This is a genomic window from Rhizobium sp. LjRoot30, assembly GCF_964253915.1.
In the GTDB taxonomy this organism is placed as follows: Bacteria; Pseudomonadota; Alphaproteobacteria; order Rhizobiales; family Rhizobiaceae; genus Metarhizobium.
The window spans coordinates 279,715-365,350 of the sequence record NZ_CAXUSG020000005.1; the positions used below are offsets into that span (position 1 = coordinate 279,715).

An 85,636-nucleotide genomic window follows, 5' to 3' on the forward strand; every position below is an offset into this window, starting at 1 on the left:
CTACCGTCAAAGCCGCGCCGGACCTTGCCTGCCTCTTTTTTCGTCATGTCGCGCTGGCGCAGCCGATGCTACGCCATGCTGGAGGAGGAAGAGCGGCATGGCCGGGCATTCCTCCTTGCTGCCGTCTGCCTGGGAGTGGGGGCCGTCATCTGGTTCGTGCTGCCCGTCGATCCACCGGTTCAGGCGATCGGCACCGGTTTTGCCATTTTTGCCGGCTTGGCCTGGCGTTGGCGTTTTTCCCAAGGCATGGCGCATTACGGCACAGCCGCGATCGCCTTGCTGCTTGCCGGCATGCTGCTGGCGCAATGGGAGACGTGGCGGCGTGCGACGATCGTGCTCGATAGTCCGGTGACGACCATGATCAGCGGCGTCGTCGAGCGGCGCGAGGCGAGCGGCGAGGGGCACTGGCGCTACATCGTGCGGCTGACGGCAACAGTGGAGCCGACGCTCAAGCGCCCGCCGGATCGGGTGTCGCTGCTTGCCCGCAGCGGGCATGAGCCGATCGCAATCGGCGCCGGCATCCGCGGCCGGGCGCGCATCTCGCCGCCATCGGGACCGGCACTTCCCGGTCTCAACGATTTTGCCTTTGCCGCCTATTACGACGGCATCGGCGCCGTCGGCTATTTTTATGGCGCGCCTGAGGCCGAAGCGGTTGCCGAAGGCGGCAATGGCAGCGTCCTGCAACGCCTGGAACTGACGCTTTACGCTGCCAGAAGCGCAATCGGCGACCGGATCCGCAGCGTCGTTCCCGGAGACGCAGGCGCTTTCGCTGCCGCCATCGTCACCGACGAGCGACGGGCAATATCGAAGGAAACGACCGAGGCGCTGCGGCTGTCGGGTCTGGCGCATATCATTGCCATTTCGGGGCTGAACATGGCGCTTGCTGCCGGTATCTTTTTTGTCGGTGTTCGGGCCGGGCTCAGCGTTTTCACCGGGTTCGCCCAGGCGTATCCGGTGAAGAAGATTGCCGCATTCGGTGCGTTGGTAACGGCGTTCGCCTATTACCTCATTTCCGGTTTTGCCGTTTCGGCCGAGCGGGCCTTCCTGATGATGGCGATCATGCTGATTGCGGTGTTCTTCGATCGCCCTTCGATCAGCCTGCGCAATGTCGCGCTGTCGGCCATCGTCATTATCGCCATGTCGCCCTCGGAAGTGATGGGCGCAAGTTTCCAGATGTCTTTTGCAGCAACGCTGGCTCTGGTGGCGGGGTATGCTTTGTGGAAGGAGCGGCCGGCGACCGAACATGCCTCCGCAATCCCCGGCCTACGAGCGGCGGTATGGGTGTTTCGCTTTTTCGGCGGAGTTTTCTTTACCTCGCTGATCGGTGGCCTGGCGACGGCGATCTTTTCCATCGAGCATTTTCACAAGCTCGCAACCTATGGGCTGGTCGCCAATCTTGCGGCCATGCCGATCATTTCCTTCGTTGTCATGCCGGCCGGCCTGATCGGCATGTTGCTGATGCCCTTCGGCCTCGATGCCTTTCCCCTGCAGATCATGGGAGCAGGGCTGGAATTGGTGATCGCAATAGCCCGGATGGTTTCGGGCTGGGGTGGCGAAGTGGCGTTCGGCCGCCTGCATCCCGTATTCTTTCCCTTGTCGGTCGCCGGCTTTCTGGTCATGACGTTGCTGCAGACGCGGCTTCGCCATCTCGGCGGCCTCCTGATCCTGGCGGGCGCGCTTGCAGCTTTCATGGCCGATGGCCGCGGTACGGCCGATCTCATCGTCGCAGAGGATGGACGCCTTGCCTCCGCCCGTCTTGACGGGACGTGGAGCGTCAATCGCGATCGCCCACCCGATTTTATCTTTGCGCAATGGCAACGCGCTCTCGCGATCGGCGAGCCAAGGGATCCGCAGCAGCTCGAAAACACCGCAAAACCGATGGAGAAGGATGGAAAGAGAAAACGCCTGACAGCCGAGGAAGTGAAGCAGGCACGAACCGCCATGCACAAGGCGCTGGCGGAAAGCGAGGAGGGACGTTTTGCCTGTGCAGCAAAACTGTGGTGTGTCCTGCGTCTCGGCGAACGCAGGATTGCCCTGGTCGATGATCCTGCATATGCCGGCGCCGCATGTGATGCGGCAACGCTTGTCATCGTCTCGGCACGGCTCCGTTTCGAAGCCTGCCGCTCCGGGGCATTGCTGATCACGTCGACCACGTTGAGACGCACCGGCGCACTGGAAATCAGCCTGCCTGAGAACCCCGCCGAGCAACCCCGCCTGGCCCCGGCCTTTGAGAACGCCGAACGCCCCTGGATGCGTCACCGCAGTTACGATTGGCGCAGCGGTGAATTCAATGCGGCTTTGCCTGCCTCGATTGCCGCATTGATCGTTCAGTGATAGCGGCGGATGAGACCGACCAGCTTTCCCTGTACCTTGACGCGATCGGACGAGAAGATACGGGTTTCATAAGCCGGGTTGGCCGCTTCGAGCGCAATGGAGGCGCCCTTGCGGCGAAAACGCTTTAGCGTCGCCTCTTCGTCATCCACCAGGGCCACGACGATATCGCCGGGCGTCGCGCTGTTGACGTTGCGGATGATGACGGTGTCGCCGTCGAGAATGCCGGCCTCGATCATCGAGTCGCCCTTGACCTCAAGGGCATAATGCTGGCCGGAACTGATCATTTCCGCCGGAACGACGATTTCGTGCGTGTTGTTCTGGATCGCGGAAATCGGCACGCCGGCGGCGATGCGTCCCATCACCGGCACGGAAACGGAATGAGGATTGCTGTCTGCCGCCGATTTGACAGGCTTGGAGGGGACTGCGGCGACAGGCTGCGGCTTGCCGAGACTGCCTTCGATGACGCTTGGCGAAAAGCCGCGCCGCGGCTGCGGGGCAGGGGAATAGGCCTCCGGCAATTTGATGACCTCAAGCGCCCGCGCCCGGTTGGGCAGGCGGCGGATGAAGCCGCGCTCTTCCAGGGCGGTGATCAGGCGGTGGATGCCTGATTTCGATGCCAGTTCAAGGGCATCCTTCATCTCGTCGAAAGAGGGCGGCACACCCGATTCCTTCATGCGCTCATGGATGAAAAGCAGAAGTTCCTGTTGCTTGCGTGTCAGCATCGTTTCCATCCCCAGAATCGCGAAACAAATCCAGAACAGACACTATCTGTTCGGCATGTGTTCTGCAAGTCCCCAATTTTGATGGATAATAAGGGAGGCGGAGCCTGTCAGTCCCCCTCGGGCAGGGTAGATGGTGCCGGCTCGATCGTCTCGTTATCAAGGTTCACCAGCCACGCCAGACGTGTCTGGTAGCGGACGATCACCTTGTATTCGGGGCCGAGTACGTCGCGCGCGGCATCTCGAAACGGCACCTCTTTCAGCGCCGGCGGAAGCAGGTCCGAAATGGAGGCGACCTTGTATTGTGCGTCGGAAGGAAGATCGACCACGACCCAGACTTCCGCGACCTTTTTATGCGCGTCTATGTCGATGCGCAGAATTTCGATGGGGGTGGGTGTCGCCCACTCGACGATCCTGCGCGAAAGCTTCGCCTGGACGCCGGCTTCCATGAAGCGGAAATAGGTCGCAGTGAAGAGTTGCGAGAAGACGATGGCGAGGAAGGCTGCGATCGTGACAAAACCCAGCGTAAATTTGATGCGTCGCGTGCCTGCCCTGAACAGCAGATCACGCGGACCGAGGACCAGATAGACGATACAGGCGGACAGAATGATCGCACCGAAATTCGTGGCGAAAAGCAGCAGCGCCTCGTAGCAGCGCGAGAGCTGGCCGAAATAGAGCAATATGCCTGCCGCGGCCAAGGGCGGAACAAGCGAGACTCCGATAGCCGCACCCGGTATAAGGCTCGCCTCGGATTTGCGGATCTGGACGTAAGCGCCGGCGATACCCGCGGCAAGCGCGATGACGAGATCCTCGGCCCCGGGGTCTGTTCGGCTGATGACCTCGCTGGGAATTACTATTCCCCTCGGCACATCGGTCAGCCAGACGAGCAGCCAGGCAAGGAGCACGCTCAAGCCTGCTGCCAGCCAGACGGTCAAAAGCAGTTTGCTGGCGCGTCCGACCCATCCCATCACGATCGAGGATGCTATTCCGAGGATCGGGGTCATCAGCGGGGCCACCAGCATGGCTGCGATGATCACGGCGCCGGAATTGCGCAGGAGCCCCATCGTCGCGATGACGACCGCAAGTGTCAGGAGGATGGAGAAACGCCGCCAATAGGCAGGCGTGTCACTTCCCTCAAAGCGAAGGATATCTCTGACGCTTCCGTACATTTGGTTGGCCATGGCAGATCGTTCTCGGGATGGTTTGTAAGGGTCACAGACATTCGGTTTCGACAGGCTCGTATCGAGCAAACGGCCGTTTCTACATCCGCTTCACGCAACGGAAACCGACATGACTTGTCGATGTATCCTCCGTTTCAGCATGGCGTGCGGCCGGCCGGTAGCGCTGGCAATAGTTCGGGGCGCACAGATGTGATCCCCCCTTCAGTACGCGTTGCGGAATACGAATGGCCGGTTGCTGGGGATCGAAACTGGTTTCGACGCCTGCTCCCCGTGGATTGACCGGGACGCAACATGGAGACTTGGCCGGTTCGGGATGGCGGGCAGACCAATAGTCGGTCGTCCATTCCCAGACATTTCCGATCATATCATAGAGACCATAGGGGTTGGCCGGGAAGGACTTGACCGCCGATGTGCGTTCCGTGCCTTTCGGTTTGGTGCTGTGGGTCGGAAACATTCCTTGCCAGGTATTGGCCATGAGAACGCCACCCGGTATCAGCTCATCTCCCCAGGCGAATTCGGTATCGTCCGATCCGCCGCGCGCAGCCAGCTCGAACTCGGCTTCCGTGGGCAGATCATACCCTGCCCACCGCGCATAGGCCTGGGCGTCCGTATAAGCAACGTGAACGACAGGATGGTCGAGTTTGCCGCGGAGGTTGCTTTGGCCGCCGAGGGGGCGCCGCCAGTTCGCCCGGAAGGTGAAGCTCCACCATTGCCAGAAATCCCGACCTTTGATCGTTTTCGGCGGCGTGAAGACAAGTGAACCGGCTCGCAGCATTTCCGGCAAAGCTCCGGGGTAGTTCTTTGCGTCCGGAACTTTCTCGGCAACGGTGACGTGCCCCGTCGCTTCGACGAACGCCATGAATTGCCGGTTGGTGACCGGCGCCTCCATCATCCAGAAGCCATCGACCGTAACCGGGTGTGCGGGGGCTTCCTCCGGATAGTGGTGATCTGATCCCATGACAAAGGTCCGACCCGGTATCCAGATCAGTTCGCCGCTGCGGGTAATGTTTCCTGCCATCTCTGCTGCGAGCGTCATGCCTGCCTCCGATTGCCTTCGAGGAAGCTTGTCCGGACCGGAGCACTGGAGGAAGTACGCAACGGTAAACGTCGGGGCGTTTCGGCATGTTGTCCGCGAAAAGCCCATTTCGCCCCGAAATCCCGCGTTTTCAGCAGGTTGACATTCAGTTTTCGGGTCGCAGACGACGCGCAACAAGGACGTAATCGCCTGCACTTTAACTGTAACGTACTTCCTGACAGAGCGAGACATCCGCATCCTCCGATCACTTTGTTTCAACGCAAGCAATGAGGAGAACGCGGATGGTGGGTCTGAAAGCTGGCGGGCTGGCCGCTATCGCAATGCTGGCGGTCACGAGGGCGGTATTGGCGCAGGACGCTGAAAACGATTTGGCCAAGAAGCTCAGCAATCCCGTCGCTTCGCTGATCAGCGTGCCGTTCCAGTTCAACTACGATGGCGGATATGGGCCAACCGACGGAGATCGGATCACGCTGAACATCCAGCCCGTCATTCCCATTACCATCAACGAAGACTGGAACCTCATTTCGCGGACGATCGTGCCTATCATCTGGCAGGACGACATCGCCGGGCCGTCCGGCGAACAGTCCGGGCTGGGAGACATCACGCAGAGCTTCTTCTTCTCGCCGAAGGAGCCGACCGAAAACGGCATCATCTGGGGCGTCGGCCCGGTTTTCCTGCTGCCGACCGCCACGGACGACATGCTTGGAGCCGGCAAGTTCGGACTGGGTCCAACGGCCGTGGCTCTCAAGCAACAGGGATCGTGGACCGTGGGGGCATTGGCAAACCACATCTGGTCGGTTGCCGGCGATGGAAGCCGGCCCGATGTCAGCTCCTCCTATCTCCAGCCCTTTGTTTCCTACACGACCCCGGACGCCTGGACCTTCGCGCTCAACACGGAAAGCAGCTACAACTGGAAGACCGATGATTGGTCGGTTCCCGTCAATTTTCAGGTTTCGAAGCTTGTCCAGTTCGGCCAGCAGCCGGTCAATTTCACGGCAGGCGCTCGCTACTGGGCTGTCAGCCCGGACAACGGCCCCGAAGGCTGGGGTTTTCGCGTGGCGGTCACCATGCTGTTCCCGAAATAAGCGATCCGGTTTGGAACAGCGGCTTTCCCAGAGCAATTCCGGCAAATATGCGGAGCGCTTTTGCATCCATAATTGCGTAGAAGCAAATGGATCGCCCATGTCCGCGTTTCAGGGAAATGCGGACATGGGCTTCGCGTTGTCCTCGGATCGTCATTCATTCAACCCCGCCGTCCGCTGAAGGAAGAGCCGGGCTGGTCATGCTGTGTTCGGCGAGCCGTGTGTAAGCGACGTAATATTTGTAGATATTGCCGACATAACGGACGGTTTCACGTCCGACGACCGCTGCCGAAGCATGCTCCACATTGCCGAACCAGACGTTGGGATCGAGGTTCATCGCTTCCGCCCTGCGCCTGAATTTACGCAGGTTGCCAGGCCCGGCATTGTAGGCCGCCAGGGCAAAAAGCAACCTTTCCCGCAGCGGCAAAGCTTCGTCGTCTATGTAGGTGTCCAGCAGATGGCGCATGTATTTGGCGCCGGCCTCGATGTTTCGTTCGGCGCTGGTATCGACCCCCTTGATGCCCACCGCCTTGTCGGCTGCGGTGGACGGCAGGAGTTGCATGATACCGACTGCGCCGCGGGAACTGCGCCGGCTCTGATCGAGCTGGGATTCCTGATATCCCTGGGCCGCGAGCATCAGATAATCGAAGGAGTATTTCTCGCCGTATCGATGAAACGCCGTGACAAGGAGCTGGAATTGCTCGACGTCTTTCGGAGCGTAGGCGCGCTTGACCATGCTGTCGCTCTGGTAGAATTTTCGCTTGAGAATGTTCCCGAACGTCGTGCCGATACGATGGTTCTTGACGAACTCGTCCAGCACGGCCTTGAGGTGAGGGCTGTCCTTTCGGATGGCCCAGGCGATCTTGCCATCCGAAGCGATCTTGATTGTCGGATGTACGGAGATGTGGGGAAATATCCCCGTCCAGAGGTCTGCCGTATGGCGATCGACGACCGTCCAGTTGAGAAGCCCTGCATTGACCATTTCCAGCAGATCCTCGTCTTCGAGATCCTCGTCCATGGCCGTGATGGCGATTGCCGGCAGGCCGCTTGCCTGCCGCTGCACGTTGATTGCCGTCAGGTGTTCGTAATAGCTGCTGGACTTGCGGAGAGGGATACCTTCTTCCGCAAGGTCGTCCAGACTGGCGATCGCACGGCTTTCCGCTCCGACCACCAGAACTTCCTCCGCATCGCCGTAAACAGGCAATGTAAAGTCGACGAGTTCCTGGCGATTGGGTGTGATCGTCAGATTGGCCATGATGATGTCGCCACGCCCTTCCAGCAGCGCACGGACAAGCTCCTCGCGTCGTGTGGGAACAAAGGCGACGCGCATGCGCCGGATCTCCTTTTTCCGGTCCTTGTTCAGGCGCTTCTCAAGTTCGCGCCCGAAGTCTACCGCCGTTCCGTACTGCGCGCCCTTGTCGACGAAATAAATAGTCTTACTGAACGGTACCAGCACACGGATCAGGCGTCGCTTCTCCAGGGCCTCGAAGTCGCCGATATACTGACCCAACAGGTCCCGCGGCAGGGTTTGAGCTTGGACCGGCCACCGGTCCAAGGTGCCAAAGACAACAGATGCCCAAATGACGACGAACACACATAGACGCATGGATTGCCTCCCGAAAGCGTGTATCGGATCATTGCGCATGCTCGGGATTGGGCCAGTACGTAACGGTAAATGCTGTTTTACTGTTACGTACTTCTCCGCTGGCGGCAGAGCCGCTCTATTGACCCATCTCGATGGAGGGCCAGCCGGTGAGCGCGGATGACGAGGACTTGGAGAACTCGCTATCGCGAGGTTCGAGGGGGGAGTTTGATCGCCTGATGAGTGATCACCGCTTCCGTGTAACGGATCGCAACCGCGCAATCCTGAAGTACCTCTCGGATCTGCATTTTTCCGGAGAGAGCGATGGTGCAAAAGCCTACTCGATCGCAATCGATGTTCTTGGTCGCAGCTCCGACTTCGAGCCTTCACTCGATCCCATTGTGCGGATTGAACTCAGTCGATTGCGATCGGCGCTGGAGGCTTACTACTGTGCATTCGGTCATGAGAGCCCGGTGTGGCTGACAATACCGAGAGGCCGATATGTCGTCCGTTTCGTGAGTGCCGCGCAGCAGAAATCCGATTGCGATCCGGGCGGTCGAGGCAATGAAGCCGACTTCGGTGATGGCGATTGCGATGACGAAGCAGTGGCATCCGGTGGGCATCGACCCGCGGGCTGGCGGGATTTCGCTGCGGCTGCCTCATGTTTCTGTTTTCTGGCTGTCGCGGTTGCGGCTGTCTGGTATCTGACGGAAGGATGGGTTGGATCTACCCAGCCCACCGTCACGGTAACCGTCACCCCCGTCGGGGAAAGCTTGGATCTCCATTCCAGTGCGTTGCGTGACAATCTGCAGGTGGCCCTCGTTCGGTTCGATACACTGAGAGTCGGTTATGCCGGCGCCGATCGTCATCGGCCTGCCGATTATACCATCGATATCCGGTTTGTCGAAACGCCGCATCTGCGTCGAGCGCAGTGGCTCATTGTCGATAATCACGACAAAAGTCTGCTTGATGGGGGTGTTGAGGAGGTCAGCGCCGAGAACATGCCTCACGAGGCCGCGGACCAGCAGCTCGCCACATTGCTCGCCATACGAATTGCCGATCGGGATAGCGCGATCAGCAAGGCGGAGATGGAGCGGGCACCAATGGCGTCGCGGGGGAATGCGTGTATCCTTCGCGCCTACAAGGCGGTCCGGACGCAGAACGAGCCCGAGATTGAAGCCGCATTTGATTGCCTTCAGCGAACTGTCCTGGCCGATCCGAGGAATGCGACTGCCACCGCGTTTCTTTCCAAGGTCGTTGCGACCAAGGGGAACAAGGAGGCCCGGCAGCTGGCTGCAACGCTTGCGGAGCAGGCGGTGGTGTACGATCCGAGGTCCGACGTCGCGCAACTGGCGCTGGCCAAGAGTCATTTCGCCAACGGGCGTTTGGACGCGGCGATCGGATCAGCGCGGCTTGCGCTTGCCGATAATCCAAACAGCGCAGACACGGCAGCGACACTTGCCTTCTACCTGTTCTCTCGTGGCGAGTGGGATGAAGCGACCAGAATGGCGAATTTAGCCCTGAGCTTCAAGGACATCGTGCCGACGGAAGCCCTTCTGGTGAAGGCGCTCGACGCCTTCCGAAACAAGGATTGGGCTTTGGCTGCGCGCATTGCCAACGAAATCTCGCCCCGAGACAGTCTCGCACGGGTGGTGAGGGCTGCAGCGCTCGGCCGGCTCGGACCGAGCGCCGACACCTCCATGGAACTCATCGAGCTGCGGACGCGCTATCCCGATCTCTCGCGTGAAAGCGAGGAGTTGATCCGTGCGCAGCTTTTCCGTTCGCAGTTTGCCTTTTCGCTGAAAACAGGCTTGGCCCTGGCCTCCGCCAACTACTCTGCTGCCGCCACAACGGATCGGGAGCCGGATTTATGACAGCGACTGCCGCCGCGGTTGATTGCACCGGCATGGAGGTCGCCGGGCGGCAGAGGAGAAGGGGTGCGGGTTTCGTCCGCAAGGCCCCCTGAGGGGCGGCCCGTAAATGTTACCGTTGCGTACTTGTTGAAACAGACCTTCGATCAAGGATGTGCAGGCAGCAGGAAAGGTGGAGACAATGCGGCGAAATCGGATGTTACATGGTGCAACAGTGGTGGCAGCGGCCTTGGCGCCAGCCGTGGCTTATGGTGCCGAGGGCGGCATCGGCTTTTACCTGCTGGGTTCGAAAGGTCCGTCCGCTGCCGTCATGCCACCTCCCGGCGTATACTTCCAGAATGATCTCTATTTCTTCAGCGGTGACGTGGGAGCCGGAAAAGAACTCCCCACTGGCGGGCGGCTGGCCGTTGGCGTGCAGGGCGATGCAGTCATTGAGCTACCGACGCTCATCTGGGTCCTGCCCGAAGAAATTGCCGGCGGGCATCTGGGGCTGACGGCATCGCTGCCGATCGGCTGGAAGAAGACCAATGCCGACCTGACACTCGCCGGTCCTCTCGGAGGTACGGCAAGCGCCTCGGTCAGCGACGCGGTTTTCACCGTGGGGGATCCGGTCCTCGGCGGTTTCCTGGGATGGCAGAACGGCGATTTTCATTGGCAGGTCGGCACGATGGTCAACGTTCCGATCGGCGACTATCAGGAGGGCGAGATTTCCAACATAGCCTTCCATCACTGGGGAGCCGACGTTTTCGCAGCGGCGACCTGGCTCGATCCTGATTCAGGCCTAGATCTCTCCGGCGTCGTGGGGATGACCTTCAACGCGGAAAACCCGGTGACGGACTATCGCAGCGGCAACGAGTTCCATTTCGAATGGGCCGCCGTCAAGCATTTCAGCCCCCAGTTCGATGCCGGCTTGGTCGGTTATTATTACGATCAGCTCAGCGGTGACTCCGGCGATGGCGCGAGTGGACCATTCAAAGGGCGGGCAGCATCGATCGGCGCCACAATCGGTTGGAATTTCAAGGTCGGAGAAACACCTGTCTCGGCCAGGATCAAGTATTTCCACGAGTTTGCTGTCCGAAACCGCGCCGAAGGTGATGCGGTCTTTCTGACGGTTTCAATGCCACTGTCCATCACCAAGTAGAGGGTTTTGTAACCTTGAGGCGTCAGGATGTCCTTCTATAAATGAGAGGGGCAAGTGGGATGGATCGAGTGATGGTGAACGGCCGACCTTGGCTGATGCGGGCAATGGTCTACGTCATGTGCCTGTTTGTCTGGTCAGCATCCAGCCATGCCCAGCAGGAAAAGGATGCGTCGACTGCTCAGCCAGCGAACGTGCGGGAATTCCTGATCCTGCTCGACAAGCCGGACGTCCAGCAATGGCTCAAAAGTCAAACGACGGTTGCCGCTGCGCCAGATCCCGAGGCGAAGGCCGAGGCTGGCATCGCCGGCTTTTTCGCCTCTCGCCTGGCCGAGATCCGCAGCCGTGTCGGGCTGGTTGCCGACGGCGCGATGAACATTCGCGCAAGCATCGAAACCGCAGCAACGCGTCTGCGGGACGAATTGTCCGCCAATGGGCCGCTACGGACAATATTGCAGCTTCTTTGCCTGCCGTTGTTTGCCTTCATCGGAGATCGGATGCTCTCGCGTCGCAGGCTTGCCTTGGGTGCTTCGGCACCGCAACGACGCGACCCCGCAGGGCTGCCATCGGCCGCAGGCCTCGCAGGCTTCATCATCGGTGCTATCTTGCCCCTGGTGCTTTTCGGCTGGACCGACCTTCTCAAACATGCCGCTGTCGTGATCGCGCTTGCGCTTGTTGGGATAAAGCTGGTGATTTTTGTCGGACGAGTCTGCGTAGGTGCGCTGGATGCAGAGCCTGTCGCCGAGGAACCGACGAGCGAAACATCCGAGGCGGACGAACGCGTACCGGCTTCGCATGCGATACGCCGCCATTGGTATGTCAGCATTGTCGGTCTGGTCAGCTATTTCCTGATCGGCTGGAGCCTCATCGCGTTGGCTGAGCTTTTCGGCGTTGTGGGTGGCTCCATGCTCCTGCTGGTCTATGTGCTGGCATTCGGATTGTTCGCAATCGCCTTGTGGGCGTTGTGGTCCAGGCCGCAACCGCGGAAAGTCGGCGTGTGGGACGAGACCTGGACTTCAGGAATATGGAGCGCCGTCCTGGCGGCGCTGCTCTTTTTCTGGCTTGCAGGCCTGCATGCACTGCTCTGGATCGGACTAATGGCGATCGTGCTGCCATTCTTGCTTCCCTTGTCTTCGAGGGTTGTCCGGGCGCTCTTGAACGATTCGGTCCCGGAACGGCGTGCCCCGATGGCCCGGGTGGTTTTGGTCGATCGCGGGCTGCGTGCGATAATCGTCGCCCTGTCAGTTTGGTGGCTGGCGCATATTCTCGGCCTGGAAGCGACGAATATGGCATCCGGGCAGACCGTTCTCGATCGTGTCGGCCGGGGCGTTCTTCAAGGCGTGGTCGTCGCAATTGTGGCGGATCTCCTTTGGGCGTTCGCCAAGGCACAGATAGAGGCGCGGATGCAGGCAGGCTCGCCGGAAACCGTCCTGAGCGACGACGAGAAGAGCCGAGCGTCCCGTTTGAGAACCTTGCTGCCGATTTTGCGCAATGTGCTGGCAGCCGCCATCGGCATCGTTGCGATACTGATGGTCCTGGCGGGGCTAGGAATAGAGATTGCTCCACTGCTTGCCGGCGCAGGTGTCGTTGGTGTCGCCGTCGGTTTCGGTGCCCAGACCGTCGTGAAAGATGTCATCAGTGGCGTGTTCTATCTCTGGGATGATGCCTTCCGCATCGGCGAATATATCGAAAGCGGGAAGTTCAAGGGTGAGGTGGAGTCGTTCAGTCTGAGGTCTGTGAAACTGCGCCATCACCGCGGTCCGTTGACCACCGTGCCATTCGGTGAACTGGGCGCAGTGCAGAACATGAGCCGCGATTGGGCCGTCACCAAATTCAACCTGCGTGTCGGTTACGACACCGACCTGGAGCAACTCCGCAAGGTTATCAAAAAGGTCGGGCAGGAGCTTGCGGAGATCCCAGAGTACAAGGACAATATCATCAGCCCCTTGAAGATGAAGGGCGTTGTCGATTTCGGAGAATATGCCATCGAGGTGCGTGTCGGCTTCACGACAAAGCCGGGAGAGCAGTTCATGATCCGGCGCCAGGCAATGACGATGATCCGGTCGGCGTTTCGGGAAAATGGCATTCATTTCGCCGTGCCGACGGTGCAGGTTTCCAATTCCGAGCATGGCGATGCAGCCGATGCTGCGGTTGCTCAGGCGACACGCTTGCGTGAACAGCGCAAACAAGCGGAAATCATGGCGACGGGCGGCGGGGAGTAGGCATCGAAAATGCCACTCACCGCGTTTTTCATGTGCGAGGAGTGGCTCATCTGCCTCTGCATTCGCTGTAGACCTCCCGAAAATCCCGCGCATTTCCGGCTAAATGTGCGTCCGCCTAGCTACGCCGTTGGCAATTCCACCGTCTGGTGAATGGTAGGAAGGTGACTATCGGCGATGGCGAAGGTCCTCGGCGGCGCTTGCAATCCGGGGCCAAAAAGAGCAAAGCAGCAACCACGCATTCAACGGAGGAGCGTCTTGATGTCAGCTTCGGCGTCCAGCCTGCGGGCGGTGGATCATCTCGTATTGCCCACGGCGAGCCTCGGTCTTGCCAGAAATCGCCTGACGCAACTTGGTTTTACTGTCGCAACCGACGCCCGTCATCCTTTCGGAACGGAGAATGCCTGCGTCTACCTGGCCGATTCGACCTATCTCGAACCGCTCGCCGTTGCAGATGTCGATGAGTGCGTTGCTGCGGCGAAGGCAGGCAATGTTTTCGTCGCACGCGACCAGGCATTTCGCTTTCGCCGGGGTCAGGAGGGATTTTCCGGCATCGCGCTTGCAAGCAGCGATGCGCAGCGTGACGACCAATTCTATCGCGAAGCCGGATTGTCCGGTGGACCGTTGCTAACGTTTTCGCGGCCGGTGACGATGCCGGACGGAACGAGCCTGGTTGCGTCGTTCCTCCTGGCCTTTGCAGCCGACCTGCGTTCGCCCGATTTCACCTTTTTCACCTGTGAGCGCAAGAACCCGCTCCCTGCCGACCGGTCCGCGCTGGAAGCGCATCCGAACGGTGTGTGCGGACTTTCTGAACTGGTATTTTCCGAGCCGGGACCGGCAGATTTTTCCAGTTTTCTGCATTACATCGTTTCCGGTGAAACGGCTGTCGCGAGCGAAAGTGCCGTATCCGTCGATGCGGCCAATGTGCGTCTTACAGTTCTCGACCCGAAGGCTACCGAGGAGCGCCTTGGCTTGCGAACCTCGACCCACTCGCGCGGCTTGCGCGGGCAGGCCATTGTTTTCCGCACCCGGAACCTCGATGCGGCGCATCGGGTGCTGAGTGCCAATGCCATCGCGTTCACCGTCAGGGATGACAGGCTTATCGTGCCGCCAGCTCCGGGCCAGGGCGCCGTTTTCGTATTTGAGGACATATCATGACTGCAGTAACCACCAATTCCAGCGTCGTCGTCGGAGAAGGCAACGGCAAGGTTACCTTCTCCAACAGCGCGCGGCTGTCTCTGATCGCCGGTCCATGCCAGATGGAAAGCCGCGACCACGCCTTCATGGTGGCCGGTCGGCTGACGGAAATCTGCAAAACGCTCGGCCTCGGCCTCGTCTACAAGTCGTCATTCGACAAGGCGAACCGCACCTCGCTGTCCGCCGAACGTGGTATCGGCCTGGAAAAGGCGATGGAGGTTTTTGCCGATCTGAAGCGCGAATACGGCTTTCCTGTTATCACCGACGTTCACACGGAGGAACATTGCGCCCTCGTGGCCCCGGTGGTCGACGTGCTGCAGATCCCGGCCTTCCTGTCGCGGCAGACCGATCTTCTGGTCGCCGCCGCGAAGACCGGCCGGGCCGTCAACGTCAAGAAGGGCCAGTTCCTGGCGCCTTGGGACATGAAGAACGTCCTCAACAAGCTGAACGCCAGCGGCAATGCCAATATCCTGCTGTGCGAGCGCGGCGCTTCCTTCGGCTACAATACGCTGGTTTCCGACATGCGCTCGTTGCCGATCATGGCCTCGATGGGCGCGCCTGTTGTCTTCGATGCGACGCATTCGGTTCAGCAGCCGGGCGGCCAGGGCGGCTCGTCGGGCGGCCAGCGCGAGTTCGTCGAGACGCTGGCACGGGCGGCCGTTGCCGTCGGTGTCGCCGGCGTGTTCATCGAAACCCATGAAGATCCCGACAATGCGCCCTCGGACGGCCCGAACATGATCAAGCTCGATGACCTGCCGCGGCTTCTCGAAAAGCTGCTGGCTTTCGATGCGGTGTCGAAGTCGGCCTGACGGCGGTTGACCTCTGTCGGCGCGGCTGTTTTCGACAGGAAAAGGCCGCCCGGCACCCCGCGTCAAAGGACTGACATGAAGGTGTAATAGGCAGGTCCGACAGGCTATCCGGTGACGCATGCACGCCATTGTAATTTGCGCCACATCGTCTAAGACAGCATTTCAAACGATTTTATCACCCCCTAGGCAGGAAAAAACCATGACGGCAATTACCGATATCGTCGCTCGCGAAATCCTCGACAGCCGTGGCAATCCCACGGTCGAAGTCGACGTTCATCTCGAAGATGGCAGCATGGGCCGTGCGGCCGTGCCGTCGGGCGCTTCCACCGGTGCGCATGAAGCGGTCGAGCTGCGTGACGGCGGCAAGCGTTATCACGGCAAGGGTGTCGAAAAGGCTGTCGACGCGGTCAACACCGAAGTCTTCGATGCCATCGGCGGTCTCGATGCCGAAAACCAGATCCAGATCGACAAGCTGATGATCGAGCTGGACGGCACGCCGAACAAGTCGCGTCTCGGCGCCAACGCCATCCTCGGCGTTTCGCTTGCCATTGCCAAGGCCGCAGCCCAGTCCTCGGGCCTGCCGCTCTATCGTTACGTCGGCGGTCCGAACGCCCATGTCCTGCCGGTGCCGATGATGAACATCATCAATGGCGGCGCGCATGCCGACAACCCGATCGATTTCCAGGAATTCATGATCATGCCGGTCGGCGCCGAGACGCTGGCCGATGCCGTGCGCATGGGTTCGGAAGTCTTCCATGTTCTCAAGAAGGAACTGTCGGCACAGGGCCACAACACCAATGTCGGCGACGAAGGCGGTTTCGCTCCGGGCCTGAAGAGCGCCCCTGATGCCCTCGACTTCATCATGAAGTCTATCGAGAAAGCCGGCTACACGCCGGGCGACGACATGATGCTGGCGCTCGATTGCGCCTCGACGGAATTCTTCAAGGACGGCAAGTACGTGCTGGAAGGCGAAGGCCGCACGCTCGAATCAGGCGCCATGGCGGAATATCTCGCCGAACTCGCCGCCAAGTACCCGATCATCTCCATCGAAGACGGCATGGCCGAAGACGACTGGGAAGGTTGGAAGACGCTCACCGACCTGATCGGCAAGTCCTGCCAGCTCGTCGGCGACGACCTGTTCGTCACCAACTCGGCGCGCCTGCGCGACGGCATCAAGATGGGTGTCGCCAACTCGATCCTCGTCAAGGTCAACCAGATCGGTTCGCTGTCGGAAACGCTCGATGCCGTCGAAACCGCCCACAAGGCCGGCTACACCGCCGTCATGTCGCACCGCTCCGGCGAGACCGAGGATTCGACGATCGCCGATCTTTCGGTCGCTACCAACTGCGGCCAGATCAAGACCGGCTCGCTGTCGCGCTCCGACCGTCTTGCCAAGTACAACCAGCTGATCCGCATCGAGGAAGGTCTCGGCCCGCAGGCCGTCTACGCCGGCCGGTCGATCCTGCGCGGCTGATCGCTGCCATCACAGATGGTTTTTTCCGAACCCGCGGCGGCAACGCCGCGGGTTTTCTTTTGCGGCGCGCAAACACGGTCAACGGACGGTTAATCTCTCTGCGCTAATTTTCTGCTCAGTGTATTGCGTATCAGAGCTTCGCATAAATGTGGACAAAACATCATAAGAAACGGAAACTCGGCCGTCTCATTCTGCCTGCGATTGCCGTCGCTTTCGTTTCCTACTTCAGCTATCATTCTGTCCACGGCGATTTCGGCCTGATTGCCGCCGAGGCTTTTGAGAAAAAGCGCGTCGAACTCGATGGTGAGCTGAAGAAGCTGACGGCCGCGCGTGAGTCGCTGGAGCGACAGGTTTCCCTGATGAGTGATGGTTCTCTCGAGAAGGATATTCTCGACGAGAAGGCGCGTTACGCGCTGAATGTGTCGCGCAGCGACGAAATCGTGATTTTCAACACGGAATTCTAATTAACCGAAAATCGGTTAATATGAAATAATTATTTAATTTCAGATGTTTACCAAGAATGTTAGCCATGCATTTCTAGCATTGCTGTGGCGTGCAAACTTGCCTATGGTGTGTGCACGCTTTTGAAACATAATCGAAACATCAGGGAGGGATGAATGGCGCCGAGAAAAACCGCGTCCGTATCCGGCCGTAAGACGACGGCAAAGCCTGCCAAAAAGGATTTCACGGGTGGCACGATTGCGGAATTCGACCGCGATCAGGAACTCGCTGCCTATCGTGAGATGCTGCTCATCCGCCGTTTCGAGGAAAAAGCCGGCCAGCTCTATGGCATGGGCTTCATCGGCGGCTTCTGTCACCTTTACATTGGCCAGGAAGCTGTCGTCGTCGGCATGCAGATGGCGCTGAAGGATGGCGACCAGGTCATCACCGGTTATCGCGACCACGGCCACATGCTGGCGACCGGCATGACCGCGCGTGGCGTCATGGCCGAGCTGACCGGCCGCCGGGGTGGTTACTCCCGGGGCAAGGGCGGCTCCATGCATATGTTCTCCAAGGAGAAGAATTTTTACGGCGGCCACGGCATCGTCGGTGCGCAGGTGTCGCTCGGCACCGGTCTGGCCTTCGCCAACAAATACCGCGGCAATGACAACGTCTCGCTCGCCTATTTCGGCGACGGCGCGGCCAACCAGGGCCAGGTCTACGAAAGCTTCAACATGGCGGCCCTCTGGAAGCTGCCCTGCATCTACATCATCGAGAACAACCGCTACGCCATGGGCACCTCTGTTGCCCGCGCTTCGGCCGGCGTCGATTTCTCGCAGCGCGGTTCGGCGATCGGCATTCCCGGTTTCCAGGTCGACGGCATGGATGTTCGCGCCGTGAAGGCTGCGGGTGACGAGGCGGTCGAGCATTGCCGTTCCGGCAAGGGTCCGATCATTCTCGAAATGCAGACCTACCGCTATCGCGGTCACTCGATGTCCGACCCGGCGAAGTATCGCTCGAAGGACGAAGTGCAGAAGATGCGCTCCGAGCACGATCCGATCGAGCAGGTGCGCGCCCGTTTGATCGAGAAGGGCTGGGCCAGCGAGGACGATCTGAAGGCCATCGACAAGGATGTCCGCGACATCGTTGCCGACAGCGCCGATTTTGCCCAGGCCGATCCGGAGCCGGATGTATCCGAGCTCTACACCGACATTCTCATCTGATCGGGAGGGAAGACCATGCCCATCGAAATTCTGATGCCCGCACTCTCCCCGACGATGGAAGAGGGCACGCTGTCCAAGTGGCTCAAGAAGGAAGGCGACAAGGTGTCTTCCGGTGATGTGATCGCCGAGATCGAGACCGACAAGGCGACCATGGAAGTGGAAGCCGTCGACGAAGGCGTGATCGGCAAGCTTTTGATCGCCGCCGGCACGGAAGCCGTCAAGGTCAACACCGCGATTGCCGTGCTTCTGCAGGATGGCGAAAGCGCCGCCGACATCGGCTCCGCCAAGCCGGCGCCCAAGGCGGAAGAGGCGGCACCTGCTGCGGTGAAGGCTGAAGAGCCCGCCAAGCAGGCGGCTGCTCCGGTTCCGGCTGCACCGAAGAGCGAGACGCCCGCCGATCCGGCGATCCCGGCCGGCACTGAAATGGTGACGATGACGGTGCGTGAAGCGCTGCGCGACGCCATGGCCGAAGAAATGCGCGCCAACGACGACGTGTTCGTCATGGGTGAAGAAGTCGCCGAATACCAGGGCGCCTACAAGATCACCCAAGGCCTGCTGCAGGAATTCGGTCCCCGCCGCGTCGTCGATACGCCGATCACCGAGCATGGTTTTGCCGGCGTCGGCGTTGGCGCTGCCATGGCCGGCCTGCGTCCGATCGTCGAGTTCATGACCTTCAACTTCGCCATGCAGGCGATCGACCAGATCATCAACTCCGCTGCCAAGACGCTCTACATGTCCGGTGGCCAGATGGGCGCGCCGATCGTCTTCCGTGGTCCGAACGGTGCGGCTGCGCGCGTTGCCGCCCAGCACAGCCAGGATTATGCCGCCTGGTACAGCCATATCCCGGGCCTCAAAGTCGTCATGCCCTACACGGCAGCCGACGCCAAGGGTCTGCTCAAGGCCGCCATCCGCGATCCGAACCCGATTATCTTCCTCGAAAACGAAATCCTTTACGGTCACAGCTTCGAAGTGCCGAAGCTTGACGATTTCGTGCTGCCGATCGGCAAGGCGCGCATTCACAGGACCGGCAAGGACGCCACCATCGTTTCCTTCGGCATCGGCATGACCTATGCGATCAAGGCCGCCGACGAACTGGCCAAGCTCGGCATCGACGTCGAGATCATCGACCTGCGCACCATCCGTCCGATGGATCTGCCGACGGTGATCGAATCGGTGAAGAAGACCGGCCGCCTCGTTACCGTCGAGGAAGGGTATCCGCAGTCGTCGGTCGGCACCGAAATCGCCACGCGCGTCATGCAGCAGGCCTTCGATTATCTCGATGCGCCGATCCTGACGATCGCCGGCAAGGATGTGCCGATGCCTTACGCCGCCAACCTCGAAAAGCTGGCGCTGCCGAATGTCGGTGAAGTCATCGAGGCGGTGAAGACCGTCTGCTACAAATAAGGGAGGGTTTTTCGATGCCGATCAACATCACGATGCCGGCCCTCTCGCCGACGATGGAAGAGGGCAACCTGTCCAAGTGGCTGGTCAAGGAAGGTGACACGGTCAAGTCCGGCGATGTCATCGCCGAGATCGAGACCGACAAGGCGACCATGGAAGTGGAAGCCGTCGACGAGGGCGTCGTCGCCAAGCTCGTCGTCCCGGCCGGCACGGAAAACGTCAAGGTCAATTCGCTGATCGCCATCCTCGCCGCCGACGGCGAGGATGTGAAGGCCGCCGCAAGCGGCGCGGCATCGTCCGCGCCGGCTGCTGCCAAGGCTGAAGAGCCGGCGGTTGCCAAGAGCGAACCGGCTGCCCAGCCGGCTCCCGCTGCCGCACCGGCTCCGGCCGCCGCACCTGTGGCATCGGCTTCGACCGGTGGGTCGCGGGCGTTCTCTTCGCCGCTCGCTCGCCGCTTGGCCAAGGAAGCCGGTATCGACCTGTCTGCGGTTGCCGGCTCTGGCCCGCATGGCCGTGTCGTCAAGAGCGATATCGAAAAGGCGGTTGCCGGCGGCGGCACCAAGGCCGCAACTGCACCTGCAGCACAGGCGACCGCTGCACCGGCACAGGCCGCGGCACCCGCAGCCACCTCTGCCGCCAAGCCTGCCTCCGACGACGCCGTGCTGAAACTGTTCGAGCAGGGTTCTTACGACCTCGTGCCGCATGACGGCATGCGCAAGACCATTGCCAAGCGCCTGGTCGAATCGAAGCAGACGATCCCGCATTTCTACGTTACCGTGGATTGCGAGCTCGACAAGCTTCTGGCGCTGCGTGCCCAGCTGAATGACGCGGCACCCCGCAAGGACAGTGCCCCGGCCTACAAGCTCTCGGTCAACGACATGGTGATCAAGGCCATGGCGCTGGCGCTGCGCGACGTGCCGGATGCCAACGTCTCCTGGACCGACAATGCCATGGTCAAGCACAAGCATGCCGATGTCGGCGTTGCCGTGTCGATCCCGGGCGGTCTGATCACCCCGATCATCCGCAAGGCGGACCTGAAGACGCTGTCGGCAATCTCCAACGAGATGCGCGACCTCGGCAAGCGAGCCAAGGATCGCAAGCTGAAGCCTGAGGAATATCAGGGCGGTACGTCTTCGGTGTCGAACATGGGCATGATGGGCGTCAAGCATTTCTCGGCTGTCATCAACCCGCCGCATGCGACCATCCTGGCCGTCGGTGCCGGCGAACAGCGGGCCGTGGTCAAGAACGGCGCACTGGCGATTGCCACCGTCATGAGCGTGACCCTCTCGACAGACCATCGCTGCGTCGATGGCGCGCTCGGCGCGGAACTGCTGCAGGCGTTCAAGGGCTACATCGAAAACCCGATGGGCATGCTCGTCTGAGTGCTTGAGCGGAGGCGGACGTGACGAAAACCGTTCTGTGCTACGGTGACTCCTTGACCTGGGGGTATGATGCGGCCACGGTCGGCCGCCATGCCTACGAGGATCGCTGGCCGAGCGTGCTTGCCAAGGCGCTCGGTCCGTCCGTTACCGTGATTGCGGAAGGCCTGAACGGCCGCACCACCGCCTATGACGATCATCTCGCCGATTGCGACCGCAACGGCGCGCGCATCCTGCCGACGATCCTGCACAGCCACGATCCCATCGATCTGGTGATCATCCTGCTCGGTGCCAACGATATGAAGCCGGTGATCTGTGGCACGGCCTTCGGCGCAGCCCAGGGCATCCAACGGCTGGTAGGGCTGGTTCGTCATCATGCCTGGTCGATCGACAACGGCGAACGGCCCGACATCCTCATCGTCTCACCGCCGCCGATCTGCGAAACGGCGAATGCCGCCTTTGCTGCGATGTTTGCCGGCGGTGTGGAAGAATCCGCCCATCTGGCGACGCTCTACCGTGATCTGGCCGATGAACTCGGCTGCGGTTTCTTCGATGCCGGATCGGTGGCGGCAACGACTCCGCTCGACGGCGTGCATCTCGATGCGGAAAACACCCGCGCCATCGGCCGCGGGCTGGAGCCGATCGTGCGCGTCATGCTGGGATTGTGATCATGCCCGTTATGCTCCGTCCAGCGGAGCGGCGGGATGCAGCGGAACTGGCGGTGCTGATCGACATCGCCTCGCACAGCTTCGCCACATGGCTCTGGTATGGCGGCGTGCTGCGCGGCGAAAGCGAGACGGCGATGGAACATGGTCGCAGCCGCATGCGCGACGACCAGCAGCAGGGGGGCTGGCGCGACGCGGTGATCGCCGAAATCGGCGGCGACGTTGCCGGCCTAGCGGTCGGTTACCGGCTGGATGAAACGGTTGCGACAGCGCCGTCCGACCATCCGGCGCTGGAGCCGCTGCTGGTCCTGCAGCGCCCGCTTGCCGGGCACTGGTTCGTGGATAGCCTGGCCGTCTACCGCCGCCACCGGCGATACGGCATCGGGCGGGAATTGATGGAAGATCAGATCGCCCGCTCCGGCGGCGGCCCGGTCAGCCTGATTACCGAGAGTTACAATGACGCCGCCCAGGCGCTGTATGGAAGTCTGGGATTTGCAGAGGCGGCGCGCTGCGAGGCGGTGCCGCTATACGACAACAGCAAGAAGCACGAATGGGTCCTGATGACCCGCAACGCGGCTTGAGACGGAGGCAGAAACACCATGGCTGACAACTACGACGTCATCATCATCGGCTCCGGCCCGGGCGGATACATCGCGGCGATCCGGGCGGCACAGCTCGGCATGAAGGTGGCCGTGGTCGAGCGCGAGCATCTCGCCGGCATCTGCTCCAACTGGGGCTGCATCCCGACCAAGGCGCTCTTGCGCTCAGCAGACGTGCTGCACAGCGCCCAGCACGCCAAGAATTACGGCCTGACGCTGGAAGGCACGATCAAGCCGGACCTCAAGGCCATCGTCGCCCGCTCACGCGGCATCGCCGAGCGCATGAACGGCGGCGTCGGCTTCCTGTTCAAGAAGAACAAGGTCGATATCATCTGGGGTGAGGCGAAGATCACCAAGCCGGGCGAAATCGTCGTCGCCAAGACCACCAAGCCCATCCAGCAGCCTCAGGCGCCGCTGCCGAAGAATGCCAAGGGCGAGGGCACCTATACTGCCAAGCACATCATCATCGCCACCGGCGCCCGCCCGCGGGCATTGCCGGGCATGGAGCCGGACGGCAAGCTGATCTGGACCTATTTCGAGGCGATGAAGCCGGAGGAAATGCCGAAGTCGCTGCTGGTCGTCGGCTCCGGCGCCATCGGCATCGAGTTCGCCTCCTTCTACCGCACCATGGGCGTCGATGTGACCGTCGTCGAGGTGATGAGCCAGGTGATGCCGGTGGAAGATGCCGAGATTTCGGCGCTGGCCAAGAAGCAGTTCGACAAGCAGGGCATGAAGATCCTGCTGGAAGCCAAGGTCACCAAGGTGGAGAAGGGTGCGAACTCCGTCACCGCCACCGTGGAGAAGAAGGACGGCTCGAAGGAGACGATCACCGCAGACCGAATGATCTCCGCCGTCGGCGTTCAGGCCAATGTCGAAAACATCGGCCTTGAGGCGGTTGGCGTCAAGACGGATCGCGGCTTCATCGCCATCGACGGTTACGGCAAGACCAGCGTGCCGGGCATCTACGCGATCGGCGATGTCGCCGGCCCGCCGATGCTGGCTCACAAGGCCGAGCACGAAGCAGTGATCTGCATCGAAAAGATCGCCGGCCTGCCGAACGTCCATCCGATGGACAAGGCGAAGATCCCGGGCTGCACCTACTGCAACCCGCAGGTCGCCTCCGTCGGTCTCACCGAAGCCAAAGCCAAGGCGGAAGGCCGCGACATCCGCGTCGGCCGTTTCCCCTTCGTCGCCAACGGCAAGGCGATCGCGCTCGGCGAGGACCAGGGTCTGGTCAAGACGATCTTCGACAAGAAGACCGGTGAGTTGCTCGGCGCCCATATGGTCGGCGCCGAGGTGACCGAACTCATCCAGGGTTTTGTCGTCGCCATGAACCTGGAAACGACGGAAGAGGAACTGATGCACACCATCTTCCCGCATCCGACGATTTCCGAGACGATGAAGGAAAGCGTGCTCGACGCTTACGGCCGGGCGCTGAATGCCTGAAGAGTGTGCGCGGCGGCTCTGGTAAAGGGAGCGGGAAATCGCCATGTCAGAGGGGGACGTTACCATACCGTGGGTCGCCATCCTGCTGGCAGGGGTGGTGGTTGCGGTGTTGGCACGGTTGACGATAGGCGGACGCTTCATCGGACACCTGTCAAAGACGCTTCCCGGCGCGGCGATGGGGTGTTTGCTGGCGGAATGGCTGGAGATGTCGCTTCTTCAGCTGGTTCCAGGATTTGACTTTCCCTTCCTGGCGCAGGTGTTGCATGCAGCGATTGGTGCTTATGGCCTGATGCTGATATCGATTGTTGCTCGGAGACGGAGGCTGTAGCGCGGTATGGATGGAATAGGTTGGATTGCGACCATCGTCATCGGTGGTCTGGCAGGCTGGCTTGCCGGCAAGCTGATGGGAATACGCTTCGGCATCTTGATGAACATCGTGATCGGTGTCGTCGGCGCAATTCTCGCCAACGCCATCTTCGACAGCGCGAACATCCATGTTGCCAGCGGATGGCTGGGTTACTTGGTACAGGGTTTCGTCGGCTCGTGCATTTTGCTATTCCTTGCCAAGATCGTCAGGCGCTGACGCCCCGCATGGAATGCGGTTGAAAGCAGGTTTTTATGGTTACCATTCTCGACAGGACGATACCTTCGGAAGAAAAACGCGTACGGCATCCGGAAAAGGCCCATCGGCCCGACACGGAAGTCATGCGCAAGCCGGACTGGATCCGCGTCAAGGCGCCGACATCCAAAGGTTATGCGGAAACCCGATCGATCGTGAAGGAGCACAAGCTCGTCACCGTCTGCGAAGAGGCGGGCTGCCCCAATATCGGCGAGTGCTGGGACAAGAAGCACGCCACCTTCATGATCATGGGCGAGATCTGTACCCGCGCCTGCGCCTTCTGCAATGTCGCCACCGGCAAGCCGAATGCGCTCGACATGGCCGAACCGGAAAACGTCGCCAAGGCGGTGAAGGAGATGGGGCTGTCCCACGTCGTCATCACTTCCGTCGACCGTGACGACCTGGCCGATGGTGGCGCCGAACATTTCGAGAAGGTGATCTGGGCAATCCGAGCCGCTTCGCCGCAAACGACCATCGAAATCCTGACGCCCGACTTCCTGAAGAAGCCAGGCGCGCTGGAGCGTGTGGTCGCCGCCAAGCCGGACGTCTTCAATCACAACATGGAAACCGTTCCGGGCAACTACCTGACGGTTCGTCCGGGCGCGCGCTATTTCCATTCCGTCCGCCTGCTGCAGCGGGTGAAGGAACTCGACCCGACGATGTTCACCAAGTCCGGCATCATGGTCGGCCTCGGTGAGGAGCGCAACGAAGTGCTGCAATTGATGGACGACCTGCGCACCGCGGATGTCGACTTCCTGACCATCGGCCAGTACCTGCAGCCGACCCGCAAGCATCACAAGGTCGAAAGGTTCGTCACCCCCGACGAGTTCAAGTCCTACGAGACGGTGGCGTACACCAAGGGTTTCCTGATGGTGGCGTCGAGCCCGCTGACCCGCTCCTCGCACCACGCCGGCGACGATTTCGCCCGGCTGCGGGCAGCGCGCGAAAAGAAGCTTCTCGCTGCCGCGGAATAGACATTCGTTTCGTCTTCCTATAAGCCCCGCCGTCCGCCCGACGGCGGGGTTTTTCATTTCGGGAAGGGAACGGCGATGACGGTTTCGATCACCATCGATGAAGCGGCCGGGAAACTGAAGGTTGCCGAGCGGCTGTTGATCATCGGCTGTTCCGGCAGCGGCAAAAGCACGCTGTCGCAAAAACTCTCCTCTCGTTTTGACCTGCCCCATGTCTCCATGGACCGGGAAATCTTCTGGTTGCCCGGCTGGCAAATGCGGCCGCGACCGGAGGCGCGGGCGCGGCTGGAGGCCGTCGTCACACAGCAACGTTGGATCATCGACGGTACCAGCCCCGGCACCTTGGCGTTGCGGCTGCCGCGCACGGATCTTGTCCTCTGGCTCCGCCCGCCGCGCCGGGTGTCGCTTTACGGCGTCATCTCCCGCTGGCTGCGGTTTTACGGACGCTCGCGTCCGGATATGGCCGATGGCTGCCCGGAAAAAATCGATCTCGAATTCCTGCGCTACATCTGGAATTTCGAGAAGACGGAAACTCCGGAAATCGAGGAAAACCTGGCGAAGTACGGACCGCATGTCCCGGTTCTGGTGTTGAAATCCCGGGCAGCGACCAACTGCCTACTTGCAAGAATTGCAGAGGATCATTAGCTCTCGGCCATGCCTCAATTCGAAACCACCCGTCCTGTCCTGCATTCCCCCGAGAAGATGTTCGATCTTGTCGCCGACGTCGAGCGGTATCCCGAATTCCTGCCGCTCTGCGAGGCGCTGGTTGTTCGTTCCCGCAAGGAGCGCGACGGCAAGGTGCTGCTGGTTGCGGACATGACGGTCGGCTACAAGGCGATCCGCGAGACCTTCACCACCCAGGTGCTGCTGAACAAGGCCGAGCGCATCATCGACGTCAAATATATCGACGGGCCTTTCAAATATCTCGACAATCGCTGGCGCTTCGAAGAGGCTGCCAAAGGTTGCGACGTGCGTTTCTTCATCGATTACGAATTCAAGAGCCGTATCCTCGGCGCGCTGATGGGCTCGATGTTTGACCGTGCCTTCCGCATGTTTGCCGAGGCCTTCGAAAAGCGGGCGGACACGATCTACGGAACGGCAGCGTCCGTCTGATTTTATTTGGATTTCGTGGCTGCGGCGAATAACATCGCATCGTTGCACGTCTTCACCGAAGACAGCGCTTTTTGTTGAGAGAGTCTCGTGAAATCATTCAGTGTACCGGCGATCATCCTGCTCGCCAGCCTGCCGCTTGCAGGCTGCGTCGATGGCGAACGTGGATATAGCTACAGCAGTTACGACGGCTATAGCGGCTACAATGTCGATCGTTCCTTCGAACGTGACGACCGATATTACGAACGGCGTCGCGAACGGGCCGAGCGGCGCAATTTCGAAGAGCGCCGGCGCGAGCGGGCACGCCTCGATCGGCAGGAAGACATCATCTATGGCGAGGAGCCGGTGCAGGGCCCCAACGTCATTCGCGTACCGGACAATGACGGCGGTTATTGACGTCTCGCGCTAAAGCAACTCCAGCAAAAATGAGGAGAGGTTTTGCTGGAATTGCGTAGAAACAAACAGACAGGGCGTGACCGCGCGCCCTCACTCTGCCGACAGCGACAGGATCATCTCAAACGCCGTCCTGACTGTTGCCAGCCGAACGGCGGTGCGGCCGATGTCGCCATACCGCATTTCCCGATGCATAAGCGCTCCGCTTCTCGATTTTGCCGCAAGGTGAACGAGGCCGACCGGCTTGGCCTCCGATCCGCCTCCCGGCCCGGCAATGCCGGTTACCGCAACGGCAATTCCCGCTCGTGATCGGTAGAGCGCACCGTGAACCATCTGCAGTGCCGTTTCCTTCGAGACCGCGCCGAACTGCAACAGCGTGTCCTGCCGGACGCCAAGCATCTGCTGCTTGGCTTCGTTGGTGTAGGTGACAAATCCCCTGTCGACGACGGCCGACGACCCGGCAATATCCGTCAGTGCCCCGGCAATCAGCCCGCCCGTGCACGATTCTGCCGTAGCGACCATCAAGTGACGTTGCGTGAATCGCCTGATGATCTCGGAAGCCTGTGCCTCGATATCCGCCGGGAAAAGGCTCATTTGGTGGCCTCTCTCCGATAGACAACGGTCGCCGTTGCAATGGCGGCAATGCCTTCGCGGCGGCCGATGAAGCCGATCTTCTCGTTGGTGGTTGCCTTGACCGAACAACGGTCGAGATCGATACCGAGAATCTCCGCCAGCTTTTCGCGCATCGCCACGCGATGCGGTCCGACCTTCGGCGCTTCCGCAATCAGAGAGACATCGGCGTTCATGATCGTGCCGCCATGGTCACGCACGATGCCGGCCGCATGCGCGAGGAAAATGCGCGATGCCGCGCCCTTCCATTGCGGATCCGACGGCGGGAAGTGGTCGCCGATATCACCGGCGCCGCAGGTGGCCAGAAGGGCGTCGGTCAGGGCATGCAGCGCCACGTCGGCATCCGAATGTCCCTTGAGTTTCTGGTCGTGTGGAATGAAGATGCCGCAGAGCGTCACCCCGTCACCGGCTTCCAGTTGATGCACGTCATAGCCGTTGCCGGTGCGCACGTCCGGCAGGTGCCGGGCGGATAGTTTTTCGTCGGCCATGGCGATGTCCCGTTTCACGGTGAGTTTGATGTTGTCGGGCGATCCTTCGACGAGCGTCACGGGATGCCCGGCCCATTCGGCGATGGCCGCATCGTCGGTGAATGTCGTCAGGCCGGCAGCAGCGGCGTTCTCATGCGCTTCGAGAATCAGCGGGTAGGCAAAGGATTGCGGCGTCTGGGCGCCATGCAGGCCGGCGCGCGACACGGTCTCGATCACAAATCCTTCCGGCGAGCCGCGCTTCAGCGTGTCTGCCACCGCCACCGCGGGCAGGACGCTCTCGGCGCCGGCTGCAAATGCGGAAACGACGCGGTCGAGCACGACATGATCGACGAACGGGCGTACCGCATCATGGATCATGACATGCGTCACATCCGTGCCTTGAAACGCGCGTAGCCCGTTGAGCACCGATTCCTGCCGCAACGGGCCGCCATGCACCACCCGCAGACCTTCCAGACCGTCGACGAATCGCAAGGCGTCCCGAAAGAGGATTTCGTCGTCGGGATGGATGACCACGCACATCCGGACCGGGGTTGGCCAGCGGGCGAATTGCTCCAAAGTATGAGCGATGACCGGCTTGCCGCCGATGGCCCTGTATTGCTTCGGCCCCTCTTGCGGAGAGCCTGCGCGTTCGCCGCGTCCGGCAGCAACCACCACCACGCCGATGGACATCATACTCGTGGATTGCATTTGTTCGGCAAATTCCTTTACACGGTCAGTATCGCCCAAGCTCTACAGGCTCCCCCTGTTCTTTTCCAGCATTTGCCTAAAAAATACCGGTTGCCTCGGTGCCCCCTTGGCAAGCGCGATATTACTGGCTAAAAATAGTGCACTGATAAGATGTGCCCGAAAGATGACCATTTGACATCCGCTTTTCTTGCTGCGCCTTTCGAAATCGGGAGTGTCCCGGTGCGCAATCGTGTCATCCTCGCTCCGATGTCCGGCGTTACCGATCTGCCGTTCCGGCAACTGGCCTGGCGCTACGGCGCGGGCCTGGTCGTCACGGAAATGGTGGCGAGCCGTGAACTGGTCGGCAACGCCCAGGAATCCTGGGCGCGGCTGAAAGGCGCGGGGCTGAAGCCGCATATGGTGCAGCTCGCCGGCCGCGAAGCCTACTGGATGGGCGAGGCGGCCCGCATCGCCGCCGACAACGGCGCCGATATCGTCGATATCAACATGGGATGCCCGGCCAAGAAGGTGACCGGCGGTTATTCCGGCTCGGCGCTGATGCGCGAACCGGATCTGGCCCTGTCGCTGATCGAGGCGACGGTGAAGGCGGTTTCTGTGCCGGTGACGCTGAAGATGCGGCTCGGCTGGGACGAAAACTCCATCAATGCCCCCGAAATCGCCCGCCGCGCCGAAGCGGCCGGCATCCAGCTGGTGACCATTCACGGTCGGACCCGCATGCAGTTTTACGAGGGTAGGGCGGACTGGGACGCGATCCGCGCCGTGCGTGAGGCCGTCCGCATTCCGCTGATCGCCAATGGCGACGTCGATACGCCCGAAGACGCGATGGAAATCCTGCGCCGGTCCGGTGCCGATGCGGTGATGGTCGGCCGGGCCTGCCAGGGGCGCCCGTGGCATGCGGGCTGGCTCGCCGGCCATGCGGCGCCGGCGCGCGGCGAGATTGCCGCCATCGCTGTCGAGCATTACCGCGCCATGCTGGAATTCTACGGCGAGCATGTTGCCATCAGGCACGCGCGAAAACATCTCGGCTGGTATCTGGAGCGTTTTGCGCCCGGCCTGCCCGCCGATGCCAAGGTGGCGATCATGACCGGCAAGGAGGCGGAGACCGTCGCGAGGATGCTGCAACAGGCACTGAGCGACACGTCCTTCGCCGCCGCACCGGAACGGGAGGCAGCATGAGTTCCGATTCGCATCCGGCCCAGTCAAGCGGCAACGCCCTTGCGATGGCCGTTCTCAACTCCATCCAGCATCCGGTTGTCCTCGTCAACGAGGCGGGCCTCGTCGCTTTTGCGAATTGGGAGGCGGAGGCGTTTTTCGGCGCCAGCGCCGCGCATCTCGCGCGCTACCGGATCTCGACCTTCATTCCCTTCGGAAGCCCGCTGCTGGCGCTGATCGACCAGGTGCGCGAGCGCCGGGCGCCGGTCAACGAATATCGTGTCGACCTCAGTTCGCCGCGGCTGGGGCAGGACAAGCTGGTGGATATCTATGTCGCGCCGGTCTCCAACGAGCCGGGATCTGTCGTGGTGGTGTTCCAGGAACGTTCCATGGCCGACAAGATCGACCGGCAGCTGACGCATCGCGCCGCCGCCCGCTCGGTCACCGGCCTTGCCTCGATGCTGGCGCACGAGATCAAGAACCCGCTCTCCGGCATCCGCGGCGCCGCGCAGCTTCTGGAAACCTCCGTCGGCGACGAGGACCGGACGCTGACGCGGCTGATCTGCGATGAGACAGACCGGATCGTTTCGCTGGTCGACCGCATGGAGGTGTTTTCCGATGAGCGGCCCGTCGATCGCCAGCCGATCAACATCCATTCCGTGCTCGACCATGTGAAGGCGGTCGCCAAGGCCGGTTTTGCCCGCAACATCAAGATCACCGAGAATTACGACCCGTCGCTGCCGTCGGTCTTCGCCAATCGCGACCAGCTGGTGCAGGTCTTCCTCAACCTGATCAAGAATGCCGCCGAAGCCGTCGGTGACCGACCGGAAGGCGAGATCACGCTGACGACCGCCTATCGTCCGGGCATCCGGCTTTCGGTCGCCGGGACGCGGGAAAAGATCTCGCTGCCGCTGGAATTCTGCGTCCACGACAACGGCCCGGGCGTGCCCGCCGACCTGCTGCCGCATCTCTTCGATCCCTTCATCACCACCAAGACCAACGGTTCCGGCCTCGGCCTTGCGCTGGTTGCCAAGATCATCGGCGGCCATGGCGGCATCGTCGAATGCGACAGCCAGAACCACCGAACGACATTCCGCGTGCTGATGCCCGTCTCCAAGGACATCGCCCTCGACGATACTCCTCCCATTGCCACAGGAAACAACCGATGACCGCCACCATCCTTGTCGCCGATGACGACGCAGCCATCCGGACGGTGCTGAACCAGGCCCTCAGCCGTGCCGGATACGATGTGCGCATCACATCCAACGCCGCGACGCTGTGGCGCTGGATTTCCGCCGGCGAGGGCGACCTGGTGGTCACCGACGTGGTGATGCCGGATGAAAACGCCTTCGACCTGCTGCCCCGCATCAAGAAGGCCAGGCCCGACCTGCCGGTGCTGGTTATGAGCGCCCAGAACACTTTCATGACCGCCATCAAGGCATCGGAAAAGGGTGCCTACGACTACCTGCCGAAACCCTTCGACCTGACGGAACTGATCGCCATCATCGGCCGGGCGCTCTCCGAGCCGAAGCGCAAGCCGGCCAAGCTCGACGACGACATGCAGGACGGCATGCCGCTGGTCGGCCGCTCCGCCGCCATGCAGGAAATCTATCGCGTGCTGGCCCGCCTGATGCAGACGGACCTGACGCTGATGATCACCGGCGAATCCGGCACCGGCAAGGAGCTTGTGGCCCGGGCGCTGCACGACTACGGCAAGCGCCGCAACGGCCCCTTCGTCGCCATCAACATGGCGGCGATCCCGCGCGACCTGATCGAATCGGAACTGTTCGGCCATGAGAAGGGCGCCTTCACCGGCGCCCAGACCCGCTCCACCGGCCGCTTCGAGCAGGCCGAGGGCGGCACGCTGTTCCTCGACGAAATCGGCGACATGCCGATGGATGCGCAGACAAGGCTGCTACGCGTGCTGCAGCAGGGCGAATACACCACCGTCGGCGGCCGCACGCCGATCCGCACCGACGTGCGCATCGTCGCCGCCACCAACAAGGACCTGAAGCAGTCGATCAACCAGGGCCTGTTCCGCGAGGACCTTTATTACCGCCTCAACGTCGTGCCGCTGCGCCTGCCGCCGCTGCGCGACCGCGCCGAGGACATTCCCGATCTCGTCCGCCACTTCATCCAGCAGGCGGAGAAGGAAGGGCTCGGCACCAAGCGTTTCGACACCGAAGCGCTGGAACTGATGAAGGCCTATGCCTGGCCGGGCAACGTGCGTGAACTGGAAAACCTGATCCGCCGCCTGATGGCGCTCTATCCGCAAGATGTCATCACCCGCGAGATCATCGAGCAGGAACTGCGCTCCGACGTGCCGGACAGCCCGATCGAGAAGGCCGGCGTCCGCTCCGGCTCGGTCACCATCGCCCAGGCGGTGGAGGAGAACATGCGTGTCTACTTCTCCTCCTTCGGGGACAAGCTGCCGCCGCCAGGCCTCTACGACCGCGTTTTGAGCGAAATGGAATATCCCTTGATTCTCGCGGCCTTGACCGCCACGCGCGGCAACCAGATCAAGGCGGCCGACCTGCTCGGCCTCAACCGCAATACCCTGCGGAAAAAGATCCGCGAACTCGGCGTATCGGTCTATCGCAGCTCGCGGACGGCTTGACATCGTCGGAAGCTGCGTTGCATTTTCGCCACATTGCGTTGCTTAAAGGTCACGCAGCGGGTTGTTCCAGATAGGCACCGAGTCTGCTCCGGCTTTGCCGGAGTTTCGGGTTTGTTTTGGATGCCGGTCGGACCTGGCGGGATATGGTTCGGGGATTTCTGAACGGTTGCGAGTAAGTCGGTCCGAGCGACGCGACATGGCTTTGCGGCGGCGGGTGGAGGTTACTCCGGCTCACGCAAATCGTTTGCATTTTCCCTTTGGCCATTTCGTTCCGGTTCCGGTGCTGCAACATGGTGGAAGGTCTGCGTCGCAAGTCGCGGCCGGCGATGTCGGAGGGGATGATGACGCCTTTGGTGGATGACGAGACCGGTGCGAATGCGCAGGATCGTCGTGCGTCCTTCGCTCTGCCGGGCATCGGTCTTGCCGGCGGTGCGTTGGTCTGCGCCGTCCTGACGCTGTTCGTGCTGCTCGGCCTGACGCCGATTGCACCGACCACCAATGTCGTCATCGCTTCCGCCGTCTTGAATTCGCTTTTCGTTGCCGGCCTTGCCGTGCTGATCGGCCGCGAGATCGGCCGGCTCCTGAAGGCAAGGCGACGCGGCCGCGCCGCAGCGCGCCTGCATGTGCGCATCGTCGTCTTGTTCTCCATCGTGGCGATTACGCCGGCTATCCTCGTGGCGATCTTTGCCAGTATCACCCTCAATGTCGGCCTCGACCGCTGGTTTTCGCTGCGCACCCAGTCGATCGTCAGTTCCTCGATGAATGTGGCACAGGCCTACATGCTGGAAAATGCCAGCTACCTGCAGGGCCAGACGGTTTCCATGTCCAACGACCTGGAACGCAACCGCGCCCTCTTCAACCTGGATCGAAACGGTTTCATCGAACTGATGACCCGTCAGGCCAAGGGTCGTGGCATGCTCGGCGCCTTCTTGGTGCGCGCCGACGGCTCTCCCATCGTCCAGGCCGACGTGAAAACGGAAAAGCCGCTGCCGGCAATTCCCAAGGATGCGCTGGAATCCTCCGCCGCCGGCCAGCCGACGCTCATCCCGCCGGGCGTCACCAATCTCGTCGGCGCCATCATGAAGCTCGACGACATTCCCGGCGCCTTCCTCTACACGATCCGCGCCGTCGATCCCCGCGTCATGTCCGCCATGCGGATGATGGAGGAAAACACCGCCGAGTATAAGGCGATGGAGGCGTCACGCACCTCGCTGCAGATCGCTTTCGCTGTGCTTTATCTCGGGTTCGCCCTGATCGTGCTGCTGGCCGCCATCTGGACCGCGATTGCTGTCGCCGACCGTATCGTCCGGCCGATCCGGCTGCTGATCAGCGCCGCCGACAGCGTCGCCAGCGGCAATCTCAATGTCATCGTGCCGGTGCGGGCCGCCGATGGCGACGTCGGCAGCCTGTCGCGTACCTTCAACAAGATGATTTCGGAAATCCGTGGCCAGCGGGACGAAATCCTGGAGGCTAAGGACGAGGTGGACGATCGCCGACGCTTCATCGAGGCGGTTTTGTCGGGCGTGACCGCCGCGGTCATCGGCGTCGAGGACGACCGGCGGATCAGCATCGTCAATCCCTCCGCCGAGCTTTTCCTGGCGCTGCCGGCAGATGACCTGATCGGCAAGAACATTGCCGACGTGGCACCAGAGATCGATCACGTCCTCAGCGAGGCAGCCTCCCGCAACCGCACCGATTTCCGCAAGCAGATCAACTTGATGCGCAGCGGCAAGGAGCGGACCCTGAGCGTGCAGGTGACGCGCGAGGAAGCCCGCGATTCCAAGGATTCCTACGTCATCACCCTCGACGACATCACCGATCTCGTCATTGCCCAGCGCTCCACCGCCTGGGCTGATGTCGCCCGTCGAATCGCTCATGAGATCAAGAATCCGCTGACGCCGATCCAGCTGTCGGCCGAACGCATCAAGCGCCGTTTCGGCAAGCAGATCGCCGATGCCGACCGCGGCGTTTTCGATCAATGCACCGATACGATCGTCCGGCAGGTGGAAGACATCGGCCGCATGGTCGACGAGTTCTCCGCCTTCGCCCGCATGCCGAAGCCGACCAAGGAACCGACCGACCTGCGCAACATTTTGCGCGACGCGGTGTTCCTGCGCGAGATGGGCAACACCCACGTCCACTTCATGCGCGAACTCGGCGATCAGCCGCTGGAAGGCATGTTCGATGCCCGCATGCTCGGCCAGGCCTTCGGCAACCTGATCAAGAATGCCGTCGAGGCGATCGAGGCGGTGCCGAGCGACGAAGTGCGCGACGAACGCAAGATCCTGGTACGCTGCCACTTCGAACCGGCGCTGGACCGCTTCGTTGCCGACGTCATCGACAACGGCAAGGGACTGCCGGTAGAAAACCGGCACCGCATTCTCGAACCCTATATGACGATGCGCGAGAAGGGCACGGGCCTCGGGCTGGCCATCGTCAAGAAGATTATTGAAGAACATGGCGGGCAGCTCGAATTGCATGATGCCCCCGCAGATTTCGACCATGGCAGGGGAGCGATGATCCGGGTGCTTTTGCCGCGCCTCGACATCCCGCCGACCATGGCGACAGAAAATAGCAAGGAAAGTGCATATGGCGTCTGATATTCTGGTCGTCGACGACGAAGAAGATATTCGCGAGATCGTTTCGGGCATCCTTTCCGACGAGGGCCATGAAACGCGCACCGCATATGACAGTGACAGCGCGCTGGCGGCGATTTCCGATCGCGTGCCGCGGCTGGTGTTTCTCGACATCTGGATGCAGGGCAGCAAGCTCGACGGCCTGTCGCTGCTGGATGAAATCAAGAGCCGCCATCCGGACCTGCCCGTGGTGATGATCTCCGGCCACGGCAACATCGAGACCGCGGTTTCGGCCATCCGCCGCGGCGCCTTCGATTTCATCGAAAAACCCTTCAAGTCCGACCGGCTGATCCTGATTGCCGAACGGGCGTTGGAAACCTCGAAGCTGAAACGCGAGGTCACCGAACTGAAGAAGCGGACAGGTGATGCGGTCGAATTGATCGGCACCTCCGTCGCCGTCTCGCAATTGCGCCAGACGATCGACAAGACAGCCCCCACCAACAGCCGCATCATGATCCTCGGGCCTTCCGGTTCCGGAAAGGAACTGGTGGCGCGCATGCTGCACAAGAAGTCGGCCCGCGCCAGCGGCCCCTTCGTGGCGCTGAATGCCGCGACGATCACCCCCGACCGCATGGAAATTGCCCTGTTCGGCACCGAGGGAAGCCCCGGCCAGGCGCGCAAGATCGGCGCTCTGGAAGAGGCCCATCGCGGCATTCTTTACCTCGACGAAATCGGCGAAATGCCGCGCGAAACCCAGAACAAGATTTTGCGCGTGCTGGTCGACCAGCAGTTCGAGCGTGTCGGCGGTTCGAAGCGGGTGAAGGTCGATGTCAGGGTCATCTCCTCGACAGCCTACAATCTCGAAAGCCTGATTGCCGAAGGTTCTTTCCGCGAAGACCTCTATCACCGGCTGGCAGTCGTGCCCGTCCGTGTTCCGGCGCTGGCCGAGCGGCGCGAGGACATTCCGTTCCTCGTCGACATGTTCATGCGGCAGATTTCCGAGCAGGCAGGCATCCGCGCCCGCAAGATCGGTGACGATGCCATGGCGGTGCTGCAGGCCCATGACTGGCCGGGCAACATCCGCCAGCTGCGCAACAACATCGAGCGGCTGATGATCCTCGCACGCACCGACGGCCCGGACTCGGCCATCACCGCCGATATGCTCCCGACCGATCTCGGCGACATGCTGCCGAAGGTCTCGACCAAGGGCGACTACCACATCATGACGCTGCCGCTGCGTGAGGCCCGCGAAATGTTCGAGCGCGATTATCTGATCGCACAGATCAACCGCTTTGGCGGCAATATTTCGCGCACGGCGGAATTTGTCGGCATGGAGCGCTCGGCGCTGCACCGCAAGCTCAAGTCCCTGGGAGTGTAAGCCCAGGGACCGCATGACACCTCGATCGGAACAGCCAGCATGAAGGTCATCATTTGTGGTGCGGGGCAGGTGGGTTTCGGCATCGCCGAACGGCTTGCACAGGAAGACAACGACGTCTCGATGATCGATACGTCCGAAGTGCTGATCGACATGGTCACCGAAACGCTCGACGTGCGCGGTTATGTCGGCCACGGCGCCCATCCGGACGTTCTCGCCAAAGCTGGGGCCGACCAGGCGGACATGATCATCGCCGTGACGTTGCATGACGAAGTCAACATCGTCGCCTGCGAGGTGGCGCATGCGCTGTTTTCCGTGCCGACCAAGATCGCCCGCATTCGCGCCCAGAACTACCTGAAGCCGGAATATGCCGATCTCTTCAGCCGTGCCCACGTGTCGATCGACGTCATCATCTCGCCGGAAATCGAGGTCGGCAAGATGGTCTTGCGCCGCATCGCCTTTCCGGGCGCAGACGACATCGTGCGTTTTGCCGACGATCATATCGTGATGATGGCGATCGAATGCATGGAGGACTGCCCGATCGTCAATACCCCGCTGGCGCAGCTGAGTCAGCTGTTCCCCGATCTTGTCGCGACGGTTGTCGGCGTTTTCCGCGATGGCAAGGCGGAGGCCGTGCGTTCGCAGGATCGGCTGGTCGTTGGCGACCTTGCTTATCTGATCTGCAAGAAGGAACACATCCAGAGGACGCTGGATCTTTTCGGCCATGAGGAAAAGGAAGCGCAGCGCATCGTCATCGCCGGCGGCGGCAACATCGGATATTATGTCGCCAACGCCATCGAGGAAAAGCAGCCGCGGACCCGCATCAAGATCATCGAGCGTGGTCGCGCCCGCGCTGAGGCGATCTCCGATCAGCTGCGCAACACCATCGTGCTCCACGGTTCGGTCCTCGACCAGAAGATCCTCATGGAAGCCGGCGTGCAGGATGCCGACCTGCTCGTTGCGCTCACCAATGACGACCAGTCGAACATGCTGAGCGCCGTCATGGCCAAGCAGCTGGGCTGCAAGTCGAATCTCGTCCTGCTCAACGACGTGTCCTTCCAGTCGCTGGCAACATCGATCGGCGTCGAGGCCTATGTCGATCCAAAGGCGGTGACGGTGTCGCGCGTGCTGCAGCATGTCCGCAAAGGTCGCATCCGTTCGGTCTATAGCGTGCAGAAGGGGGGCGCTGAAGTCATCGAGGCGGAAGCCCTCGAAACCTCTCCGCTCGTCGGCAAGATTTTTCGCGACCTCGACCTGCCCGAAGGCGTGCGCATCGGCGCGCTTTACCGCGACGGCGCCGTATTGCGGCCAAGCGGTGATATGAAGATCAAGGCGCGGGACCGCGTCGTGCTCTTCGCCACGCTTGCGGCCGTGCGCCATGTGGAACAGCTGTTCCGGGTCTCCATCCAGTATTTTTGAACGAAACGAGGTCGAGGCGTCATGCCCAGAATTGCCTATGTCAACGGACGCTACCTGCCGCATTCGGATGCAGCGGTCCATATCGAGGATCGTGGTTTCCAGTTCGCCGATGGCGTCTATGAAGTCTGCGAGGTGCGCCACGGCGTCATCGTCGACCTGACGCGGCACCTCGAGCGGCTGGAGCGTTCGCTTGGCGAGATCCGCATCACCCTGACGATGAGCCGGACGGCGTTGTCGCAGGTGATCCGCGAGGTGTTGCGACGCAACCGGGTCAAGAATGGTCTGTTTTACCTGCAGGTGACGCGTGGCGCGGCGCGGCGCGATCACGTCTTCCCGGCGGAGGGCACGCCGGCGACGGTGGTGGTGACGGCCAAGAGCACCGATCCGTCGATCATCGCCAGGAAGAATGCCAACGGCATCAAGGCGATCACGCTGCCCGACAACCGCTGGGACCGGGTCGATATCAAAACGGTCGGCCTTCTGCCGAATGCATTGGCGCGCCAGCAGGCCAAGGAGGCCGGTGCCCAGGAAGCGATCTATGTCGATCCCAACGGCATGGTCACCGAAGGGGCTGCGACGAATGTCTGGATCGTCGATCACGAGGGTGTGTTGCGAACCCGCCCCGCTGATCACGGCATCCTGCGCGGCATCACCCGCACGACTTTGATGGATATAGCCGCCGCCAAAGGCATCACGATTCGCGAGGAAGCGTTTTCCGTCGAAGAGATGCTGGCCGCCCGCGAAGTGTTCATTACGGCAGCGACATCAATCTGTTTTCCGATCGTCGAAATCGATGGAAGGACCATCGCCAACGGTCATCCCGGCGGCATGTCACAGAAAATTCGTGAAGCCTTTTTCGACATTGCGGAAAAGACTGCGATTTGATACCTAGGCTTTGAGGGACAGGGTGCGGCAACAGCTTTGCGCCCTTTGGGACAATTTCGGTATATCCAACCGGTCGAGCGGGATCGGCAAAAAACGAAAGAAAGAAGCGGCGCGATGGCGGAACGTTCTCAGAACTTGCAGGACTTGTTTCTCAATACTGTACGCAAGCAAAAAATTTCACTCACGATATTTCTCATCAATGGCGTTAAACTGACAGGCGTCGTCACTTCCTTCGACAACTTCTGCGTTCTGTTGCGTCGTGACGGTCATTCGCAACTCGTGTATAAGCATGCGATCTCGACCATCATGCCCGGCCAGCCGATGCAGATGTTCGAGAGCGAAGAATCCGCATCCTGACAGGACTAAACCCTATTACAAATCGCGATACATCCAGCGAATCGATCATCCCGGAAGACAAGAAGCCCCGGGATGACATGCGCGCCGTCGTCATCGTTCCCGTCCTCAAGGCGGAACGGCGCGGCGGCAGAGGCGCAGCCGGCGAAGCGGCGCCGCAATCACCCGCGCGCTCCAGCGAAAGCCGTCTCGAAGAAGCCAAGGGTCTGGCCCAGGCGATCGATCTCGAAGTGATGCTCGGCCTTGTGGTTTCGGTGGCGCAGCCGCGCCCCGCGACCCTGCTCGGCACCGGCAAGATGGAAGAGATCAAGGCGGCGCTCGACGAGTTCAATGCCGGCCTGGTGATCGTCGATCATCCGCTGACCCCCGTACAGCAGCGCAATCTCGAAAAGGAATGGAACGCCAAGGTCATCGACCGTACCGGCCTCATTCTGGAAATTTTCGGTCGTCGTGCCTCCACCAAGGAAGGCACGCTGCAGGTCGAGCTGGCGCATCTCAACTACCAGAAGGGCCGCCTTGTCCGCAGCTGGACCCACCTTGAACGCCAGCGCGGTGGCGCCGGTTTCATGGGCGGCCCGGGTGAAACCCAGATCGAAGCCGACCGCCGGCTGCTGCAGGATCGAATCGTCCGGCTCGAACGTGAGCTGGAGCAGGTGGTGCGCACCCGACAGCTGCATCGCGCCAAGCGCCGCAAGGTGCCGCATCCGATCGTGGCGCTGGTCGGTTATACCAACGCCGGCAAGTCGACGTTGTTCAACCGTATCACCGGTGCCGGTGTTCTGGCCGAGGATATGCTGTTTGCGACGCTCGATCCGACGCTGCGACGCATGAAGCTGCCGCACGGCCGCACCGTTATCCTCTCCGACACCGTCGGTTTCATTTCCGACCTGCCGACGCATCTGGTCGCCGCTTTCCGCGCCACGCTGGAAGAGGTGCTGGAAGCGGACATCGTCCTGCATGTGCGTGACATGGCCGATCCGGACAACGGCGCGCAGGCGGCGGATGTCCTGCGTATTCTCAGCGATCTCGGTATCGATGAGAAGGATCGTGAAAACCGCATGATCGAGGTCTGGAACAAGATCGACCGGCTGGAACCGGAAGCGGCTGAGGCACTGACGCACAAGGCTGAGACGCAGCCGAACGCTGTCGCGCTCTCGGCGGCAAGCGGGCAGGGCGTCGATGCGCTGATGGACGAGATTTCACAGCGCCTTTCCGGCGTGCTCACGGAAACCGCGATCACCCTACCGCCGGAAAAGCTCTCGCTGGTTTCCTGGGTCTACAACAACGCCATCATCGACGAGCGGACGGATAACGAAGATGGGTCCGTGACGCTCGATGTCCGCATGTCTGAATCCCAGGCGGCGGAACTTGAGCGCAAGCTCGGTAACGGACCAAAGCCGGAAAGCGAAGACTGGGAGCGTTGACCGCTCCTTGTCTGCCGCCAAGTTCCTACCGGAAAATCACTTCGATATTCTGCCGGTCCTGCGCAATGATCTGGCAATTCGTTTCAAAACCCTCACCCTTGATGGCGAGGATGAATTCGCTCGGTATGCCGGCTGAATTGAAGACGGACAAGCCGGCGCTGTCGCAGCCCAAAGACTTGACCGTGCAGTCCACGGCGGAGCGCCGATTGTTGAAGATGATGGCGCCGGCTTTCAGCACCCTGCGTCTGGCGCCGGTGGCCTGTTGCTGGTTCATCGTGCTCCAGCTGATGCACTGATTTCTTCCGGTCTGCTTGGCCTTGTACATGGCTGCATCGGCCTGGGCCAAAAGCGTGTCGATATCCTTGCCGACGATCGACAGCGACGATACGCCGAAGCTGGCGGTGACATTCCGGAAACCGAAGGCGCCGGTGATCGGTCGTTCCGCAATCGCAGCCCGGATCATCTCGGCCATGATCATCGCCCCGTTGCGGTCGACCTTCGGCAGCAGGATCGCGAATTCCTCGCCGCCCAAGCGGCCAAAGGGATTGCCTGCGCCCAGCACGCTCTTGCAGATCGAAGCAACAGTTTTGAGAACGTCGTCGCCCGCAGCATGGCCACAGGTGTCGTTGACCTGCTTGAAGTGGTCGATGTCCAAGACGATGCAGGACAGGTCATGTCCCTGGCGGAGGGCGAGCGACAGAAGTTCGTCCGCCTCCTGCTTGAAGGCGCGTCGCGTCAGAGCCTCGGTCAGGCCGTCGTTCGCCGAGTATTGCAGAAGTTCGATGCGGTCCATCGCCGCGCCGGCCAGTTCCTGGAGGATCCTCAGATCGCGGTTGCCGAAAGAACGCGGCTGGTGATCGATGGCGCAAACGGTGCCGAGGACATGGCCATCCCTGTTCAACAGCGGAACACCGGCATAGAACCGGATATGCTCCTCTCCGGTGACGGCTGGGTGGGTTGAAAAACGCCCGTCTTTCGAGGCGTCCTGGACGACGACCGGTTGCTCCTGAACGACCACATAGCGGCAGAAACTATCTTCGCGGGGCACCCCTTCGGCAGAAAGGCCGGAGCAGGATTTGTACCATTGCCGGTGTGCATCGATCAGCGAGATAAGACCGATATCGACGGAAAATATCTCCTTGATCAGCCGGACGATCCGCTCAAGCCCTTCGTCCTTGGGTGTGTCGAGCAGATCCAGTTGCGCAAGGGCCGCCAGTCGCGCCGTTTCCCTCGGGTCAATCTCTCTGGAAGATTTTCCAAACGCTTTTGCAGTCGACATGGCCCACCGTTTTTCCTCGACGCCCTGCATGATGCTGGCAAGTGCTTAAGGAAGAATTAGGTTGCACTGTCTCAATTTATGCAGTTGTACATAAGCGGCTTCTCACGCAAGCTGGCGCTCTATTGTCTTTGCGGCCTGCCAGAGGGCTTCCATCCGCTCCAGCGTCGCGTCATCGAGATTTTCACCATTGGCCTCCAGTTCCGTCTCGATATGGTGGAAGCGGCGGCGGAATTTGGTGTTGGTGCCGCGCAGAGCCTGTTCCGGGTCTGCCTTGACGTGGCGGCCGATATTGACGACGGCGAAGATGAGGTCGCCGAGTTCGTCGGCCACCTTGTCCTTGCGCCCTTCTTTCAGGGCTTCCCGCAGTTCGGCGATTTCTTCTTCGATCTTGTCGAGGATCGGTTCTGGCTCCGACCAGTCGAAGCCCACCTTCGCGGCCCGCTCCTGGATCTTCAAAGCCTCTGTCAGCGCCGGAAAGCTGCGCTGCACCGAACCGAGATGACCCGCCTTGAAATCCTCGACGATGCCGCTCTTCGCCCGCCGTTCGGCGCGCAAAAGCTTTTCCTGGCGCTTGATGTCGTCCCACTGCACCTTGACGTCTTCGGCAGTTACCGCGCCTGAAACGGCAAACACATGCGGATGGCGACGGATCATCTTTGCCGTTACCGCCTCGACGACGTCGCCAAAGGCAAAGGCGCCGGCCTCTTCGGCCATGCGAGAATGGAACACCACCTGCAGCAGCAGGTCGCCAAGCTCGTCGCAGAGGTCGTCAAGGTCGTTGCGCTCGATGGCGTCGGCAACCTCGTAAGCCTCCTCGATCGTGTAGGGCTTGATGGTCTCGAACGTCTGGACAATATCCCAGGGGCAGCCGCCTTCCGGATTGCGCAGCGCGGCCATGATCTCGATCAGCCGCGAAATATCCTTCGATGCCTCCATCGGAGCGCCTCCGTTTGTCGTCATGTGTCGATGTTCAGTTGAGCGGGATGTCGTTTTCGCCCTTGGAGGCCTGGTAGGTGGCCGAAAGCGAATCGTAGGCGGCGCGGATGCGCGCCATCTGCACTTTCAGCGGCCTCCGCGCCGCTTCCTCTTCCGCCTCCACCAGATCGCCGACGGAAAAACAGTTCCAGAAGGCGTTCTGCTTGCGGTAACCGCCGGGTTCCAGCCCGAAAACCTCCTTGAGGATTTTCAGGTCGTGGGGAATGGCAAAGCTGTCGCGGGAATCTTCGTAGCTGAAGAAATAGTAGAAATTGTCGAAGCCAGCCCAGGTGATCGCTGCCATGCACATCGGGCACGGTTCATGGGTGGAAAAGAAGACGAGATCCCTGGTGTCGGGCCGTTCGCGCCGTTCGTAAAAGCGCTTCAGCGTGTGAACCTCACCGTGCCAGAGCGGATTTTCCAGCTCGTTGTTGGTTTCGGCCACCACAAGTGACAGGTCCGATTTGCGCAGGATGGCGGCGCCAAAAACCTTGTTGCCGACTGCCACGCCCTTTTCCGTGAGCGGCAGGATATCCTTTTCCATGACGTTGAGCAGGCGGGCGGCGGGAACGGGAGGGGTCAAGGCACATTCCTTTGCAAGGTGGTCTTCCCCGGATCAAGAAGGGCAAATCATCCGTCGTGTCAACCAAGACGCAACGCTCCGCACTTCTTTCGCAGTTGCACGCGGAGATTTGCTCAAAATCCGCCTTTGTCGAGTAAAACAATACGCTCGGACGCGACGCTGTAAATTTCTGTTTCTTCAATATTTTACCTAAATGGACGATAACTGGGCAATCTGAAACGGAACGGCATGATGATTCAGGGCAGTGAACGGCTTACCGCTTTTCCGGCCTTTTTCCGCATTGCGGGAAAGGTTGCCGCTGTTTTTGGCAATGGCGACGAGGCCTTTGCCAAGGTGCGCCTGCTCGCCAACACGCAGGCCCGCATCGTCGTCTTCGCCGACGCGCCCGAACATGATTTCTCCGTACACCTCAAAGCGAACGCTATCGAACATGTCGCAGCGTCTTTCTCGGCCCGGCAGGTCGAGGGCGCCACGCTTGTTTTTGCCGCAACCGGCGATCCGGCGCTCGACGTCAGCATCGTCACGGCCGCCCGTGCGCTAAAAATCCCGGCGAATGCCGTGGACCAGCCGGACCATTGCGATTTCTTCACGCCGGCGATCGTCAATCGCGCCCCGGTGGTGGTTGCCATCGGCACGGAAGGTGCCGGACCGGTTCTGGCGCAGATGATCCGCGCCCAGGTCGATCAGTTGTTGTCGCCATCTCTCGGGCGTCTTGCTCGCCTCGCGACGGACTACAGGGCCGCCGTCGACCGGTTGCTGCCGCGCGGCGTGACGCGTCGGGTTTTCTGGCGTCATTTCTTTTCCGGCGCTGTCGCTTCGGCGGTTGCTTCGGGTGACGCGCAAGGCGCGGTTGCCCATGCGGACCGCTTGTTGCATTCGACGGATCGGGTCGCGGGCCGTGTCTGGCTCGTCGGTGCGGGGCCGGGCGCGGAAGATCTTCTGACGCTGCGCGCCCAGCGGGTGATGATGGAAGCGGATGTGCTGGTCTGCGACGCGCTGGTGCCGCAGGCGATCGTCGATATGGGTCGCCGTGATGCCGAGCGCATTTCGGTCGGCAAGCGCAAGGGCTGCCACACCAAGTCGCAGGATGAGATCAACGACCTGCTGGTCGAACTCGGCCGCGCCGGCAAGCGAGTCGTGCGCCTGAAGTCCGGCGATCCGCTGGTCTACGGTCGGGCGGGCGAGGAGATGGCGGCCTTGCGGGCCGCTGGAATCGGCTACGAAGTCGTGCCCGGCATCACCTCCGCGTTTGCGGCTGCTGCCGATTTCGAATTGCCGCTGACATTGCGCGGCGTTGCCTCGTCGCTCGTCTTCACCACCGGTCACGATCTCACCGGCGATGTCCTGCCGGATTGGGCGAGCCTGGCGGTTTCCGGGGCGACGATCGCCGTCTACATGGGCCGCACCGTTGCCGCCTCGGTTGCCGAGCGGCTAATGTCGGCCGGATTGCCGGCCGAGACAACTGTGGCGGTGGTGGAAAACGCCAGCCGCGCCGACCGCAGGCTGCTGCACGGAACCTTGCGCGATCTTCCCGATCTGCAGCATCGCGAGGATCTCGACGGACCGGTCATGGTCATCATCGGCGATGCGGTCGCCGGTGCCAATTTTGAATTGTCCGAGCCCCTGGTCCGTGCCAGACTCCGGCTCGAAGAACAGATGCAAGGAGCGGAATGAGATGGTGGACAAGGTTCTGACGGCGAACCGGCTGACGGATGGCATCGCCGTATGGCTGGATGCCAGCGGCGAATGGACAACATCGCTGCAGGATGCTCTTGTCGCCCGCCATGCCGAGGCCGTTTCCGCGCTTGAGGACATCGGCAAGAAATCCTATGCCGACAACAAGGTTGTTGACGTCAACGTCGTCGAGGTTCAGGAAACGGACGGTGTTCTCTGGCCGTTGCGCCTGCGTGAACGTATCCGTGCCCAGGGGCCGACGATGGTCTATGCCCAGGGTTATGCGCCCGCCGATCCCGAATTCATCGCAGTCTGAGGAAGTTATGTATCGTTACGACGAATTTGACCACGCTTTTGTCGCAGAACGCGTCGCGCAGTTCCGTGACCAGGTGGAGCGGCGCCTGTCCGGCGAGCTTTCCGAGGATGCGTTCAAGCCTCTGCGCCTGATGAACGGCGTCTACCTGCAGCTTCATGCCTACATGCTGCGCATCGCCATCCCCTACGGCACGCTGAATTCAAAGCAGATGCGCATGCTCGCGCATGTGGCGCGCACCTATGATCGCGGTTATGGCCATTTTACCACCCGCCAGAACCTGCAGTTCAACTGGCCGAAACTTTCCGACATGCCGGATGTGCTGGCCGAACTCGCCAGCGTCGAGATGCATGCGATCCAGACATCGGGCAACTGTATTCGCAACGTCACCGCCGATCATTTCGCCGGCGCTGCCGCCGATGAAGTCGCCGATCCGCGGCCTTACGCGGAAATTCTGCGGCAGTGGTCGTCGGTCCATCCGGAATTCTCCTTCCTGCCGCGCAAGTTCAAGATCGCCGTCACCGGCGCCGAGCGCGACCGCGCCGCCATTCAGGTCCACGACATCGGCCTGCACCTGAAGAAGGACGACAAGGGCGAGATCGGTTTCGCTGTCTATGTCGGCGGCGGGCAGGGCCGTACGCCGATGGTCGCCAAGCTGATCCGCGAATTCCTGCCGGAAGAGGACCTGTTGTCCTACACGACCGCCATTATGCGCGTGTACAACCTGCATGGCCGCCGCGACAACAAGTACAAGGCGCGCATCAAGATCCTCGTGCACGAGACCGGCGCGGAAGAACTTGCCCGCCAGGTGGAAGTCGAATTCGCCCAGCTTCGCGACACGGAACTGAAGCTGCCGGAAGCGGATGTGGCGGCCATCAGCGCCTATTTCGCGCCGCCGGCCCTGGCCGAACGCGCCGAAGGCTGGGAAAACCTGGCTCGCTGGAAGAAGGCGGATCCGGATTTCGCCCGCTGGGTGCAGCAGAACGTCCAGCCGCACAAGAACCCCGACTACGGCATGGTGACGATCTCGCTCAAGCCGATCGGCGGTATTCCCGGCGATGCGACCGACAGCCAGATGGATGTCGTCGCCGATATCGCCGAAGAATATGCCCTCGACGAAATTCGAGTCAGCCACGAGCAGAACCTAATCCTGCCGCATGTGGCGCTGGCCGATCTCGAGCCGGTCTACCGCGCGCTCGTCGCCCATGGCCTGGCGACCGCCAATGCCGGCCTGATCACCGATATCATTGCCTGTCCCGGCCTGGATTATTGCGCGCTTGCCAATGCCCGCTCCATTCCGGTGGCGCAGGAAATCTCCAGCCGCTTCGGTTCGCCGGAGCGCCAGGAGGAAATCGGCGAGCTGAAGATCAAGATTTCCGGCTGCATCAATGCCTGCGGCCATCACCATGTGGGTCATATCGGTCTGCTCGGCGTCGAGAAGAAGGGGGCGGAACTCTACCAGATCACCCTCGGCGGCTCCGGCGACGAACACACGTCGATCGGCGAGATCATCGGCCGCGGTTTTGAGCCGAACAAGGTGACGGATGCCATCGAGACCATCGTCGATACCTATCTCGGCCTGCGCCTCGACAAGTCCGAGACGTTCCTTGCAGCCTATCGTCGTGTCGGTCCGCAGCCGTTCAAGGATGCCCTTTATGGCGGTTCGACCGCGGAAGCGGCGTGAGGGGACGGCCATGACGAGAATCTGGAAAGAAACCGGTTTTATTGAGAACGATCCGTGGGTGATCGAGACCGAAGAGACCAAGGCCACCGAAGACCAGAAGCCGCTGCTGCCGCTGGACGAGTTGATCGCAAGGGCCGAAGGCAGCAATGACGTCGGCCTCGGCGTGCTGATCAAGCCGGCAGACGACGTGCGCAAGCTGGAACCCTATCTCGACCGGCTGGCAATCGTCGCCGTCGCCTTTCCGGCGTTCAACGACGGGCGCGCCTTCAGCCATGCCTCTCTGCTGCGCCAGCGGCTGGGATATGCCAATGAGTTGCGGGCGGTCGGCGACGTTCTGATCGACCAGGTTCCGTTGATGCTGCGTGTCGGCATCGACAGTTTTGCGGTGACAAACGCAACGGCCTTGAAGAGGCTTGCGGAAAATCGCCTGCCGGGCATCCCGCATTATTACCAGCCGACGGCGCGCAAGGCCGACGACCCGAATTCCTACAGCTGGCGTCGGGTGTCGCGTACCATTTCGTGAGAAGGGCAGGGCACCTTGCGGCGCCCGACCCATCGACCGAAAAACTTGAGAATAAAAAGCATATTTCGTCGCAGGGCCTGGCAATGGGATGCTTTGCCTTTATTCTGCGGCGAAGTTGGAGTATCAGCCTACGCGTGAAATAAGCCGTCCGCAGACGATTTTCAGGATTTCCGACCGAAATGAACGCACCCGCCAAGACCCAAGATTTTGCAGCTTCCATCCCCGCCGGCGTCTTTGCCGAAACAGTTCTGAGTGTGCAGCACTACACGGACCGGCTGTTCCGCTTCCGCATGACGCGGCCGGCAGGCTTCCGATTCCGTTCGGGCGAGTTCGCGATGATCGGCCTGATGGTCGGCGACAAGCCGGTCTACCGCGCCTATTCGATCGCCAGCCCTGCCTGGGATGAGGAACTGGAGTTCTTCTCGATCAAGGTGCCGGATGGTCCGCTGACCTCGCATCTGCAGGCCATCAAGCCGGGCGACACCGTGCTGATGCGCAAGAAGCCGACGGGCACGCTGGTGCTCGACGCCCTGACGCCCGGCAAGCGGCTCTATATGTTCTCGACCGGCACCGGCATTGCACCCTTCGCCAGCCTGATCCGCGATCCGGAAACCTATGAAAAATTCGAGGACGTCATCCTCACCCACACCTGCCGCGATGTCGCCGAACTGAAATACGGTCAGGATCTCGTCGAGGAAATCCGAAACGACGAAATGCTGAGCGAAATCGTCGGCACCAAGCTGCGCCTCTATTCAACGGTGACCCGCGAGGACTATCCCTTCAAGGGCCGCATCACCGACCTGATCGAGAACGGCAAGCTGTTTGCCGATCTTGGCGTCCCGCCGCTCAACCCCGAGATTGATCGCGGCATGATCTGCGGTTCCGCCGCCATGCTCAAGGATACCAAGGAGTTGCTTGAAAAGGCCGGTATGGAAGAGGGCGCCAACAACAAGCCGAGCGAGTTCGTTATCGAGCGGGCTTTCGTCGGCTAACGGCTTTACCTGAGCTGGATGTGGAATTCGCGAAGGCGGCCGCGGGCCGCCTTTTTCATGTCTGGTAGACGTGGTTGATCAGTGTCTGCATCGCCGTCTCTGCTGCCTCGGCATTGCCTTGCTGAATGGCGCGGATGACACCGACATGCAGCGAAATCGACTGGTCCATCTGTTCCAGCGAGGCTTTCGAATACCAGATCCGGCGGAAATGCGTCTGCACCGGCGCCAGTGCGGCGGTCAGGAAGGTGTTGGGGCACGCTTCTTCCATGATTTCATCGAAGGCCTTGTCGGCGGCAAGAAAGCGGCCGATGTCGCCGGTGACGGCGCAGCCGGTCATCTCCTGGGCGCAGGCCAGCAAGGCCGTACGCTGTTCGTCGCTGGCGCCGGTCGCGACCAGTGCCGCGGCCATCGGCTCCAGCTTCTGCCTTATGGCGACGATATGCGCATGGTCGTCCGGCCGGATCTCGGCGATCTGCAGCCCGACGCGGGGGCGCACGAGAACCAGGCCCTGCCAGGCAAGCTTCTGGATCGCCTCCCGCACTGGTGTACGGCCCTGGCCGGCCATGTCGATCAACTGCTTTTCCGTCACCAGCGCGCCGGGTTTCAGTCGCAGCGTCACGATCAGGTTTTCGAGGCTGAGATAGGCGAGGTGGCTTAGGGAGCCGGCAGCATCAGGCATCTCATTCTCCGTTGTGATATATCACATAGTGCCATTATTCGATTTTGATTGCAAATTCACTGATATATCAGTTGGCGAAAGGAATATATACCTAGGAGAGGCGCCGCAACGCCCGCGGGAGCGACCGCACATCACAGGATTCGGATAGGTTTTGCCGCCGTCGCCACAGCTGAGCTGGCAAGGCTGATCACGAAGGCGCGCCAAGAGGGTATTAAGTTTGCCTTAACAACCTAAGCGGATTGTGTCTCCGCTTTTTTTGGGCAAGTTGTTGCTGCTTTGCCCAAAGTCAGGCCGCAACGCATATTTTAGCCGGACAAGATGTCTCCTATGGTATTGACGCCATCTTTACGGCTTGTAGTCTCATCGGCGCTTTCAATGGTTTCATGCGGAGAGAGACTGTGAGCTTGGGGGTTGTTCTTGTCGTTATTCTGACATTGGTTGCGGCAATTCTTGCCGTGCCGGCTGTCAGTCAGACCAATGCCGAAACGACGATCTCGCTTCTGGCATCGTCGATGGCCTTCGTATTGATGGCCATTGCCCAGTTCCTTGCCGCGCGCCCGCCTTTCATCGAAAAGCTTTTTGGCGGGCTCGACCGGATTTACCGGGTGCACCGCGCCATCGGCATTACCGTGCTGGTGTTTATCCTCGTGCATTATTTCATCGCGCCGAACTTCAAGGGGCTGGCGCTGACCAGCGGCCTGAATTCCATCGCGTTGAACGCCGGCGAATATGCCTTTTATGGCTTCGTCGTCCTTCTGGTCCTGAGCCTGGTCAAGGTCATCCCGAAGACGAAGATCGGTTTGCCCTATCATTTTTGGCGCTGGACACACCGGCTGATCGGTATCCTGTTCCTGATGGTGGCGTTCCACCAGATGTTCATCAAGCGGCCCTACGACGGCACCGCCTTGATTGCCACCTATCTCAACATCTTCGCCCTCGTCGGTATCGCCAGCTATTTCTACACCCAGTTCCTGGCTTTCGTGAAAACGCGGCGGTACCAGGTGACGAATGTCGAGCGCCATGACGGCGCCACCATCGTCACGGCCTGTCCCACCGGGGGCAAGCTGCGTGCCAAGCCCGGCCAGTTCGGATTCTTCCGCGCCAACAAGCCGGGGCTGCGCGAGCCGCACCCCTTCACCATTGCCGGCATGGAAGATGACGGAACGGTGCGTTTTGCGATCAAGGCGCTCGGCGACTTTACCCATAAGTTGCGCGAAAACATTGCCGTCGGCGATGTTTTGCGCCTGGAGGGCGGTTACGGCCACTTCAACCATCGCCGCGGCGGCAAGAAGCAGATCTGGCTCGCCGGCGGCATCGGCGTCACGCCGTTTCTCGCCATGGCTTCGAAGCTTAAAGGCGACGAAGGGCAGGACATTCATATGGTCTATTGCGTGCGCGACCGCTCCGAGGCGATCGGTCTGGAGACATTCGAGGCGCAGGCAAAGACGCTGCCGAACTTCACCTTCGTGTTGCACGATTCGGCTACCGGTGGCCGGATGGATGCGGCGAAACTCGCCGCCGGCGTCGTCGCTTTCAAGCCTGGCGAAGCCGACCTCTGGTTCTGCGGACCGCCGCAACTGCGTCAGGCGATCGAGGCCGGGCTGAAAGAAATGGGACAAAAACCAAGGCGGGTCGAATATGAGCGCTTTGAATTCCGTTAAGCATTGAGAATGCGTGTCTGAATGTGGACGAAGAGGGACAGATCATGGTTTTCGGAGCAAGATCCGCTGTAGAACGGATGGCATACGTAAAATACACGCTTGGCCCGTTGCTCATCGCGATGGCGATGACGCTCTGTCTTCGACCGGCAGAGGCGCGCGACCTTTTCGAGGAAAGCGCCTTCAGCGGCTACAAGGCGAATGTCGAGAACGGCAAGTACATGTTCGATGCAGCCGGCTGCGGCGCCTGCCATGGAGCCGGCGACAACACCAAGCTTTTGTCCGGCGGCCTTGAGATGGAAACCGCCATCGGCAAGTTTTTCGCGCCGAACATTTCCGCCCATCCGAACGGCATCGGCGGCTGGTCGAACGCAACCTTCCTCAATGCCGTCATGAACGGCATCGACAAGGACGGCAACAACCTCTACCCGGTGATGCCCTACACCTCATATGGCGGCATGAAGCCGGAAGACGTGCTCGATATCAAAGCCTATATCGAAACGCTGGAGCAATCGGACGCGGCGTCGAAGGAACATGAAATCGCCTTCCCGTTCAGCCGCCAGACGACGATCACGCTCTGGAAGCGCAGCCATTTCACCGTGCCGGCCTACCAGCCGACGGGCGAAAGCCAGATGGAGCGCGGTCGCTACCTCATCGAGAATGTCGGCGCCTGCGGCGATTGCCATACGCCGCGCACCACCACCTACGGCCTCGACAAGGATCGTGTCTTCGAAGGCGAAAAGGGGCTGACGGGTGCAGTGGCGCCCGACATCACCAAGGTGCGCATGGCGGGCCTCGCCTCGCCGGAGGTCTTCACCAAGCAGTTCATCGATGACGGCAAGAAACTCGGCGGCTCGCCGATCGCCGATCCGGTGATGCACCGCCTCACCGAGGGCATGAAGGCGTTGAGCGAAGACGACCGCAACGCCATGTACGCTTATCTTGCCGACCGCGAAGTCAAGACCGCACCGATTGCGACGTCGAGCGAAGCCGTGTGCAAGGAAAGCACGCCGGACGCAGCGCTCAGTGGCGACAACGCAGCGCTGGCGACGGCCGCGGATGCCTTCATCGGCAAATATTGCCGCAACTGCCATGGTCCGGGCGAAAGCTCGCAGGGTAGCTATCCGGCTGGCGACCTGCCGTCGATTGCGACGAACGCCGCCTTCGTGACTCCCGGCGATTCGGCGAAATCGCGCCTCTTCACCAGCGTTACCAGCGGCCGCATGCCGCTCGGAAAGCGGCCCAGCGACGAAGAAGTCAAGGCACTCGGCGACTGGATCAATTCGCTGACCGAACAGGCGGTGCCGCAAGGTATCGCCAGCAAGCCGGCACGCTCGCGCCCGATGCTCAACTATCTTGGCTTCGTCGAGGCCGCCCTCCAGGACGTCTCCAAGCTCGACGAGCGCGACAGGCCGTTCCAGCGTTATTTCAGCTATCGCAGCCAGTATAACGGCATGATGGGCTGCGAGGAGGAAGACACTTTCATGAAGCGCATGCCGATCCTGGCCGGCGGCTTCAAGAAGCTCCTCAATTCGCTGTCCTACGCCCCCAATCTCGTCATCCCGAAGGAAGTCGACGGCACCAACGGCATGCTGGTCCGCGTCGACCTACGTGATCTCGACTGGAAGGCCGAGGATTACGATTTCCTGATCAAGCAATATTTCTACGGTGTGGATCCTTCCAGCGATCCGTCGCTGGCGGCGCTCTCGAAGAGCACGACGACGACGCTGCCGATCATGCGCATCGACTGGTTCATGAGCAACGCCGCACGGCCGAAGGTCTACAACCACCTGATGCGGCTGCCGACAGACATCCGCGAACTGGAAAAACGATTCAACATCGATGTCGACCAGAACATTCGCGATCTGCGCATCATCCGCGCTGGTTTCGCCGACGGTTCGTCCGGCGTCTCCGATCACAACCGCATGCTGGAACGGCACGACATGCCCTTCGGCGGCTACTACTGGAAGTCCTACGATTTCGGCGGCGATATCGGCAAACAGGTGCTGAAACGCTTTCCGCACGGACCGAAGGAACTGGAGCCGCTCGAAACCGGCCTGGAATCCTTCCATCACGATGGCGGCGAAATGATCTTCTCGCTCCCGAACGGTCTGCAGGGCTATTACCTCTCCACCGCCGAGGGCAAGCAACTCGACGTCGGCCCGACCAGCATCGTCTCGTTCCGCAAGCGGCCGATCGGCAAGGGCGTCGACATCATCAATGCCCGGTCCTGCTTCGATTGCCATGCCAACGGCATCCTTTCGAAGCGCGACCAACTGCGTGAACACATCCAGGTGTCGACCCTGTTCAACCGCGACCAGCGTGACCTGCTGCTGAAAATGTATGTGCCGCAGGAAGAACTGGACGATGCCTACAACAAGGATCGCGAACGCTTCGTTGCAGCGCTGAAGACGCTCAAGGTCACCGAGCCGACCCCGGACGGTCTCGCCCAGAGCATGCTGGCGCCCGGCAATGCCGAACTGGTGACCTACTTCGCCGACCTCTATGAGGACGAACTCGACTACGAGGCGATGGCCGCTGAGTTCGATCTCAGCCCGACCGACTTCGAGGACGCAGCCAAGCGTATTTCCGATCCGACGTTGCTGCGCGTCGTGATCGACTGGATGGCGACGCTCGAATCCGGCGGCACCATCCCGCGTGTCGAACTGGAAGACCAGTATGCCTTCCTGCTCGATCCGATGATGGGACTGAAGCCGCTTCCGAAGGCCGAGGCCACCGAAACCGCGACCACCACAACGACAACAACACCCACAACAACGACAACCGATACATCAGCAACGACGACCGACACATCGGCAACCACCACGACGACCAACGCGACCACAACCACGGAGACGACGTCTGCTGCTGTTGAAGCGGCAATACCGGACTATCGCAAGGAAGAGAAAGAGCAGGACAATAAGGTAAAGCTTGCCCTGCACGTCGCCTCCACCACCGCCAAGGTCGGGGAAAAGCTATCCTTCGAACTTTCGACCAACCAGGCGTGCGAGCTGCAGGTCCTGTATGTCGAGGAAGGTGGCAACGTCGAGATCATTCCGGACGTGATGATTGGCAATACGACGCTCAATCCGGGCGAAAAGCGGCTGATCCCGCAGCCTGAGACCGGCAACCTGACGTTCGACACGCCGGCGGCTGCCGAGACCATGGTTGCCTTCTGCCGCGCCGGCGGTCTTGGCGATCAGAAACTGACGTCGGAAAAGGCCAAGAAACTGGTGGCCGATTCGCATCAGCCGACCACGCGCGGCATCGCGATCAACCTGGCCGAAAAGGCCAAGGCCGATAACGGTGCAAGCGGGCTGCAGATGGTGACGTTCGAGATCAAGGCGAACTGAGGAAGACGGGATGAAAGCGTGCAAGCAGCTTGTCTGGGTAGCGGCATTCATGGCAGCGGGGGCGGTCGAGGCGATCGCCTGCGAGCCCCTGGTCTCCGCCATCAACGCCTTCAATGCCAATGACGAACAGGCCGGGCATACGGCGTTTGCCGCGCTGGAAACAGCCGGCTGCTCGGCGGAAGACAAGGTGATGACCGGCCGGCTCGTGGCACTGCTCGCCTTCAATCGCATCACTTCGGCGGTCTCCGCCGGAGACGATCTGGAAAAGCATGCCGCCGAGTTGGAGGCTTTGCGGGAAAAGTTCGGCGGCCCCTGGCAGGTGCTCGACGCACTCGGCGACATCTATCGTGGCCGCAAGGATTATGGCCAGGCGGCGCGCTGGTATCAGGCCGCCCTTGAGGACAGCGACAATCCGCGGCTGACGCCGAACTGGATGGCGCCCGACGAGGCCTATATCCGCCACATGGACAAGATGGCGACCGAGATGCGTCTGGCGGCCCCCGAGGCCGTCAGCCTGGCGCTGCGCGGCGGCTGCAAGGTCAGTTATCGCGGCGTGGCGCTCAAGAAGAAGACCACGCCAATCCGCTTCGTCTTCGGCACTGCCGATTTCACGCCGGAAGGCGAAAAGGCGGCGGCGGATCTTGCCGAATGCCTGAAATCGGCCCGGCCGAAAGCGGTGACGCTGATCGGCCATACCGATCCGGTCGGCACCGACAAAAGCAATCTCAAGCTTTCGCTGCAGCGCGCCGAAGTGCTCGGCCACTACCTGAGCAGTGCCGGCTATTCGGGCGTGCTGAACTTCGAGGGCAGGGGCGAAAGCGACCCTTTCAAACCTGACGATCCCTCCGCCTACGACGAAGAAACGCTGAACCAGCTTCACCGTCGGGTGGAAGCCGATCTGGAGAAATAGCATGTGCAGAATGCTCGCGGCGGCTGCCTTCGGTTGCGTCCTGCCCTTTGCGGCCTGGGCACAGACATCGGCAATCGTGATCGGTGTCGACCAGTATCCATTCACCACCTCGCTGAACGGTGCCGTCAACGATGCCCGGGATATCGACAACGCGCTGAAGAAGGCCGGGATTACCCGGATCACCACCTTCTACGATGCCCAAGCCCAGAAGGACGCCATCCGGGCCGCCTGGGTCGAGACTGTCGCCAACGCCGTTGCCGGCGATACCATCATCTTCACCTATGCCGGCCATGGCGCCCAGATGCCGGAGCTGGTGGAAGGATCGGAGCCTGATGGCAAGGACGAATTTCTGGTTCTGCCCGGCTTCAACGTCGAGCGCCTGCAGGAAACGTTTAGCGAAAGCATCATCGACAACGAACTGAACAGTTGGTTCATGGAGGCGGATGCCAAGGGTGTGCAGGTGCTGTTCATCCTCGACAGCTGCCATTCCGGCGGCATGAGCCGCTCCATCTCCGGAAAGACCCGGCTGGCACCGGTCGTCACCGCCAAGATCGACAACCCCACCCAGGATTCGGTGGCAGGTGCCGGGATCACCGACGACAGTTTCAAGCGCGTTACCGTGCTGGCCGCCTCTCTCGAAAGCCAGCCGACGCCAGAGGTCATCATCGACGGCGTGCCGCGCGGCGCCTTGAGCTGGAGCTTTGCCCGCTCGCTGGAAGGCAAGGCCGACCGCAACCATGATGGCGTCCTGACCCGCGTCGAGCTTGAGGACTACGTCTTCAGCACGATCAAGAGCCAGGCGGAAGCGCTGCAGGTGCCGAACTTCGTGCCCGGCGTGGCACGCTCGGAAAAAGAGGTGGTCGTGCGCCTGGCAGGTGCAAGCACCGAGACGACGACGGTGCCGGTGGAGGAGGAGGGCTGGAAGCCCGAGATCGCGCTCGCCGTCGAAGGCAGCACCTTCCGGCCGGAACGCGTGACGGATGGCGGTGCAGCGCCCTATCGCTGGGATGCAGCCAGCGGCACCTTCTTCACGCCCAACGGCGACGTTGCCGGCGAAAAGATCGGTGAGGATCGGCTGCAGCAGGTGGTCGACAAGTTCATTGTGCTGGAATTCCTGAAAACCATGGCGGCGCAAAATCCCGGCACCGTGACGATGACGCCGGCAAAGGATATCTATGCGGCCGGCGACCGGATGAAGTTTGACGCTCCGCGGTCCAGCTACAAAAATTTGCTCGTTTTCAATCTCGCCAACACCGGCGAAGTTCAGATTCTCGATGCGCAATCCGGAGGCGAGGATACCAAGCCGTTCAGCCTTCCCGACCTTGAAGTGGTCAAGCCGTTCGGTGCCGATCACCTGATCGTCATTGCCACCAACGAGCCGATCGACGCGTTGAGCGCATTGATGAACAAGTCCAATGTCACCACCACCGATCTGCTGAAGGCATTGCCCGAACGCTTCGACGGCAAGGACGTGCAGGTTGCCATTCAACCGCTGTACAGCCGGGAAAAGCTGTGATGCCGAGGCTCGCTCTCCGTTTTGCCGTCGTCCTCACCGCGCTGCTGCTGGCCTCCTTCGCCGCGCGGGCGGAAGACCGGGCCTTGCTGATCGGCATCGGCGATTACGAAAAGCTGCCGGAACGCATGTTCCTGCATGGACCGGTCAACGATGTCGCGGCTATGAAGACGCTTTTGACCGGCACGCTCGGCTTCAAGCCGGAATCCATCAAAGTCCTCTTGGACAAGGAAGCGACGCGCAGCGCCATGATTGCTGCTGCCGAAGAATGGCTGGTTGCCGGCACGAAGCCGGGTGATCGCGTCTATTTCTATTATTCCGGTCACGGCCTGCAGGTGAAGGACGACAACGGCGACGAGGAAGATGGCCTCGACGAGGCGATCGCCACCTACGACATCACCCCCGGCGAAAGCGACTGGACCAATATCATCCGCGACGATGACATCCAGGCGCTGACCGAGAAGATGAAGGATCGCATGGTGACGCTGATCATCGACGCCTGCCATTCCGGCACGCTGTCGCGCTCGTTGAACGGCTCGCTGGACGACTATGTCGTCGGCATGCGTTACCTGCCGAGGCCTTCCAAGGCAGGCGCCGAGCAAACGACGCGCGGCCTGAAGATCGAGCTTGCGGCCGATGCCAAGCCGGAAACCGTGATCGAGGGTTCGCTCACCACATGGAGTGCCGCCGCTCCCTATCAGGTGGCCTGGGACGACGACCGGCTACCGCCGGATGAGCGGCATGGCGTGTTCACCGCCGCCTTTGTCGCGGGGCTGGTGAAGGGCGAGGCCGATTCCAATGGCAACGGCGTTACCAGCGTTTCGGAACTGTTCCAGTATCTGAAGGTGAAATCGGGCGAATATTGTAAGCTGAAGAAGGATTGCCAGTCGCTCGACCCGCAGATCGAGGCATCGCCGCAGCTGCTGGGCGCAGAACTCGCCGGCTACACCAAGCCGGCAGTGGAAGAAAAACCGCAATTGTTGAAAATTGAGACTCTGCAGACGCCGCAGCCCGTCTATGTGGCCGCCGATCCCGTCCAGTCGGTCGGAGATATCCTCGGCGGCTACGACAATGGTTTGGTCGCGGTTTCCATAGACAGGGGCACGACCTTGCATGCCGGCGATGTCTTCAAGATCGACGTCACCAGCGTGTCCGGCGGTCATCTCGTACTCCTCGACGTCAACGCCAAGGGCGAGGCGACCCAGATCTTCCCCAACACGGCAGCGCAGAAGATCACACCGCTTTCGCCGAACCAGACGCTGACGATCCCGGACGAATATTACGGTTTCGATTTCGAGGCGGGCGAAAGCGGTGACAGCGTGCTCGTGGCACTTGTCATCAACGACGACATCGATCTTTCACAGCTGGTGCCGGCCGATCAGGGCCTCGAAACGACCCTGAACGCCCGGGCGGCGTTGAGCGAGATTGTCTCCCGCCTCAGCAAGCCGGTCGCCACCGCTGACGGTTTCCGGGCTGTCCGGTGGACGGCCGGCAAATACGACTACACGATCAAGTGACAACCGTCATTCGTGCCGCAGTGCCTCGATCGGGTTGAGTTGTGCTGCCCGTCGCGCCGGGAAATACCCGAAGATCATGCCGATCGCGGCCGAGAAGAAGAAGGCGACGGCGATGATCGTCGGGCTGGTGACGAAGGGCACGCCGAGCAATGAAACGACGCTGTAGGCAAGGCCGAGACCGAGCAGGATGCCGACGACACCGCCGAAGATCGACAGGGTGACAGCCTCCACCAGGAACTGCATCAGCACCTGGCCCTCCAGCGCCCCGATTGCCAGTCGTGTGCCAATTTCTCGGGTGCGCTCGGTGACCGATACCAGCATGATGTTCATGATGCCGATGCCACCGACCAACAGGCTGACGGCGGCCACCGCGCCCAGAAGTCCGGTGAGCAGGGTGGTGGTGCCTGTCAGCGTCGCCGCCATCTGCGTCATGTCGTTGACGTTGAAATCGTCCTCGCGGCCAAGGCCGATCTTGCGCCGCTCGCGCAGCAGCGCCGTGACATCCGACTGCACCTTGGCTGTCGATATGCCGTCGCGGGCCGACAGCATGATCGTCGAGATATCCGTCGTTCCGCCGATCCGGCGCTGGTAGACGCGCAAGGGTACGAGCACAGTATCGTCCTGGTCGTTGCCCATGCCGGATTGTCCCTTCTTCTCCAGCACGCCGATCACCGAACAGGAGAGTTTGCCGACGCGGATCAGTTGCCCCTCCGGGCGTGCTGCGCCAAACAATTCCTGCCGCACGGTCTCCCCGAGGATACAGGCAGTCTGGCCACCACGCTCTTCCGAAGCCAGAAAGCTGCGGCCGCTTGCCAGGTTCCAGCTCTGGGCAATGAGATAGTCGTTGGTGACGCCGGCAACCGTGCTCGAATGGTTCTGGCCGCCATAGATGATCACGGCGGTCGACTGGCTGACCGGCGAAACCGCCCTGAGGCCGTTGATCTGGGTGCGGATCGCCTCGACATCCCGTTCGGTGAAGCGTTTCGGTTCCGTCGCGGTGCGCCGCGGCCCGAACTGGCCGGGACGAACAAACAGCATGTTGGTGCCGAGCTTGGAAATGTCTGCCGTCACCTGCGCCGTCGTACCGTTGCCGATGGTGACCATGGCAATGACGGCGGCAACGCCGATCACCACGCCGAGCACCGTGAGGAACGAGCGCAACAGGTTGCGGCTGATGGCACGCAGCGCCAGTTTTACCGTCTCAAGAAACATCGGCGACCTCGGCATTCAGTTGGTCGGATTCCAGATGGCCGTCGACGAAACGCAGCACGCGCTTGGCATAGGCGGCAATGTCGGTTTCGTGGGTCACCATGATGACCGTGATGTCGCGGTCGCGGTTGAGACCGGTGATCAGCTCCATGATCTCGATGCTGGTACGCGTGTCGAGGTTGCCGGTCGGTTCGTCCGCCAGAAGCACGGCCGGATCGGTGACGATGGCGCGGGCGATGGCGACGCGCTGCTGCTGGCCGCCGGAAAGTTGTTGCGCCGTGTGATGCTCGCGCCCGGCAAGGCCAACGCGGGCGAGCGCATCCGCCGCCCGGCTGCGCCGCTCCTTGGTCTCGATGCCGCGATAGACCAGCGGCAGCTCGACATTCTCGATGGCGGATGTGCGCGGCAGCAGGTTGAACCCCTGAAAGACGAAGCCGAGCATATGGCGCCGCAGCAGCGTCAGCTGCGTCCGGTCGAAGCCGCCGGTGGAGATGCCCTGGAACAGGTATTCGCCATTGGTCGGCACATCGAGACAGCCGATGATGTTCATCGCCGTGGATTTTCCCGATCCGGACGGCCCCATGATCGCGACGAATTCCTGCGGCCGGATGGTCAGGTCGATCCGGTCGAGGGCACGGATCGTCGCTTCCCCGGAGCCGTAGAGTTTTGAAACCTTGCGGAATTCGATCAGCGGCGATGCGGTCATCTCTGCCTCCCGCTCATCGGCCGAGCGCCGTCGCATCGGTGATCAGCTCGTCGCCATCGGAAAGGCTGCCGGACACCAGCTGGGTGAACTGGCCGTCGGTGGCGCCGATTTCTACGGCAACCGATTGGGCGCGGCCGTTGCGCAGCACCCAGACATTGCGTTTCGCCCCCGTCTGCGGCGGTGCCGAGACGTTGCGCATGCGCGGCGGACGGAACAGGCTCATCAGGCCGCGCGAACGTCCTTCCGACGGCGGCGAATACCGCAGGGCGGCATTGGGGATCAGTATTGTGTCCGAGATCGACTTGACGACGATATCGGCCGTTGCGGTCATGCCGGGCCGCAACAGCAGTTCGTCGTTCTGTACCGTCAGCACGGCCATGTAGGTCACGACATTCGAAATGGTTTCAGAGGCGTAGCGGATCTTCTGAATCTCGGCGGGAAATTTTTTGTTGGGGAAGGCATCGACGCTGAAGCTTGCCTTCTGCCCGACGGCGACCTGACCGACATCGGCTTCGTCGACATCTACCTGCAATTCCATCTGCCGCAGGTCGCCGGCGAGCGTGAAGAGCACGGGTGCCTGCAGCGACGCGGCCACCGTCGCGCCGGGATCGACAGCGCGCGTCAGCACCATACCGTCGATCGGCGAGACGATACGCGCCTTCGACAGGTTGACCTCGGCGAGTTTCAGCGATGCTTCCGCCGCCAGAACGTCGGCCTCGTTGATCTGCTTGGTAGCGACGGCGGCATCGTATTTGAACTGCGCCGCGTCGAGATCCTGCTGGGTGGAAACCTTGTTCTGCACCAGCGATTTCAGGCGTTCGAGGCCATTGAGCGCCGAGCTGAGATCCGCCTGCGCCTTCAACACATTGGCTTTCGACGAGTTGAGTTTCGCCTGGGCGCTCTGCACGTCGGCTTCGAGCTTGTTGGTGTCGATGACGGCGAGTACATCGCCGGCTTTGACGATGCTGTTGTAGTCGACCGAGACGCTTCGGACCGTGCCGGATTGCTCGCTGGAAATATCGACTTTTTCCGTCGGCTCCACCGAGCCGGTGGCGGTGACGACGACTGTCAGTTCACCTTTTTTCGCCGGCTGGGTGGTGTAGGCATATGTCTCGCCTCTTTGGCCAAAGTAGAAGTAGGCGCCGGCACCGCAGCCGATCAGGACCAGCACGACGAGAAACCGCATCAGCCAGCGTGCGCCGCTGCGCTTCTTGCGTGTCTTGCCGAGAATCGCAGCAAGATCCGGCGTTTCCGTTTTTGCCGTGCTCTTGCCGTCGTTGTTGCTGTCAGCCATCATCCGTGCATCCTTTTGTTCCTTTGGGATGTGACATAGGCGATAGGCGCTGATAAAGTGAAATCTTGGTAATTTTCCTCCGATTTTCAATCGGATGGCGGATCTGCCGGGTGTCCGGGTCCGCCCAAATCGTTGAAAGGGGCAAAACCGGTGTTTTTTCGTCGCCTCGTGCTTTTTCTTCCGGCATTTGCCGTCATGCCCTGCATCGCATTTGCCGATCCTACCGGCCGCTACGTGGTGCATGGAACGAATCCCAGCGACGGCAGCAACTATACCGGACAAGCGGAGGTCAGCCGAAGCGGCGCCGCCTATGCCGTGAAGTGGACAATCGCCGGAGCGCAGGTTGTCGGTGTCGGCATCGAGGGGCAGCCGTCCAATTCGTCCGATACGCGTTTCGTTGTCGGTTTCGGAAGCGGCGATTCGATGGGAATCGTCGAATATGTCTTGCAGCCGGACAAGAGCTGGAAAGGCCGCTGGGCCTTCAACGGCGATCAGCGGCTGGGCGAAGAAACCTGGACACCGGAGGGTGCCGAGACCTCTTCGAGCGATGAGGACGCGCCGTCTCCCGCAAGGCGCCAATCCGATTCGCCTTGACGATCCGGCCTGCTTAAGCGATTGAGGTCCATTGTTTTAATTGAATAATTGTCAATATTTGCGCGAATATTGCCGCAAGTCTGCCCATGTTGCGCCCCCACTTGATCTAGCGCAAAGAAGCGTTTCTCCCACCGGTTCCATAGTCGGTTCGCAAAACGAGTCTGACTGACGGAGAGACGAAATGACGAAAAACGGGATGGGACGGGCAGTTGCGCTTGCCGCCGGCCTGATGCTGCTTGGCAACCAGGCCCTGGCTGCCGACCTCGAAGAGCGCATGGCACCGCCGGAAGCCACCGCCGACCTGGCGGCGCAAAGCCCCTGGCAGATCCGCGTGCGCGCCCTTGGCGTCATCACCGAGGATTCCGGCTTCGTGAACGGCATCGCCGGTTCGGATCTTTCCTATTCGAACACGGTCGTTCCGGAACTCGATATCTCCTACTTCTTCACCGACAACATCGCCGCCGAACTCATCCTCGGCACGACCTATGCGAATGTCAAAGCCGATGGAGCGATTGCCGGCCTGGGCAAGGTGGGCAAGACGTGGCTGCTGCCGCCGACATTGACGCTGCAATATCACTTCACCGATTTCGGTGCCTTCAAACCCTATGTCGGCGCGGGCGTGAACTATACGCTGTTCTACAACCAGTCCGGTTCCGGTGCCTTTTCCAATCTCGATGTCGAAAACAAGCTGGGTGGTGCCTTACAGGTGGGCTTCGACTACATGATCGACGACCATTGGGGCGTGAACTTCGACGTGAAGAAGCTCTTCCTCGAACCCAAGTGGAAGGTCGATCTGAACGGCACGTCGCTGTTCGGCAAGGCGAAACTCAATCCCTGGCTGATCGGCGCCGGCGTCACCTACCGCTTCTGAAACGCGGATACGCTTGCTGGAAAAAAAGACCGGGGCGGCTGGCGCTACCCCGGTCTTTGTCGTTTCGGTGTCGCGGTCGGCGAAATCAGCCGGGAATAGCATCCACCAGTGCCGCCGCCTTGGCAATCGCCTCCTGCTGGTGCGGCTGGATGAGCTGCCCGTAATAACCCTGGAAGATCGGCAGGAAGGGATCGTCGATGGGCGTCTTGATCCCCGACAGTTCTTCCATGACCGCGAGGCCGCAATAGGGAACGTAGGCCGCGGAATAACCGCCTTCATGCGACATCACCAGCCGTCCGCCGCAGAGCGTATCGGCCGCCTGCATCAGCATCCGCGTCATCTCGCGGTAGGTCTCGCTGTGCAGCATCATGCGGCCGAGCGGATCGGCGCCGGAGGCATCGAAGCCGGAGGGCACGACGATGAGATCCGGCTTGTAGCGGGCAAGCGCCGGCAGCACCACCTGCTCGAAGGCGGCGATATAGGCGCCGTGGCCACTGCCGGCGGGAAGCGGGATATTGATGTTGAAACCTTCGCCAGCGCCCGTCCCACGCTCTTCGCGATCGCCGCTGTCAGGCGGATAGAGCCGCTCCTGGTGCAGCGAGATCGTCAGCACGCTCGGATCGGAATAGAAGGCCGCCTGCGTGCCGTTGCCGTGGTGCACGTCCCAGTCCACGGTGGCGACGCGGTCGAACCTGTGTTTCTGCCGGTTCTTCATGATGGCGATCGGAATGTTGCCGAACAGGCAGAAACCCATGCCCTGTTCCGCCTCGGCATGGTGGCCCGGCGGGCGAACCAGCGCATAACCGTTGTCGATCGTGCCGCCCAGCACGCCGTCCATCAACGCCGTCGTGCCGCCGACCGCCAGGACGGCGATCTCGTAGCTGCCGCGGCCGAAGGGCGTCAGGAAGCTTGCCTCGCCACCGCGATGATCGCTCTCCGCCTTGATCCGGCGGATGTAATCGCGGTTGTGGAAGAGGGCGATATCGTCTTCGCCGATCTCGACCGAGTTGACCTTGACCAGCTGGTCGACGAGGCCGGACACCTCCATCAGGTTGCGGAAACGCCGCTTGGTGGAAGCGTTTTCGGCGTGTTCGCCCGGCTCGACCGTCAGTCCGGCGGCAAAAAACATCGATGCCGGCCCGGTCTCGTGCCAAAGGTAGAGTTCGTGGAAATTCCAGCCTGTCTTCTTCACGGCGTTTCCTCCAAAAAAGTCTTCTAGTTGCCGTTCCTCTCCGTTCAACCGGCGAGGATCATCTGCGCGGCGCGCTCGGCGACCATGATCGTCGGCGCGTTGAGATTGCCGGACACCATCTTCGGGATGACCGAGGCGTCGGCAACGCGCAGGCCTTCCAGCCCGTGCACCTTCAAGGTCGCCGGATCGGTCACCGCCCTGGCGTCGGTGCCCATGCGGCAGGTGCTCGATGGATGATAGAGAGTGGTCATGTGGCCACGAACATAGTTGGCGATCTCCTCGTCCGTCTGGCATTCGGCGCTGGGCGACAGTTCGTAGGCAATCAGTTCCTTCATCGGTGACTGCTGCAGGATGGCGCGGTTGATGCGCACGCCGGCGACCATCGTCGCAAGATCGGTGCCGTCAGGATCGCTGACGAAATATTTCGGATCGATCGACGGATATTCGATCGGGTTGGCGGACCGCAGCTTGATCTCGCCGCGGCTGTTCGGCCGCTGCAGCGTCGAGTGGCCGGTGACACCGGCCTGGCCGCCGAGGAAACGGGCGTAATCGCGGTGCGGGCTGATGGCGCCGTAAAGCTGCAGGTCGGGCTCGACGCCGGGACGCGAGCAGACATGACCGCCGGAGGCGACCCAGGGCGAGGTGCGGATACCGGTGCGCTTGTCCTGCCACTCGGCAAAACTTTCCGAGATCAGCTCGTCGGTCCAGGCGCCGATGCCGATCGGTTTTTTTGTGTAGAAGCTGATCGGGATGTTCAGGTGGTCCTGCAGGTCCTTGCCGACGCCCGGCAGGTCGTGCACCGGCTTGACGCCGGCTTCCGTCAACTCGTCGGCCGGTCCGACGCCGGAAAGCATCAAAAGCTGCGCCGAACCGACGGCGCCGGAAGACAGAACCACCTCGCTATCGGCGTAGGCCACTTCCGGAACTCCGTCGACCAGATATTTGACGCCCTTGGCACGGCCGTTCTCGATGATCAGGCCGGTGACCAGCACGCCGGATTTCAGCGTCAGGTTTGGCCGTTCCAGCGCCGGGCGGAGATAGGCCTTGCCGGTGCCCCAGCGCTCGCCATTCTTGATGGTGAACTGGAAGAGGCCGACGCCTTCCTGCTTTTCACCGTTGTAATCAGGATTGTATGCGTAGCCGGCCGCCTGCGCCGCTTCGATCCACATTTTTTCGTATTTATCGACGTAAGGCACATTGCCGATATGCAGCAGGCCGTCATTGCCGTGGTAGGGGCTGTCCTTGATGTCGGCGTTGTTTTCCGACTGCAGGAAGACCGGGAAGAGGTCCTTCCAGCCCCAGCCCGGATTGCCGAGCGCTTCCCAGGCATCGTAGTCGGAGGGCAGGCCGCGAATATAGATCATGGCGTTCAGCGCACCCGACCCGCCGATCATTTTTCCGCGCGGCCAGAAGATGCGACGGCCGCGGCAGCCGGCCTGCGGTTCCGTGTAATAGCCCCAGTCGGCGCCGGTGTTGAACATCGTCACCCAGTCGGACGGGATATCGGAGGCGATAGGCGCGGCACGTCCGGCTTCGAGGACCAGCACCTTGCGGTCGGGATCGGCGCTCAGGCGGTTGGCGAGCACGCAGCCGGCCGAGCCGGCGCCGATGATGATGGTGTCGTACATGGAACCCCTCTGATTTTATTCTCCGGCTGGCGCCGGGCTTTCTGCAAGCTTTTCCTGGTGGGCCGCCTGGCCGCGCTTGCGGCTCCAGCGGACGAGGTCGCCGAGGCGGCCGACAAGCCCCTTCGGCATGAGGATGATCGAGAGTGCGATGATGATGCCGAGGCCGAAGGTGCGGAATTCGCCCGCCTCGCGCATCAGCTCGTCGGCGGCGACGAGGATGACGGTACCGACCAGCGGCCCCCAGAAGGTGCCGACGCCGCCGACCACGACCACGGCGATGATGAACATCAGCTGCGACATCGACAGGATGCCGGGGCCGATCGCCTGGAAATGCGCGGCGTAAAAACCGCCGGCAAGGCCGGTGAAGAAGGCCGAGATGCCGAAGACGAGCAACTGCGCCTGGAAACGGTTGACGCCGCGGGCAACCGCATAACCCGGATTGTCCTTGAGCGCCCGGAAGGCAAGACCGATCGGGCTCTTGATGATCGCATAGGTGAAGAGCATCGTGATCGCAAACAGCGTGGCGACGATGGCGTAGTTGCCGACCAGCCACTGGCCTTTCAGAAGCGCGCGGGTGCCGAGATCGCCGAAGCGGGCAAAACCCACCGCGCCACCAGTGAACTGCCGGCAGATCGAGCCGACCATGGTGAAACACTCGGTATCGGTGACGATCAACTGGTACATGGTCTGGGCGATGGCGAGCGTCAGCAGCGCCACATAAACGCCCGTCAACCGCAGGCAGGCCAGCCCGACGGCGAGCGAGAAGATCATCGCACCCACGGCGGCGGGAACGACCGCCGCCCAGACGTTCCAGCCGAAATAGAAGCAGATCATCGCCGTGGCGTATCCGCCGAAAGCGAAGATCGCCATCTGCGCCAGCGAGAAGATGCCGGAGAAGCCGAACAGCAGGTTCCACTGCGAAGCGATGGTGGCATAAAACAGCGCCAGCACGATCTGGCCCATGACGTAGCGGCTATCGACGAAGAAGGGCAGGGCGATGGCGATCGCAATCAGCACCACGGTGATCGCCAGGTCGGTTTTTGCGGAACCGGTCGGGCTTTTGGGGCGGGAAACAGGTTGGTTCGACATGGTTTCCCCTCACAGGCGGCGGATCTGGGCGCGGCCGAACAGGCCGGACGGCCGCCAGATCAGCACGGCGATGACGACGAAGAGCAGCGACGGAAAGCCCCAGCGGGCACCGGCGGCATACTGGATGAAGGCTTCGAGCAGGGCGAGGCCGAAGGCGGCGGCGACCGCGCCCGGCAGGTTGCCGAGGCCGGCGACGACACACATGATGAAGGCCTTGAGCATGGGATCGTTGCCGAGCGGCGGCGAGAGCTGGGTGATCGAGCTCACCATGACGCCGCAGATGCCGGCAAGGCCGCCCGACAGCACCAGAACCTGGAAATAGACGCGGTTGACGGCAACCCCCATCAGCTGCGCCGCGTCGCGGTTCTGCGCCGTGGCGCGGATCGCCCGGCCCATGCGGGTGCGGTTGAGCAGGAGCGCGATGAAGGCCATCAGCACCACGACGGTCAGGATGATGACGATGTTCTGGTAGGGCAGGGCGAGCGGCCCGAGCATCAGCGTGCCGGGGATCGACAGCGGCTGCTTCAGCGGCTGGCCGCCATAGATCATCAGGATGGCGTTCTCCAGCGCGATGCCGATGCCAACGGTGGCGATCATCACGTTGGATTCGAAAGTCGATTTGTCGTTCTTCAGCAGGTTGCGGACGATCAGCACGTAAAGCAGGCTGCCGCCGATCATGCCGATGACGATCGCCCCGGCAAAACCAGCAACGACGGGCAGGCCGAGGGCCGACGACACGGTGAAGGCGGCGTATCCGCCCATGGTCAACATCGCCGCATGCGCCATGTTGAGCATGCCCATCGAACCCCAGACGAGGGAGAGGCCGACGGTTGCAAGCGCGTACAATGCGCCGGTGGTGATGCCGGCGACGAGAATGGACATGAGAATGTCGAGCGTCATCCGTCAGCCTCCAAGATAGGTTGCGAGCAGCTCCTCGCGAGCGAGAAGATCGGCCGGCGGGCCGGACCAGACGATCGCGCCGTCATCGAGAAGATGCAGCTTGTCGGCGAGATCGGCGACGCGGGCGGGGTTTTCCTCCACCAGCAGAATGGTGCGGCCCGCCTTGCTCAGTTCGGCGATGACGCCGTAGATCTGTTCGATGATCAGCGGCGCAAGACCCAGCGACGGTTCGTCGATCAACAGGATGCGCCCGCCCATCATCAGCCCGCGGCCAATGCCGGCCATGCGCCGCTCGCCGCCTGACAGCGTCGAAGCGATCTGGTGGCGGCGGTCGGATAGTTTTGGCAGCAGCGTATAGACCTCGTCGAGCCGGCGATCAATCTCCGCCTTGCTCGGCGCCAGATAGGCGCCCATCAGCAGGTTTTCGAGCACGCTCATCTCTGGAAACAGCATGTCGCCCTGTGGCACATGCGCGACGCCGAGGCTTGCGACTGTATGCGGCTTGCCGGTGACGGAAGTGCCGTCGATGCTGATCGAGCCTGAGCGCAGCGGCACCAGGCCCGAAATCGTCTTCAACAGGGTGGATTTGCCGTGACCGTTGGGGCCGACGACGGTGACGAATTCGCCGGCGCCGACGTCGAGCGAAATGCCTCTGAGGATATCGAGCCCGCCGTATCCGGAGACGATATTCTTCAGGCTCAGGACAGGTGGTAACGTCGCAGCCGTCATGGTTGCGTCTCCCCTTCCGCGAAATACTTCTTCAGCCGTTTCTGCGTGCCTTCACCGAGATAGGTTTCGACGACGGTCTGGTCCTCGGCAACCGCGCTCGGCGGCCCCTCGAAGATCACCTTGCCGTGGTGCATGATGATGACCCGGCTCGAAAGCGCAAGCAAGAAGCGCATGACGTGCTCGATCAGCACCACCGTCATGCCCTGGTCGCGCAGTTTCAAGACCAGCGCCATGATATGGTCGATCTCGTCGCCGTTGAGGCCACCGACGGGCTCGTCGAGGAAGAGGATCTGCGGTTTGGTGGCGATCGCGCCGGCGATCATCAGGAGCTTGCGATCAAGAACCGGCAGCTGTGCCACAGTCTCGTCCGCCTTGGCGGAGAGGCCGACGAAGGCGAGCGCCTCTTCCGTCTGGTCGCGGACCTCGTTTCCGAGGCGAAAACCCGGTATGCGTCGCTTGCCGCGGCCGAAATAGGCGGCGATGTCGACGTTTTCGCGCACCGTCAGGCTGTCGAAGGCAGCGTTCAGCTGGAACGTCCGCGCCATGCCGAGCTGGCAGATCCGGTCGGCGCCAAGCCCACTGATATCCGTATCGCCGAAGCGCATGCGCCCTTCGGTCGCCGGGGTGATGCCGGTGATGACATCGAAGAACGTCGTCTTGCCGGCGCCGTTCGGGCCGCCGATGCCGACGATTTCGCCTCGGTTCACCGACAGCGATACGCCATCCACCGCCGCGAGCGAGCCGAAACGCTTCACGACATTTTCGCATACGAGCATGGGACCCATATCGTCACTCATGACCTGCTCCTTCATGCGGAGAGCCTGCGGGCCGAAAACTCCGGCCCGCATCACCCGCATTCACCGATAATGGTTATCCGTCGCGGTTATTTGAACCACGGCGGCAGGACGAAGCTGTCGGTGGCGTAGAGCGCCGGTGCGATCAGCTTCGGGTCGGTCTTGTAGTCCTGGTGCTGCAGGAACTGGTGCGGCATGCCGAGCGACGGGTCGGCGACTTGCGTCGGGTAGCAATAAGCCGACTGGCCAGCCGGATCGGCGCGGTAGGTGCCGTTGACGCCGCGATAGACGTTGCGGCGCAGCACGGCTGCCACCTTCTGCGTCTGCTCCTTGTTGAACGGCTCGCTGGGGCCGCCGGCAATCGCCGCCGCAATTGCCCACATCCACAGGCCATCATAGGTCTGCGAACCGGTGATATAAGCGGAGTTCGGGCCGAACTTGGCGCGGTAGGCTTCGCGGAACGACTTGGAATAATCGTCCGGCAGGCAGCCGACGACCGTCGAATAGATGACGCCGTTGACGGCTTCGCCACCGATTTCGCGGAAGGCCGGCAGCGACGGGCCGTACTGCATGTAGACCAGGCTGTTGATCGGCTGTGCCAGGAACTGCACCATGAACTGGGCAAGGTCCTGCGGCAGGAAGTGGGTGACGATGATCGCCGCCGGCGGGTCCTGGCGCAGCTTGGCGAGCGTCGGGCCCCACTGGTTGGTCGGGAAGGGAACGGTCTCGAACAGGCTGATCTCGAAGCCGTATTCCGCTGCCTTGTCTCTGATGGCATTGGCGATGACGATCGAATATTCGTTGGCCGAAGGAATGATGGCGATCTTCTTGTTCGGCGCCTTCCACTTGTCGCCGGCGGCGAGTTCCTTCAGGAAGTTCAGGCAGCCCGGGCCGTACCAGTATTCCGGCGGGTCACCCTGAAAGCAGCCGTAGTAGCGCTCGGGATCGGTCTTGAACTTTTCGTTGTGCGAAATCAGCGTATTGTAATGCATCATGATGATGTCATTGTCGGCGGCAATGTCCATCTCGATCATGTTGGTGCCAACATTGTAGCCGTTCATCAGCACCGGCGTGCTGAAGCGGTCGATCAGGCGCTGCATCGCCTGGCTGACGATGTCGGCGCCCATTTCCTTGGTGTCTTCGACATGGATTTCGATCGGCCGGCCGAGAATGCCGCCGGCGGCGTTGATTTCTTCGGCGGCGAGATCGAGGCCGTTCTTGAACTCGATGCCGTCAGCGGCGGCAAAACCCGACATCGGCAGGGCAGAGCCCACCGGAATCGGTGTCGCGTCCTGCGCGCGGGCGGCGCTGTTGAGATTGGCGAGAAGTGTACCGGCGGCTCCCGCGCCGATCACTCCCTGTAGCATTGCACGTCTCTTCATCATAACGGTACCCCTTTTATCCTTGGTTGTTAGTCGTCATGTGTCAGTCATGTGCTTACCTGGAAAAAAGCACCTCCAGGCTCGCTGCGGCGGAAAGGACGCGGGCATCGGCGCCACGCGCTCCGATGACCTGGAAACTGACCGGCAGGCCGTCCGGCGTCGCACCGCACGGTATCACGCAAGCCGGCTGCTGGCTGAGATTGATCGGGAAATTGAAGGCCGCCCATTCCGTCCAGCGCTGGTAACGGCCGTCGGCTGGAAATTCGAGGCCGGCTTCGAAAGCCGGGATGGCGGTGCCCGGCGAAACGACGAAGTCGTAAGTCTCGAGCAACGGGTCCATGGCGACGCCGAATTCCGAGCGGCGCACCTGCGCGGCAATCAGGCCCTTGGCATCGATCCGTCCGCCCTGTGCAGCGATATCGAGGAAACCCGGATCGATGCCGGCGCGTTCGTTTTCTGGAACGAGCGCCAGTCTGGCGGCGGCTCCCGTGAACCAGTGATGATGGAAGAGATCGAGATGGTTTTCGCCCGGCAGCACGATCGGCTCGACGCTGGCGCCCGCCGCCTTGAGATCGGCAACCCGGGAATCGACGATGCGTTTGACATCGGCATCGACAGCGCCGACCGGCGGCTCCGACCAATAACCGATCTTCAGTCCCGACAGGTCCACGGCCTCGTCATCGAGCGGTGCAAGCCGGCCGGCGCCCTGCGCCCAGTCCCGCAGATCGCGGCCGGACATGATCTTCAGCATCAGCTTGGCATCGGCGGCGCTGCGCGTCATCGGCCCGAGATGGGCAACGGTGCCGAAGGCGCTGGCCGGATAAGCAGGCACGCGCCCGAATGTCGGCTTCAGGCCGACGATGCCGCAGAAGGAGGCCGGTACGCGGATGGAACCGCCGCCATCGGTGCCGAGATGGAAGACGCCCGCACCGGTGGCCGCCGCCACTGCCGCGCCGCCTGACGAACCGCCGGACCCCTTGCTCGGGTCGACGGGATTGCGGGTGATGCCGCACAAAGCGCTGTCGGTGACGGCCTTCCAGCCGAATTCCGGCGTCGTCGTCTGGCCGATGAACACGGCGCCGGCGGCGCGCATCCGTTCGACCGCGGGCGCATCGGTACGATAAGGCTCGGCAGATGTCGTCCTGCTGCCATAGCGGACGCTCCAGCCGTCAACCCAGATGATGTCCTTGAGCGTCGTCGGAATGCCATCGGCATCGGAAAGCGGCTCGCCCGCCCGCCAGCGCTTCTCTGACGCTGCGGCAGCTTCGAGAGCGCCCTTGCGATCGACGAAGGTAAAGGCATTCAGCGATGGGTTGATTTCTTCCGCCCGGTCCATGGTCGCGGTCGCGACCTCGACAGGCGACAGGTCTCCCGCGGCATAGGCCTTGGCAAGCGCCGCGGCATCCATGAGGCACAGGGAATTGACCCCGGAAAGTGGGTTGATTTTCGACATTCTGCTTTTGAACCCCTTGTCTTCACCATCCACTCTATCGGCGGATTTGATTTGACGAGGGCAGTCTGCCGCTTTCTTTTCGTTTCACAAAATGTATTATTCAGATGAACTTCTTCTATTTCATGTAACAATTTTGGCGTGCTATGAATCTCACCATTCGTCAGCTCCGTTATGTCTGCGAGGTCGCCCGGCTGGGCAGCGTGCAGGCCGCTTCGAAAGCGCTTTATATTTCGCAATCGTCAATTCTGGCGGCCATTGCCCTGGCGGAAGGCGAAATGGGCGCCCGCATCTTCGACCGTCGTCCGGCGCGCGGCGTGCAGATTACCCCGGCTGGCGAACGCTTCGTCAGCGCGGCGCGCGTCATGCTGTCGGCCGCCAACGAATTCAACCGGGCGATCGGCGATTTGAGCGACCGGGTTCCGAAGGTCCTGCGCATCGGCTGTTTCGAGCCGTTCGGGGCGCTGTTCATGCCGGAGATGTTGCGCAGCTATGTCGACAATGTCGGCGATGTCGAAATCGATCTTCTCGAAGGCGACCAAGTTCAGTTGCAGGCCTGGCTTGCGGAAGGGCTGATCGATCTGGCGATCCTCTACGATATCGGCCCGATCCATACAGACAGCATCACGCGCATCTGCCGGGTGCCGGCACATGCCGTGCTGCATGCCGACGATCCGCTTGCCGAACGCGATGCCGTCTGGTTGTCCGATCTCGCCACCCGGCCGCTGGTGCTGCTCGACATGCCGCAGACGGCAACCTATCTGCTGACCCTGTTCGACGTGCTGGCAAAACGGCCCGAGGTGCGTTTCCACACGCGCTCCTACGAAACCGTCCGTTCTGCCGTCGCTTCCGGTTTCGGCATGTCGGTTCTCAACATGCGGCCGATCGGCCGGGCGACGTCGGATGGCGCGGCCATCGTCCGGCGTCCGATCCTCGACGACCTGCCGCCGCCGACACTGATCGTCGCCGACATGTATGGCGCGGCCAAGCCGCTTTTCGTGCGCATCTTCATCGAGATCTTCCGCCGTTTCTTCCATGCGATGGGGCCGTCGGTGTTTTCGGTGACGCAGCCTGCCAAGGAACCTTATCTGCTGGTGGAAAGCTGAAAAGCCCGGGAACTTCTCCGTGCGCCGCGCGTTCTCTTGCGATGGCCCGAATTGGACCGATGGTTGGCGGCCCCGCGGCGCATCGAACCCACGACAGGAGAAAGGAGCATGGAATGACCTTGACCCTCGTAAGCACGGCTTTCGCCGAGGGCGACATGATTCCCCAGAAATATGCACGGATTGGGGAAAATCTGTTTCCGCCATTGCGCTGGCAAGGCGCACCCCGCGACGTGCAGAGTTTTGCCCTGATCGTCGAAGATCCCGACGCACCGAGCGGAACATTCCGCCATTGCGGCATCTTCGACATTCCCGCCGACTGGCGTGACCTGCCGCACGGCATGGACGGGCACGACCTGCATTTTTCAGAGAACGATTTCGGTTATGCCCGCTATGACGGTCCACAACCGCCTCGCGGCCACGGCCTGCACCACTACCATTTCAAGCTCGCTGCGCTGGATGTGCCAAGCCTGCCAGTCACCACCGCTGCCGGGGTGGAAGCGATGTGGCGGGAAGCGCGCCGGCACATCATCAGCCAGGCGTCCCTGACGGGAACGTTTGAAATGCATTGAGTGTTTGGCGCGAGCCGCTTCTTCTCAGACGTCATCCTCGGGAAGTGTAAAGCCCGAGGATGATGACAAGTGGTGGGGGTGCTACGGCGGGCCCCGTCAGAACTTCACGCCGATACCGATCATCAGCGTATGCTGTTTCGGATCGACATCGATGCCGGAAATGCTCTTTTCGCCGTAATCGCTGAAGCGATATTCGGCCCGGCCGAAGACTTTTTGCGTGAAGGCGTAATCGACGCCGGCGCCGACCGTATAGCCGTTGAACGTGGCGTGATCCTTGCCGGCTCCAGGCACGTCGGCATAACCGCGGGTGACTGCCCAGCCGGCCGTCGCATAGATCAGGGCGTTATCGAGCGCATAACCGACGCGGGCCCGCACCGAGCCGCTGAGATCCGTTCCGGCGTCGACGCCGCCACCGATGCCCTTTTCGTTCCAATTGTAGTTCAGGTCGCCTTCGGCTCCCAGAACCATGTTGTTGTCGAGAAGATAGTTGTAGCCGACGAAACCACCGAAGACGCCGCCGTTGAAATGTTCGTTATCATCGATACCCGGGCCGTCGAGATCGCTTCGGAGCCAACTGCCGCCGCCTTGCAGACCGATATAGGGACCGCTCCAGGTAAATGTCTCGGCCGTGGCGATGACCTCGGGAGCCACCGGCTCCTGATAGACGAGATCAGCCGCCAGGGCAGGTGTGGTTGCCAGCAGTAAGGCCGAACTTGCGATAATGGCTTTCATGGTGCCCTCCGACAGGATATCCGGTTCTTCCCTCGCGATCACCTCAACGTTCATGGACGAGGATTGTTCCGCGCCCTTTGCATTTGATCGCCTGAGCTATGACGGATCATCGCCGGCAATCATGGCGAATTGGTGTGGCCGCAAGCCGGGGCCGGAGGTCGGCTACCAGTTGCCCTGAAAATAGAAAAAAATACCGCTCCATGCTATTATTGGCGATTTCACGCGCTGACTTTCCCGCAGTTCTGCTTTGGAACCAGAATAAAATACCAATTTCATGTTTTTTCGTGTAGACATCAAGGGGTGCGCCCCCTAAAGTACGGGAAGCGGTGGAAAACCGTGATTCCCGAGGACATTCAAAGCAGGCCGGAGGCACGATTGATCGGAGCGTTTTCATCCTTTTTCGGAAAACGTCGCTGCTCACCCTGCCTATCCGCTATCGTTGCCGTGCTTTTGGTGACATTGTCCATGAATGGTGCGGCTTCTGCCGGCGCGCAGCGCATGTCGCTCGAGCGGTCCGCCGTGCCGGATGAGGCCGGCCTAGGGGCGGCGGCGTCAGCCGCCCGTGCGGCAGTAATCGCTGTTGATGTCACGGGCCAGTTTCTTGCCCTTTTTCCTCCGGCGCACAGCGCAACGGACGCCCTGCCTGCAGCGACGAATGCATGGCGTTCGGCTGTTCGGGTTGTCGATTTTCCATTGTCGTCGCTGTCGCGCGGCCCGCCGGACGATCGTTTCTGACATGCCTGTCCGCTGGCCGGAGCGACGATGCGCCGGTCTTCTTGCAGGAAGGAACTGTCTGGTTCCGCAAACCGTCCTTTGCCGATCCGGACGGAATTGTGGGCCTTCCAGTGTTTTCCTGAAGCCTTAGCTGCAAGCCGAAAACGAAATGAACGACGAGGACCTTCTCCTTCTTCTCCTGGCGCTTCCTTTTCTGGGAAGCTTTGTGGCTGCGCTGCTGAAAACAGCGGCGCGCACCGCTGCGGCCTCCGTGGCGGGTTTGGTCGCCCTTGCTGCCCTGGCGATCACCGCAGCTCTCTATCCGTCCGTCGCCGGCGGCAACGTCGTGCGGATCTCCTACGAGTGGCTGCCGACGCTCGACCTGAATTTCACCCTGCGGATGGACGGTTTTGCCTGGATGTTCTCGATGCTGATCACCGGCATCGGTCTCCTCGTGGCGGTCTATGCCCGCTACTACATGTCGAAGGAGGACCCGGTTCCGCGGTTCTTCTCGTTCCTCCTCGCCTTCATGGGGGCGATGCTAGGGATCGCGTTGTCGGGAAACCTGATCCTGCTGGCGATCTTCTGGGAATTGACGAGCATCGTGTCCTTCCTGCTGATCGGTTACTGGCACCAGAACGCCGCTGCCCGCGACGGCGCCCGCATGGCCTTGACGGTTACCGGCATGGGCGGCCTCTGTCTGCTCGTTGGCCTGCTGCTGATCGGCCACATCGCCGGCAGCTACGATCTCGACAAGGTGCTTGCGGCAGGTGATGCAATCCGCGTCCACCCGCTCTACCTGCCGGCGCTTATCCTCGTGTTGATGGGCGCGTTGACGAAGAGCGCGCAGTTCCCGTTCCATTTCTGGCTGCCGAATGCCATGGCCGCACCGACACCGGTTTCGGCCTACCTGCATTCGGCGACCATGGTGAAGGCCGGCGTCTTCCTGCTCGTACGGCTCTGGCCGGTGTTGTCAGGCACCTACGAATGGTTCTGGCTGGTCGGGCTCGCCGGCACGGCAACGCTGTTGCTGGGCGCCTACTTCGCCATCTTCCAGCAGGACCTGAAAGGCCTGCTCGCCTATTCGACCATCAGTCATCTGGGTTTGATCACCACGCTGCTCAGCCTCGGCAGCCCGTTGGCCGCCGTCGCCGCGATTTTCCACATGATGAACCATGCGACCTTCAAGGCATCGCTGTTCATGGCGGCCGGCATCATCGATCACGAGACCGGCACCCGCGACATGCGGCGTCTCAGCGGCTTGTTCCGTTTCCTGCCGATCACGGCGACGCTCGCCATGGTCGCAAGCGCGGCGATGGCCGGGGTGCCGCTGCTCAACGGTTTCCTGTCGAAAGAAATGTTCTTCGCCGAAGCCGTCGAAACCCATGCGGATTCGATACTCGACAAGGCCTTGCCCTATATCGCTACGATTGCCGGCGCCTTTGCCGTCACCTATTCGCTGCGTTTCATCCACACCGTCTTCTTCGGCCCGCCGCCGACCGACCTGCCGAAAGCCGAACCGCACGAGCCGCCGCACTGGATGCGGTTGCCCATCGAGCTTCTCGTGCTGCTCTGCCTGATCGTCGGCATGGTGCCGGCCATGTCCATCGGCCCGTTCCTGCATACGGCCGTCATTGCCGTTCTCGGTACGGAAACGCCGGAATACAGCCTTGCTGTCTGGCACGGCTTCAACATACCGCTGCTGATGAGCATCGTGGCGTTAGCTGCGGGTACCTTACTCTACCTCTTCCTTCGCCGGTATCTCGCGACCTGCGAGGACGGACCGCCGATCTTTCGTCACCTGCAGGGGCAGCGCATCTTCGAGCGAATCCTCGTCACCGTGTCGTGGAAATGGGCCCGCTGGCTGGAAGCCTATAGCGGCACCCGGCGGCTACAGCCGCAACTGCGGCTTCTGACGGCACTCGGCTTTATCGCTGCCTTCTTGCCCCTGTATTTCGGCGGATTCCATCCACGGCCGCTGTCTTTCGCCCGGCCGGACCTGGTCTTCTCGCTGATCTGGCTGATCGGTATCTTCTCCGCTCTCGGCGCCGCCTACCAGGCAAAATATCACCGGCTGGCGGCACTGACCATGCTCGGCGGGGCAGGGCTGATGACCTGCCTGACCTTCGTCTGGCTGTCGGCCCCTGATCTGGCACTCACCCAGCTGCTGGTCGAGGTGGTGACCACCGTTCTCATCCTGCTCGGCCTGCGCTGGCTGCCGAAACGCAACGAGAGCATCGACAATACCGTCAATCTTTTCGGCAGGCTGCGCCGCCTGCGCGATCTTGGTATCGCGGTTGCCTGCGGCATCGGCATGTCGCTGCTCGCCTATGCGGTGATGACGCTGCCGGTTCCGGATGCGATCGCCAATTATTTCCTGGAGAAAGCCTATACGGAAGGCGGCGGGCGCAATGTCGTCAACGTCATCCTGGTCGATTTCCGCGCCTTCGACACCATGGGCGAGATCACCGTGGTTGCCATCGTTGCGCTGACTGTCTTTGCCCTGCTGCGACGGTTCCGCCCCGCTGCCGACAGCGTTGCGGTGCCGGAACAGCAGCGCATCCAGAACGCCTACGACGACGCGCGCCCCGAGCGTGCGCCGGGCGATACCGTGCGCGACTACCTGCTGGTGCCGTCGGTGATCATGCAGTGGCTGTTCCCGGTGATCATCACCTTCGCGGCCTTCCTGTTCGTTCGCGGACATGATCTGCCGGGCGGCGGTTTTGCCGCCGGCATCGCCATGGCGATCGCCTTCCTGCTGCAATATCTCGCCGGCGGCGCGCGCTGGGCGGAAGATCGCCTGCGCATCCTGCCGGTCCGCTGGATCGGCGCCGGCCTGCTGATTGCCGCAGCGACCGGCATGGGCTCCTGGCTCTTCGGCCGGCCGTTCCTGACGACACATGCCCAGTACGTCGACATTCCGTTGATCGGCAAGGTGCCGCTGGCGACGGCGATGCTCTTCGATCTTGGCGTTTTCGCGCTTGTCGTCGGCGCTACCGTGTTGATGTTGATCGCGCTCGCCCACCAGTCGATCCGTGTTTACCGCGTCCGTTCGCCGGAACCGCTCAAGTCGGAGGAGGCGTAATGGAACTCGTTCTCGCAATCGGTATCGGTGCAATGACCGGCTCCGGCGTCTGGCTTCTCCTGCGCCCGCGCACCTATCAGGTAATCGTCGGCCTGTCGCTTTTGTCGTATGCCGTCAATCTCTTCATCTTCGGCGTCGGCGGCATCAAGCGGCATGCGCCGCCCATCCTGCCGGAAGGCGGCATCGCCGATGCGGCGAAATTCACCGACCCCGTGCCGCAGGCGCTGGTGCTGACGGCAATCGTCATCGGTTTCGCCACAACAGCGCTGTTCCTGGTGGTCCTGCTCGCCTCCCGCGGCCTGACCGGCACAGACCATGTCGACGGACGGGAGCAGTCCAAATGAGATTGTGGTCCGAACATCTGGTCATCGCGCCCATTCTCATCCCGCTCATCGTCGGCGCCATCCTGGTGCTGCTCGACGAAAAGCGCCGTGTTGCCAAGTCGATGATCAGCGTCCTGTCGACGCTGGCACTGCTCGTCGTCGCGGTGCAGATGATGCGTTATGTCAGCGCCGCGCATGCTCCGGGCGCGTCCATCACGGCCGTCTACATGCTCGGCAACTGGCCGGCGCCCTTCGGCATCGTTCTCGTCGCCGACCGACTGTCGGCGATGATGCTGGTGCTGACCGCGCTTCTGGCACTGGCCTCGCTGATCTTTTCGCTGGCGCGCTGGCATAAGGCGGGCCCGCATTTCCATACCCTGTTCCAGCTGCTGCTGATGGGCCTGAACGGCGCCTTCCTGACGGGAGACCTCTTCAATCTCTTCGTCTTCTTCGAAGTGATGCTGGCAGCCTCCTACGGTCTCCTGCTGCACGGCTCCGGCCCGACACGCGTCAAGGCAGGCCTGCATTATATCGCCGTCAACCTGGCGGCGGCACTTTTGTTCCTCATCGGCGTCAGCCTCATCTACGGCATCACCGGCACGCTGAACATGGCCGATCTTGCTGCCCGCATCCCTGATCTGCCGCATGAAAACCGCATCCTGCTGGAGGCCGGCGGCGCCGTGCTGGGCGTTGCCTTCCTGGTCAAGGCCGGCATGTGGCCGCTGAACTTCTGGCTGCCACCGGCCTATACCGCCGCTGCCGCGCCTGTTGCCGCCATCTTCGCTGTCATGAGCAAGCTCGGTGTCTACGTCATCCTGCGCCTGTCCCTGCTGCTGTTCGGCGAGCAGGCGCAGGAATCGGCCGGATTCGGCTTCGACGTGCTGCTGTATGGCGGCATGATCACCATGGCGTTCGGCGCCGTCGGCGTGGTGGCATCGCAGGCGCTTGGCCGGCTTGCCGGTTATTCCGTGCTGGTTTCCTCCGGCACGCTGCTGGCCGCCGTCGGCTGGGGTTCGGCCGGCGTGACGGCGGGCGCGCTGTTCTACCTGGTCAGCTCGACACTGACGATTGCCGCCTTCTTCCTGCTCATCGAACTGGTCGAAAGAGGCCAGGATGCCGGCGCCAACGTTCTCGCCGTTACCATGGAAGCCTATGGCGACGCCGACGAGGAGGAAGAGGATGACGAGGTGGGCGTGGCGATGCCCGGAACGCTGGCAGCTCTCGGCATCTGCTTCGGCATGTGCGGCATTCTGCTGGCGGGCCTGCCGCCGCTGTCGGGCTTTATCGCCAAGTTTGCGATGATGTCGTCGATGTTCAATCCCGCAGGGCTTGGCAGCGACGCCGCCATCCGTCCCTCTGCGTGGTGGCTGGTCGGCCTGATCATCTTGTCTGGGCTTTCGGCGCTGATTGCCATGACGCGCGCCGGCATCCGCACCTTCTGGGCCTCGATCGAAGGAACCGTGCCACGGGTGCTGGTGATGGAAATGGCGCCGGTGATCCTGCTGCTCTTCCTCACCGTGATGCTGACCCTCGAAGCGGGGTCGGTGATGGCCTATCTCGAGGAGACCGCCCGCAACCTGCATGTGCCGCAAGGCTACATGCACGATGTGATGACGGCGCCGGGGATGCTGCAGGAGGGTGCCCAGCCATGAGAACCGTTCTTCCTTATCCGCTTCTGTTCGTCTCCCTCGTGCTCATGTGGCTGTCGCTCAACCGCTTCTCCCTCGGGCATCTGGTGCTGGGTTCGGTGATCGCGCTGCTGGCATCGGCGGCCATGGCGTCGCTTCGGCCGGACAAGCCGCGGCTGAAGAAGATCGGCTTGTTTGCGCGGCTGCTGGCCCTGGTTTTCTACGACATCATCCGTTCGAACCTTTCCGTCGCCTCGCTTATCCTCAACGACCGCAACGGCAGGCGGAAATCCGGCTTCATGACCATCCCGCTGGAGATGAAGAACCCGACGGGTCTCGCCGTTCTGGCTGTGTTGCTGACGAGCACGCCGGGCACCGCCTGGCTCGAATACAATTCGACGGAAAGCACGCTGCTGATCCATGTGCTCGACCTCAAGGACGAGGAGGAATGGATGGAGTTGATCAAGAACCGCTACGAACGCATGCTGATGGAGGTTTTTGAATGAGCGCCGACATTCTCTATTGGGCGATCGCCATATCGCAGGTGCTGCTTGCCATCGCCATGGCGTTTGCCTGCCTGCGGATGTTCCGCGGCCCGCGCGCCCAGGACCGGGTTCTCGGTCTGGATACGCTTTACGTCAATTCCATGCTGCTGCTCATCACCTACGGCATCCGTGCCGGCAGCCCCATCTATTTCGAAGCTGCCTTGATCATCGGCCTTCTCGGTTTCGTGGCAACGGTGGCGCTCGCCAAATTCCTGATGCGCGGGGAGGTGATCGAATGAGTTATCCGGCCGAACTGCCGATGTGGGCAGCGCTGCTCGTCTCGTTTTTCCTGCTGCTCGGCGCCGGTCTGTCGTTGCTCGGCACAATCGGCTTCCTGCGCTTCAAGTCGTTCTACGAACGCCTGCATGCGCCCACGCTCGGCACGAGCTGGGGAACCGGCGGAATCCTGACGGCCTCGATGATCTTCTTCACGGTGACGGAAGGCCGGCCGGTCTTCCATGAGATCCTCATCGGTATCTTCGTCACGGTCACCACGCCGGTGACGCTGATGCTGCTCGCCAGGGCGGCACTCCACCGCGATCGCAGCGAAAACGACCCAACGGTCCCTTCTGCCAGCATCCTGACAAAGCCGGGAAAAACCGTGGTGGAAGAATAGGCGCCTCGCGCCAAACCTCGCGTCAGCAGACCCAGGGTTCCGGTTCGCTCACCACCTGGCCCGAAGTGTAGTCGCGCGTAAAAGCAACGCGTTTTTCATCGGCACGTCGCTGCGAAAGATCGATACGGCCAAGGTCCACGAAGGTCGGCGGAAGCACAACGAGCGATCCGATTTCAGTTTCGCGCTGGCGTGAAAGAAACTTGAACATGTGTGCCTCCCTTTTCTAAAGGAATCGCCCCGGCGTTTCCTGCATCGATTTTTGGAGGACATTCGTTAATACTCGATTAACCATAAATATTCGATTTTGTGGCGGCGATGCTCGTGCGAACACCGCCTGGCCAACGGATCGTCATCCACCGAAAACGCGCCCCGTTTCCTGCATAAACCGAGGCTTCGTAGCCGGCTCATAGCCCCTGTTGCTGCATCCATGCACAAGCCTGCTGGTTGCCTTCCATGTTGCAGGAGCGGTTGGCCTGAAGAATCTGGATGTAATAGTTGCACTGGTTCGGATCTCCGCCCGCGCAATTTTGCCCCAACGCAGCCATCTGACACGCCAGAGAGAAACCTGTCTGGCACGCACGCTGGTGATAGGGAACGCAATATTGGGGATTTGCGGACGACATGCAGGTGGCTTCCAGCATGTTCGGACTGTTGTTGCTGTAGCAAAAGAGTTGCCCGGACGCGTCCAGTTCACATGGTCCGGTCTGTGCAACGGCGGTGGTCGTCGAGAATGAGTAGGTCGAGAAAGCGAGCGCCATACCGATTACGGCGGGCAGCAGGATCTTGCGAAACATTGGATCGTCCCTTCCGATTGTTCGGGCGAACCCACCGTCCGCCGATGAACAAACATTAGCCGGAGCTTTTCTATCCGTCTGTTTCGTTCGGCACAGGAGCGGTACCGGTGCCCTCTATGGGGCTCGGTGCGGCTTGTCAGCCTGTCTGGATGCGAGTCGCCTCAATCGCTGCTGTAGAGATCGCTACTCCACACATTAACATGAGTCCCACGCCCGTTGCAGAACATGGCTCCGAAATGGACACACTTCGAAATCGCCCCGTGAGCTATAGAACGCAATTCTATAGCTCACCCCAACCCTGTCAGGTGATGAATATTGACAATATTTGTCACGCTTCCCATAATTTGGGTAGAACGAAAGGGTAGGCCGATGCCGTCAGGTAGCATTCACGTCAAGGTCAGCGGTGCGCTGCAAGATCACATCCAGCAGCAGATTGGCGACGATGGCCTTTATGAAAACGCCAGTGAATATATCCGTGCGCTTATACGCCGTGACCTGCAAACCCGCGACGAGGCATGGGAGGCTTTGCAAAAAGAATTAGCCCCCGCCATGCGCGCCGATGACAGTGAATTCGTCACCGTCTCGGCTGAGGATGTCATCCGGCGTAACAAGCGCCGCTGACCATGGCGGGATATCGCTTTTATCCCCGCGCGGATGCCGCGCAGGACAGGATTTGGCATGAAACCGCCGAGAACTGGGGGGAGGCGCAAGCAGACACCTATATTCGGGGACTGCATGCGCATTTGCAGCGCCTTTGCGAAAGTCGCCTGATTTGGCGACGACTCCCACAAAAAATGGCGGTCCCGGCCGACGTCAAGCGCGAGGCTTATTTTAGCCGGTACGAGCACCATTATATATTCTTCCGCGAACTGGGAAACGGTGATCTCGGTGTCACGAGCATCCTGCATGAACGCATGGATATGGCGGTACGCCTCAAGGAAGACCTTGCGGCGTTGCATGCTAGAGAAAGCGGATTGGAATAGCCACCACAGCGCGGTCCTGTTCACTCATGAAGGATAGCGTGTCCTTCGTCACCTTCCTGATCCGCCGCACATTAATGGCCCTGGCAGCTGATTCTGTACTTTTGACCTTGGAAGTTAGCTTGTGCCTGCCAAACCGAGCTGTTCTCGCGTCTGTAGATTCGCACCTTGTCACCGAGGATGTAGCGAGATGCCATCAAACCCTCCAAAACTTTGTCCGGGATTTCTGGCTAACTTATAGCACGATTTTGATGGTAAGTCTTTGATTTTTTTGGTGAGAGCGCAGGGATTCGAACCCTGGACCTACTGATTAAAAGTTTGCCTATATTTGTTTCCCAAAGTTTCCTGATATTGTCAATATCCTTTATTTTCAGCGTTTTTCGACTATATTATCCCTGCATCGTCGCGCTGGATTTCTTTCCGTATCATTTCTGGTGGCGACTCGGTGGCGACTCAAAGGGGGTGGCATTGCCAGTATTGAAGATCACAAGGAAGAGCGTCGCAGCCATTCCGCAAGTTGAGAAGCTGACGACGTATTACGACACAGACGTGAAGGGTTTCGGCCTGAGGATCGCACCGACTGGGGCTCGCTCATGGATCTTGGAGTATCGCCCAGGTGCAGGTGGCCGTGCTGTCGCGAAGAAGAGATTAAAGCTCGGCTCTCCATCCACCATGTCGCCAGAGGATGCGCGCGAGACCGCCATCAAGACATTGGCGCGAGTGACGCTAGGCGGTGACCCTGCTGCGGCCCGGTCGGATGAGCGACGTGCTGAGAGCGTGGCAGACATCGCGGATCGCTTCCTCTCGGACCACGTATTGGTGAAGAGGAAAGGCCGGACTCACGCTGAGTACTCAGCGCTGGTTGAGCGCTACATAAAGCCGGTGTTGGGATCGATGCGCGGATCACTGGTAACGCCGGCGGATGTGGCGCGGCTTCAAGCAGCGGTCACTCGTGGCAAAGCAGACAAGGGCAACGGAAACCGTACCATAGCAAATCGGACGCTTGCCGTCCTTTCGGCGATGTTTACCTGGGCAAGCAAGCACGGGCTTGTCCAGGGGCTAAATCCAGTGAAGGCGGTCGAGCGCTTCAAGGAAAACAAGAAGGATCGCTATCTTACAACTACGGAACTGACGGCGCTCGGGGAGGCTCTGCACGAAGCAGAGACTACCGGCATCCCGTATGAAGTCGATAGCACCAAGGCTAAGTCAAAACATGCTGCAAAGGAACAGAACCGCCGGACCGTCTACGGCGTCCACGCTGTGGCAGCCATCCGGCTTTTGCTACTGACCGGTGCGCGTCGTCGCGAGATCCTTGACCTTCGCTGGACCGAAGTGGACCTTGAGCGCGGAGTACTGTTTTTGCCCGATTCGAAGACAGGTCGAAAGACAATCGTTCTGTCATCTGCCGCGATTGCCATCTTGGAAGGCTTACCTCATGTCGGAAGGTTCGTCATTGCCAGCGCGTCGGCTGGCACAAAGGACGAGAAGCCTCGGGCGGATCTTAACAAACCGTGGGGAGCTGTCTTAAAACGTGCTGGCCTCGAAAATGTCAGACTTCATGACCTCCGCCACTCTTTCGCAAGCATTGGGGTAGGGGGAAGCCTTGGGCTGCCTATCGTGGGCAAGCTGTTGGGTCATACGCAAGCAACGACGACCCAGCGCTACGCGCACCTCGACACCGACCCCTTGAGAAAAGCTGCGGACGCCATCGGCGAGCGGATTTCCGCTGCCATGAGGAGCCAGTAAATGGCAAAACTCCCTGACGGCTATAGTTTGCAGGCCGGCCCGATAGAAGCCGCGCTGTCCGAGGGCAGGACAGAGGACGCCAAAACTTTGATGGTGGAAATTCTCATGTCGGGTAGAGCAGACGAGGTCGTTCAAAGATTGGCGGCGGCGATGATCAAGCCGCCCGCCAAGGCACGCGGCCGACAAAAGGCACTCCCGCATCACTGGTTCGACATTGGCACTGAATTTCATTCACTGCGTAGCAGTTCAGTAAACTATGAAGACGCATTGCGGATGGTCGCCGATCGTTTCGGTTATTCTGAAACCCATTGCCGTAAAGCCATCCGTGAATTCGAGGAGGCGAAGGCCGCGCACGATAAAGCGAACCGCGAATAAATGGGATTTTTTCGCCTAAATCGAAATTGAGCATTGTCCTATAGATGGCATCATCCAGAAACAAAGGAGATGCCATTGCAACAAACCATTCGCGTAAAACAGGCGGCTCAATATCTGAGCCTCTCGAAGTCCACGCTCGACAAACTTCGTTGTTTCGGCGGCGGGCCGCGTTATTTCAAACTTGGTCGAGCGGTCGTTTACGACGTCGCGGACCTTGATGACTGGAAGTCGCGGCGCGGGAGAACATCAACCTGGGGCGACAATGTCAACTTGCCAGCGGACGCAGCCGCCTGCGCATGAGTAAGTGTTTCCTCTCCGCCACGGTGTCCAACTGCAAATTCCGAGGCAATCCGCCCCCTGATTCCGAAATGATCTCGCCCCCCAGTTCCGAGAATTAGTCGCCCCCTTGTTCCGAGATGATGCCGCCCCTTCGGAT

General features: G+C 61.2%; 80 protein-coding genes. 56 read left to right on the forward strand and 24 right to left on the reverse strand.

What is annotated here, in order from left to right; translation table 11 throughout:
• The first annotated feature begins 24 nt into the window (after positions 1-24).
• On the forward strand, positions 25-2,334 hold the full coding sequence (locus ACSQ3I_RS13200; RefSeq protein WP_435999517.1) for a ComEC/Rec2 family competence protein: 2,310 nt from the start codon (positions 25-27) through the stop codon (positions 2,332-2,334).
• Here ACSQ3I_RS13200 and lexA read toward each other — a convergent pair.
• The 3 genes from lexA to ACSQ3I_RS13215 all read right to left on the reverse strand — a co-directional run bounded on the left by lexA (position 2,328) and on the right by ACSQ3I_RS13215 (position 5,270).
• Positions 2,328-3,056, reverse strand: coding sequence for a transcriptional repressor LexA (gene lexA, locus ACSQ3I_RS13205; protein ID WP_435999519.1), 729 nt, complete (start codon positions 3,054-3,056; stop codon positions 2,328-2,330). The two genes, ACSQ3I_RS13200 and lexA, sit on opposite strands and share 7 nt — an antisense overlap.
• Positions 3,057-3,163: 107 nt before the next feature.
• The gene (locus ACSQ3I_RS13210; protein ID WP_435999521.1) at positions 3,164-4,303 is read right to left on the reverse strand and encodes a DUF389 domain-containing protein; all 1,140 of its coding nucleotides are present in this window, start codon (positions 4,301-4,303) and stop codon (positions 3,164-3,166) included.
• A gap of 10 nt (positions 4,304-4,313) precedes the next feature.
• Complete coding sequence (locus ACSQ3I_RS13215; RefSeq protein ID WP_435999523.1) at positions 4,314-5,270, reverse strand: formylglycine-generating enzyme family protein; 957 nt, start codon at positions 5,268-5,270, stop codon at positions 4,314-4,316.
• Between the two features lie 320 nt (positions 5,271-5,590).
• Here ACSQ3I_RS13215 and ACSQ3I_RS13220 point away from each other — a divergent pair, with 320 nt between their 5' ends.
• Complete coding sequence (locus ACSQ3I_RS13220) at positions 5,591-6,355, forward strand: transporter (protein ID WP_435999675.1); 765 nt, start codon at positions 5,591-5,593, stop codon at positions 6,353-6,355.
• 154 nt (positions 6,356-6,509) lie between these two features.
• On the opposite strand, the gene ACSQ3I_RS13225 is transcribed toward ACSQ3I_RS13220, so the two are convergent.
• The gene (locus ACSQ3I_RS13225; RefSeq protein WP_435999525.1) at positions 6,510-7,946 is read right to left on the reverse strand and encodes a transglycosylase SLT domain-containing protein; all 1,437 of its coding nucleotides are present in this window, start codon (positions 7,944-7,946) and stop codon (positions 6,510-6,512) included.
• Positions 7,947-8,173: 227 nt separating this feature from the next.
• On the opposite strand from ACSQ3I_RS13225, the gene ACSQ3I_RS13230 reads away from it, so the two are divergent.
• The 19 genes from ACSQ3I_RS13230 (at position 8,174) to ACSQ3I_RS13320 (ending at position 26,892) form a co-directional block, all read left to right on the forward strand.
• Positions 8,174-9,808: a hypothetical protein gene (locus ACSQ3I_RS13230; protein ID WP_435999527.1), complete on the forward strand. Its 1,635-nt coding sequence runs from the start codon at positions 8,174-8,176 to the stop codon at positions 9,806-9,808.
• 193 nt (positions 9,809-10,001) lie between these two features.
• Positions 10,002-10,946, forward strand: a complete 945-nt coding sequence (locus ACSQ3I_RS13235; RefSeq protein ID WP_435999529.1) for a SphA family protein — start codon at positions 10,002-10,004, stop codon at positions 10,944-10,946.
• A gap of 59 nt (positions 10,947-11,005) precedes the next feature.
• The gene (locus ACSQ3I_RS13240; protein WP_435999531.1) at positions 11,006-13,165 is read left to right on the forward strand and encodes a mechanosensitive ion channel domain-containing protein; all 2,160 of its coding nucleotides are present in this window, start codon (positions 11,006-11,008) and stop codon (positions 13,163-13,165) included.
• A gap of 258 nt (positions 13,166-13,423) precedes the next feature.
• Positions 13,424-14,320: a VOC family protein gene (locus ACSQ3I_RS13245; protein WP_435999677.1), complete on the forward strand. Its 897-nt coding sequence runs from the start codon at positions 13,424-13,426 to the stop codon at positions 14,318-14,320.
• Positions 14,317-15,168: a 3-deoxy-8-phosphooctulonate synthase gene (kdsA, locus tag ACSQ3I_RS13250; protein WP_435999533.1), complete on the forward strand. Its 852-nt coding sequence runs from the start codon at positions 14,317-14,319 to the stop codon at positions 15,166-15,168. The genes ACSQ3I_RS13245 and kdsA overlap by 4 nt, the downstream gene beginning before the upstream one ends.
• A gap of 199 nt (positions 15,169-15,367) precedes the next feature.
• A complete protein-coding gene (gene eno, locus ACSQ3I_RS13255; RefSeq protein WP_435999535.1) occupies positions 15,368-16,642 on the forward strand; it encodes a phosphopyruvate hydratase in 1,275 nt (424 codons plus the stop codon).
• Between the two features lie 146 nt (positions 16,643-16,788).
• Positions 16,789-17,106 carry an FtsB family cell division protein gene (locus ACSQ3I_RS13260; protein WP_435999537.1) on the forward strand — a complete coding sequence of 106 codons (318 nt, stop codon included), beginning with the start codon at positions 16,789-16,791 and terminating at the stop codon, positions 17,104-17,106.
• 153 nt (positions 17,107-17,259) lie between these two features.
• On the forward strand, positions 17,260-18,306 hold the full coding sequence (gene pdhA / locus ACSQ3I_RS13265) for a pyruvate dehydrogenase (acetyl-transferring) E1 component subunit alpha (RefSeq protein ID WP_435999539.1): 1,047 nt from the start codon (positions 17,260-17,262) through the stop codon (positions 18,304-18,306).
• 15 nt (positions 18,307-18,321) lie between these two features.
• Positions 18,322-19,710, forward strand: a complete 1,389-nt coding sequence (locus tag ACSQ3I_RS13270) for a pyruvate dehydrogenase complex E1 component subunit beta (RefSeq protein ID WP_435999541.1) — start codon at positions 18,322-18,324, stop codon at positions 19,708-19,710.
• A gap of 14 nt (positions 19,711-19,724) precedes the next feature.
• The gene (locus ACSQ3I_RS13275) at positions 19,725-21,089 is read left to right on the forward strand and encodes a pyruvate dehydrogenase complex dihydrolipoamide acetyltransferase (protein WP_435999543.1); all 1,365 of its coding nucleotides are present in this window, start codon (positions 19,725-19,727) and stop codon (positions 21,087-21,089) included.
• 20 nt (positions 21,090-21,109) lie between these two features.
• A complete protein-coding gene (locus ACSQ3I_RS13280; protein WP_435999545.1) occupies positions 21,110-21,754 on the forward strand; it encodes an SGNH/GDSL hydrolase family protein in 645 nt (214 codons plus the stop codon).
• A 2-nt stretch (positions 21,755-21,756) separates the two neighbouring features.
• Entirely contained in the window at positions 21,757-22,332 is a 576-nt protein-coding gene (locus ACSQ3I_RS13285; protein WP_435999547.1) for an N-acetyltransferase family protein, read from the forward strand.
• 18 nt (positions 22,333-22,350) lie between these two features.
• Entirely contained in the window at positions 22,351-23,796 is a 1,446-nt protein-coding gene (gene lpdA, locus ACSQ3I_RS13290) for a dihydrolipoyl dehydrogenase (protein ID WP_435999549.1), read from the forward strand.
• Positions 23,797-23,839: 43 nt separating this feature from the next.
• Positions 23,840-24,124 (forward strand): hypothetical protein, encoded by a 285-nt coding sequence (locus tag ACSQ3I_RS13295; RefSeq protein WP_435999551.1) that lies wholly within the window; start codon positions 23,840-23,842, stop codon positions 24,122-24,124.
• 6 nt (positions 24,125-24,130) lie between these two features.
• Complete coding sequence (locus ACSQ3I_RS13300) at positions 24,131-24,379, forward strand: GlsB/YeaQ/YmgE family stress response membrane protein (RefSeq protein ID WP_435999553.1); 249 nt, start codon at positions 24,131-24,133, stop codon at positions 24,377-24,379.
• A 35-nt stretch (positions 24,380-24,414) separates the two neighbouring features.
• Positions 24,415-25,389 carry a lipoyl synthase gene (gene lipA, locus ACSQ3I_RS13305; RefSeq protein ID WP_435999555.1) on the forward strand — a complete coding sequence of 325 codons (975 nt, stop codon included), beginning with the start codon at positions 24,415-24,417 and terminating at the stop codon, positions 25,387-25,389.
• Between the two features lie 75 nt (positions 25,390-25,464).
• Positions 25,465-26,031 (forward strand): AAA family ATPase, encoded by a 567-nt coding sequence (locus ACSQ3I_RS13310; protein ID WP_435999557.1) that lies wholly within the window; start codon positions 25,465-25,467, stop codon positions 26,029-26,031.
• Positions 26,032-26,040: 9 nt separating this feature from the next.
• Positions 26,041-26,499, forward strand: a complete 459-nt coding sequence (locus tag ACSQ3I_RS13315; RefSeq protein WP_435999559.1) for a type II toxin-antitoxin system RatA family toxin — start codon at positions 26,041-26,043, stop codon at positions 26,497-26,499.
• An 87-nt stretch (positions 26,500-26,586) separates the two neighbouring features.
• Entirely contained in the window at positions 26,587-26,892 is a 306-nt protein-coding gene (locus ACSQ3I_RS13320; protein WP_435999561.1) for a hypothetical protein, read from the forward strand.
• 90 nt (positions 26,893-26,982) lie between these two features.
• Here the strand turns inward: ACSQ3I_RS13320 and ACSQ3I_RS13325 are convergent, their stop codons facing one another.
• Positions 26,983-27,483 (reverse strand): CinA family protein, encoded by a 501-nt coding sequence (locus ACSQ3I_RS13325; RefSeq protein WP_435999563.1) that lies wholly within the window; start codon positions 27,481-27,483, stop codon positions 26,983-26,985.
• The gene (locus tag ACSQ3I_RS13330; protein WP_435999565.1) at positions 27,480-28,694 is read right to left on the reverse strand and encodes a bifunctional 2-C-methyl-D-erythritol 4-phosphate cytidylyltransferase/2-C-methyl-D-erythritol 2,4-cyclodiphosphate synthase; all 1,215 of its coding nucleotides are present in this window, start codon (positions 28,692-28,694) and stop codon (positions 27,480-27,482) included. The genes ACSQ3I_RS13325 and ACSQ3I_RS13330 overlap by 4 nt, the downstream gene beginning before the upstream one ends.
• A gap of 150 nt (positions 28,695-28,844) precedes the next feature.
• Between ACSQ3I_RS13330 and dusB the strand changes: the two genes are divergently transcribed.
• The 9 genes from dusB (at position 28,845) to hflX (ending at position 40,496) form a co-directional block, all read left to right on the forward strand.
• Positions 28,845-29,870 (forward strand): tRNA dihydrouridine synthase DusB, encoded by a 1,026-nt coding sequence (gene dusB, locus ACSQ3I_RS13335; protein ID WP_435999567.1) that lies wholly within the window; start codon positions 28,845-28,847, stop codon positions 29,868-29,870.
• Entirely contained in the window at positions 29,867-31,015 is a 1,149-nt protein-coding gene (locus ACSQ3I_RS13340) for a two-component system sensor histidine kinase NtrB (RefSeq protein ID WP_435999570.1), read from the forward strand. Before dusB ends, ACSQ3I_RS13340 begins: the two co-directional genes overlap by 4 nt.
• Positions 31,012-32,463 carry a nitrogen regulation protein NR(I) gene (gene ntrC, locus ACSQ3I_RS13345; protein WP_435999572.1) on the forward strand — a complete coding sequence of 484 codons (1,452 nt, stop codon included), beginning with the start codon at positions 31,012-31,014 and terminating at the stop codon, positions 32,461-32,463. Before ACSQ3I_RS13340 ends, ntrC begins: the two co-directional genes overlap by 4 nt.
• 326 nt (positions 32,464-32,789) lie before the next feature.
• Positions 32,790-35,063 carry an ATP-binding protein gene (locus tag ACSQ3I_RS13350; RefSeq protein ID WP_435999679.1) on the forward strand — a complete coding sequence of 758 codons (2,274 nt, stop codon included), beginning with the start codon at positions 32,790-32,792 and terminating at the stop codon, positions 35,061-35,063.
• Positions 35,053-36,417 (forward strand): nitrogen assimilation response regulator NtrX, encoded by a 1,365-nt coding sequence (gene ntrX, locus ACSQ3I_RS13355; RefSeq protein ID WP_435999574.1) that lies wholly within the window; start codon positions 35,053-35,055, stop codon positions 36,415-36,417. The genes ACSQ3I_RS13350 and ntrX overlap by 11 nt, the downstream gene beginning before the upstream one ends.
• 39 nt (positions 36,418-36,456) lie before the next feature.
• On the forward strand, positions 36,457-37,833 hold the full coding sequence (gene trkA / locus ACSQ3I_RS13360) for a Trk system potassium transporter TrkA (RefSeq protein ID WP_435999576.1): 1,377 nt from the start codon (positions 36,457-36,459) through the stop codon (positions 37,831-37,833).
• A 21-nt stretch (positions 37,834-37,854) separates the two neighbouring features.
• The gene (locus ACSQ3I_RS13365) at positions 37,855-38,718 is read left to right on the forward strand and encodes a D-amino-acid transaminase (RefSeq protein WP_435999578.1); all 864 of its coding nucleotides are present in this window, start codon (positions 37,855-37,857) and stop codon (positions 38,716-38,718) included.
• A 114-nt stretch (positions 38,719-38,832) separates the two neighbouring features.
• Positions 38,833-39,075, forward strand: coding sequence for an RNA chaperone Hfq (hfq, locus tag ACSQ3I_RS13370; protein WP_018325164.1), 243 nt, complete (start codon positions 38,833-38,835; stop codon positions 39,073-39,075).
• A gap of 77 nt (positions 39,076-39,152) precedes the next feature.
• Complete coding sequence (hflX, locus tag ACSQ3I_RS13375; RefSeq protein ID WP_435999581.1) at positions 39,153-40,496, forward strand: GTPase HflX; 1,344 nt, start codon at positions 39,153-39,155, stop codon at positions 40,494-40,496.
• 25 nt (positions 40,497-40,521) lie between these two features.
• On the opposite strand, the gene ACSQ3I_RS13380 is transcribed toward hflX, so the two are convergent.
• From ACSQ3I_RS13380 to ACSQ3I_RS13390, 3 genes are all read right to left on the reverse strand, one after another.
• The gene (locus ACSQ3I_RS13380) at positions 40,522-41,775 is read right to left on the reverse strand and encodes a diguanylate cyclase (RefSeq protein WP_435999583.1); all 1,254 of its coding nucleotides are present in this window, start codon (positions 41,773-41,775) and stop codon (positions 40,522-40,524) included.
• A 102-nt stretch (positions 41,776-41,877) separates the two neighbouring features.
• Positions 41,878-42,711, reverse strand: a complete 834-nt coding sequence (gene mazG / locus ACSQ3I_RS13385; RefSeq protein ID WP_435999585.1) for a nucleoside triphosphate pyrophosphohydrolase — start codon at positions 42,709-42,711, stop codon at positions 41,878-41,880.
• A gap of 34 nt (positions 42,712-42,745) precedes the next feature.
• Positions 42,746-43,294, reverse strand: coding sequence for a deaminase (locus ACSQ3I_RS13390; RefSeq protein WP_435999681.1), 549 nt, complete (start codon positions 43,292-43,294; stop codon positions 42,746-42,748).
• Positions 43,295-43,564: 270 nt separating this feature from the next.
• Between ACSQ3I_RS13390 and cysG the strand changes: the two genes are divergently transcribed.
• The 5 genes from cysG (at position 43,565) to ACSQ3I_RS13415 (ending at position 48,519) form a co-directional block, all read left to right on the forward strand.
• Positions 43,565-45,007 carry a siroheme synthase CysG gene (cysG, locus tag ACSQ3I_RS13395; RefSeq protein ID WP_435999682.1) on the forward strand — a complete coding sequence of 481 codons (1,443 nt, stop codon included), beginning with the start codon at positions 43,565-43,567 and terminating at the stop codon, positions 45,005-45,007.
• Position 45,008: 1 nt separating this feature from the next.
• The gene (locus tag ACSQ3I_RS13400; RefSeq protein WP_435999587.1) at positions 45,009-45,323 is read left to right on the forward strand and encodes a DUF2849 domain-containing protein; all 315 of its coding nucleotides are present in this window, start codon (positions 45,009-45,011) and stop codon (positions 45,321-45,323) included.
• 7 nt (positions 45,324-45,330) lie between these two features.
• Positions 45,331-47,004: a nitrite/sulfite reductase gene (locus ACSQ3I_RS13405; RefSeq protein ID WP_435999589.1), complete on the forward strand. Its 1,674-nt coding sequence runs from the start codon at positions 45,331-45,333 to the stop codon at positions 47,002-47,004.
• Between the two features lie 10 nt (positions 47,005-47,014).
• Complete coding sequence (locus tag ACSQ3I_RS13410) at positions 47,015-47,527, forward strand: DUF934 domain-containing protein (RefSeq protein ID WP_435999591.1); 513 nt, start codon at positions 47,015-47,017, stop codon at positions 47,525-47,527.
• A gap of 179 nt (positions 47,528-47,706) precedes the next feature.
• Positions 47,707-48,519, forward strand: a complete 813-nt coding sequence (locus tag ACSQ3I_RS13415; RefSeq protein ID WP_435999593.1) for a ferredoxin--NADP reductase — start codon at positions 47,707-47,709, stop codon at positions 48,517-48,519.
• A gap of 55 nt (positions 48,520-48,574) precedes the next feature.
• Here ACSQ3I_RS13415 and ACSQ3I_RS13420 read toward each other — a convergent pair whose 3' ends face one another.
• Positions 48,575-49,198, reverse strand: a complete 624-nt coding sequence (locus ACSQ3I_RS13420) for a GntR family transcriptional regulator (protein WP_435999595.1) — start codon at positions 49,196-49,198, stop codon at positions 48,575-48,577.
• Between the two features lie 398 nt (positions 49,199-49,596).
• On the opposite strand from ACSQ3I_RS13420, the gene ACSQ3I_RS13425 reads away from it, so the two are divergent.
• The 5 genes from ACSQ3I_RS13425 to ACSQ3I_RS13445 all read left to right on the forward strand — a co-directional run bounded on the left by ACSQ3I_RS13425 (position 49,597) and on the right by ACSQ3I_RS13445 (position 58,149).
• On the forward strand, positions 49,597-50,859 hold the full coding sequence (locus ACSQ3I_RS13425) for a ferredoxin reductase family protein (RefSeq protein WP_435999597.1): 1,263 nt from the start codon (positions 49,597-49,599) through the stop codon (positions 50,857-50,859).
• Positions 50,860-50,936: 77 nt separating this feature from the next.
• Positions 50,937-54,209, forward strand: coding sequence for a c-type cytochrome (locus tag ACSQ3I_RS13430; RefSeq protein WP_435999599.1), 3,273 nt, complete (start codon positions 50,937-50,939; stop codon positions 54,207-54,209).
• 10 nt (positions 54,210-54,219) lie between these two features.
• Entirely contained in the window at positions 54,220-55,119 is a 900-nt protein-coding gene (locus tag ACSQ3I_RS13435) for an OmpA family protein (protein ID WP_435999601.1), read from the forward strand.
• A 1-nt stretch (position 55,120) separates the two neighbouring features.
• Positions 55,121-56,635 carry a caspase family protein gene (locus ACSQ3I_RS13440; RefSeq protein WP_435999603.1) on the forward strand — a complete coding sequence of 505 codons (1,515 nt, stop codon included), beginning with the start codon at positions 55,121-55,123 and terminating at the stop codon, positions 56,633-56,635.
• Entirely contained in the window at positions 56,635-58,149 is a 1,515-nt protein-coding gene (locus tag ACSQ3I_RS13445) for a caspase family protein (RefSeq protein ID WP_435999605.1), read from the forward strand. The genes ACSQ3I_RS13440 and ACSQ3I_RS13445 overlap by 1 nt, the downstream gene beginning before the upstream one ends.
• Before the next feature lie 6 nt (positions 58,150-58,155).
• Here the strand turns inward: ACSQ3I_RS13445 and ACSQ3I_RS13450 are convergent, their stop codons facing one another.
• From ACSQ3I_RS13450 to ACSQ3I_RS13460, 3 genes are read right to left on the reverse strand one after another with little or no spacing between them, the layout of a single operon-like run.
• On the reverse strand, positions 58,156-59,361 hold the full coding sequence (locus tag ACSQ3I_RS13450; RefSeq protein ID WP_435999607.1) for an ABC transporter permease: 1,206 nt from the start codon (positions 59,359-59,361) through the stop codon (positions 58,156-58,158).
• Complete coding sequence (locus ACSQ3I_RS13455) at positions 59,351-60,064, reverse strand: ABC transporter ATP-binding protein (RefSeq protein WP_435999609.1); 714 nt, start codon at positions 60,062-60,064, stop codon at positions 59,351-59,353. The genes ACSQ3I_RS13450 and ACSQ3I_RS13455 overlap by 11 nt, the downstream gene beginning before the upstream one ends.
• Positions 60,065-60,077: 13 nt before the next feature.
• The gene (locus tag ACSQ3I_RS13460) at positions 60,078-61,358 is read right to left on the reverse strand and encodes an efflux RND transporter periplasmic adaptor subunit (RefSeq protein ID WP_435999684.1); all 1,281 of its coding nucleotides are present in this window, start codon (positions 61,356-61,358) and stop codon (positions 60,078-60,080) included.
• 150 nt (positions 61,359-61,508) lie between these two features.
• Between ACSQ3I_RS13460 and ACSQ3I_RS13465 the strand changes: the two genes are divergently transcribed.
• Positions 61,509-61,952 (forward strand): hypothetical protein, encoded by a 444-nt coding sequence (locus tag ACSQ3I_RS13465; RefSeq protein ID WP_435999611.1) that lies wholly within the window; start codon positions 61,509-61,511, stop codon positions 61,950-61,952.
• Positions 61,953-62,133: 181 nt separating this feature from the next.
• The gene (locus ACSQ3I_RS13470; RefSeq protein WP_435999613.1) at positions 62,134-62,823 is read left to right on the forward strand and encodes an OmpW/AlkL family protein; all 690 of its coding nucleotides are present in this window, start codon (positions 62,134-62,136) and stop codon (positions 62,821-62,823) included.
• Positions 62,824-62,908: 85 nt separating this feature from the next.
• Here the strand turns inward: ACSQ3I_RS13470 and ACSQ3I_RS13475 are convergent, their stop codons facing one another.
• The 8 genes from ACSQ3I_RS13475 to ACSQ3I_RS13510 all read right to left on the reverse strand — a co-directional run bounded on the left by ACSQ3I_RS13475 (position 62,909) and on the right by ACSQ3I_RS13510 (position 71,990).
• Positions 62,909-64,015 (reverse strand): class II histone deacetylase, encoded by a 1,107-nt coding sequence (locus ACSQ3I_RS13475; protein ID WP_435999614.1) that lies wholly within the window; start codon positions 64,013-64,015, stop codon positions 62,909-62,911.
• 44 nt (positions 64,016-64,059) lie between these two features.
• Positions 64,060-65,643 carry a GMC family oxidoreductase gene (locus ACSQ3I_RS13480; protein ID WP_435999616.1) on the reverse strand — a complete coding sequence of 528 codons (1,584 nt, stop codon included), beginning with the start codon at positions 65,641-65,643 and terminating at the stop codon, positions 64,060-64,062.
• Between the two features lie 15 nt (positions 65,644-65,658).
• Positions 65,659-66,732: a branched-chain amino acid ABC transporter permease gene (locus ACSQ3I_RS13485; protein ID WP_435999618.1), complete on the reverse strand. Its 1,074-nt coding sequence runs from the start codon at positions 66,730-66,732 to the stop codon at positions 65,659-65,661.
• 9 nt (positions 66,733-66,741) lie between these two features.
• Positions 66,742-67,632 carry a branched-chain amino acid ABC transporter permease gene (locus tag ACSQ3I_RS13490; protein ID WP_435999620.1) on the reverse strand — a complete coding sequence of 297 codons (891 nt, stop codon included), beginning with the start codon at positions 67,630-67,632 and terminating at the stop codon, positions 66,742-66,744.
• 3 nt (positions 67,633-67,635) lie between these two features.
• The gene (locus tag ACSQ3I_RS13495) at positions 67,636-68,361 is read right to left on the reverse strand and encodes an ABC transporter ATP-binding protein (protein ID WP_435999621.1); all 726 of its coding nucleotides are present in this window, start codon (positions 68,359-68,361) and stop codon (positions 67,636-67,638) included.
• Positions 68,358-69,158, reverse strand: coding sequence for an ABC transporter ATP-binding protein (locus ACSQ3I_RS13500; RefSeq protein ID WP_435999623.1), 801 nt, complete (start codon positions 69,156-69,158; stop codon positions 68,358-68,360). The genes ACSQ3I_RS13495 and ACSQ3I_RS13500 overlap by 4 nt, the downstream gene beginning before the upstream one ends.
• Positions 69,159-69,244: 86 nt before the next feature.
• On the reverse strand, positions 69,245-70,522 hold the full coding sequence (locus ACSQ3I_RS13505) for an ABC transporter substrate-binding protein (protein ID WP_435999624.1): 1,278 nt from the start codon (positions 70,520-70,522) through the stop codon (positions 69,245-69,247).
• 70 nt (positions 70,523-70,592) lie between these two features.
• The gene (locus ACSQ3I_RS13510; protein ID WP_435999626.1) at positions 70,593-71,990 is read right to left on the reverse strand and encodes an amidase; all 1,398 of its coding nucleotides are present in this window, start codon (positions 71,988-71,990) and stop codon (positions 70,593-70,595) included.
• A 143-nt stretch (positions 71,991-72,133) separates the two neighbouring features.
• Between ACSQ3I_RS13510 and ACSQ3I_RS13515 the strand changes: the two genes are divergently transcribed.
• Positions 72,134-73,093 (forward strand): LysR family transcriptional regulator, encoded by a 960-nt coding sequence (locus ACSQ3I_RS13515; protein ID WP_435999628.1) that lies wholly within the window; start codon positions 72,134-72,136, stop codon positions 73,091-73,093.
• A 113-nt stretch (positions 73,094-73,206) separates the two neighbouring features.
• Positions 73,207-73,662 carry a YbhB/YbcL family Raf kinase inhibitor-like protein gene (locus tag ACSQ3I_RS13520; RefSeq protein WP_435999630.1) on the forward strand — a complete coding sequence of 152 codons (456 nt, stop codon included), beginning with the start codon at positions 73,207-73,209 and terminating at the stop codon, positions 73,660-73,662.
• Between the two features lie 96 nt (positions 73,663-73,758).
• On the opposite strand, the gene ACSQ3I_RS13525 is transcribed toward ACSQ3I_RS13520, so the two are convergent.
• A complete protein-coding gene (locus ACSQ3I_RS13525; protein ID WP_435999632.1) occupies positions 73,759-74,394 on the reverse strand; it encodes an outer membrane protein in 636 nt (211 codons plus the stop codon).
• A gap of 336 nt (positions 74,395-74,730) precedes the next feature.
• Here ACSQ3I_RS13525 and ACSQ3I_RS13530 point away from each other — a divergent pair, with 336 nt between their 5' ends.
• The 7 genes from ACSQ3I_RS13530 to mnhG all read left to right on the forward strand — a co-directional run bounded on the left by ACSQ3I_RS13530 (position 74,731) and on the right by mnhG (position 81,305).
• The gene (locus ACSQ3I_RS13530; RefSeq protein WP_435999634.1) at positions 74,731-75,129 is read left to right on the forward strand and encodes a hypothetical protein; all 399 of its coding nucleotides are present in this window, start codon (positions 74,731-74,733) and stop codon (positions 75,127-75,129) included.
• 148 nt (positions 75,130-75,277) lie between these two features.
• Positions 75,278-78,193: a monovalent cation/H+ antiporter subunit A gene (locus tag ACSQ3I_RS13535; protein ID WP_435999636.1), complete on the forward strand. Its 2,916-nt coding sequence runs from the start codon at positions 75,278-75,280 to the stop codon at positions 78,191-78,193.
• The gene (locus tag ACSQ3I_RS13540) at positions 78,193-78,537 is read left to right on the forward strand and encodes a Na+/H+ antiporter subunit C (RefSeq protein ID WP_435999638.1); all 345 of its coding nucleotides are present in this window, start codon (positions 78,193-78,195) and stop codon (positions 78,535-78,537) included. The genes ACSQ3I_RS13535 and ACSQ3I_RS13540 overlap by 1 nt, the downstream gene beginning before the upstream one ends.
• Entirely contained in the window at positions 78,534-80,168 is a 1,635-nt protein-coding gene (locus ACSQ3I_RS13545) for a monovalent cation/H+ antiporter subunit D (protein WP_435999639.1), read from the forward strand. Before ACSQ3I_RS13540 ends, ACSQ3I_RS13545 begins: the two co-directional genes overlap by 4 nt.
• Positions 80,165-80,650: a Na+/H+ antiporter subunit E gene (locus ACSQ3I_RS13550; RefSeq protein WP_435999640.1), complete on the forward strand. Its 486-nt coding sequence runs from the start codon at positions 80,165-80,167 to the stop codon at positions 80,648-80,650. The genes ACSQ3I_RS13545 and ACSQ3I_RS13550 overlap by 4 nt, the downstream gene beginning before the upstream one ends.
• Entirely contained in the window at positions 80,647-80,928 is a 282-nt protein-coding gene (locus ACSQ3I_RS13555) for a K+/H+ antiporter subunit F (RefSeq protein WP_435999642.1), read from the forward strand. Before ACSQ3I_RS13550 ends, ACSQ3I_RS13555 begins: the two co-directional genes overlap by 4 nt.
• Complete coding sequence (gene mnhG, locus ACSQ3I_RS13560; RefSeq protein WP_435999644.1) at positions 80,925-81,305, forward strand: monovalent cation/H(+) antiporter subunit G; 381 nt, start codon at positions 80,925-80,927, stop codon at positions 81,303-81,305. Before ACSQ3I_RS13555 ends, mnhG begins: the two co-directional genes overlap by 4 nt.
• A 22-nt stretch (positions 81,306-81,327) precedes the next feature.
• On the opposite strand, the gene ACSQ3I_RS13565 is transcribed toward mnhG, so the two are convergent.
• Positions 81,328-81,513 carry a hypothetical protein gene (locus ACSQ3I_RS13565; protein ID WP_435999646.1) on the reverse strand — a complete coding sequence of 62 codons (186 nt, stop codon included), beginning with the start codon at positions 81,511-81,513 and terminating at the stop codon, positions 81,328-81,330.
• Positions 81,514-81,709: 196 nt separating this feature from the next.
• Positions 81,710-82,099 carry a hypothetical protein gene (locus tag ACSQ3I_RS13570; RefSeq protein WP_435999648.1) on the reverse strand — a complete coding sequence of 130 codons (390 nt, stop codon included), beginning with the start codon at positions 82,097-82,099 and terminating at the stop codon, positions 81,710-81,712.
• Positions 82,100-82,468: 369 nt separating this feature from the next.
• Between ACSQ3I_RS13570 and ACSQ3I_RS13575 the strand changes: the two genes are divergently transcribed.
• From ACSQ3I_RS13575 to ACSQ3I_RS13595, 5 genes are all read left to right on the forward strand, one after another.
• The gene (locus ACSQ3I_RS13575; RefSeq protein WP_435999650.1) at positions 82,469-82,720 is read left to right on the forward strand and encodes a ribbon-helix-helix domain-containing protein; all 252 of its coding nucleotides are present in this window, start codon (positions 82,469-82,471) and stop codon (positions 82,718-82,720) included.
• A 2-nt stretch (positions 82,721-82,722) separates the two neighbouring features.
• A complete protein-coding gene (locus tag ACSQ3I_RS13580) occupies positions 82,723-83,082 on the forward strand; it encodes a type II toxin-antitoxin system RelE/ParE family toxin (protein ID WP_435999651.1) in 360 nt (119 codons plus the stop codon).
• Positions 83,083-83,397: 315 nt separating this feature from the next.
• On the forward strand, positions 83,398-84,825 hold the full coding sequence (locus ACSQ3I_RS13585) for a tyrosine-type recombinase/integrase (protein WP_435999653.1): 1,428 nt from the start codon (positions 83,398-83,400) through the stop codon (positions 84,823-84,825).
• Positions 84,826-85,200 (forward strand): hypothetical protein, encoded by a 375-nt coding sequence (locus ACSQ3I_RS13590; RefSeq protein WP_435999654.1) that lies wholly within the window; start codon positions 84,826-84,828, stop codon positions 85,198-85,200. It abuts the gene before it with no gap.
• 75 nt (positions 85,201-85,275) lie between these two features.
• Complete coding sequence (locus ACSQ3I_RS13595) at positions 85,276-85,500, forward strand: helix-turn-helix transcriptional regulator (protein WP_435999656.1); 225 nt, start codon at positions 85,276-85,278, stop codon at positions 85,498-85,500.
• Positions 85,501-85,636 lie beyond the last annotated feature (136 nt).

What these genes read in the sequence shown, in the direction of transcription:
- lexA (WP_435999519.1), bottom strand. Translation starts at nt 3,056, where the DNA reads ATGCTGACACGCAAGCAACAGGAACTTCTGCTTTTCATCCATGAGCGC.
- ACSQ3I_RS13215 (WP_435999523.1), bottom strand. Translation starts at nt 5,270, where the DNA reads ATGACGCTCGCAGCAGAGATGGCAGGAAACATTACCCGCAGCGGCGAA.
- ACSQ3I_RS13220 (WP_435999675.1), top strand. Translation starts at nt 5,591, where the DNA reads ATGCTGGCGGTCACGAGGGCGGTATTGGCGCAGGACGCTGAAAACGAT.
- ACSQ3I_RS13230 (WP_435999527.1), top strand. Translation starts at nt 8,174, where the DNA reads ATGAGTGATCACCGCTTCCGTGTAACGGATCGCAACCGCGCAATCCTG.
- ACSQ3I_RS13235 (WP_435999529.1), top strand. Translation starts at nt 10,002, where the DNA reads ATGTTACATGGTGCAACAGTGGTGGCAGCGGCCTTGGCGCCAGCCGTG.
- ACSQ3I_RS13240 (WP_435999531.1), top strand. Translation starts at nt 11,006, where the DNA reads ATGGATCGAGTGATGGTGAACGGCCGACCTTGGCTGATGCGGGCAATG.
- ACSQ3I_RS13245 (WP_435999677.1), top strand. Translation starts at nt 13,424, where the DNA reads ATGTCAGCTTCGGCGTCCAGCCTGCGGGCGGTGGATCATCTCGTATTG.
- kdsA (WP_435999533.1), top strand. Translation starts at nt 14,317, where the DNA reads ATGACTGCAGTAACCACCAATTCCAGCGTCGTCGTCGGAGAAGGCAAC.
- eno (WP_435999535.1), top strand. Translation starts at nt 15,368, where the DNA reads ATGACGGCAATTACCGATATCGTCGCTCGCGAAATCCTCGACAGCCGT.
- ACSQ3I_RS13260 (WP_435999537.1), top strand. Translation starts at nt 16,789, where the DNA reads ATGTGGACAAAACATCATAAGAAACGGAAACTCGGCCGTCTCATTCTG.
- pdhA (WP_435999539.1), top strand. Translation starts at nt 17,260, where the DNA reads ATGGCGCCGAGAAAAACCGCGTCCGTATCCGGCCGTAAGACGACGGCA.
- ACSQ3I_RS13270 (WP_435999541.1), top strand. Translation starts at nt 18,322, where the DNA reads ATGCCCATCGAAATTCTGATGCCCGCACTCTCCCCGACGATGGAAGAG.
- ACSQ3I_RS13275 (WP_435999543.1), top strand. Translation starts at nt 19,725, where the DNA reads ATGCCGATCAACATCACGATGCCGGCCCTCTCGCCGACGATGGAAGAG.
- ACSQ3I_RS13285 (WP_435999547.1), top strand. Translation starts at nt 21,757, where the DNA reads ATGCCCGTTATGCTCCGTCCAGCGGAGCGGCGGGATGCAGCGGAACTG.
- lpdA (WP_435999549.1), top strand. Translation starts at nt 22,351, where the DNA reads ATGGCTGACAACTACGACGTCATCATCATCGGCTCCGGCCCGGGCGGA.
- ACSQ3I_RS13295 (WP_435999551.1), top strand. Translation starts at nt 23,840, where the DNA reads ATGTCAGAGGGGGACGTTACCATACCGTGGGTCGCCATCCTGCTGGCA.
- ACSQ3I_RS13300 (WP_435999553.1), top strand. Translation starts at nt 24,131, where the DNA reads ATGGATGGAATAGGTTGGATTGCGACCATCGTCATCGGTGGTCTGGCA.
- lipA (WP_435999555.1), top strand. Translation starts at nt 24,415, where the DNA reads ATGGTTACCATTCTCGACAGGACGATACCTTCGGAAGAAAAACGCGTA.
- ACSQ3I_RS13310 (WP_435999557.1), top strand. Translation starts at nt 25,465, where the DNA reads ATGACGGTTTCGATCACCATCGATGAAGCGGCCGGGAAACTGAAGGTT.
- ACSQ3I_RS13315 (WP_435999559.1), top strand. Translation starts at nt 26,041, where the DNA reads ATGCCTCAATTCGAAACCACCCGTCCTGTCCTGCATTCCCCCGAGAAG.
- ACSQ3I_RS13325 (WP_435999563.1), bottom strand. Translation starts at nt 27,483, where the DNA reads ATGAGCCTTTTCCCGGCGGATATCGAGGCACAGGCTTCCGAGATCATC.
- ACSQ3I_RS13330 (WP_435999565.1), bottom strand. Translation starts at nt 28,694, where the DNA reads ATGCAATCCACGAGTATGATGTCCATCGGCGTGGTGGTGGTTGCTGCC.
- dusB (WP_435999567.1), top strand. Translation starts at nt 28,845, where the DNA reads ATGTGCCCGAAAGATGACCATTTGACATCCGCTTTTCTTGCTGCGCCT.
- ACSQ3I_RS13340 (WP_435999570.1), top strand. Translation starts at nt 29,867, where the DNA reads ATGAGTTCCGATTCGCATCCGGCCCAGTCAAGCGGCAACGCCCTTGCG.
- ntrC (WP_435999572.1), top strand. Translation starts at nt 31,012, where the DNA reads ATGACCGCCACCATCCTTGTCGCCGATGACGACGCAGCCATCCGGACG.
- ACSQ3I_RS13350 (WP_435999679.1), top strand. Translation starts at nt 32,790, where the DNA reads ATGTCGGAGGGGATGATGACGCCTTTGGTGGATGACGAGACCGGTGCG.
- ntrX (WP_435999574.1), top strand. Translation starts at nt 35,053, where the DNA reads ATGGCGTCTGATATTCTGGTCGTCGACGACGAAGAAGATATTCGCGAG.
- trkA (WP_435999576.1), top strand. Translation starts at nt 36,457, where the DNA reads ATGAAGGTCATCATTTGTGGTGCGGGGCAGGTGGGTTTCGGCATCGCC.
- ACSQ3I_RS13365 (WP_435999578.1), top strand. Translation starts at nt 37,855, where the DNA reads ATGCCCAGAATTGCCTATGTCAACGGACGCTACCTGCCGCATTCGGAT.
- hfq (WP_018325164.1), top strand. Translation starts at nt 38,833, where the DNA reads ATGGCGGAACGTTCTCAGAACTTGCAGGACTTGTTTCTCAATACTGTA.
- hflX (WP_435999581.1), top strand. Translation starts at nt 39,153, where the DNA reads ATGCGCGCCGTCGTCATCGTTCCCGTCCTCAAGGCGGAACGGCGCGGC.
- ACSQ3I_RS13380 (WP_435999583.1), bottom strand. Translation starts at nt 41,775, where the DNA reads ATGTCGACTGCAAAAGCGTTTGGAAAATCTTCCAGAGAGATTGACCCG.
- mazG (WP_435999585.1), bottom strand. Translation starts at nt 42,711, where the DNA reads ATGGAGGCATCGAAGGATATTTCGCGGCTGATCGAGATCATGGCCGCG.
- ACSQ3I_RS13390 (WP_435999681.1), bottom strand. Translation starts at nt 43,294, where the DNA reads ATGGAAAAGGATATCCTGCCGCTCACGGAAAAGGGCGTGGCAGTCGGC.
- cysG (WP_435999682.1), top strand. Translation starts at nt 43,565, where the DNA reads ATGATTCAGGGCAGTGAACGGCTTACCGCTTTTCCGGCCTTTTTCCGC.
- ACSQ3I_RS13400 (WP_435999587.1), top strand. Translation starts at nt 45,009, where the DNA reads ATGGTGGACAAGGTTCTGACGGCGAACCGGCTGACGGATGGCATCGCC.
- ACSQ3I_RS13405 (WP_435999589.1), top strand. Translation starts at nt 45,331, where the DNA reads ATGTATCGTTACGACGAATTTGACCACGCTTTTGTCGCAGAACGCGTC.
- ACSQ3I_RS13410 (WP_435999591.1), top strand. Translation starts at nt 47,015, where the DNA reads ATGACGAGAATCTGGAAAGAAACCGGTTTTATTGAGAACGATCCGTGG.
- ACSQ3I_RS13415 (WP_435999593.1), top strand. Translation starts at nt 47,707, where the DNA reads ATGAACGCACCCGCCAAGACCCAAGATTTTGCAGCTTCCATCCCCGCC.
- ACSQ3I_RS13420 (WP_435999595.1), bottom strand. Translation starts at nt 49,198, where the DNA reads ATGCCTGATGCTGCCGGCTCCCTAAGCCACCTCGCCTATCTCAGCCTC.
- ACSQ3I_RS13430 (WP_435999599.1), top strand. Translation starts at nt 50,937, where the DNA reads ATGGCATACGTAAAATACACGCTTGGCCCGTTGCTCATCGCGATGGCG.
- ACSQ3I_RS13435 (WP_435999601.1), top strand. Translation starts at nt 54,220, where the DNA reads ATGAAAGCGTGCAAGCAGCTTGTCTGGGTAGCGGCATTCATGGCAGCG.
- ACSQ3I_RS13440 (WP_435999603.1), top strand. Translation starts at nt 55,121, where the DNA reads ATGTGCAGAATGCTCGCGGCGGCTGCCTTCGGTTGCGTCCTGCCCTTT.
- ACSQ3I_RS13445 (WP_435999605.1), top strand. Translation starts at nt 56,635, where the DNA reads ATGCCGAGGCTCGCTCTCCGTTTTGCCGTCGTCCTCACCGCGCTGCTG.
- ACSQ3I_RS13450 (WP_435999607.1), bottom strand. Translation starts at nt 59,361, where the DNA reads ATGTTTCTTGAGACGGTAAAACTGGCGCTGCGTGCCATCAGCCGCAAC.
- ACSQ3I_RS13455 (WP_435999609.1), bottom strand. Translation starts at nt 60,064, where the DNA reads ATGACCGCATCGCCGCTGATCGAATTCCGCAAGGTTTCAAAACTCTAC.
- ACSQ3I_RS13460 (WP_435999684.1), bottom strand. Translation starts at nt 61,358, where the DNA reads ATGGCTGACAGCAACAACGACGGCAAGAGCACGGCAAAAACGGAAACG.
- ACSQ3I_RS13470 (WP_435999613.1), top strand. Translation starts at nt 62,134, where the DNA reads ATGACGAAAAACGGGATGGGACGGGCAGTTGCGCTTGCCGCCGGCCTG.
- ACSQ3I_RS13480 (WP_435999616.1), bottom strand. Translation starts at nt 65,643, where the DNA reads ATGTACGACACCATCATCATCGGCGCCGGCTCGGCCGGCTGCGTGCTC.
- ACSQ3I_RS13485 (WP_435999618.1), bottom strand. Translation starts at nt 66,732, where the DNA reads ATGTCGAACCAACCTGTTTCCCGCCCCAAAAGCCCGACCGGTTCCGCA.
- ACSQ3I_RS13490 (WP_435999620.1), bottom strand. Translation starts at nt 67,632, where the DNA reads ATGACGCTCGACATTCTCATGTCCATTCTCGTCGCCGGCATCACCACC.
- ACSQ3I_RS13495 (WP_435999621.1), bottom strand. Translation starts at nt 68,361, where the DNA reads ATGACGGCTGCGACGTTACCACCTGTCCTGAGCCTGAAGAATATCGTC.
- ACSQ3I_RS13500 (WP_435999623.1), bottom strand. Translation starts at nt 69,158, where the DNA reads ATGAGTGACGATATGGGTCCCATGCTCGTATGCGAAAATGTCGTGAAG.
- ACSQ3I_RS13505 (WP_435999624.1), bottom strand. Translation starts at nt 70,522, where the DNA reads ATGCTACAGGGAGTGATCGGCGCGGGAGCCGCCGGTACACTTCTCGCC.
- ACSQ3I_RS13510 (WP_435999626.1), bottom strand. Translation starts at nt 71,990, where the DNA reads ATGTCGAAAATCAACCCACTTTCCGGGGTCAATTCCCTGTGCCTCATG.
- ACSQ3I_RS13515 (WP_435999628.1), top strand. Translation starts at nt 72,134, where the DNA reads ATGAATCTCACCATTCGTCAGCTCCGTTATGTCTGCGAGGTCGCCCGG.
- ACSQ3I_RS13520 (WP_435999630.1), top strand. Translation starts at nt 73,207, where the DNA reads ATGACCTTGACCCTCGTAAGCACGGCTTTCGCCGAGGGCGACATGATT.
- ACSQ3I_RS13525 (WP_435999632.1), bottom strand. Translation starts at nt 74,394, where the DNA reads ATGAAAGCCATTATCGCAAGTTCGGCCTTACTGCTGGCAACCACACCT.
- ACSQ3I_RS13535 (WP_435999636.1), top strand. Translation starts at nt 75,278, where the DNA reads ATGAACGACGAGGACCTTCTCCTTCTTCTCCTGGCGCTTCCTTTTCTG.
- ACSQ3I_RS13540 (WP_435999638.1), top strand. Translation starts at nt 78,193, where the DNA reads ATGGAACTCGTTCTCGCAATCGGTATCGGTGCAATGACCGGCTCCGGC.
- ACSQ3I_RS13545 (WP_435999639.1), top strand. Translation starts at nt 78,534, where the DNA reads ATGAGATTGTGGTCCGAACATCTGGTCATCGCGCCCATTCTCATCCCG.
- ACSQ3I_RS13550 (WP_435999640.1), top strand. Translation starts at nt 80,165, where the DNA reads ATGAGAACCGTTCTTCCTTATCCGCTTCTGTTCGTCTCCCTCGTGCTC.
- ACSQ3I_RS13555 (WP_435999642.1), top strand. Translation starts at nt 80,647, where the DNA reads ATGAGCGCCGACATTCTCTATTGGGCGATCGCCATATCGCAGGTGCTG.
- mnhG (WP_435999644.1), top strand. Translation starts at nt 80,925, where the DNA reads ATGAGTTATCCGGCCGAACTGCCGATGTGGGCAGCGCTGCTCGTCTCG.
- ACSQ3I_RS13565 (WP_435999646.1), bottom strand. Translation starts at nt 81,513, where the DNA reads ATGTTCAAGTTTCTTTCACGCCAGCGCGAAACTGAAATCGGATCGCTC.
- ACSQ3I_RS13570 (WP_435999648.1), bottom strand. Translation starts at nt 82,099, where the DNA reads ATGTTTCGCAAGATCCTGCTGCCCGCCGTAATCGGTATGGCGCTCGCT.
- ACSQ3I_RS13575 (WP_435999650.1), top strand. Translation starts at nt 82,469, where the DNA reads ATGCCGTCAGGTAGCATTCACGTCAAGGTCAGCGGTGCGCTGCAAGAT.
- ACSQ3I_RS13580 (WP_435999651.1), top strand. Translation starts at nt 82,723, where the DNA reads ATGGCGGGATATCGCTTTTATCCCCGCGCGGATGCCGCGCAGGACAGG.
- ACSQ3I_RS13590 (WP_435999654.1), top strand. Translation starts at nt 84,826, where the DNA reads ATGGCAAAACTCCCTGACGGCTATAGTTTGCAGGCCGGCCCGATAGAA.